96 protein-coding genes and 2 tRNA genes (1 of these 98 running past the window's edge) are annotated in these 115,343 nt (G+C 35.4%); 61 read left to right on the top strand and 37 right to left on the bottom strand.

Going from position 1 to position 115,343, the window contains the following annotated elements; all coding sequences use genetic code 11:
- Window positions 1-754 carry the 5' portion of a lytic transglycosylase domain-containing protein gene (locus ES724_RS00485; RefSeq protein ID WP_170249824.1) on the bottom strand. Its footprint begins 845 nt before the window's first position, so only the first 754 of its 1,599 coding nucleotides appear in the window; the start codon lies at window positions 752-754; its stop codon lies off the left edge, out of view.
- 47 nt (window positions 755-801) lie between these two features.
- Window positions 802-1,989: a phosphoglycerate kinase gene (locus ES724_RS00480; protein ID WP_146928205.1), complete on the bottom strand. Its 1,188-nt coding sequence runs from the start codon at window positions 1,987-1,989 to the stop codon at window positions 802-804.
- A gap of 70 nt (window positions 1,990-2,059) precedes the next feature.
- On the opposite strand from ES724_RS00480, the gene ES724_RS00475 reads away from it, so the two are divergent.
- Together ES724_RS00475 and ES724_RS00470 are read left to right on the top strand one after the other, a co-directional pair.
- Window positions 2,060-3,214: a DNA polymerase III subunit gene (locus ES724_RS00475; RefSeq protein WP_146928203.1), complete on the top strand. Its 1,155-nt coding sequence runs from the start codon at window positions 2,060-2,062 to the stop codon at window positions 3,212-3,214.
- 8 nt (window positions 3,215-3,222) lie between these two features.
- A complete protein-coding gene (locus tag ES724_RS00470) occupies window positions 3,223-3,618 on the top strand; it encodes a DoxX family protein (RefSeq protein ID WP_146928201.1) in 396 nt (131 codons plus the stop codon).
- A 225-nt stretch (window positions 3,619-3,843) separates the two neighbouring features.
- Here the strand turns inward: ES724_RS00470 and ES724_RS00465 are convergent, their stop codons facing one another.
- From ES724_RS00465 to ES724_RS00445, 5 genes are all read right to left on the bottom strand, one after another.
- Complete coding sequence (locus ES724_RS00465; protein WP_026836871.1) at window positions 3,844-4,353, bottom strand: OmpH family outer membrane protein; 510 nt, start codon at window positions 4,351-4,353, stop codon at window positions 3,844-3,846.
- A gap of 226 nt (window positions 4,354-4,579) precedes the next feature.
- Entirely contained in the window at window positions 4,580-5,443 is an 864-nt protein-coding gene (locus ES724_RS00460) for a class I SAM-dependent methyltransferase (protein WP_246136783.1), read from the bottom strand.
- Between the two features lie 74 nt (window positions 5,444-5,517).
- Window positions 5,518-7,389, bottom strand: a complete 1,872-nt coding sequence (gene mnmG / locus ES724_RS00455; RefSeq protein WP_146928199.1) for a tRNA uridine-5-carboxymethylaminomethyl(34) synthesis enzyme MnmG — start codon at window positions 7,387-7,389, stop codon at window positions 5,518-5,520.
- Between the two features lie 12 nt (window positions 7,390-7,401).
- Window positions 7,402-7,836 carry an rRNA maturation RNase YbeY gene (gene ybeY / locus ES724_RS00450; RefSeq protein ID WP_146928197.1) on the bottom strand — a complete coding sequence of 145 codons (435 nt, stop codon included), beginning with the start codon at window positions 7,834-7,836 and terminating at the stop codon, window positions 7,402-7,404.
- Complete coding sequence (locus tag ES724_RS00445; RefSeq protein ID WP_146928195.1) at window positions 7,817-11,134, bottom strand: hypothetical protein; 3,318 nt, start codon at window positions 11,132-11,134, stop codon at window positions 7,817-7,819. Before ES724_RS00445 ends, ybeY begins: the two co-directional genes overlap by 20 nt.
- Window positions 11,135-11,299: 165 nt before the next feature.
- Here ES724_RS00445 and gltX point away from each other — a divergent pair, with 165 nt between their 5' ends.
- Window positions 11,300-12,814: a glutamate--tRNA ligase gene (gltX, locus tag ES724_RS00440; RefSeq protein ID WP_146928193.1), complete on the top strand. Its 1,515-nt coding sequence runs from the start codon at window positions 11,300-11,302 to the stop codon at window positions 12,812-12,814.
- Window positions 12,815-12,820: 6 nt separating this feature from the next.
- Here gltX and ES724_RS00435 read toward each other — a convergent pair whose 3' ends face one another.
- Window positions 12,821-13,498, bottom strand: a complete 678-nt coding sequence (locus tag ES724_RS00435; RefSeq protein WP_146928191.1) for an outer membrane beta-barrel protein — start codon at window positions 13,496-13,498, stop codon at window positions 12,821-12,823.
- A 71-nt stretch (window positions 13,499-13,569) separates the two neighbouring features.
- On the opposite strand from ES724_RS00435, the gene ES724_RS00430 reads away from it, so the two are divergent.
- Window positions 13,570-14,556 carry an SPFH domain-containing protein gene (locus ES724_RS00430; RefSeq protein ID WP_146928189.1) on the top strand — a complete coding sequence of 329 codons (987 nt, stop codon included), beginning with the start codon at window positions 13,570-13,572 and terminating at the stop codon, window positions 14,554-14,556.
- A gap of 68 nt (window positions 14,557-14,624) precedes the next feature.
- Here ES724_RS00430 and ES724_RS00425 read toward each other — a convergent pair whose 3' ends face one another.
- The 4 genes from ES724_RS00425 to ES724_RS00410 all read right to left on the bottom strand — a co-directional run bounded on the left by ES724_RS00425 (window position 14,625) and on the right by ES724_RS00410 (window position 17,394).
- On the bottom strand, window positions 14,625-14,852 hold the full coding sequence (locus tag ES724_RS00425) for a DUF6327 family protein (protein WP_146928187.1): 228 nt from the start codon (window positions 14,850-14,852) through the stop codon (window positions 14,625-14,627).
- A 9-nt stretch (window positions 14,853-14,861) separates the two neighbouring features.
- Window positions 14,862-15,212 (bottom strand): phage holin family protein, encoded by a 351-nt coding sequence (locus tag ES724_RS00420; protein ID WP_146928185.1) that lies wholly within the window; start codon window positions 15,210-15,212, stop codon window positions 14,862-14,864.
- Between the two features lie 4 nt (window positions 15,213-15,216).
- Complete coding sequence (locus ES724_RS00415) at window positions 15,217-15,591, bottom strand: YtxH domain-containing protein (protein ID WP_146928184.1); 375 nt, start codon at window positions 15,589-15,591, stop codon at window positions 15,217-15,219.
- Window positions 15,592-15,720: 129 nt separating this feature from the next.
- Complete coding sequence (locus ES724_RS00410; RefSeq protein ID WP_146928182.1) at window positions 15,721-17,394, bottom strand: glutamine--tRNA ligase/YqeY domain fusion protein; 1,674 nt, start codon at window positions 17,392-17,394, stop codon at window positions 15,721-15,723.
- Between the two features lie 198 nt (window positions 17,395-17,592).
- Between ES724_RS00410 and folB the strand changes: the two genes are divergently transcribed.
- Both folB and ES724_RS00400 read left to right on the top strand, forming a co-directional pair.
- A complete protein-coding gene (folB, locus tag ES724_RS00405) occupies window positions 17,593-17,949 on the top strand; it encodes a dihydroneopterin aldolase (protein WP_146928180.1) in 357 nt (118 codons plus the stop codon).
- Between the two features lie 54 nt (window positions 17,950-18,003).
- Window positions 18,004-18,077: transfer RNA gene (locus ES724_RS00400), tRNA-Cys, on the top strand.
- A 63-nt stretch (window positions 18,078-18,140) separates the two neighbouring features.
- Here the strand turns inward: ES724_RS00400 and ES724_RS00395 are convergent.
- The 3 genes from ES724_RS00395 to rnr are packed head-to-tail and all read right to left on the bottom strand — an operon-like array spanning window position 18,141 to window position 21,767.
- Window positions 18,141-18,866, bottom strand: a complete 726-nt coding sequence (locus tag ES724_RS00395) for a LysE family translocator (protein ID WP_146928178.1) — start codon at window positions 18,864-18,866, stop codon at window positions 18,141-18,143.
- Window positions 18,867-18,897: 31 nt separating this feature from the next.
- On the bottom strand, window positions 18,898-19,569 hold the full coding sequence (locus tag ES724_RS00390; protein ID WP_170249823.1) for a head GIN domain-containing protein: 672 nt from the start codon (window positions 19,567-19,569) through the stop codon (window positions 18,898-18,900).
- 2 nt (window positions 19,570-19,571) lie between these two features.
- A complete protein-coding gene (gene rnr / locus ES724_RS00385) occupies window positions 19,572-21,767 on the bottom strand; it encodes a ribonuclease R (RefSeq protein ID WP_146928174.1) in 2,196 nt (731 codons plus the stop codon).
- Window positions 21,768-22,877: 1,110 nt separating this feature from the next.
- Here rnr and rpiB point away from each other — a divergent pair.
- Genes rpiB through ES724_RS00370 form a run of 3 tightly spaced genes read left to right on the top strand, consistent with a single transcriptional unit; the run spans window position 22,878 to window position 24,673 of the window.
- Entirely contained in the window at window positions 22,878-23,309 is a 432-nt protein-coding gene (rpiB, locus tag ES724_RS00380; RefSeq protein ID WP_146928172.1) for a ribose 5-phosphate isomerase B, read from the top strand.
- A gap of 3 nt (window positions 23,310-23,312) precedes the next feature.
- On the top strand, window positions 23,313-24,221 hold the full coding sequence (locus ES724_RS00375; RefSeq protein WP_146928171.1) for a cation diffusion facilitator family transporter: 909 nt from the start codon (window positions 23,313-23,315) through the stop codon (window positions 24,219-24,221).
- Window positions 24,222-24,232: 11 nt separating this feature from the next.
- Window positions 24,233-24,673: a GNAT family N-acetyltransferase gene (locus tag ES724_RS00370; protein WP_146928169.1), complete on the top strand. Its 441-nt coding sequence runs from the start codon at window positions 24,233-24,235 to the stop codon at window positions 24,671-24,673.
- Window positions 24,674-24,872: 199 nt separating this feature from the next.
- Here ES724_RS00370 and ES724_RS00365 read toward each other — a convergent pair whose 3' ends face one another.
- The 6 genes from ES724_RS00365 to ES724_RS00340 all read right to left on the bottom strand — a co-directional run bounded on the left by ES724_RS00365 (window position 24,873) and on the right by ES724_RS00340 (window position 32,960).
- Entirely contained in the window at window positions 24,873-26,333 is a 1,461-nt protein-coding gene (locus ES724_RS00365) for a serine hydrolase domain-containing protein (RefSeq protein WP_146928167.1), read from the bottom strand.
- Between the two features lie 119 nt (window positions 26,334-26,452).
- Window positions 26,453-28,087: a S41 family peptidase gene (locus tag ES724_RS00360; protein WP_146928166.1), complete on the bottom strand. Its 1,635-nt coding sequence runs from the start codon at window positions 28,085-28,087 to the stop codon at window positions 26,453-26,455.
- A complete protein-coding gene (gene rnpA, locus ES724_RS00355) occupies window positions 28,068-28,460 on the bottom strand; it encodes a ribonuclease P protein component (protein ID WP_026836851.1) in 393 nt (130 codons plus the stop codon). Before rnpA ends, ES724_RS00360 begins: the two co-directional genes overlap by 20 nt.
- Window positions 28,461-28,557: 97 nt before the next feature.
- Window positions 28,558-30,405, bottom strand: a complete 1,848-nt coding sequence (locus ES724_RS00350) for a M1 family metallopeptidase (RefSeq protein ID WP_146928164.1) — start codon at window positions 30,403-30,405, stop codon at window positions 28,558-28,560.
- Between the two features lie 6 nt (window positions 30,406-30,411).
- Window positions 30,412-32,088, bottom strand: a complete 1,677-nt coding sequence (locus ES724_RS00345) for a S8 family peptidase (RefSeq protein ID WP_146928162.1) — start codon at window positions 32,086-32,088, stop codon at window positions 30,412-30,414.
- A gap of 8 nt (window positions 32,089-32,096) precedes the next feature.
- The gene (locus ES724_RS00340; protein WP_146928160.1) at window positions 32,097-32,960 is read right to left on the bottom strand and encodes an MBL fold metallo-hydrolase; all 864 of its coding nucleotides are present in this window, start codon (window positions 32,958-32,960) and stop codon (window positions 32,097-32,099) included.
- Window positions 32,961-33,259: 299 nt separating this feature from the next.
- Here ES724_RS00340 and ES724_RS00335 point away from each other — a divergent pair, with 299 nt between their 5' ends.
- Window positions 33,260-35,122, top strand: coding sequence for a cation:proton antiporter (locus ES724_RS00335; protein WP_146928158.1), 1,863 nt, complete (start codon window positions 33,260-33,262; stop codon window positions 35,120-35,122).
- Window positions 35,123-35,211: 89 nt separating this feature from the next.
- On the opposite strand, the gene lepA is transcribed toward ES724_RS00335, so the two are convergent.
- Window positions 35,212-37,008: a translation elongation factor 4 gene (gene lepA / locus ES724_RS00330; RefSeq protein WP_146928156.1), complete on the bottom strand. Its 1,797-nt coding sequence runs from the start codon at window positions 37,006-37,008 to the stop codon at window positions 35,212-35,214.
- Window positions 37,009-37,296: 288 nt separating this feature from the next.
- Here lepA and ES724_RS00325 point away from each other — a divergent pair, with 288 nt between their 5' ends.
- The 8 genes from ES724_RS00325 to dusB all read left to right on the top strand — a co-directional run bounded on the left by ES724_RS00325 (window position 37,297) and on the right by dusB (window position 50,212).
- On the top strand, window positions 37,297-38,583 hold the full coding sequence (locus ES724_RS00325; RefSeq protein ID WP_146928154.1) for a sugar MFS transporter: 1,287 nt from the start codon (window positions 37,297-37,299) through the stop codon (window positions 38,581-38,583).
- A 23-nt stretch (window positions 38,584-38,606) separates the two neighbouring features.
- Window positions 38,607-39,425 (top strand): N-acetylmuramic acid 6-phosphate etherase, encoded by an 819-nt coding sequence (gene murQ, locus ES724_RS00320; RefSeq protein ID WP_146928152.1) that lies wholly within the window; start codon window positions 38,607-38,609, stop codon window positions 39,423-39,425.
- A 73-nt stretch (window positions 39,426-39,498) separates the two neighbouring features.
- Complete coding sequence (locus tag ES724_RS00315) at window positions 39,499-41,130, top strand: glycoside hydrolase family 10 protein (RefSeq protein ID WP_146928151.1); 1,632 nt, start codon at window positions 39,499-39,501, stop codon at window positions 41,128-41,130.
- Between the two features lie 15 nt (window positions 41,131-41,145).
- Window positions 41,146-42,156 carry a dipeptide epimerase gene (locus ES724_RS00310; RefSeq protein ID WP_146928149.1) on the top strand — a complete coding sequence of 337 codons (1,011 nt, stop codon included), beginning with the start codon at window positions 41,146-41,148 and terminating at the stop codon, window positions 42,154-42,156.
- Between the two features lie 224 nt (window positions 42,157-42,380).
- The gene (locus ES724_RS00305; RefSeq protein ID WP_146928147.1) at window positions 42,381-43,598 is read left to right on the top strand and encodes a C40 family peptidase; all 1,218 of its coding nucleotides are present in this window, start codon (window positions 42,381-42,383) and stop codon (window positions 43,596-43,598) included.
- A 6-nt stretch (window positions 43,599-43,604) separates the two neighbouring features.
- Complete coding sequence (locus ES724_RS00300) at window positions 43,605-46,550, top strand: glycoside hydrolase family 3 N-terminal domain-containing protein (protein WP_146928145.1); 2,946 nt, start codon at window positions 43,605-43,607, stop codon at window positions 46,548-46,550.
- A gap of 138 nt (window positions 46,551-46,688) precedes the next feature.
- Entirely contained in the window at window positions 46,689-49,124 is a 2,436-nt protein-coding gene (locus tag ES724_RS00295; RefSeq protein ID WP_146928143.1) for an outer membrane beta-barrel protein, read from the top strand.
- A 95-nt stretch (window positions 49,125-49,219) separates the two neighbouring features.
- Window positions 49,220-50,212: a tRNA dihydrouridine synthase DusB gene (dusB, locus tag ES724_RS00290; RefSeq protein ID WP_026836837.1), complete on the top strand. Its 993-nt coding sequence runs from the start codon at window positions 49,220-49,222 to the stop codon at window positions 50,210-50,212.
- Here dusB and ES724_RS00285 read toward each other — a convergent pair.
- Both ES724_RS00285 and rbfA read right to left on the bottom strand, forming a co-directional pair.
- Window positions 50,209-51,408: an ABC transporter permease gene (locus tag ES724_RS00285; protein ID WP_146928141.1), complete on the bottom strand. Its 1,200-nt coding sequence runs from the start codon at window positions 51,406-51,408 to the stop codon at window positions 50,209-50,211. The genes dusB and ES724_RS00285 overlap by 4 nt on opposite strands.
- A 1-nt stretch (window position 51,409) precedes the next feature.
- Window positions 51,410-51,802: a 30S ribosome-binding factor RbfA gene (gene rbfA, locus ES724_RS00280; RefSeq protein ID WP_146928139.1), complete on the bottom strand. Its 393-nt coding sequence runs from the start codon at window positions 51,800-51,802 to the stop codon at window positions 51,410-51,412.
- 134 nt (window positions 51,803-51,936) lie between these two features.
- Here rbfA and mce point away from each other — a divergent pair, with 134 nt between their 5' ends.
- The 12 genes from mce to ES724_RS00220 all read left to right on the top strand — a co-directional run bounded on the left by mce (window position 51,937) and on the right by ES724_RS00220 (window position 61,998).
- Complete coding sequence (mce, locus tag ES724_RS00275; RefSeq protein ID WP_146928137.1) at window positions 51,937-52,344, top strand: methylmalonyl-CoA epimerase; 408 nt, start codon at window positions 51,937-51,939, stop codon at window positions 52,342-52,344.
- 161 nt (window positions 52,345-52,505) lie between these two features.
- Window positions 52,506-52,579, top strand: a tRNA-Ile gene (locus tag ES724_RS00270).
- A gap of 137 nt (window positions 52,580-52,716) precedes the next feature.
- A complete protein-coding gene (locus ES724_RS00265; protein WP_146928136.1) occupies window positions 52,717-53,391 on the top strand; it encodes a hypothetical protein in 675 nt (224 codons plus the stop codon).
- A 124-nt stretch (window positions 53,392-53,515) separates the two neighbouring features.
- Window positions 53,516-53,806 (top strand): helix-turn-helix transcriptional regulator, encoded by a 291-nt coding sequence (locus tag ES724_RS00260; RefSeq protein ID WP_051227763.1) that lies wholly within the window; start codon window positions 53,516-53,518, stop codon window positions 53,804-53,806.
- Between the two features lie 17 nt (window positions 53,807-53,823).
- Window positions 53,824-55,035, top strand: a complete 1,212-nt coding sequence (locus tag ES724_RS00255) for a primase-helicase family protein (RefSeq protein WP_146928134.1) — start codon at window positions 53,824-53,826, stop codon at window positions 55,033-55,035.
- Window positions 55,036-55,275: 240 nt separating this feature from the next.
- Complete coding sequence (locus ES724_RS00250; protein ID WP_146928132.1) at window positions 55,276-56,124, top strand: toprim domain-containing protein; 849 nt, start codon at window positions 55,276-55,278, stop codon at window positions 56,122-56,124.
- Between the two features lie 150 nt (window positions 56,125-56,274).
- The gene (gene mbpA / locus ES724_RS00245) at window positions 56,275-56,571 is read left to right on the top strand and encodes a mobilization protein MbpA (RefSeq protein ID WP_146928130.1); all 297 of its coding nucleotides are present in this window, start codon (window positions 56,275-56,277) and stop codon (window positions 56,569-56,571) included.
- Window positions 56,568-57,434: a relaxase/mobilization nuclease domain-containing protein gene (locus ES724_RS00240; RefSeq protein WP_146928128.1), complete on the top strand. Its 867-nt coding sequence runs from the start codon at window positions 56,568-56,570 to the stop codon at window positions 57,432-57,434. Before mbpA ends, ES724_RS00240 begins: the two co-directional genes overlap by 4 nt.
- A gap of 12 nt (window positions 57,435-57,446) precedes the next feature.
- Window positions 57,447-57,896 carry a DUF6730 family protein gene (locus ES724_RS00235; RefSeq protein WP_146928126.1) on the top strand — a complete coding sequence of 150 codons (450 nt, stop codon included), beginning with the start codon at window positions 57,447-57,449 and terminating at the stop codon, window positions 57,894-57,896.
- A 798-nt stretch (window positions 57,897-58,694) separates the two neighbouring features.
- Complete coding sequence (locus tag ES724_RS00230; RefSeq protein WP_146928125.1) at window positions 58,695-59,558, top strand: UDP-2,3-diacylglucosamine diphosphatase; 864 nt, start codon at window positions 58,695-58,697, stop codon at window positions 59,556-59,558.
- A gap of 4 nt (window positions 59,559-59,562) precedes the next feature.
- On the top strand, window positions 59,563-60,600 hold the full coding sequence (locus ES724_RS00225) for a glycosyltransferase family protein (RefSeq protein ID WP_146928124.1): 1,038 nt from the start codon (window positions 59,563-59,565) through the stop codon (window positions 60,598-60,600).
- The gene (locus ES724_RS00220) at window positions 60,601-61,998 is read left to right on the top strand and encodes a GH1 family beta-glucosidase (protein WP_146928122.1); all 1,398 of its coding nucleotides are present in this window, start codon (window positions 60,601-60,603) and stop codon (window positions 61,996-61,998) included.
- On the opposite strand, the gene ES724_RS00215 is transcribed toward ES724_RS00220, so the two are convergent.
- Window positions 61,990-64,266, bottom strand: coding sequence for an ATP-binding protein (locus ES724_RS00215; RefSeq protein WP_146928120.1), 2,277 nt, complete (start codon window positions 64,264-64,266; stop codon window positions 61,990-61,992). The genes ES724_RS00220 and ES724_RS00215 overlap by 9 nt on opposite strands.
- A gap of 154 nt (window positions 64,267-64,420) precedes the next feature.
- Between ES724_RS00215 and ES724_RS00210 the strand changes: the two genes are divergently transcribed.
- Complete coding sequence (locus ES724_RS00210) at window positions 64,421-64,687, top strand: hypothetical protein (RefSeq protein WP_146928118.1); 267 nt, start codon at window positions 64,421-64,423, stop codon at window positions 64,685-64,687.
- Window positions 64,688-65,009: 322 nt separating this feature from the next.
- Here the strand turns inward: ES724_RS00210 and ES724_RS00205 are convergent, their stop codons facing one another.
- The 3 genes from ES724_RS00205 to ES724_RS00195 all read right to left on the bottom strand — a co-directional run bounded on the left by ES724_RS00205 (window position 65,010) and on the right by ES724_RS00195 (window position 69,547).
- Complete coding sequence (locus ES724_RS00205) at window positions 65,010-65,957, bottom strand: glycerophosphodiester phosphodiesterase family protein (RefSeq protein ID WP_146928117.1); 948 nt, start codon at window positions 65,955-65,957, stop codon at window positions 65,010-65,012.
- A 139-nt stretch (window positions 65,958-66,096) separates the two neighbouring features.
- Window positions 66,097-67,911, bottom strand: coding sequence for a cytochrome-c peroxidase (locus tag ES724_RS00200; RefSeq protein WP_146928116.1), 1,815 nt, complete (start codon window positions 67,909-67,911; stop codon window positions 66,097-66,099).
- 73 nt (window positions 67,912-67,984) lie between these two features.
- Window positions 67,985-69,547, bottom strand: coding sequence for a hypothetical protein (locus tag ES724_RS00195; protein WP_146928114.1), 1,563 nt, complete (start codon window positions 69,545-69,547; stop codon window positions 67,985-67,987).
- Between the two features lie 1,436 nt (window positions 69,548-70,983).
- Between ES724_RS00195 and ES724_RS00190 the strand changes: the two genes are divergently transcribed.
- The 14 genes from ES724_RS00190 (at window position 70,984) to ES724_RS00125 (ending at window position 86,194) form a co-directional block, all read left to right on the top strand.
- Window positions 70,984-72,108, top strand: a complete 1,125-nt coding sequence (locus tag ES724_RS00190; protein WP_146928112.1) for an ATP-binding protein — start codon at window positions 70,984-70,986, stop codon at window positions 72,106-72,108.
- A gap of 170 nt (window positions 72,109-72,278) precedes the next feature.
- Window positions 72,279-72,866: a restriction endonuclease subunit S gene (locus tag ES724_RS00185; RefSeq protein ID WP_146928111.1), complete on the top strand. Its 588-nt coding sequence runs from the start codon at window positions 72,279-72,281 to the stop codon at window positions 72,864-72,866.
- A 1-nt stretch (window position 72,867) separates the two neighbouring features.
- A complete protein-coding gene (locus tag ES724_RS00180) occupies window positions 72,868-74,385 on the top strand; it encodes a type I restriction-modification system subunit M (RefSeq protein ID WP_146928109.1) in 1,518 nt (505 codons plus the stop codon).
- Window positions 74,378-75,400: a virulence RhuM family protein gene (locus ES724_RS00175; RefSeq protein WP_146928107.1), complete on the top strand. Its 1,023-nt coding sequence runs from the start codon at window positions 74,378-74,380 to the stop codon at window positions 75,398-75,400. The genes ES724_RS00180 and ES724_RS00175 overlap by 8 nt, the downstream gene beginning before the upstream one ends.
- Window positions 75,401-75,751, top strand: a complete 351-nt coding sequence (locus ES724_RS00170; RefSeq protein ID WP_146928106.1) for a hypothetical protein — start codon at window positions 75,401-75,403, stop codon at window positions 75,749-75,751.
- Window positions 75,744-77,072 carry a restriction endonuclease subunit S gene (locus tag ES724_RS00165; protein ID WP_146928105.1) on the top strand — a complete coding sequence of 443 codons (1,329 nt, stop codon included), beginning with the start codon at window positions 75,744-75,746 and terminating at the stop codon, window positions 77,070-77,072. The genes ES724_RS00170 and ES724_RS00165 overlap by 8 nt, the downstream gene beginning before the upstream one ends.
- Window positions 77,073-77,082: 10 nt before the next feature.
- Window positions 77,083-77,379, top strand: a complete 297-nt coding sequence (locus tag ES724_RS00160) for a hypothetical protein (RefSeq protein ID WP_146928103.1) — start codon at window positions 77,083-77,085, stop codon at window positions 77,377-77,379.
- 61 nt (window positions 77,380-77,440) lie between these two features.
- On the top strand, window positions 77,441-78,490 hold the full coding sequence (locus tag ES724_RS00155) for a CBASS cGAMP-activated phospholipase (protein WP_146928101.1): 1,050 nt from the start codon (window positions 77,441-77,443) through the stop codon (window positions 78,488-78,490).
- Entirely contained in the window at window positions 78,423-79,526 is a 1,104-nt protein-coding gene (locus ES724_RS00150) for a CBASS cGAMP synthase (protein ID WP_170249822.1), read from the top strand. Before ES724_RS00155 ends, ES724_RS00150 begins: the two co-directional genes overlap by 68 nt.
- 100 nt (window positions 79,527-79,626) lie before the next feature.
- On the top strand, window positions 79,627-79,998 hold the full coding sequence (locus ES724_RS00145; protein ID WP_146928097.1) for a hypothetical protein: 372 nt from the start codon (window positions 79,627-79,629) through the stop codon (window positions 79,996-79,998).
- Between the two features lie 202 nt (window positions 79,999-80,200).
- Window positions 80,201-83,320, top strand: coding sequence for a type I restriction endonuclease subunit R (locus ES724_RS00140; RefSeq protein WP_146928095.1), 3,120 nt, complete (start codon window positions 80,201-80,203; stop codon window positions 83,318-83,320).
- A complete protein-coding gene (locus ES724_RS00135) occupies window positions 83,320-84,021 on the top strand; it encodes a M48 family metallopeptidase (RefSeq protein ID WP_146928093.1) in 702 nt (233 codons plus the stop codon). The genes ES724_RS00140 and ES724_RS00135 overlap by 1 nt, the downstream gene beginning before the upstream one ends.
- A gap of 740 nt (window positions 84,022-84,761) precedes the next feature.
- Entirely contained in the window at window positions 84,762-85,082 is a 321-nt protein-coding gene (locus ES724_RS00130; RefSeq protein ID WP_146928091.1) for a type II toxin-antitoxin system RelE/ParE family toxin, read from the top strand.
- A 2-nt stretch (window positions 85,083-85,084) separates the two neighbouring features.
- Entirely contained in the window at window positions 85,085-86,194 is a 1,110-nt protein-coding gene (locus ES724_RS00125; RefSeq protein WP_146928089.1) for a HigA family addiction module antitoxin, read from the top strand.
- Between the two features lie 140 nt (window positions 86,195-86,334).
- On the opposite strand, the gene ES724_RS00120 is transcribed toward ES724_RS00125, so the two are convergent.
- Window positions 86,335-87,543, bottom strand: coding sequence for a site-specific integrase (locus ES724_RS00120; RefSeq protein ID WP_146928087.1), 1,209 nt, complete (start codon window positions 87,541-87,543; stop codon window positions 86,335-86,337).
- Between the two features lie 582 nt (window positions 87,544-88,125).
- On the opposite strand from ES724_RS00120, the gene ES724_RS00115 reads away from it, so the two are divergent.
- On the top strand, window positions 88,126-88,485 hold the full coding sequence (locus ES724_RS00115; protein ID WP_146928085.1) for a hypothetical protein: 360 nt from the start codon (window positions 88,126-88,128) through the stop codon (window positions 88,483-88,485).
- Here ES724_RS00115 and ES724_RS00110 read toward each other — a convergent pair.
- Window positions 88,482-89,069, bottom strand: coding sequence for a riboflavin synthase (locus ES724_RS00110; protein WP_146928083.1), 588 nt, complete (start codon window positions 89,067-89,069; stop codon window positions 88,482-88,484). The two genes, ES724_RS00115 and ES724_RS00110, sit on opposite strands and share 4 nt — an antisense overlap.
- Before the next feature lie 59 nt (window positions 89,070-89,128).
- Here ES724_RS00110 and pdxA point away from each other — a divergent pair, with 59 nt between their 5' ends.
- The 9 genes from pdxA (at window position 89,129) to ES724_RS00065 (ending at window position 97,457) form a co-directional block, all read left to right on the top strand.
- Window positions 89,129-90,175 carry a 4-hydroxythreonine-4-phosphate dehydrogenase PdxA gene (gene pdxA, locus ES724_RS00105; RefSeq protein ID WP_146928081.1) on the top strand — a complete coding sequence of 349 codons (1,047 nt, stop codon included), beginning with the start codon at window positions 89,129-89,131 and terminating at the stop codon, window positions 90,173-90,175.
- A gap of 95 nt (window positions 90,176-90,270) precedes the next feature.
- Complete coding sequence (locus ES724_RS00100) at window positions 90,271-90,813, top strand: YceD family protein (RefSeq protein WP_146928079.1); 543 nt, start codon at window positions 90,271-90,273, stop codon at window positions 90,811-90,813.
- A 9-nt stretch (window positions 90,814-90,822) separates the two neighbouring features.
- On the top strand, window positions 90,823-91,020 hold the full coding sequence (gene rpmF, locus ES724_RS00095) for a 50S ribosomal protein L32 (RefSeq protein WP_010228148.1): 198 nt from the start codon (window positions 90,823-90,825) through the stop codon (window positions 91,018-91,020).
- Window positions 91,021-91,192: 172 nt separating this feature from the next.
- Window positions 91,193-92,188 carry a beta-ketoacyl-ACP synthase III gene (locus tag ES724_RS00090; protein WP_146928077.1) on the top strand — a complete coding sequence of 332 codons (996 nt, stop codon included), beginning with the start codon at window positions 91,193-91,195 and terminating at the stop codon, window positions 92,186-92,188.
- A gap of 26 nt (window positions 92,189-92,214) precedes the next feature.
- Window positions 92,215-92,718, top strand: a complete 504-nt coding sequence (accB, locus tag ES724_RS00085; RefSeq protein ID WP_146928075.1) for an acetyl-CoA carboxylase biotin carboxyl carrier protein — start codon at window positions 92,215-92,217, stop codon at window positions 92,716-92,718.
- A gap of 54 nt (window positions 92,719-92,772) precedes the next feature.
- Entirely contained in the window at window positions 92,773-94,125 is a 1,353-nt protein-coding gene (gene accC / locus ES724_RS00080; protein WP_146928073.1) for an acetyl-CoA carboxylase biotin carboxylase subunit, read from the top strand.
- Between the two features lie 998 nt (window positions 94,126-95,123).
- Complete coding sequence (locus ES724_RS00075; protein ID WP_146928071.1) at window positions 95,124-96,242, top strand: NAD(P)/FAD-dependent oxidoreductase; 1,119 nt, start codon at window positions 95,124-95,126, stop codon at window positions 96,240-96,242.
- Between the two features lie 98 nt (window positions 96,243-96,340).
- On the top strand, window positions 96,341-97,012 hold the full coding sequence (gene mtgA / locus ES724_RS00070) for a monofunctional biosynthetic peptidoglycan transglycosylase (protein WP_146928069.1): 672 nt from the start codon (window positions 96,341-96,343) through the stop codon (window positions 97,010-97,012).
- Window position 97,013: 1 nt separating this feature from the next.
- Window positions 97,014-97,457 (top strand): GreA/GreB family elongation factor, encoded by a 444-nt coding sequence (locus ES724_RS00065; RefSeq protein WP_170249821.1) that lies wholly within the window; start codon window positions 97,014-97,016, stop codon window positions 97,455-97,457.
- Here the strand turns inward: ES724_RS00065 and ES724_RS00060 are convergent.
- Window positions 97,454-98,425 carry an ABC transporter ATP-binding protein gene (locus ES724_RS00060; RefSeq protein ID WP_146928065.1) on the bottom strand — a complete coding sequence of 324 codons (972 nt, stop codon included), beginning with the start codon at window positions 98,423-98,425 and terminating at the stop codon, window positions 97,454-97,456. The two genes, ES724_RS00065 and ES724_RS00060, sit on opposite strands and share 4 nt — an antisense overlap.
- 166 nt (window positions 98,426-98,591) lie before the next feature.
- On the opposite strand from ES724_RS00060, the gene ES724_RS00055 reads away from it, so the two are divergent.
- Window positions 98,592-101,189, top strand: a complete 2,598-nt coding sequence (locus tag ES724_RS00055; protein ID WP_146928063.1) for a M14 metallopeptidase family protein — start codon at window positions 98,592-98,594, stop codon at window positions 101,187-101,189.
- Window positions 101,190-101,391: 202 nt separating this feature from the next.
- Here the strand turns inward: ES724_RS00055 and ES724_RS00050 are convergent, their stop codons facing one another.
- Together ES724_RS00050 and ES724_RS00045 are read right to left on the bottom strand one after the other, a co-directional pair.
- Window positions 101,392-103,950, bottom strand: coding sequence for an ABC transporter permease (locus ES724_RS00050; RefSeq protein WP_246136782.1), 2,559 nt, complete (start codon window positions 103,948-103,950; stop codon window positions 101,392-101,394).
- Window positions 103,950-104,636, bottom strand: a complete 687-nt coding sequence (locus ES724_RS00045; protein WP_146928061.1) for an ABC transporter ATP-binding protein — start codon at window positions 104,634-104,636, stop codon at window positions 103,950-103,952. Before ES724_RS00045 ends, ES724_RS00050 begins: the two co-directional genes overlap by 1 nt.
- 70 nt (window positions 104,637-104,706) lie before the next feature.
- Here ES724_RS00045 and ES724_RS00040 point away from each other — a divergent pair, with 70 nt between their 5' ends.
- Entirely contained in the window at window positions 104,707-105,408 is a 702-nt protein-coding gene (locus ES724_RS00040; protein ID WP_146928059.1) for an arylesterase, read from the top strand.
- 399 nt (window positions 105,409-105,807) lie between these two features.
- Here the strand turns inward: ES724_RS00040 and ES724_RS16855 are convergent, their stop codons facing one another.
- Window positions 105,808-105,936 carry a hypothetical protein gene (locus ES724_RS16855; protein WP_262712787.1) on the bottom strand — a complete coding sequence of 43 codons (129 nt, stop codon included), beginning with the start codon at window positions 105,934-105,936 and terminating at the stop codon, window positions 105,808-105,810.
- A 358-nt stretch (window positions 105,937-106,294) separates the two neighbouring features.
- On the opposite strand from ES724_RS16855, the gene ES724_RS00035 reads away from it, so the two are divergent.
- The 3 genes from ES724_RS00035 to ES724_RS00025 are packed head-to-tail and all read left to right on the top strand — an operon-like array spanning window position 106,295 to window position 110,160.
- Window positions 106,295-107,611 (top strand): sugar porter family MFS transporter, encoded by a 1,317-nt coding sequence (locus tag ES724_RS00035; RefSeq protein ID WP_026836804.1) that lies wholly within the window; start codon window positions 106,295-106,297, stop codon window positions 107,609-107,611.
- Between the two features lie 52 nt (window positions 107,612-107,663).
- Window positions 107,664-109,283, top strand: a complete 1,620-nt coding sequence (locus ES724_RS00030; RefSeq protein WP_146928058.1) for a glycoside hydrolase family 32 protein — start codon at window positions 107,664-107,666, stop codon at window positions 109,281-109,283.
- A complete protein-coding gene (locus ES724_RS00025; protein WP_146928056.1) occupies window positions 109,270-110,160 on the top strand; it encodes a carbohydrate kinase family protein in 891 nt (296 codons plus the stop codon). Before ES724_RS00030 ends, ES724_RS00025 begins: the two co-directional genes overlap by 14 nt.
- A gap of 27 nt (window positions 110,161-110,187) precedes the next feature.
- Here the strand turns inward: ES724_RS00025 and ES724_RS00020 are convergent, their stop codons facing one another.
- Complete coding sequence (locus ES724_RS00020) at window positions 110,188-110,532, bottom strand: hypothetical protein (protein ID WP_026836801.1); 345 nt, start codon at window positions 110,530-110,532, stop codon at window positions 110,188-110,190.
- 220 nt (window positions 110,533-110,752) lie between these two features.
- Between ES724_RS00020 and ES724_RS00015 the strand changes: the two genes are divergently transcribed.
- Window positions 110,753-111,835 carry a transporter substrate-binding domain-containing protein gene (locus ES724_RS00015; RefSeq protein ID WP_146928054.1) on the top strand — a complete coding sequence of 361 codons (1,083 nt, stop codon included), beginning with the start codon at window positions 110,753-110,755 and terminating at the stop codon, window positions 111,833-111,835.
- A gap of 111 nt (window positions 111,836-111,946) precedes the next feature.
- Here the strand turns inward: ES724_RS00015 and ES724_RS00010 are convergent, their stop codons facing one another.
- Complete coding sequence (locus tag ES724_RS00010) at window positions 111,947-112,393, bottom strand: response regulator (RefSeq protein WP_146928052.1); 447 nt, start codon at window positions 112,391-112,393, stop codon at window positions 111,947-111,949.
- Window positions 112,353-114,623, bottom strand: coding sequence for a PAS domain-containing sensor histidine kinase (locus ES724_RS00005; RefSeq protein ID WP_146928050.1), 2,271 nt, complete (start codon window positions 114,621-114,623; stop codon window positions 112,353-112,355). The genes ES724_RS00010 and ES724_RS00005 overlap by 41 nt, the downstream gene beginning before the upstream one ends.
- Between the last annotated feature and the right edge of the window lie 720 nt (window positions 114,624-115,343).

Genomic DNA, 115,343 nt, shown 5'->3' with positions numbered 1-115,343 from the left:
ATAAACTCGCTAGATATCTTACAGCTGCTTCCGTAGCCATTATAGGGTCCATGCGCTCATCTACATAAGAACTCACGTCTAAGCCCTGCATTTTGCCCGTAGCGAACATAAATTGCCACAAACCAGTTGCTCCAACCCTAGACTTTGCTCGAGGATTAAGTGCAGATTCTACTATGGCCAGATATTTTATCTCCAAAGGAACATCATACCTGTCTAATTGCTGCTCGAACATCGGGAAATAATATTCGCTTAACGCCATGAGGCGTTCCATAGATTTCTTATTCCTTTTAAGATAAGATTTTATTACACTCTCCAGAATTGGATTATATTCAATATTAAAAGGCGTCCGCGCATTTAATTTTGCGAGCCTCGCTTTTAGAGTATCTGTGGGTAATTCTTTAAATACAACTTCAGAATAATCCTGCTTTAGGATCTCATCTTGCATTTCTTCGTAAAGATCTGAGTTTAAAAGTTCCTTCTTCCATACCGAATCTATAACAGCAGCATGAGGTAGATCTTTAAGATCTTTAATACTAGTCTTATTTATTTTTGCTGAAATTGGTAATCTATCCTTGAATTCAGGATCGGGATTTTTTAATTCTATTTTAGCACTATCAGATTTTTTAAAAACTTGAACTCTAAAATTCGCCTTTTCAGCCTTATTTGTTGGTTTCGGGTTGTTTTTTACTGGATTTTTCTGACCCATGGAGCCAAAAAAAACGAACAACATTAAAATGGTGATTATCTTTTTCATATTTCTACATCTATGGTACAGAAACGTTTAATATTTCAATTTCTTACTTAGTCCTCAGAAATTGCCTTAATTCCAGGAAGTGTTTTCCCTTCTAGCATTTCCAACATCGCACCACCACCGGTAGAAACGTAACTCACATCATTTTCCAAATTAAATTTTTTCACAGCGGCTACAGAGTCTCCTCCACCTACAAGTGAAAATGCTCCATTTGCAGTTGCTTTCCCAATAGCTTGTCCAAGTTTCATGGTTCCTTCAGCAAAAGCTTCCATTTCAAAAACTCCAATCGGTCCATTCCAAAGGATCGTTTTAGATTTTAAAACAACGTCAGAAAATAGATCTACAGATTTTGGACCTGAATCTAGTCCCATCCATCCTTCCGGGATATCATCTATAGGGCAAACATCTTTATTTGCCATTTCAGAAAAACTATCTGCAATAATAGAATCTGCCGGCAAGTGTACTTCTACTCCCTTTTTAGAAGCTTTTTTCAAGATCTCCAAAGCCAGTTCTTGCTTGTCGTCTTCTACGAGAGAACTTCCTATTTTTCCGCCTTGAGCCTTAATAAAGGTAAAAGCCATTCCACCACCAATTATTAAATGATCTACTTTGTCCAAAATATTTTCCAGAACCGTGATCTTAGAAGATACTTTAGCACCACCAATGATTGCAGTAACAGGTTTCTCTGCAGAATTCAACACCTTATTTAAGCTTTCTATCTCTTGCTTTAAAAGATAGCCAAAGCATTTCTCTTCAAAATATTTAGCTACAACTGTTGTTGAAGCATGGGCTCTATGAGCTGTTCCAAAGGCATCATTTACATAAATATCTCCTAGCTTGGATAATTGCTTAGCAAAGCCAGAATCTCCTTCTGTTTCTTCTTGATGATATCTTAAATTCTCCAGCAAAAGAATCTCGCCTGGTTTAAGCTCATTTACCGCATTTTCAGCAACATCACCTACGCAATCGTTTACAAATTTAATTTCCACGCCCATTATTTCAGAGACCTTAGAAACAATTTGTTGCAAAGAAAATTTAGCTTCTTTATTCTTAGGCCTTCCCAAGTGTGTCATTAGAACAACGCTTCCGCCATCTTCTAAAACTTTAATTATGGTAGGTTTAGCGGCTTCTATTCTAGTACTGTCGGTTACATTTCCTTCGTCATCTAATGGAACGTTGAAATCTACCCGAATAAGTGCCTTTTTGTCTTTAAAATTGTAGTCGTCTATTGTTTTCATAAGCAATGTGTATACTACAAATATAAATTTTTCTAAAGATATAAAGTGAAGATTAATTTTATCTTTGCCTATGCTCTTTTCTGAAGTTTTAGGCTTACCCCATATTAAAAATCATTTAACTACCACGGCAGACCGGGGCCGTATTCCGCATGCGCAATTATTTGTGGGCAATCATGGGAGTGGATTATTACCAATGGCTATTGCCTATGCGCAATATGTATTGTGTGGAAACACAAATTCTGAGAATAATACCGGGAATACTGCTTGTAACTTAAAATTCAATCATTTATCACACCCAGATCTTCATTTTGCATTTCCGGTAGCCACAAACGACAAGATAAAAACGCATCCAGTTTCCAATCATTTTATGGAGTCTTGGAGAACTTTCCTTAATAAGAATCCGTATGGAAGTTTGTTCGACTGGTATCAAGAAATAGGAATAGAAAATAAACAAGGTCAAATCGGGGTAGATGAAGCTCAGGATATTTTGAAATCACTTTCATTGAAATCCTATGAAGGCGGTTATAAAATAATGTTGATCTGGATGGCAGATAAAATGAATACTCCCTGTTCCAATAAATTGTTAAAGTTAATAGAGGAGCCGCCAAATAAGACACTTTTTATACTTATTGCTGAAGACGAGGAGCAAATAATACAAACTATTAAGTCTCGATGCCAGATTTTGAGATTTCCACCTCTTTCTGAAACTGTTATTGAAGAAAAATTGATAGCAACTTCCAAAGTAGATGCTTTATCTGCAAAGAAAATTGCGGTACAGGCAAATGGAAGCTATTCTCAAGCACAACATATATTAAAAAATAATTCTGGAGATGAACAATTTGAAAATTGGTTTATTACCTGGATTAGGACAGCCTTTAAGGCAAAGGGAAATAAAGCCTCCATTTTAGAGCTAATCTCATGGAGCGATACTATAGCTGCTTCGGGAAGAGAAACACAAAAAAGTTTTTTACACTATTGTTTAGACTTTTTTCGCCAAGCCTTACTTTATAATTACAAGGCAGAAGGACTAGTTTATATTCAGCCTAAAACCGCCAATTTTAAATTAGAAAAATTTGCTCCATATATAACAGGAGCAAATATATTAGGGATCACTTCAGAAATTGAAGATGCTATCTACCATATAGAAAGAAATGGGAATGCAAAGATCATTCTTACAGATCTGTCTATTAAACTCACAAGATTAATTCATAAAAAAGTAGCTTAAAAAAACCTATGGAAAACATTACAAATTATATTACAGAGATCCTTATCCTTTTATTTATAGTAATAACTTTTTTACAGTCTGGCTTAGATAAAATCACCGATTGGAAAGGCAATATTGGATGGCTGAAAGGACATTTTTCTAAGACTTTTCTTGCAGGGCAAGTACCTCTGATGGTTGGCATAATTTTGGTCCTAGAAGTAATTGCAGGGATTATGGCCTTAGTTGGAATATTCTATATTATAAGCAGTGGACAAACCGAAATAGCTCTTTACGCAAATGTAATGGCAGCAGTTACCTTGTTGATGTTGTTATTTGGACAGCGCGTAGTTAAGGATTATGCGGGAGCTTTTACCATTGTAGGATACTTTATCGTGGTGATTTTGGGAGTTACTTTATTGTCTTAAAACTTTTGATCTCTTTTTGTCTAAAAATATCTTCACCAATTAATGAGAGGAAATGGGAGTTTCAGAGTCTCCTTCGAAGATTAGAAGCTGAAACATGTTTAGCATGAAGAATAACCTGAATACACTGGTTATAAATAAACAGGCAATCAGTAAGATTTCTAATAACAAAAAAGCATCGATCTCAATAAGACCGATGCTTTTTTGTTTAAGGAAATTAGGTAATTCTTATTTCTCGTAACTCTCGTTTAATTTCTCAAGAATTTCTTCAGTAATATCTAAACCATCTTTTGCATACATGATGTTTGCAGACTCGTTAGAACCGAAAATATAAGTATAATCGTTATCCTTACCATATTCCTTTACGTATTCTTTCACTTTGGTTACAATAGAATCAATTACAACATCGCTTTCTTGACGCAGCTGGTTCCCCATCGTTTGTTGTTGCTGTTGGATAGTTTGTTGCTTAGCCATTAATTCTTGTTCCTTTTCTTGTCTTTGTGCAGTAGACATTCCATTCATGTTCGCTTGGTATTCTTGCACTTCTTTTTGAAAACTTTGAGCCAAAGAATCTAGCTCGATTTTTACCTTATCAGATTTTGAAGTGAATTCCTCTTCCACTTCTTTCATTTCGCGATACTCCTTAATAATTTTGGTTGTATCTACGTAAGCTGTTTTTTGTTCAGTACAACTTGTAAGTCCGGCTGCAATTAAAACAACCAATAATAATTTCTTCATAATATAAATTTTGTTTGGCGCAAAAGTAATAAAGTATCAATGGAAAAAAAGAAAAAAATAATCTCTATTAACTATAATAGGTAAATCTTATAGTAAAATTTAAAAAAATAAATTATTTCAATCAAAATCAAGGGGATATAGAGAGCTTTAAGGAGTTTTTCCTGTTAGCGACCACAATTATCTAGCTGCGTGTTAGTTTCACTCTGAAATAGCTCCAAATTAAGTTTTAGATCGATTTTCTGAAGAAATAGGCAATCGAAGAATACTCTAAAGACTTTTTTGCTTTTAGATTAGATTTTAGTCCTATAAAAAAAGCTTTCAAGAAGTTACTCTTTTTAGTCTTGTATTTTTCTGAAAGAAGACTCACATAAAATGAATCAAACAATAAAGGTTTTTCATCGAACTGAGAAAAAGAGGTGCCACTAAAAAGTTTTTTGAAACTCTTACGGGAAAAATGCCATAAATGTCTTGGCACATCAAAAGCTGCCCAATGCTCTTTATAATATAAAGCATCATAGCTTTTGAAGTTTGGAACGGCAATAATCAATAACCCATCTTTTTTTAGAAGCTGTTCTAATTCTATAATTTGATTCTTTAAATCGTAGACATGCTCAAAAACATGCCACATAGTAATTACATCAAATTTTTCAGCTTTAAATTTAGAGGAATCTTGAACTAATTTAATCCCTTTTTGTTTTGCTAGCGTTCTCGCATTTTCATTTGGCTCAATCCCTTTAACTTTCCAACCATTATTTTTTGCACTCAATAAAAACTCACCTGTCCCTGCTCCAATATCCAATAGTTTTCCCTGCTCTGGAAAATGAGAATCTATCCAACTTAACTTTTTAACAAGCATTCGTTTTTTAACGCTTTGATAAATTTTATCGGTAATGGAATCTTGAGAATCAGTATGGGAAATATAATTTTCACTTTTATAATAGGAAGGTAATTGGTCTAAATCTGGTTTTGGAGTAGTGACTAGAAGATGCATTTCTGGATCTAATATCAATTTAAATTCTTCTCCAGAAACTGTATGATCCTTACAAGTGATATAAATAGTGTTTAAGTTTTTTTGATTGGAACTATTCACAATTATGGAAATTGTTTAAGACATTTTAAATGCTAAATATAGAGGAAAAATCAGATTGTTCCACGTGAAACAATTTATCTTCCCATATAGACAAGAAGCACAGAAATATCACTTGGGCTAACTCCACTAATTCTTGAGGCTTGGGAAATTGTTACAGGTTGAATTTTATTTAATTTCTCCCGAGCTTCAAAAGACATGGATTTAATATTGGAATAATCATAATTTTGCGGAATTTTAATATCTTCTAGCCTATGCAATTTGTCTGCATTGTTCTTTTCCTTATTTATATATCCAGCATATTTTACCTGAATTTCAGTTTGCTCTAGCATCTCCTCATTCAATTCGTTCTCAGAAATAAATTGATTTACCCCAGGGAATTCCATTACATCCTCCATCGTGATATTTGGTCTTGAAAAGATCTTAAATATCTTATCGCTTTGTTTCATTGGAGCCGAATCCTTAGCTTCTAAAACTGGGTTAGAGAACTCTGGAGTAACACTAGTATCATGTAAATAATCTACAAAACTCAAAGATTTTTCTTTCTTCTCATCCATCTTGCGAAGACGCTTTTCTGAAGCTAAACCTAGATCAAACGATTTTTGAGTAAGTCTAAAATCGGCATTATCTTGTCTTAGTAAGGTTCTATATTCTGCTCTAGAAGTAAACATCCTATAAGGTTCTTCTGTTCCTTTTGTAATAAGATCATCTACCAAAACTCCGATATAAGCTTCGTCTCTTTTTAAAATAAACGGCTCTTTTTCTTGAACTTTTAAGGCAGCATTTATACCCGCCATTAAACCTTGAGAGGCTGCTTCTTCATATCCCGTTGTACCGTTAATTTGGCCAGCGAAATATAATCCCTCTACAAGCTTTGTTTCTAAGGTATGCTTTAATTGCGTAGGTGGAAAATAGTCATATTCTATTGCATAACCTGGTCTAAAGAATTTCACTTTTTCAAAACCAACAACAGAACGCAATGCTTTAAATTGAACATCTTCTGGCAAAGAAGTAGAAAAACCATTTACATATACCTCACAAGTTTTCCAGCCTTCAGGCTCTACAAATAACTGATGCCTGTCTTTATCTGCGAATCTATTTATCTTATCTTCTATAGAAGGGCAATAACGTGGCCCAACACTTTGTATTCTTCCATTAAACATTGGAGACCTATCAAAACCTTCTTTAAGCAACTCGTGCACTTCCGGAGAAGTGTAAGTCATATAACAAGACCTTTGTTTTGTTAGAGGTTTTGTATCATCTAAATAAGAGAATTTAGACGGCTTCACATCACCGGGTTGCTCAGCCATTTTAGAATAATCCAAAGATCTCCCATCTACTCTTGGAGGAGTTCCTGTTTTCATTCTACCAGATTCAAATCCCAACTGGATAAGTTCTTCTGTTATTCCTGTTGAAGCTCTTTCTCCAGATCTACCTCCGCCAAAATTCTTATCTCCAATATGGATCAATCCATTCAAAAATGTGCCGTTGGTAAGAATAACAGATTTTCCTTTTATCTTTAATCCAAGCGCAGTTTTGACTCCAACTACCGCACCACCTTCTACGATTAACCCAGCAACCATTTCTTGATAAAAATCAAGATTTGGTGTTCCTTCTAATCGCAATCTCCAGTGATCTGCAAACATCATTCTATCACTTTGCACTCTTGGACTCCACATTGCAGGTCCCTTGGATTTATTTAGCATTTTAAACTGAATTGCACTAGTATCACTAACCAATCCGCTATATCCGCCTAAAGCATCTATCTCACGAACTATCTGCCCTTTTGCAATTCCTCCCATTGCGGGATTACAACTCATTTGAGCTATATTCTGTAAATTCATAGTTACCAATAAGGTTTTAGATCCCATATTAGCAGCAGAAGCAGCGGCCTCACTTCCAGCGTGACCTGCTCCAACAACAATTACATCATATATTTCACTAAACATAAATCTCTTTTTTTAAGATTGTTCCACGTGGAACAATTTCATTTTTTCCTCTTCTTTGCTTCTCATAAGAGTAGCTTCCTCTTCTGTTTTATCTTTGTAGCCACTAAGGTGTAAAACCCCGTGACTTAATACTCGTCGCAATTCATCCTCAAACTTTACATTAAATGTTTCCGAATTTTCACGAACGCGATCTGTACTTATATATATTTCACCCTGCAAAATTTTACCTGCAGAATAGTCGAAAGTTATAATGTCTGTATAAGTATCGTGATCTAGATATTCAATGTTGATTTTCAGGAGATATTCATCATCACAAAAAATATAACTAATTTCTTCCAGAGTCCTTCCTTCAGAAGTTATTACATTCTCAATCCATGAAGCATATCTTGCTTCATCCTCAAGTTTAAATTCGTTTTCAGAATAAAAATTAATTTTCGACAGATTCAAAATACCTCTTTACTTTAGTCTTATAAATTTGCCGCAAAGGTAAGCTTTGTCTATTTAAAATTTCAGTAGAATTAAAATATTCTTTGGCTCTAAGATTTTGATCCTGAGTAGTGTTTTTGAAGTTTTCCTGGTTTGTTTTTGAAGTTCTTTGCTCCTCTTCTTCCTGCTCCCTTACAGCCTCTTCTAACTGAAGCAATCTATGCTGAATTTGATTCATCCTACTTAGAGTTTCTTTATTAAAACCCTTCTCTAAAAGCTGTCTTTCTATACGCTCCATTTCACTCAACACATCAGCATTCTTTTTATCTAAGCCTGCCTCCCTTAATTTATCTTCCAGTTGCTGACGTAATTGTTGTTGTTCTTTAAAGATCTCATACAGCTTAGCACTTCCTTCCTCCCCTAGTCTGTCTTCACCCTCTCCTTGCCCTTCTTTATCTCCATCCTTCCCATCATCACCATCTTCTCCAGGTTTATCTTTACCGTTCTGTTTTGGTTTTCCTTCGCCTTCTTTAAGACCTTCTTCCATTTCCTTGTTGAGTCCTTCCTGAGCTTTAATAATGTCAGGCAACTGCATTCCTTGGCCACTTCCATTTGGAGAGAGACTTAAATTTGCCATTTCTTGCATATTGCCCAAAACCTCACTAAGCATATTGGCCAATTCATTTGTATTGGTCATTATGTATTGCTGGCTAGCGGTTCCTTGCGGTAGTTCATTTTGTGCAAGCCGCTCCAATGCCTTGTTAATATCAAATTCTATATCAGTTAATTTGGTAGTGATCTTTTCTGTGATCATAGGATTATTCATGGCAAGCACAAACAAACTATCATCTATATGTTCAAAGTGTTCTTTAAGAACTTGTTGCTTTTTCAATTGTTTAGGATAGGCTGGATTATTAATTCTAATACCTTTAAAATTGAGCATCAATGCTTCCTGTTCAAAAGAAAACACAATGAGATTATCTAAAATTTGTCGCATGGTTTCAATATCAGCAGTTAATTGCTCTCCTTGAGCACCAGCTTGAGCAGACTTCATTTTCTTACTCATTTCTTTCATCTTCTCTCCTGCTTTTTTCTGAGGAGATTTTGCATCTTTTTTATTGTTCTGCTCTAATTGATCCTCCGCTTTCTTTTGCTCTTCTTGAATTTCCTGTTCTTCTTCTGTCTCTCTATCTAAATCAAAAGGCTTTTTAAGTGCATTATTTTCTTTCTCCAAAGAATCCATTTCCTCCTTAAATTCTTGAAAATCTTCAGATAACTTTTCTTGTTCTTCCAAAGAATTCAAAGAATCTTGCTTTGCTAAATTCTCTTGCTTTTCTCCTGCTCTTTCAATATCTCTTGCTAGCTTCTGAGTCTTTTCCTGAACATAATAACGTTTGGTAAGTTCCAGTAACTGCTCAAGATTTTTTTGTTCAGCGGTATTCTGTTTAGATAGTTTTTCCAATTTATCTAACAAGTCCTCCTCACTTATCTTATCGGCATACTCCTGTAATTCTTTTAACAAGGCTTCGTTTTCCTGCAAGCGTTCTTCGTTTCTATCTAACCTGTCTTTAAGTTCTTCTTCAAACTTTTTGTTTTCTTTGGAACCAGTTTTATCTTCAAAGGTGTTTTTAAGCTTTTCAGAATAATTTTTCATCATAGCTGTTTGCTCTTTCTGCCGTTGTAAAAATTCCTCTAGCTTCTTTTTATCATTATAATTTAGCTGATTTTTTTCTATTTTAAGTCTCGACAATTCTTCCAAGTCTTTTTTAGATTCCTGCATTTCTTCAAGACTTTCTGAAATTCCCTGAATAGATTCTCCTTGCTGCTTTAACTTTTCAGCACTTAATTCCTTTTCAGATTTTATTCTGAGGCTAAAAACTTCAGTCTTAGTAGATTTAGAACCCCTAACTCCATCATTATCAAATACTTCGAAATAGATAGCATAGTTAGTTCCCTGTTCTAATTCTAAATTTCCCGGAAACGTATATAAAAATTCTCCAATATTCTGATTAGCAATGGGAATTGCAACTTTTTGACTTTTAGTATTATCTTTTTCAGGGTAGAAAACCATGTTCACCTTTGTGATAGCGTGATCATCATTCACTTTCCCGAAGAAATAATTAACATCTGTAGCAACTGTATCTTGTTTATGCTGAACATCTATTTGCGGATATTGATCCTTTATAACCTCAATAGCATATTTTAAAGATTCATAATCCTTTACATTGTTATTAGACGTGTTGATAGAATATTGCAGCGGAGAAAATATCTTATCTGAATATTTGAATTCCGAAGCATTTTTCTCAAAACCCAGAATGCTGTCTTTAGTTTTAAACGAGACGTCGTCTGTAGCCCGGGTTTTTAAAACCCATGAAATTTTTGTCCCTTCTGGCACCGTTCCGTTCCCTGTTCCTTTTACTATTTCATTTTCCTTTCTTAAATAAGCAGGGAAATTGAGCTTCATCTCAAAATCCAGTAATTTTGGGACTTGGATAACGCGGATTTTATAAGTTCTAGATGTAACATTATTGGCCCTAAAATAGAATTCCACATCTTCTTTTAATCCTTCAAAGGAGTATTGAAAAGAATTCAGCGAAGAATTCTTCAAATAATATTCTTCCTCATTAAAGTGAATGGCAACAGTTTCAGGAATGAGATTCCCAATGGTCTGGACTTCTAGATTAAAATCCTTGCCTTCTTCAACCACCAACTCACTTGAATTAATTATAAAAGAAAATGGTGCCGGTGCCTCATAAGCGGTATTATAATGCACTACCCGAGTATAACTTTCAGAAAAAATAGAAGAATTCCCGGTGAAAATAATGGCTAAGATTATTAAAACCGGAAAGGCCGCATATTTCAAATATTTAAGACTTGTATTAAAATTGACCGCAGTTTTAAAAGGAACAGGACTCAGTTCTTTTGACTTTTGGGAAATACTTGCGAGCAACAAATCGGATTGTTCAGAGGAATTTTCAAGCTGAAGTACGTTTAGAAGTTTATCATTAACCTCAGGAAAATGTTTTCCTATAAGAATAGAAGCAGCTGTGAGATCTAAACCTTTGGATAACTTAAAGAGTTTTGCCAGAGGCCAGAGTATAAATCTAAAAAAGAGCAGGCTTGAAAATAGAATGAAGCCCCAAAATAACAAACTTCTATAAGGCGGAGAAAGCCATAAAAAATATTCTATTAGCAAAATAAGAATGCTATATAACAACCAAACAGAAAAGAACAAAATACTACCTTTCAATAATTTATTCAGGTAATACCGCCTAATAAATGCTGTCAGCTTTTGTTTTATAACACTAAATTCCTCCATGATTACCCCCCTACTTTTCCTTCTCTTAAAACTACAAATTTCATTTTACTTTATCTAGCGGTGTTTTCAGCATTTTAAATTTATCCGGGCAATTAATAGGACAGGCTTAAATTCGTGGGTTTTCCATTAAGAATCCGTTATCTTTGCCGTTAAAATTACAATTTTATGTCTGCTAAAGTACGAGTTCGTTTTGCACCAAGTCCTACAGGACCTTTACACATTGGAGGAGTAAGAACAGCCTTATATAATTATTTATTTGCTAAGAAACATGGAGGAGATTTCCTTTTGCGTATTGAAGATACAGATCAGAATAGATTTGTAGAAGGCGCAGAGCAATATATAGTTGAAGCCTTAAATTGGTGTGGAATTCCTTTTGACGAAGGCCCCGGGAAAGATGGTGGATTTGGACCTTATAGACAAAGTGAACGAGCAAATTTGTATTATGAATATGCTGAAAAACTGATCTCTTCTGGAGATGCATATTACGCATTTGATACTTCAGAAGCTTTAGATGAACATAGAAAAGACCATGAAGAAAAGGGAAAAACCTTTATCTACAACTGGCATAATAGATTGAAACTACAGAATTCTCTTGCGCTTTCTTCTGAAGAAGTTCAGAAAAGACTGGATTCTAAGGAAAATTACGTGATTCGGTTCAAGTCACCGGAATCTGAAACATTGCATTTAACCGACGAGATTCGTGGAAATATGCAGGTAGATTCCAGCATCCTAGACGATAAGGTGCTTTTTAAGAGCGATGGGCTACCAACTTATCATCTTGCTAATATTGTAGACGATCATTTAATGCAGATCACTCACGTTATTCGTGGGGAAGAATGGTTGCCTTCTTTAGCATTACATTATTTATTATATCGTGCATTTAATTGGGATGCACCAAAATTCGCGCATTTGCCTTTGATCTTGAAACCACAGGGAAAAGGAAAATTAAGCAAACGTGATGGAGATAAAATGGGCTTTCCCGTATTTCCTTTAGAATGGAAAGATCCAAAATCTGGGGAGATCTCTTCTGGGTATAGAGAAGAGAATTACGATCCTAGAGCCGTGGTTAATATGTTGAGCTTTTTAGGTTGGAATCCAGGGACAGAGCAAGAATTCTTTGAATTGGAAGAATTGATTTCGGCTTTTGAGATCTCCAGAGTGCATAAATCTGGTGCTAAATTTGATCCTGAAAAAACCAAATGGTTTCAGGCACATTACCTTCAGAAAACCGATAACGAAATACTCGCAAAGGATTTTTTGAAGATCTTAGAAAATAAAGGTGTTACAGCAACATTAGAATATACAACCTCAGTAATTGCACTTTTAAAAGAACGAGCAATCTTTGTGACCGATTTCTGGGAATTAGGAAGCTATTTCTTTGTAACTCCTACTTCTTATGATGAAAAAGCTTTGAAAAAAGCATGGAAAGAGGATACTGCTGAAATTATAGAGAAACTAATCCAATTGGTATCTGAAACTTCAGATTATACTAAAGAAAATGTCCAAGATAATATTAAAGGATGGATCACATCTAATGAAATAGGCTTTGGAAAAGTCATGCAGCCTTTTAGAATTGCTTTAGTTGGATCTTTACAAGGACCAGATGTATTTGATATTTCTGCTTTTATAGGAAAAGAAGAAACAGTTAAAAGATTAAAATCTCTTTTAGCTAAGCAATAAACCTTTTTAGAAATAATAAACAACTCCTGCGGTTGCCATGCCTAGATGACCTTCTAGATTTGCTGCGCGGGAGTCTTTATTTTGAAGATCTCCTTCGTTTAAATTCTTTAGAAAATTACTTACTCCATATTGATATTGAAACCACAATTTTACATCTGCAATCCCAGCCGATAAGCTCGCTGCAAGATTTAAATTTACTCTTGAAACCTCTTCCAGGTCTTGCGCCGTAAAAGAATAATCTTCTATTAAATACTCTTTAAATTGGTTGTCTACTTCCCATTTGCTGTTTATTTGAAGAACTGGCCCCGCCTCTATGCTTAAATACTCTTTTATGATCTTATGGCCAGCAAATAAGTTTAATTGCACTCCTGTTGTCTGAAATTCGATGTTTTCGAATTCATTACTACTTAGAGGATGACCCATGATCCCGGTTTTCATGGAATAAAAGTTTACTCCATACACAACTAAGAAATTATTATAAACATTAGCCCGTGTGGTCAAACCTCCCATAAACCCCGTAGTCTTATTGGTATTAAAATGATCGCTATCTATTCTTCCATAAGTAAGTCCGGCCTGTGCCCCTAACCTATTATAACTATCTCCAGGAGAATTACGTCTTTGAGCAGCTAGTGGATTAAAAATGGAACAAATTATAATGAAGAAAAACAGATAAAAATAGCGCATGATAAATAACTTTAAAAGTAAATGTAGCCTAAATATTGCTATCTTAAGCTTTCAAAATTTATATAAACTATATGATAGCAACAATTTTAGTCCCCATTTTAGTCGTTTTTGCCTTTATCATTCTCTTTACCGGAATATTTACAGTAAAACAACAAACTTCTGCAATTTTGGAGCGCTTCGGAAAATATAGAAGTATTCGGAATTCCGGGTTACATTTTAAGGTTCCGATTATTGACCAAATCGCAGGTAGAATAAACTTAAAGGTTCAGCAATTAGATGTCCTAGTAGAAACAAAGACCAAAGATGATGTTTTTGTGAAACTGAAGATATCTGTACAGTTTCAGGTTATAAAAACCAATGTGTACGATGCCTTCTATAAACTTGAAAGCCCACATGACCAGATTACTGCTTATGTATTTGATGTTGTTCGAGCTGAAGTTCCAAAAATGAAATTAGATGATGTTTTTGAAAGAAAAGATGATGTAGCTATAGCCGTTAAAAGAGAGCTAAATCAAGCCATGTCGGATTACGGATATGATATTATTAAAACCTTGGTTACAGATATAGATCCTGATTCTCAGGTAAAGGCTGCCATGAACCGAATTAACGCAGCAGAGAGAGAGAAAGTAGCCGCAGAGTATATTGCAGAGGCAGAACGTATAAAAATCGTTGCTAAGGCTCGTGCAGAAGCAGAGAGCAAGCGTTTACAGGGCCAAGGGATTGCAGATCAACGCCGGGAAATTGCTAGAGGTCTAGAAGAAAGTGTAGATGTATTAAATAATGTAGGAATAAATTCTCAGGAGGCTTCAGCGCTTATTGTCGTGACGCAGCATTATGATACCTTGCAATCCATTGGAGAATCTACACATAGTAACTTAATATTATTACCTAACTCCCCGCAAGCAGGAAGTGATATGTTGAATAATATGATAGCATCATTTACTGCGTCCAACCAGATTGGAGAAGCAATGAAGGAGAAGAACGCTAAACTCTTAGCAGCAAAACCGAAACCGAAACGAAAAAGAGATACTCCAGATAGAGAAGAAGAAACAGAATAGAACGTATTATTTTTAATAGAAAAAGGCGGATGCTCATTAGAACATCCGCCTTTTAATTTTTTTTGGAATTATGTTGAAGTTATTACTTTTTTCAGTCCAAATATTTTTGATACTGCTTTTAAAACAAATGCTTTTTGGGCAATAGAACCTATTATGCCACCAATCAATGAAATTGGAGATAGACTTTCCTTTGTATGCTGCACACTAAGACGGATTTCTTCCTTGTCTATCTGATTTTGAAGTTTCAAAATCTTAAGATCCCGGTCTATTTCTTCAAATGAACTATACTCTTTCATAAAATTTATTTAGTCGTTAAAGAAGGTTCTCGAAGATTTTATCAAAATAATTTTCTCTATATGTTTTTTTCCGAAGAACCATATAAGTATGAATATCAAAAGATAGAATGCACCAATTATAAAGAATCCGGCACTAGGAATTCCAAGCGCATGACTTATTAGGAGTGCTAATGCAATAGAGATAAACAACAAAACAATTAGACATATAAAACCTAGCAACATCATATTCACCAAAGAGATAACTCCTTTAATGATTTTTTTATAGAGATCGAGTTTATAATATTCGGTACCGCTTTTGGCAAGATCGCGAACATTATCGTTAAGATCGTTTATGCTGTTGGTTAGTTTTTCAAATGCCATAGGCTTATACTACTGCTTTATTAGCTGTTGTCTTAGCTTGTTCTTCTTTAACGTCTTTTTGCAATTTTGCGTTCTGCGTTCTTAAATCTTCTAATTTAGATTCTAATGCAGATAAGATATCATCTGCTTTAAAACTAGCTGAAGATAAAGTAGATTCTAAACGAGTTTCAAAATCTAACTTAGCTTGTTTAGCTTTAGAGGAAAGATTAGAACTTGTCTCTTTATATTTTTTGTTGAATTTATCTTGAGCTTTCTTAGCATCCTTATTCAGTTTGTTTCTTGTATCTTCTCCGCTTTCTGGAGCGTATAACAAACCAACTGCCGCTCCTATCGCAGCCCCTGTTACTAATGCTAAAAGTGTATTCCCTGTATTTGCCATGATTTTTTGATTTTTATAATTAATTCCACAAACTTAAGTTAAACCACAAGACATTCCTGTTAATAACCGGTTAATATGTAAACTTAATTTATTAAAGTATTCTTAATAGATTCCCTTGTGATTGATGTTTCAACTGATTTTTTCCCAAGAATCCCTCAATGTAACTGTTCTATTAAAGATAAGGTTTTCCTTTGTACTTTCCTTATCTATACAAAAATATCCTATTCTTTGAAACTGAAATTTATCGGCTACTCTAGCATCTTTCAAACTAGGTTCTACATAACCTGTTATTACTTGAAGTGAATCTGGATTAATAAAATCCATGAAATCTTTTTCTTTATCTGCATCTGGTGCTGCAACCGTAAATAAACGATCATACAGCCTTATTTCCGCTTTTATAGCGTGAGGTATAGAAACCCAGTGTAATGTTCCTTTAACCTTACGTAAAGACTCCTCGGTACCACTCCCGCTTTTGCTTTTAGGATCGTATGTGCAATGAATTTCCAAAATATTTCCAGCATCATCCTTTACTACACTTTCCCCTTTAATAATGTATGCACTTTTTAAACGAACCTCTTTTCCTAATGTTAATCTAAAGAATTTTCTATTTGCCTCCTCTTTAAAATCTTCACGCTCTATATAAAGTTCTTTTGAAAAAGGTATTTTGCGAGTACCCGCATTTTCATCTTCAGGATTATTTTCGGTATCAAGCCATTCTTCTCCGTCTTCATAGTTAGTAATAACAAGCTTTACCGGATCTAATACTCCCATTACTCGAGGCGCAATCTTATTAAGATCTTCACGAATACAGAATTCTAAAAGTGAAACATCAATAATATTCTCTCTTTTAGCAATCCCAATAGTATCTGCAAATTTTCTAATAGACGTTGGTGTATAGCCTCTTCTTCTAAAACCAGAAATAGTAGGCATTCTAGGATCGTCCCAGGAATTAACCACTTTCTTTTCTACCAATTGTAGTAGTTTACGTTTACTTACAATAGTGTGACTCAGGTTTCTCCTAGCAAATTCTCTTTGCTTGGGAATAAAATCTTCATTATTACTTATCTTACTTATAAACCAATTGTATAATTCGCGGTGTGGCAAGAACTCTAATGTGCAGAAAGAGTGAGATACACTTTCTATAAAATCACTTTCCCCATGAGCCCAGTCGTACATTGGATAAATCTTCCAATCATCCCCGGTTCTATGGTGCTTTTTATGCAAACTTCTATACATTACAGGATCCCTCATTATCATGTTAGAAGAAGTCATATCTATTTTAGCTCTTAAAACATGAGCTCCCTCTGGAGTTTCCCCGTTCTTCATTTTCTCAAAAAGTTCCACATTTTCTGAAACAGATCTGTTTCTATATGGGCTTTCTGTGCCGGGAACTGTGGGAGTACCTTTTTGTTCAGCGATCTCTGCTGAAGACTGGCTATCTACATATGCATTTCCAGACTTAATGAGCTCTACAGCCCAATCATATAATTGTTGGAAATAATCTGAAGCATAACACTCTTTGTCCCATTTAAAACCTAACCAAACCACATCTTCCTTTATAGCATCTACATACTCCTGCTCTTCTTTTATTGGATTGGTATCATCAAACCTTAAGTTCACCGGGGCGTTATATCGCTCACCTAAACCAAAATTTAAGCATATGGAAGAGGCGTGGCCAATATGAAGGTATCCATTAGGTTCTGGTGGGAAACGAAATTTAAGTTCTTGTTCAGTATAAGACCCTTTTAGATCTTCTTCTATAATTTGCTCAATAAAATTGAGAGACTTTTTTACTTCAGACATAATTATATTTCAAAATATCCCGCAAAGTTATCAAAAATTACCACGGAAAATCCATTATCTAGAGGTTTAGAATGCATATTCAAATAGGAATTTAGATTTAAAATTCAGCTTTTAGACCAAAAACTAACACTGAAGTAGAATTTTCTTCAGAAATACACCATATTATAGGCTGCTGCTCTACCTTTGTAAAAAAATATTTTGGGAAAAATAACATTAAAAAATATCAAGGTTTTCTCCTATCACGGTTGTCTAGATGAAGAAGGAAAAATAGGAAGTGATTACCGTGTAGATCTCATGGTAAAAGGAGATTTAACCCACTCTGCACAGACAGATTCATTGAGTGATACGATAGACTATGTACATCTAAATAAGATCGTTAAGGAAGAAATGGCTATACGAACAAAGTTGTTGGAAACCGTTGCAGAAAGAATTCTGAAAAGGATCTTTAAAGAGTTGGAACTCGTGGAAAAGGCACGTGTAGAAGTTTCTAAAATAAACCCTCCAATTGGTGGTAATGTTGGAATGGTAACTGTTTCCAGTACTAAATCGAGATAGAAACTTGTGGGCGTACAGATATTTTTTATTACATTTGCCAACCATTAAATTAATGGCATCGTGGCCGAGTGGCTAGGCAGAGCTCTGCAAAAGCTCGTACAGCGGTTCGAATCCGCTCGATGCCTCCAAAAGCTTCCTTAAAAGGGAGCTTTTTTTATGCTTTAATATTTCTTAAAATTGAATGTTTAAGATTATCTTTTGGAATGCTCATTTTTATCGAAATAAAACACCACATTTTCTGGTTCTAAGATCTCTATTTGATCTTGAAGGCGTTCGATTTTCCTAGGAAATATCCCTCGAGTAATTAAAATACCTCCAAATATCACCATAAGTATACTTATCGCTCTTTTCATCTTAAAAATACGCCCTGGTGTAAGTTTTCTGTTTAATTTTTTAGCGAGTAGTATTTTAAATATATCAAGGAAAAGGTAGGTTCCAAGCACAGTAGAAAAGAAAATAGTAATACGGTTTGGTTCCATATCTAAGGTAGGACCAAATACAATTATAAGACCCAACCAAAATCCTAGAACTCCAATATTGATAAAGTTTAATAAAAAACCTTTGGCTGCAAGACCAAAATAATCACTTCTGCTTAACTTTCTTACCTCTGGAGTATCATCTTCTACCGTAATCGCTTTTTTGGTTTGTATAAAGGACATTATCCCGTATGTACCAAGGATCATCCCTCCAAAAATAAATAATCCGGGATCATCTTTTAATGTAGTTAAAAGTTTAGAAGTACTTAAATATGCTATTAAAAGAAATACTATATCTGCAAGAATAACACCTAGATCAAAAGAAATAGCTGCCCTAAAGCCTTTTAATGCAGCAGTTTCCAGCAACACAAAGAAAACAGGACCTAATAAGAATGCTAAAAAGATTCCCATTGGTATTGCAGCCAAAATATCTTGCACCATAAAACTAATAGATTTTCACAAAGATAACTTTCTAATTTATCTTCTTAATGGTTCCGCCAAAGGTGGTCGTTTCGTCTATCTTATTAGGATTTCCATACACATAGATGGTTCCTCCCGCTCTTACCTTTGCATTTACATAGGCTTTAGAGAATATACTTGCAGTTCCCCCACCAGCAATACTTACCTTAACATCTGTTCCTATGAGGTTTTCTCCCTTAAAATCGCCCGCAGCTTTTACATCTATATCCTGTTTTGCTGCAGTACCAATTATAAAAAGATTCCCTCCAGTTACAACACTTGCATACAAATTTTCCAATTCTACTTTTGCTTTTAGATCTGCTCCTTCCTGAACTCTGATATTAAACATTGGTTGTGAAAGTTTACCACAGATATCGATCTTTGAATTTTGTTTTGCTTCAACCTTTAATAACTGCTTAAAATAAATGTCTACAATAGTGTTATCTTCATTCCAAAGATGATCCAAATCTACACTTACCTTTAGTACTCCGTTTTTAACCTTTAGATTTACATTATTGCGACTACTACCGGTTATAATTGCCTTATTTTCCTCAGCTTGAGTCAGGTTTACCTTAAGCCCTTTTGTAACCTCGACCTCGGTAAAATTATCTAACTCCACGGTTATTTCCTGAGCAAATGTTGTAGCTGCCCAAGAAAATAGAATTAATAATATAATATTTTTCATCATTAATCAATTTGTTCTTTCTTTCCTATTAAATTGAAATCTAGATGTCTTCTTACTAGATCTGCATTCTTAACAGAAATATATACTTCATCCCCTAATTGGTACATTTTCTTATTTTTTCTACCAACTATTGCATACTGCTCTTCATCAAAATCATAATGATCATCTCTAATATCCCTTAGTCGAACCATTCCTTCGCATTTATTAGAAACAATTTCTATATAGATTCCCCACTCTGTAACACCAGAAATCACTCCTAAGAATTCTTCATCCTCATGATCTAACATAAACTTCACTTGCATGAATTTTATGGAATCACGTTCTGCATTGGTAGCTAAGCTCTCCATTTCACTACTATGATGACATTTTTCTTCGTATTCTTCTTCTTTGGCAGAAGGTTTTGCATCCAAATAATTTTGCAATAATCTATGCGTCATTACATCTGGATATCTTCTAATAGGAGAAGTAAAATGTGAATAATAATCAAAAGACAATCCGTAATGTCCTATATTCTTAGTACTATAATAAGCCTTACTCATGGTTCTAATAGTAAGGGTATCTACCAAGTTTTGCTCTTTTGTTCCCTGAACATCACTTAAAAGACTATTTAAAGAAGTAGAGATAGAAGATTTATCTTTTAAGTTGATCTTGTATCCAAATTTAGAAATCACCGTTTGTAAGGTGTTTAATTTAGACTCGTCCGGCTCATCATGGCATCTGTAAACAAAGGTCTTTTTTGGTGTTTGTTTTCCTATGAACTGTGCTACCCTCTTATTAGCCAGCAGCATAAATTCTTCAATCAGTTTGTTGGCTTCTTGGGAAGTTTTAAAAAACACTCCGACAGGTTCATTTTCTTCATTTAAATTGAATTTTACTTCAACTTTATCAAAAGAAATGGCACCATCTGCCATACGCCTAACACGCATTTGCTTTGCAAGATCATTAAGAGTTACAACCGCATCTACGATATTATCTCCTACGCTATATCCATTTTCACGAATTGATATCTCTGTGGGAATGGTTCCTTCTTCAGTTTCAATGATATGTTGAGCTTCTTCATAAGCAAAACGCTCGTCAGATAAAGTTACTGTTCTACCAAACCATTCGCTTTTCACATACCCTTTAGCATCTATTTCAAACACTGCAGAAAAAGTGTATTTTTCTTCATTCGGTCTCAAAGAACATGCATTATTGGATAAAACCTCCGGTAACATTGGTACTACTCTGTCTACTAAATATACAGATGTTGCTCTTTCATAAGCTTCATCGTCCAAAATAGTTCCAGGTTTTAAGTAATGGGAAACATCTGCAATATGAATTCCTATTTCAAAATTGCCATTATCCAGCTTTTTAAAACTCAAGGCATCATCAAAATCTTTTGCATCTTTTGGATCTATCGTAAAAGTTAGAGTGTCCCTAAGATCTCTACGTTTCTTAATTTCGTCTTCGTTGATAGAAGTATCTATATTATTTGCAAAATCCTCAATTTCCTTAGGGAATTCATGTGGCAACCCATACTGTGCAAGAATAGCATGCATTTCTGTATGATGCTCTCCTGGTTTACCTAAAACTTGTTTGATGCTTCCAAAGGGAGAATCTGCCTTTTCTGGCCAGTCTTCCATGGTTACAACTACCTTATCTCCGTCTTGTGCATCCAACATTTTATTCTTTTGAACAAAAATATCTGTATACATTTTAGGGTCTTGTATTGCAACAAATCCGAAATTTGGTTGCATTTGTAAAACACCAACAAATTCAGTTTTTTTCCTATTAACGATCCGAACAATCTCTCCTTCAGATTTTCTTTTCTTTCTTTTATTATATATGTAAACTTCTACTTCATCCCCATTCAATGCTTTATTCAAGGCATTTGCGGGAATAAAAATATCCTCTTCCATATCTTCAACTACAACATAACCGAAGCCCTTAGTTGTCATATCAAGTTTACCTTGATAATATTCGGGGTTTCCAGCCATCTTGAATTTTCCTTTTTCTTCTTCTTCAATCTGCTTCTTAGCGGCTAATTGTGCTAAATTCCTAATTATCTGATTCCTGGAACTAGCATCTGTAAGATCTAGTTTTGCAGCAATTTGTTTGTAGTTAAAGCTTGTGCTTGGAGATTTTCTTAATATATCCAGGATACTTTTGGAAAGATTTCCTTCGTTCCTTGGTTTTGATCCTTTATTCTTTCTATTCATAAATCTTAATAAGCTATAAAATTACAGTTAAAATGTGACTTTAAATTAATCTATCTATAAAGTTTTGTTAAGCCCCTAAATACGGGCTGGTAAAGAAATTTAATTAACTTCTTTTGATATTCAGATATTTAGCTATAAAAAAATTAACTATTTTATTTTCTAATTCATAAACTTTTCTTAATTTTAAGATAACATATCTTTCAAAATTTCCCCACATATTTGTAAGAAAAAGTGATTTTAATGAATAAGTCAACTAAAATCTCGCTTTTATTCTATCTTATATTTCTCTTGGGAATATTAAGTGTTTTTTCTATTATAAATAAAACACTAAATCAAAGAAGTAATCTGGATCTTTATCCTTCAGTAAATATTACCTCACAGAGTTATGTGAAGAATACTTACTAGAAATCACATACTTATATAACATTTAGATTGCTTTATTCTTCTTTAGTTATTTATAATTTAAATTATAAATAATTCATTTACAGTGTATTGATTAAGTTTTAGTGAATATAATTGCAAATTTAATCCAAGTATTTTTTAAAAAATCTATCAGAAACTTTATTTAAGCTGACTACTTTGAAACTGAAGTTATAAACACTTATATTATATTCATTTGTTTTCTTCTTTTTAAAAAATTAAAACTGTTGGTGATTATAGCTTGTTAACTTCTAGCATAACTTTTTTCAATAAAAATAGGTTTTTTAGATACCAACATTTTAGATAGACTTGTTAACAGGTTAATATATTTATAAGGAACTGATACTCTTGTGATTTTAATATTTACTTAACAATGGTTAACAATAATATGTTAATAATAATTTTTAAAAACTATATCACTTTTGGTTGTTCACAATCTTCATTTTGCTGCTCATAACTTCCCAAGAAATTCTATAGTTATAATTAGGAGAAAACGATTTTATATTGCTATTCCAATTTCTGAGTAGAAAAACAAATTTAGTTGTTATATTCTAGCATATTGTTATTCACATTTCATCAAAAATCTTAACCCCTTAAAAACAGGGTATTTAGAAATAGTAATTAACAACGTAAATATTAATAGTTAACAACCCATTTTTTACCTTTGTTCAACCTTTAAAAACAAATAATATGAAAATTGCTATTGGAAATGACCACGCAGGAACTGAGTATAAGTTTGCTATTGTAGCTTATTTAGAATCTAAAGGAATTACCGTTACTAATTACGGAACAGATTCTGAAGCAAGTGTAGACTATCCAGATTTCGTGCATCCTGTTGCTAACGATGTTGAAAGTGAAGCAGTTGATCTAGGAATTATTATTTGTGGAAGTGGAAATGGCGCTTCTATGACAGCTAATAAGCATCAAGATGTACGATGCGCATTATGTTGGACAGTTGAGATCACCAAACTTGCCAGACAACATAATAATGCTAATATACTAAGCATTCCTGCTCGTTATGTATCACAAACGCAAGCTGTAGATATGGTAGATGCTTTTTTAAATACAGTATTTGAAGCTGGACGTCATCAAACCCGAGTAGAAAAAATACCCGCTAACTAATTAATGGGACACAACCACGCTCATGGACCTATTCAAGATATAAAAGGTAAAAACCTTTTGTTTTCTATATTTCTAAATATAGGAATTACACTTGCGCAAGTAATTGGTGGTTTGTTAAGTGGAAGTTTAGCATTACTCTCAGATGCGCTACATAACTTTAGTGATGTACTTTCTTTACTGGTAAGTTATATAGCTAATATTCTTTCTAAAAGAGATGCTTCTTTAAAACACACTTTTGGCTATAAAAGAGCCGAGATAGTAGCAGCTTTTGTAAATGCTTCTACCCTTATTGTAGTGGCCGTTATTCTTATTATTGAAGCAGTTCAAAGATTTCAGAATCCAGAACCTATAAATTCCAATCTCGTTATTTGGCTATCCCTTTTGGCGATTGTTGGTAATGGCTTAAGTGTGTTGCTTTTAAAAAAAGACAGTAAAGCCAACCTTAATATGCGGTCTGCATATTTACATTTGCTAACAGATATGATGGCTTCTGTCGCTGTACTTGCCGGTGGATTATTAATGAAGTATTATCAAATTTTCTGGGTAGATAGTGTTCTTACATTAGCTATCGCGGTATATCTAATTATTGTAGGATATGATCTGTTGAGATCGGCTACTAAAGTGCTTATGCTTTTTACTCCAAGCGATCTTGCTTTGGAAAACATAGCTGAAAATATTTGTACTATTTCACAAATAAAAAATGTACATCATCTACATGTTTGGCAACTAAACGAAGCCGAAATTCATCTGGAGGCACATGTAGATTTTCATGAAGATATAAGCCTTTCAAAATTTGAGGAGCTCCTTTCTGAAATTGAAGAATTGGTATATCATTCCTACGGAATTAATCATGTGAATATTCAACCTGAATTTGGAAAGTGCGACAATGAAGATCTAATTATTCAGGATTAAAAATTAAAAATATGCAAATTAAAGTAAAGACGTTTCAGGAGTTAAGCTTGGAAGAATTATATGAAGTGCTAGCTCTTAGGTCTGAAGTTTTTGTGGTAGAACAAGATTGTGTATATCAGGATATTGACGGAAAAGACCAGAAAGCGCTGCATATCTTAGGATATAAAGAAGGTTTATTAGTGGCCTATACCAGATGTTTTAATAAAGGTTTTTATTTTGAAGAAGCTTCTATTGGAAGGGTTCTAGTTAAAGAAGATCATCGAAAATATGGTTATGGTCACGATATTTTTAAAGCCTCAATAAAAGAAGTTGAAAGCAGGTTTAATACTAAAAACATAAGAATTTCTGCTCAAAAATACCTTACTAAATTTTACGAAAGTCACAATTTTAAGCAAACAGGAGAAGGATATCTGGAAGATGGAATCCCTCATATTTCAATGATCAAGGCTTAAAATTTGTAGATTAAATATTTACTTTACGTTGTTCCTATAGCTATCGGAATTGATTCAGTATCTCGGTCTTGGTTAAGCCAAATAGTTGGAATATTATAAGATTCTTCTCTATTTTGCTGTTGGTTACTTGGTGTATAAAAAAGCATTTTTTGCACAAATTCCGGCTATTTGCTGTTATTCGATGTTAACATCATTTTTTCTATTCTTCAAGTCTTTTTATCATTTTATTTGCAAAAGGGTTGTCAGGATTAATGCTTAAACTCTTATTAAAAAATTTTAATGCTAATTCTTTCTTTCCTGTTTCCATATATCCCTCTCCTAATGCCTGCAATGCTTTTGCTACATTTGGATGAACAAATACATTCATTTGGAAAATCTGCATTGCTATATCAGGCTTACTATTATAAAGATTGTTAAGCCCTTCATTTCGCATCATAAATTCTAATAGACTTTGACTATTAGCTTTCTTTTGATATTCTTCGTTAGCTTTTTCTAATCCAAATTCTTGTATTGCTCCAATAATATAGTTTGTAAAGTTTCGGTTAATTTCATTATCAGCAACCGGAATAACTGGGATATATTTTGGATTAAATATTATTTGTGAAATTTCTTGATTAAGCTCATCAAAATTAGAGTGTGATTTATTAGAAAGCATTATCAAGGTAGTTCCTTCATCAATATATCTTAGGAAGTCTGCATATAGGAAATTATTCGTTCCATTATGCCAAACCCTGGTCGTGTTTCGATTCGTTTCTGAAACATCCCACCCATAAGCATAAATTGCGCTATAATCTTCTTCGGCTCTTATTTTTGGCTGGTATAATTTATTTTTTGCTTCATTAGATAATATAAGGTCTCCGGTTAATGCTTTATGCCATTTGTATAGGTCTTCGGTAGTTGAAAGAATTCCGCCATTGCCTCTCATGTGCCAATAGGGTGCAGTTTTGTCCCATTCTTTATCAGTTGGTTTTCCCCAAATTCTATCGTCTTTGTAATATCCTACGGCAATGAGATCTCTATCAAATTCAGGTCTTGAGTAACCTGTTAATTTCATTTGTGCAGGCTTCCACAAGTTTTCATACAAATAGGTTTCATAAGTTTGACCTGAAACCTTTTCAATTATCATAGCCAATAAACTATATCCTATGTTTGAGTAGGAAAAACTTGTCCCGACTTCAAACCTTAATTCTGAAGATAAAACTTTATTCAAAAATTCTTCTTTGCTAATTTTTTCAAAGTCTTTCCCAACATTGCTTATTAGTCCTGATTGATGGCGAAGCAAATCGTGGATCGTGATTATTTCTTTGTCTTTTGGAATGTTTTCAAAAAACTTTGAAAGTTTATCGTCTGTTGAAAGTTTGCCTTGCATTTCTAATTTTAGAACGGCAGCCGCAGTAAATTGCTTGGTAATAGAGCCAATATCAAAAATTGTAGTCGATGAGTTTTTGAGTTGCCGCTCTTTGTCGCTAAAGCCATAGCCTTCTGAAATAACTTGCTTTCCATTTAACTCAACTAGGACAGAGCCATTAAAACCAACTTTCTCAAGTTCTGAGAGGTATGTGGTTATTTGTTGGATAGTCTCATTTTCTTCTTTAGTCTGTCCGCAGGTCGTAGATACGAATAAAATAAGAGTAAATAATGTGGTTAAAATCTGTTTCATTTTTTTAGATCCTGTATCAAAATTACCACCAACTATTTTTATAAACACCCTGAAACATCTAGTTGTCTCGACAAAGGGTTACGCAAGGCTTATAAAATAGCTATACAAAACCTTAGCTTCTATTTCAAAATCCCTGAATATCTCGAATTATTTTCCAAAATAGCCTGTGCTTCGGTTATTTCAGGATTATTAATAACGTAGTGTTCGTATAAACCTTCCTGATAGAAATATCTTTTAATTATTTCATCTGTCAAAAGCGTGGTGATCTCTGCTTTTTTAACTTCTAGATCTGCTTTTTTTGCTGTTTCAATTTCAGCTAAGGTTTGCTTATAATTATCAAGAATATTTTCACTAAAACCTTCCTGTTCAGCAGTGAATAAAGCCTCTTCCAAGTCTTTTTCGGTACGAGTCTGGTAGCTAAAATCACTTTTATCCAGATATGCTTTAAAAGCACTATAATCTTCATTTGTAAATTCAAAAGCTTGAGGACTCTCCAATTTATGAGTATAATAATATTGGGTAGCAAAATCAAAAATAGCATTGCTAGCCAACAACGCGTTGGTAATTGCACTAAATTCTGAAGTCTTTAAAGTAACATCTGGCAAGACCCCTCCTCCATCAAAAACACTTCTTCCGCTCTTGGTTTTAAACTCGTTGTAATCTTCCACTTTAGTACGAATCGCTTTCCCATCTTTATCTCGTTCGCGATAATTTAAGGCTTGAATACAGCGTCCGCTTGGAGTATAATATCTGGAAATAGTGAGTTTCAACTGTGTACCGTATGCCAACTCCTTAGGACGTTGCACAAGCCCTTTTCCAAAACTTCTGGCACCCACAATCACACCTCTATCAAGATCCTGTATAGCACCTGCTACAATTTCACTTGCCGATGCACTGCGCCCATTTATGATTACCACCAATGGAATTTTAGTGTTTATAGGTTCTTTTTGAGTGAAATATTCCCTGTTGTACTTTTCTATTACAGATTTTGTTGTGGTTATTAATTGGCCTTTATCAAGAAAAATATTGCTCACATTTATAGCTTCGCTCAATAAACCACCTGGGTTGCCCCTAAGGTCTAAAATAATCTTGGTTGCTCCTTGGGCTTCAAGATCCTTTAAAGCTTTAATAGTTTCAGAAGAAGCATTTTCATTGAATCTGGATAACACAATATACCCCGTATTATCACTTAATAATTCATAAAACGGAACTGCTTTTAGAGTAACCATGCCTCTGGTTAAGGTTGTAGAAAGTTTCTTTCCTTGTCTTAAATAAGTAAGAGTAATCTGTGAATTTGGAGCGCCATTAAGCAAGTCTGAAGCATTATCGGTAAAATCGGCTACAGACAGGCCTCCAATCTCTATTATTTCGTCACCGGGCTTTAAACCAGCTTTGTCTGCAGGAAAACCTTGATAGGTTTCAAGTATCACAAAACTTTCTTTCTGAATTCTCACTGCGGCTCCAATTCCCTGGTATTCCCCGGCGGTATTCATTCTTGCAGCTTCAACATCTTGTTCGTTATAATAATTAGTATAAGGATCCAGATCTGCTAACATTGCTTTAATAGCAGTATCCATCAACTCTGCAGGATTCGTCTCATCTACATAATTCATATTCAGCTCCTTAAAAAGAGTAGTGAATATTTCTAATTGTTTAGCTATTTCGAAAAAATCGGTTCTAAAAGAGCTAGCACCAATAAAGAGGCTTATAGCGATAAATACAACCGAAATTCTTTTAATGATCCTGGTTTTCATGAGCGGTCTCCTTTTCTTTTAATTTGTTCAAAAGCTTAATAATGCAATCTGAGATCTCTTGAGCTTCATAATTTTTACGAGCTGTAAATATGAACATCAACGCATATTTCTGGTTTAAGTTGCTTTCTACAAGATACTTATTTTTCCTGAAAGCTTCTCGCATAAGCCTTTTCAAATAATTGCGGTCTACGGCTTTTTTAAAATTCCGTTTAGGAACGGAAACGCCAGTTTTACAAGTAGTAATTTCTGGGTTTTTTATAGGATGGTAAAGAAGTTTAATGGGAAACTGTTTAATGGAATTCCCTTCAGTAAAAAGGATATCTATTAAAATTTTGCTTTTCAGTTTTTCTGAAGCAGGAAAGGTTTCGTTCATTATTACCAATTGATTCGGCTAAATTAAAAAAATCCGTTTTGGGAATTCCCAAAACGGATTTTCTTTTACTCTTAAATAATGTATTTATCTATACTAACTATTTGTTTTCAGAAGCAGTCATAGGAAACACATTATCTTCTCTGTTTATATCGGCCATTAATCCGGCCGGATCTAAAACAATGCTGCTAATAGAATCTTTTGGCTTAGAAATGGTCAATTTATAAGTAGGATAAGCCCAAGCCCAATCTTTGGCAAGTGTTCTGTCCATACCTGTCTCTGCTGGTTTAACCCAACGCATCATTCTAAGCGGAATATGGATCATTTCTGAAGTTCCATCGGTATAAGTAACCTTAATATCTAATGGCATTGGCATTAATCCTTTGCGTTCAAGATTCACTGTTGTTGTTTGTCCTTCTTCAATAAGATCTGTGATCGCATAATCTATAGTATTGGTTGTTTGCGTCCAGTCTATTAAATACCAATCTAACTCTGCTCCAGAAACTTTTTCAGCAATTCTAATAAAATCGTTTGGAGTTGGGTGTTTAAATTTCCACTCGTCGTAATATCTGTTTAATGTTTTCTGAAGGTTTTCCTGTCCAATTATATATCCTAACTGTGCTAAGAAAACAGAACCTTTGGTATAAGCCGCGGCTCCATAAGCTCCGTTAAGAGCATATCTATCTGCATGGGTACTTTGTGGTTGCTCTACTCCAGATTTTGCCAAACCAACATATCCTCTAAAAGAACGTGCAAATACATTCTCTTCTTTGGAATCGCTGATTTCATTTTCTGCTAATGTTGAAATATAAGATGTGAAACCTTCGTCCATCCATTCATGTACACTTTCGTTAGTTGCCATTAAATGCTGAAACCAAGCGTGTGCCATTTCGTGTGACGTAACTCCAACTAAACTACCAAAACTGCGTTCTCCGGTAATTAAAGTAGCCATGGCATACTCCATACCACCATCTCCACCTTGGATCACAGAATATTGATCCCATGGGTATGGGCCAATATGCTCGTTAAAATAAAGCAATAACTCTTCGGTTTTTGGCTGAAGGTTTTTCCAATTTTCTTTTATCTCGGGATTGTTTTTGTATAAGAAATGTAATACAGTTCCATCTGCAGCAGTTCTTTTATCATGAATAAATTCCGGGTCTGCAGCCCAAGCAAAATCGTGCACCATTGGTGCTACAAAATGCCAGGTATGTTTCTCACCTTTTTGTGGTGTTACTTTAACTCCTTCAGCTTCATAACCATGTCCAATTTCTTGTGGGTTTTGAAGGTATCCGGTTCCACCTATCGTAAATTTCTTATCTATTGAGATCTTTACATCAAAATCACCCCAAACTCCATGAAATTCACGTCCTATATAAGGATCTGCATGCCATCCCTGAAAATCATACTCTGCCATTTTAGGATACCATTGCGTCATAGAAAGCGCTACTCCTTCGGCACTATTTCTTCCAGATCTTCTAATTTGCTGAGGCACTTGCCCTTTAAAATCCATCTTAAAAGTTGTATTTTCACCAGGTAAAAGTGGCTTATTAAGTTCAACTTCCAATACAGTTCCAACTTCCTTAAATGAAAGGCTTGCTCCATTTTGGGTTAAAGAATTCACTTTTAAATAACCTTGCTCTGCTTCGGTTAATTTAGAAATTCTATCTCCTACTCTACTATCGGGATCTTTTATAGTTCTGGATCTAACATCCATCTCGCTTCCGGGTTGGAAGGCATTAAAAAACAAGTGATAAAAAACACGATCTAAAGTGTCAGGAGAATTGTTGGTATACTTTAATTCTTGATTTCCTGTGTACTGAAAGTTTTCCACATTCATATCCACTTCCATTTTGTAATCTACATGCTGTTGCCAATAGGAAGTGTTGTTTTGAGCCTGCGCCCAAATGCTTGTAAATAATGTAATTGCTATAAATATTTTCTTCATAATATATTATTTGGATTCTTTTTCAGCTAAAATTAATGCGTTATATAAGTTTACCATTTTTCCAGAAACGGAAAGATCTGCAAATTTTTTAGTTTGCGTATTTTCACTAACAGTTACAGATGCTTTTGTTGGAATACCACTATTCATAATTACACTTTTAACTTGTGCAGCAGATAGTTTTGGATAGTAAGATCTAATTATCGCAGCCACACCAGCTACAGCAGGAGCCGCCATAGAAGTGCCCTGTAAATATTCGTAAGTGTTATTTGGAGTAGTAGACCAGATCTTAGTTCCCGGTGCAAAAACATCTACATTCGATTTTCCGAAGTTTGAAAAGCCTGCAACCAAACCAGAACCATATTCATAATTTAAAGCTCCCACTGTCAATACATTATCTACTATTTCAGTTGAATTTTGTGGAGTTTGATCGTTTGGATATACCATTTTGGTATCCAGATCCAATCCTTCGTTTCCAGCTGCGTTTACGATTAGAACATCTTTAGAAGCTGCATATTTTAATGCATCTGTCACAAATTCAGGATTTGGAGAGAAGTATTTCCCAAAGCTAGTATTAATTACTTTTGCACCATTATCTACTGCATAACGAATTCCTAATGCGATATCTTTATCATATTCATCCCCATCTGGCACTGCACGTATCGCCATTATCTTCACATTGTTAGCTACCCCATTTATCCCGATGTTGTTATCTCTTTTTGCAGCGATTATTCCTGCAACGTGAGTTCCATGCTTAACATCTTCTTTATCTTTTGTAGGGCCAGAGACTTTGTTGTTTCCATATTTATTGTCTGTGATATCGTAAGGATTATCCCCCACAATAGCTCTTCCATCAAGGTTTAAATTGAAGTGAGTATCTATTCTATTTGCAAAATACTCAATAGCCTCATCCAATTCCTTTAATGCTGTTGGGATATTTTCATCTAAATTATTCTGAATTTGAGAAAGCATTGCTTTATACTGCTGCATTTCTGGAGTAGTAGCTTCCATAGCTGCTAATTCTTTCTTGGTATAATCTTCTTTTCCAAGTTTTGCTGAAACCGCTTTATGGGCAATTGTAAGTTGTTGTTTTATCTGTTCGTATTGAGTTTTATTTTGAAGGTTCTCATTGTATTCTTTTTCATATTCTGCCTTAGCATTTACATATAGATCATATTCGGCTCTATTTCCAGAACTTATTGCGTTGGCAGGTTTTCCATCATATTTAGACTTCAATCTTTTATAGATACGTGTATATTCCAAATTTTCCTCAACCGCATCTCCAAGAAAATTCCACCCATTAATATCATCTATGTATCCATTGTTATCGTCATCCTTACCATTGTTGGCTACTTCATCTCTGTTTACCCAAACAACACTTTTTAGATCTTCATGAGCTATATCCACACCGCTATCAATAACAGCAACAATAACAGATTTTCCGTTCTTGTTTTTTATGATTTCGCTGTAAGCCTTATTTATACTCATTCCTGGAATAGTATCTGTAACCAGATCATACTGCCCCCAATTTTTTAATTGAATATCTGTGAGCGGTGTAACTTTTAAAGGAATTTCATCTATGTTTTCTACCGGTGTAGAAATAAGAACTGGATTTGTAGTACCACAGGCAGCAAATATAAATGCTATACTTGCAATAAATAGGGGTTTATAAAAAGGTATTTTCATAAAGGGGTTTAGTTAAATAATTCGTTAAAAGTAAAAGTTTTATCTAGTCGTACACCTTTTTCGGTGTGTTTAAGGGTAATTATCTCATTGTGGGCATCATGTTCTAGAAAAAGATAGAATTCCTCATCTGCCGCCTTATTCAAGAAAAGTTCTTTCTCATTAAGGCTTAGTAAAGGTCTGGTATCGTACCCCATTACAAACGGTAATGGAATATGCCCTACTGTTGGCAATAGATCTGCCATAAAAACCAATGTTTTTCCTTGATATGAAATATGAGGGATCATTTGTTTATCTGTGTGTCCATCTGCAAAAAATACACCAAAACCCAGTTCCTCTGAAGTTGTTAAGGTTTTACTAGCTTCCTTTTCTAGAAAATGAAGCTTTCCGCTTTGTTCCATTGGGATGATATTTTCTTTTAAGAAGGATGCTTTTTCACGAGCATTAGGTTGTGTTGCCCATAACCAATGATCATTATTGCTCCAAAACCTGGCATTCTTAAATGCCGGTTCGTATCCGGTCCTGTTTTCATTCCACTGCACGCTTCCCCCGCAGTGGTCAAAATGAAGATGGGTCATAAATACATCGGTGATGTCGTCTCTATGAAACCCGTGTTGTTTTAGAGAATTATCAATAGAATGATCTCCCCATTGGTAGTAGTAACCAAAGAATTTTTCACTTTGTTTGTCGCCCATTCCTGTGTCTATCAGGATCAGTTTATCGCCTTCTTCAATTAATAAGCAGCGGGCAGCTATATCAATCATATTGTTATCGTCTGCAGGATTGGTCTTGTTCCATAAAGATTTTGGCACCACTCCAAACATGGCTCCCCCGTCTAGTTTAAAATTACCCGCTTCAATAGGATATAATTTCATAATTTATGATTTAACATGCAAAGTACTAAAAGCGCTATACTTACTTATTGGCTCTACTTCAGAATTTAATATTTTTAACATAATATTGAGGATTGGTTTAAATTATAACTGAATATTCAAATTGTAATAAATTCTTCTGTATTTAATTAACAGAAACATCCTATTTTTGCATTTTTAATTCTACTTTACTTTAAAATTAAATTAAGGCCCTACTAATTTAAATTTTGCGGGCTTGAAAAACACCAATTTTTGAATAAAAAGAAAGGTTGCAAATGCCATTTTTAATTAAAATTTTTTAAATGTTAGAACTCGCAGGTATAATTATATTAGGAATATTAGCCCAGTGGATGGCTTGGAAATTTAAGATCCCAGCTATTCTCCCGCTTATTTTGATAGGACTTTTTGTGGGACCAATTTCTACAATGATTTCTGAAGACGGTACCAAGTGGATAGAGCCTATCTGGAATGGTGAAGAAGGCCTATTTCCAGGAGAAAGTTTGTTTTATTTTGTTTCATTAGCTATTGCTATTATTCTTTTTGAAGGTGGTTTAACACTTAGAAAAAGTGAAATAGGTACTGTAGGGCCAGTGATCTTAAAGTTAATAAGTGTTGGTGTAGTAGTTACCTTTTTTGGCGCAGGACTGGCGGTACATTTTATTTACGATTTTTCATGGGAGATTTCTTTCCTGTTTTCAGCTTTAATTATAGTAACCGGACCTACAGTAATAACACCAATTTTAAGGAATATCCCTCTCAAAAAGCATGTTTCCTCCATTCTTAAATGGGAAGGAATTCTTATAGATCCTATTGGGGCATTGGTTGCGGTATTGGTTTATGAATTTATTCTAGTGGAAGGCGGACAAGACTTCACGCAAACCGCACTTATTGAATTCGGAAAGATCGTTTTATTCGGATTTACCTTTGGGTTCACTTTCGCTCATATATTAGCATTTGCAATAAAAAAGGATGTAATTCCACATTATTTATTAAATGTTTTCACACTCGCAACGGTTTTAGGAGTGTTTGTGCTTTCAGATATTTTTGCTCATGAAAGCGGACTATTAGCGGTTGTGATAATGGGAATGGTCATGGGAAACACTAAATTACCAAACCTAAAAGAACTCTTGTATTTCAAAGAGTCCTTGAGCGTCCTCTTAATTTCTATCCTTTTTATCCTCTTGGCAGCCAATATGGAAATGGAAGACCTGTTGTTAATTTACAACTGGAACTCACTTATATTATTTGGAATTGTAGTACTTCTTATTCGTCCATTAGGAGTTATTCTTAGCTCATTAGGATCTGGATTAAAAATCAACGAAATCGCATTTATTAGTTGGGTTGGTCCCCGAGGGATCGTAGCTGCGGGTATTGCTTCATTATTTGGTTTAAAACTAGCGAGTGAAGGCGTTCCGGGAGCCGAATATATTACTCCACTGGTATTTATGATCGTACTGTGTTCAGTTTTACTGAATGCAACTACGGCAAGGCTATTTGCTAAACTTGTAGGAGTTTTTATTACAAATTCTGAAGGAATCCTTATTGTTGGAGCATCTTCGGTTTCCAGGATTATTGCGAAATATCTGAAGGATAGCAACAGGCATGTCGTTCTTGTTGATAATAATGCAGATAACATTAGAAAAGCAAGATCCTTAGGAATTGATGCTTTAGAAGGAAGTGTATATTCTGATGATCTTTTAAATAATATCGAGTTAAGTGATATAGGTTATTTGATGGCAATTACAGGAAACAGTGATATAAACAAAACTGCAATTGATAAATTTCAGAAGCAATTTGGAGAACAAGGATCTTTTAGACTGATCTCTGCCGATGAAATGAACGATCCTGAAAGAAATCCCGAACAAGGCTTATTCTCGCATACAGACGACTTTATTAAGCTAACAGACGTTTCTCGAAGGTATCCAAACATCCATGAGATCGTTTTAAATAGCAGAGAGCATTATGAGGGAATTGTAGAGATCTCTAAAACAGAATCTGAAATGGTTCCGTTATTTGTAAAAAATGAAGAAGGAGATTTAAAAATAATCCCATCTCACAGTCAAGAAGTAGAAATTAAAGAAGGTTTTGCCTTAGTATACCTAGGTAAAGAGATTCCAAATCAGGAAGAACAGAAAAAAGAAGATGTAGAACGAGCTACGGAATAAGCGAGAACACCACTTTTCAAGAATTTAAAAAGGTCCCAAACTATAAAGTTATGGGACCTTTTTGATATTTTATAATTAGGTTTTACTACTTAATCGTTCAGTTTAAGAACAGCCATAAAGGCTTCTTGTGGGATCTCTACATTCCCTACCAATCTCATACGTTTTTTACCTTTTTTCTGCTTTTCCAGTAACTTTCTCTTTCTGGAAATATCCCCACCATAACATTTCGCGGTAACATCTTTTCTCAAGGCTTTAACGGTTTCTCTGGAAATGATCTTTGCACCAATAGCTGCCTGTATAGGGATGTCAAATTGTTGTCTAGGTATTAATTGCCTTAACTTTTCACACATTTTCTTACCAATATCATAAGCGTTATCTGCATGTAATAATGCGGAAAGTGCGTCAACAATGCTTCCGTTAAGCAAGACATCTACTTTTACAAGTTTAGATGCTCTCATTCCTATTGGAGAATAATCGAAAGAAGCATATCCTTTAGAAACAGTTTTTAGTCTATCATAAAAATCGAAAACGATCTCTGCTAGGGGCATATCAAAAGTTAATTCTACTCGTTCAGGAGTGAGATAGTTTTGATTGGTAATCTGTCCTCGTTTATCAATACATAAAGACATTATAGACCCTACAAAATCTGATTTTGTAATGATGCTCGCTTTTATATAAGGTTCTTCTACTCTATTTAAACTTGAAGGATCTGGAAGATCTGTTGGATTGTTTACCAGGATCTTTACTTCGGGATTTTTATGAGTAAATGCATGATAAGATACGTTAGGAACAGTTGTAATAACTGTCATATCAAATTCACGCTCTAATCTTTCTTGAATAATTTCTAAGTGAAGCATTCCTAAGAATCCACATCTAAACCCAAAACCTAGAGCGGCAGAGCTTTCTGGGATAAATACCAAGGAAGCATCATTTAATTGCAGTTTTTCCATAGAAGAACGCAAATCTTCATAATCTTCGGTATCTACAGGATAAATTCCCGCAAAAACCATAGGTTTTACGTCTTCAAACCCCGCAACAGCTTCAGTAGTTGGATTTTTTGCATCAGTAATAGTATCTCCTACTTTTATTTCCCGAGCTTCTTTAATCCCAGTAATTAAATATCCTACATCCCCTGCACAAATTTCTTTCTTTGGTTCCTGTTTCAATCTTAAGGTACCAACTTCATCTGCAAAATAATCCTTTCCTGTGGCAACGAATTTTATGTGTTGGCCTTTTTTAATACTACCATTTATAACTCTAAAGTAGGTTTCTACCCCTCTAAAAGGATTGTAAACAGAATCGAAGATCAAAGCTCTAAGCGGAGCATCTATTTTCCCTGTTGGCGCAGGAATCTTTTCTATAATTGCTGAAAGGATCTCTTCAATCCCAATCCCGGTTTTTGCGCTGGCAGGAATTACATCTTCTATTTCACAGCCTAATAATTCGACTATATCATCTGTTACCACTTCTATATTTGCACTTGGAAGATCCACTTTATTAAGTACAGGTATGATTTCCAGATCGTTCTCTAATGCCAGGTATAAGTTAGAAATAGTTTGTGCCTGGATACTTTGTGCAGCATCTACAATTAGCAATGCGCCCTCACAGGCGGCGATAGATCGAGATACCTCATAAGAGAAATCAACGTGTCCCGGAGTATCAATAAGATTTAATACATACTCTTCTCCTTTATACGTATAATTCATTTGGATCGCGTGACTCTTGATAGTTATTCCACGCTCACGTTCCAGATCCATACTGTCCAGTAATTGGGCCTGACTTTCACGATCGGTCACAGATCCAGTAAATTCAAGCAATCTATCTGCCAAAGTACTTTTTCCGTGATCTATATGGGCAATTATACAAAAGTTACGTATGTTCTTCATGAGTCAATTTCAGAGTAGGTATTGCCTGTAATTGGCAATCTTATTTAAGCTTACAAATATAGTTTTTTTAGAAACCATTAAAGAATTTATCTTAAATAGATAAATAGCAGCCTTCTGGCAGATTGTATTTTATGAAATATTCACTCTGGTCTTTTTTTCTTCGGAAATTAAACAGATTGATTTTAAGCTTTCTGCTTGAAATGTATATCTTGGTTTAAATTTTAAAAGAACTCTTTTAAAACCGAAATTTTCTGAAGAAATATCTAAATAGCAGCAACAAATCTATACATGAAAGACCCTATTATTGCCAATCCTGTTGAAGTAAATAAATCTTCCGGTACAAACAAATCTATATTTATTATAGGTGCTTTGTTTTTTATTTTCGGGTTTGTAACCTGGTTGAATTCAGTACTTATTCCCTATTTACAAATTGCATGCGAGTTAAATTATTCTGAAGCTTATTTAGTGACCTTCGCATTTTATATCGCTTATCTGGTAATGGCATTACCTTCAGCCTGGATCTTAAAAATTACGGGTTTTAAAAAAGGAATGTCTCTGGGTCTGTTGGTGATGGCAGTTGGATCGCTGATTTTTGTGCCTGCAGCTTATTCTCGTACTTATGAATTGTTCCTGCTAGGCTTGTTCGTTCAAGGAACAGGTTTGGCAATACTTCAAACCGCTGCTAATCCATATGTGACCATTCTTGGACCTATAGAAAGTGCAGCAAAGCGGATAAGCATTATGGGAATTTGTAATAAAGTAGCTGGTTCTATTGCTCCAATTATTCTTGGAGCTATCGCATTAAAAGATGTGGATGCTTTGGTAGAGAACCTTAAAACTATGCCGACAGCACAAAAAATAGTAGAACTGGATCTGCTTTCAGAAAGAGTGATCTTTCCATATTTAGTGATGATGGCAGTACTAATTGTTCTGGCAATTTTGATCTATTTCTCAACTTTACCTGAAGTAGATACAGATCAGGAAGATGAAGAACTGGCAAATACCAATAGTAAAAAAACTAGTATTTTTCAATTCCCACATTTATTATTGGGAGCATTGGCACTGTTCTTATATGTAGGAGTAGAGGTTATTGCCGGCGATACGGTAATAAGTTATGGGGTGGCTCAAGGAATATCTTTTGCAAATGCGAAATTCTTTACTACCTATACCTTAATCGCTATGTTGGTTGGATATGTAATAGGGATTCTTTGTATTCCTAAATATCTATCTCAAGAAAAAGCATTGAAGATCTCTGCAATTATCGGATTAGTACTTGGGCTTGCTGCCATATTCACCGATGGATTTATATCAGTATTGTGCATCTCATTATTGGGTATTGCAAATGCTTTGGTTTGGCCCGCAATTTGGCCAATGTCAATTTCAGGATTAGGGAGATTTACTAAAGTTGGCTCTTCGTTTTTAATCATGGCAATCGCGGGTGGAGCTATTATGCCATTGGTTTATGGATATTTCGCAGATCTTTCTTCTCCGCAAGAGGCCTATTGGGTAGTGATCCCTTGTTATTTGTTCATATTATTCTTCGCGACCTCTGGATATAAAATTAGAAGAGATTAAATTTGTCTATTGAAATAAAACCCATGAATCAGAAGACCACAGAGCAGAGTTCTAATTATGAGGATCTGGAAAAAATGAGCACTTCAGCATTGCTGAAGAACATGAATGCTGAAGACAAAAAAGTTCCCCAAGCCATAGAAAAGATTATCCCGAAGATCGAAGAAGTGGTTAATGTGATAGTGGATAAGATCTCCAAGCACAATGGCCGACTTTTCTATATTGGAGCAGGAACCAGCGGACGGTTAGGAGTATTAGATGCCTCAGAATGCCCGCCAACATTTGGAGTTTCAGATAATGTAATTATCGGTTTAATTGCAGGTGGCGATGGAGCACTACGAAAAGCGGTAGAAAATGCAGAGGATGATCAAGAACAGGCCTGGAAAGATCTTCAAAAATTCAATATTAATAAAAATGATGTTCTACTTGGTATTGCAGCTTCTGGAAGCACTCCTTATGTAATTGGAGGTGTAAAAGAAGCCAGAAAGAACGGACTTGCAACTGCATGTATCACCAATAATGAAGATTCGGCATTATCTAAGGCTGTAGAATATCCATTAGAAATTGTAGTTGGTCCTGAGTTTGTAACCGGAAGCACTAGAATGAAATCTGGAACTTCCCAAAAATTGGTTTTAAACATGATCTCTACTGCAGTCATGATAAAATTAGGCAAGGTAAAAGGCAATAAAATGGTAGATATGCAGCTTTCTAATAGTAAGCTTGTAGATCGCGGAATTAGAATGATCATGGCAGAGCTGAATGTGGAAGAGCAATTGGCTGCAAAAATGCTTCAAGAGCATAAGAATGTTCGAGAGGTGCTTAAAAAATATAAAAATGAGCTTTAAAATAGTTGGAACTCTTTAGTAGTTTTTACTTTAAGAAGACTTCAAAAATTCACTTATAACCCCAATAAAAACTATGCGTAGAAATAAAATCATTCTTGCGCTTCTATTTGTGAGTCTGACGCTACTTTCAGCTTGTTCAGCTAAAAAAGCCGTTACAAAATCTCCGGAAAAACCGAAACAGGAGGTTCCGGAAGTATTAAATAAGAACGTTCCCGAGAGACCAATTCCTTCCGTAGAAATTATAGAGAATCCGGAAATTGAAGAGCCAATAGTAGAACTTAAAGACAGCAAAGGGCCAACTGCAATGCGCGAATTTAGAGCGGCTTGGGTTGCTACTGTTGCAAACATAAATTGGCCAAGTAAATCTGGACTTTCTACCGCACAACAACAAAAAGAAGCACTCGCGCTTTTAGATTATTTAAAGGATCATAATTTCAATGCTGTGATCTTTCAGGCAAGGCCTCAGGCAGATGCCTTATATAAAAGTGATTTAGAACCTTGGTCCTTCTTTTTGTCTGGGGAACAAGGAAAAGCTCCGGATCCATATTACGATCCTTTGGAATTTTGGGTGAACGAAGCCCATAATCGCGGGATGGAATTACATGTTTGGTTAAACCCATATCGTGCACATCATTCTACAGGTGGAGTAGTTGGTCCAAAATCTACGGTAAAAATGCATCCGGAATTTATGGTGAGTTTAAATAACGGAATGTGGTGGATGGATCCTTCCAAACAGACAACACAAGATCATTCTGCTGCTGTGGTTATGGATATCGTTAAAAGATATGATATAGACGGAATTCATTTCGACGATTACTTCTATCCTTATGCATCTTATAATAAAGGGCAGGATTTTCCAGATTCAGAAAGTTACCAAGCCTATTTAAAAACAGGCGGAAAGCTTACTAAACCAGATTGGAGAAGAGATGAAGTAAATGGTTTTGTAGAGCGTATCTATAAAGATATTAAAGCTGAAAAACCGGAGGTTAAATTCGGAATAAGTCCGTTTGGAATCTGGAGACCGGGATTTCCAAAATCTATCTCTGGCTTGGATCAATACAATGAATTATATGCCGATGCCAAATTATGGTTGAATAAAGGCTGGATAGATTATTTTACACCTCAGTTGTATTGGAAGATCAACCAAACGGCTCAGAGTTTTCCAGTGTTATTGGGATGGTGGGAAAGTGAGAACAGCGAAAAACGCCATTTATGGCCAGGAATAAATATAGATTTTGGGGGAGATACCAAGAATGTAGATGAAACCATCAACCAAATCATGCTTACTCGAGGAATGTTGCCAGACAGCAAAGGAGCCGTTCATTGGAGCATAGGCTCTTTGCTTAAATACCCTAATATTTCTAAAGGATTAATAGAGGGTCCATATAAAAACGAAGCCTTAATACCGGCTAGCCCGTGGCTGAACAAAAAGTCGCCAGCAGCGCCAAAGACTCAAATTATTTCTGAAGGAGGAAAAATTAATATAGCATGGGAAAAAGCAGATACTCAAGAGATCTCAAATTGGGTGGTTTATTACAAATATGCTTCAAGCTGGGAATATAAAATATTAAGTGGAAAAGAAACCAATCTAGACATTGACAAACTACTTATTGAGAACGGAAAGAAAATGCCTTTATTGGCAGTAGGAGTAACTGCTGTTGGAAGAACAGGTAATGAAAGCGATTTTAAAGAGATAAAACTCTAGTTATAAAAATCAACTATGAAACTGGAATTCTTCACCTTCGATCTGGAACTAAAGGACACTTTTACCATTTCGCATGGGTCTAGAAATTTTCAAGAAACCTTGATCGTCGCTATTTCTGAAGGCAATTACACAGGATATGGCGAAGCTGCTGCCACTTCCTATTACGGTGTTTCTGCAGAAGGAATGATTGCTGCGATTAAAAAGGTGGGACAAATTTTAAAGGAGAATATTCAGCAAAATCCAGAAGCACTTTGGGAACTTACTTATCCGCTATTAAAAGATCAGCCATTTGCACAATGTGCTTTAGATATGGCGCTGCACGATCTGCATGGAAAAAACAACGGCCAGCCTCTTTACAAAATGTGGGGCTTAGAGCTAAAGGATCTTCCGATCACCAATTATACCATTGGAATAGATTCTGTTGAGAAAATGATCGATAAGATCCGTCAGTTTCCTTGGCCGGTCTATAAAATAAAACTGGGAACTACAGATGATGTTAGGATCATTAAGGAACTAAGAAAACATACCGATTCAACTTTTAGGGTAGATGCAAATGGTGCCTGGGGAGTAGAAGAAACCATACAAAACGCTATAAAATTAAAGGAATTAAATGTTGAGTTTATTGAACAACCTTTAGCTGCAGATAATAATGAAGGGATGCCGGAAGTGTTTAAAAATTCGGTCTTATCTATAATCGCAGATGAAAGTTGCTTAGTAGAAAAGGATGTTGTAAAATGCAGTGAATTTTTCCATGGCATCAACATAAAACTCACTAAATGCGGCGGAATTACTCCTGCATTACGAATGATTTCTGAAGCCAGAAAACTAAATTTGAAAATCATGGTAGGTTGTATGACCGAATCTAGTGTGGGTATTTCTGCAATAGCACAACTATTGCCTTTGCTAGATTATGTGGATATGGATGGCGCACTATTGCTGAAAAATGACATTGCAGATGGCGTCAAATTAGCAAATGGAAAAATTATATTTCCTGAGAGAAATGGAACAGGAGTTGAGTTGCTTTGACTAAATGTCACATCGAGCGGAGTTGAGATGCTTTTTATAAAAGATTTTAAAAGTGTGTCATTCTGAACGCAATGTAATGGAGTGAAGAATCTCTTTATATCGAGATTCCTCCTTCGTCGGAATGACAAAGAAAAATCTCATTTTATAGAGATTTACCGATAGCAATCAGTCTGGAATGACAATTTCTATTAAACTAGATTTAAATACAAACAGAAAATTTTGAAATGAGAAAATATATAAAAAGTGTAATTGGACTAGCGGCAATTGGGTTAGTAATAACCTCCTGTGATAAAAAGGAGGAGAAAGAAGAAACAAATTCAGAAGCAGATTCTATTATTTTAGAGGTTAAAAATGAATATGTTCCAGATAAGCGAGTAGCTCTTTTTGAAGTTGAATCTTATAAGAAGGATGGTAAATTGATAGTGAAAGGAGATTCAAATCTTCCCGATGCGGTTAATAGCTTGCGATCTCAATTAGCAGCTAAAAACATTGAATTTACAGATAGTTTACATCTTTTACCAGAGGGTGAGCTTAAGAACACCTCAAATGCTGTGGTTAAGATCTCAGTAGCGAATATTAGATCTAATCCGGCACACTCTGCAGAATTAGCTACACAGGCCACTATGGGAACCCCTTTAAATGTTCTCAAAAAAGAAGGTGATTGGTATTTGGTGCAAACTCCAGACAAATATTTAGCATGGGTAGATCAAGGCGGAATCCAATTGATGTCGGACTCAGAAATGGAAATATGGCTGAACAAACCTAAACTTATTTTCACAAATACTTTTGGATCTTCCTATATTGAAGCTTCCGATAAAGCACAAGTAGTTTCAGATCTTGTTGCAGGGAATGTTGTAGAAATAGTGAGTGAAAAAGGCTTTTTTTATGAGGTTAAATATCCTTCGGGAACTACTGCTTTTATTAAAAAAGACGAAGCTAAATTATATCCAGAATGGATAAAATCTTTAGATCCTTCCGAAGAAAATTTGGTAAACACTTCCAGATCTTTGATGGGATTACCTTATTTATGGGGTGGCACTTCTTCTAAAGGAGTAGATTGTAGCGGATTCACTAAAACTATTTATTTCTTGAATGGAATTGTTTTACCAAGGGATGCTTCTCAACAAGTCCATGCCGGAAAACTGATTGATTCTACCAGAAACTTTGAAAAATTGATTCCTGGAGACCTTTTATTCTTCGGAAGAAAAGCAACAGATTCTACTTCAGAGAAGGTGGTACATGTTGGAATGTGGATAGGCGATAAGCAATTTATTCATTCTTTGGGGAACGTTCATATTAGCACTACAGATACCACTGCTGCAGATTTTGACGAATATAATTACAACAGATACCTTAGAACTAAGAGAATTTTGCCGGACAGCGAAAAAGTAATTCGACTTTCACAAAGTGATCTCTACGGAAAAATAGATGCCCAAAAGTAAATCACTATGCGATCTTTCAAATTCCTTTGCTTAGTATTTTTCTGCTTTAACCTTTCCGGGTATGCCCAAAAGGATTCTATAAAATCACCTGGATTTTTAAAATTCACCCACAGCGTTTGGGTAGATTCTGTAATGACAACTTTGTCCAAAGAAGAAAGAATTGCCCAACTTATAATGGTTGCTGCTTATTCCAATAGAGGAGAAGAACATAAGCAAGAAATTTTAAAGCTGGTAAAGAAACAAAAGATCGGTGGACTTATCTTTTTTCAGGGCGGGCCAGTGCGTCAGGTTAAACTGATGAATAAATATCAGGAAGCTTCAAACGTACCATTATTAGGAGCGATAGATGCGGAATGGGGAATTGGGATGCGTTTGGATAGTACTATAAGTTATCCTTTTCAGATGAGTTTAGGTGCCCTTCAAAATGATAGTTTGATCTATGCTATGGGAGTTGAAGTTGCCAAACAGATCAAGCGGGTAGGACTGCATTTAAATTTTGCCCCAGTGGTAGATGTAAATAATAATGCTGCAAATCCTGTGATCAATTTTAGGTCTTTTGGGGAGAATAAAGTGAAAGTAGCAGAAAAAGGAATTGCCTATATGCTTGGCTTGCAAGAGCACGGTGTGTTACCTACAGCAAAGCACTTTCCCGGTCATGGAGATACCGATACCGATTCTCATTATGCCTTGCCCAGAATAATGCATTCCAGAGCTAGATTAGACAACACAGAATTATACCCTTTCAGAGAGATCATAAAAGCGGGAATTGGTGGCGTTATGGTGGCACATCTAGATGTCCCAGCCTTAGACTCCACTGGAGTTCCCTCAACACTTTCTAAACCTATTATTTCGGGCTTATTGAAAGAGGAACTTGGTTTTCAGGGGTTAATAGTTACCGATGCAATGAATATGAAAGGCGTTACCAAAGATAATTCTCCCGGTGTTGTCGATAAAGATGCAATTCTAGCCGGAAACGATCTTCTGGAATTTACAGAAGATGTTCCTAAAGCAATTGAAGAGATCAAAAAAGCAATTAAGAAAGGATTGATCTCTCAAAAGGAGATCGATGATCGTTGCAGAAAAATTCTAGCTATAAAACAATGGGTTGGACTTAACAAATACAAACCAATAGATTTAAAGAATATAGGCAAAGATCTTAATTCTTCTAAGGCAGAATTGTTGAATAGAAACCTTACCGAAGCTTCCTTAACGGTTCTAAGGAATGAGTCAGAACTATTGCCATTACGAAGACTTGACACCTTAAAAATTGCTTCTATTTCTGTTGGCGGGGAAGCAAACTATCAGTTTCAGAAGACTTTGGGATTGTATTCAAAAATAAATCATTTCAATATCCCTTATGAAGCAACTAAAGCTGAATTGGATTCGATAAAAAATAATATTTCAGAATTCAATCTTGTGATCATCGGACTGCATGATGACAGCAAGTATCCTAGAAACAATATGAAGATCTCTGCGGAAGTGCAATCATTTCTGAAAGCTATCGCTGAAACGAAGAAAAGCATTCTTACATTTTTCAAGAATCCATATTCCTTAGCAAATCTTGAGGTTGCGGAAAGTGCTTCGGCCTTGATCCTGACTTATCAGGACAGTAAAAATTCAGAAGACTTAGCAGCGCAATTGATCTTTGGTGGAGTAGGAGCCAATGGAAAACTTCCTGTAAGTATTGGAGAGAAATATAAAGAAGGAGATGGATTAATTATTTCTGGCGGACTAAGATTTAAATATACTTTGCCCGAAGATGCAAATATGAATGCCAAATTTTTGAATAGAAAGATTGATTCCCTCATGCAACAGGCAATGGATCTAAAAGCTATTCCCGGAGGACAAATACTTGTTGCAAGAGATCAAAAAGTGGTTTTTCATAAAGCTTATGGTTCCCAAAGCTATTCAGACACCACAAAAGTGAAATTATCAGATCTATATGATCTGGCATCGGTTACTAAAATAACCTCTGTCTTGCCAGCTTTAATGAAGTTGAAGGATGAAGGGAAATTTAGTTTGGAGGCAGGAATAGATGCGTACCTCCCTTATTTCGAAAACTCTAATAAGTCGGGTATTTCCATGAGAAAGATCCTCGCACATCAAGCAGGCTTTAAATCATGGATTCCTTATTGGGAAACTACTCTTAGAAGAAATGGGACCTATAAGTGGAAAACGATTAAGAAGGATTCTTCGGCAAGATTTCCTGTAAAGATTGCTGAGAATATGTGGCTTTTTAAGAATTATCAGAAAGAGATCTTTAAGCAGATCAAAAGATCTGACCTGGAAAAAGAACAAAAATATCTTTATTCCGGACTTGCCTTTTATTTGTTTCCAAGCATTATTGAAAAGCTATCTAAAGAAGAATTTACAAGTTATTTAGATGCTAATTTCTATGATAAGTTAGGTTCAACTAGCCTTACTTATAACCCAATGAAGAAATATGATCTGGATAAAATTATTCCTACCGAGAACGATTTTTTCTTCAGAAAAAGAACTATTCATGGAAAAGTGTATGATGAAGGTGCTATAATGATGAGCGGTGTTTCCGGGAATGCTGGCCTTTTTTCCAACGCAAATGATGTAGCTAAATTGATGCAGATGTATCTTAATAATGGAACTTATGGTGGAGTCAATTATATTTCTGAAGCCACTTTAGAAGAATTCACGAAATATCAATTTCCTGAAAACGGGAATAGAAGAGGTTTAGGTTTTGACAAACCATCTTTAGATGAACGCTCATTAAACGGAAACACTGCAATCTCTGCTAGCGATGCTAGTTTCGGACACACGGGCTATACTGGCACCATGGTTTGGATGGACCCTGAAACTAAACTCTTATTTATTTTTCTCTCCAACAGAGTGCAACCTACCCGAGACAACACCTTGCTTTATAAACTAAATACCAGAACCAATATTCAGCAGATATTATATGATGCGATTATAGAATAAATCACAGGAAATTGTATTAGAATTTTTACTTAAAATTAAGAGATATTCCATTTGTAATTTGGCAGGGATGTTATAGGAAATGTTATATTTGCTCACTATATCAACCAAATTCTCAAAGAAACCTACCAAATTTTAAGAATGAAAAATCTTTATTTTACCCCCCTTCTTTGTCTGATCTCCCTACTGTCATTCACTACCCACGCTCAGAACTCCCTAAAAGGAGTTATAATAGATGAAAACCAAAAAGCTGTTCCCTTTGCCAACGTGATCCTTTTGCAAGCATCAGATTCTACAACTGTTTATAAAGGAACGGTATCTGAGGAAGATGGAAGCTTTTTAATTGAAGCTGTCGAGGATAACGAATATGTTTTGGAAGTTAGATTTGTTGGTTACGAGAATTTCGTCAAGAAAATTGAGGTAAATGGAAATACAAATCTCAGAAAATTAGTCCTTGTAGAATCGGCTTCAAATCTAGATGAGGTTACCCTTACTGCAAAAAGACCTACCATTTCTAGAAGTGTAGATAGAATTACTTTTAACGTGGAAAACTCGGTGCTTTCTTCAGGAAATTCCTACGAGATCCTAAAAAGAACGCCTGGGGTAATCGTGAGCCAAGGGCAACTTTTAATCAAGAACAGGCCTGCAGATGTTTATATTAATGACAATAAGGTTTATTTAACTGCACAAGAACTTCAGCAATTGCTAGAAGGATTTTCGGGAGAAAATGTAAAGTCGGTTGAGGTTATCACTAATCCACCTGCAAGATACAATGCAGAAGGAGGATCCATTCTGAATATAATCACTTCCAAAAACTTGTCTGTAGGATATAAAGGAAGTCTTAATGCTTCTAACACGATTGCCATTAAAACAAAATATTCTGTAGGGACCAGCCATTATTACAAAACCGATTGGCTTAATGCATTTGCTAGTTACAACTACAACACCAGGACCGATGTAAAAACAGATCTGGGAAACATCACTTATTTTGATCCAGCAGGAGGAATAAATTCCAGATGGGAAGATGAATTTAATAAAGAAACAAAAAGGGAATCTCACAGTTTAAGTACAATCCTGGATTTTACACTTTCTGAAAAAAGCAAGCTTAGCTTAAGTGCAAATATTTTATACACTCCAAAGGCCAATTCTGATATTGACGGGAGAACAGATATTTTTAATCCCCAAATGCAGTTGGATTCACTATATACCACAGATAGTAGATTAGAGAATAATCAGGACAACATATTGCTTAATGCAGACTACTCGACCAGTTTTGGTGAGAATGGAAGCACCTTTTCTGCTCAGGCCAATTATATAAAATATAAGGACGACCAAACTCAGGATCTTTTAACTCAATATTTCGCTCCTTCAGGAAATATACTGAGTGACAATTCATTTTACACCATCGCAAATCAAGAAACAGATATTTATACAGGTCAGATAGATTTTACTTCAAGCATTGCCGGACTTGATTCTGAATATGGAGCTAAATATTCAGGAATAGATTCTCAAAGCGGATTGGATTTTTTCGACACTAATACAGGAAATAGAAATTTTGTAGATGCGCTTTCAGATGAATTTGATTATAATGAAAACATCCTTGCAGGTTATGTTAGTCTTGCCAAGGATTGGGATACTTGGAGTTTAAAAGCGGGTCTTCGTGGAGAGTATACAGATATTGAAGGAAATTCTGCATCTTTTGGAGCTGTGAATACTCAAGAGTATTTCGAGTTATTCCCAACATTCTATTTAATGCATAGCGTGGGTGATAATCACTCTTTTGGTTTGGATTATAGCAGAAGGATCACGAGACCGAGATTTCAGAGTTTGAATCCCTACAGATATTTTTTAAATGAAAATAATTTTCAGGTTGGTAATCCCAACTTAAAGCCAGGTATATCTAATAAAGTATTACTGAACTACACCTTTAAAAATAAACTTTCTTTTGATTTATACTACGATAAGATAAATGACGCCCCGGCAATTTTGCCTTTTCAAAATAATGAAAATAGAACTTTGAGATCTGTTGCAGATAATTTGGTTTACGAGCAGCAGTTTAGTTTGGATATTTCTTATTATGATTATGTTACAGATTGGTATTACTTGTACATATATAGCTCTATATTTAAAATGAAAAATGAGTTTATAGCTTTAGAAAGTGGAGACCAGAAAGTAAATAATGAGGTAACAAGCGTTTATTTAAGTGTGACTAATTATCTTACCTTATCAAAAGATGGTACATTTTCAGGAAATTTGACAGCAACATATTCGCCAGATTTTATAGCAGGATCTTACGATTTCGATGAGCCTCAATATGGAGTTTCTTTAGGTTTAAGAAAAACTTTTTTTAATGATAGATTAAGCGCTACTGTAAATGTTGAAGACCTCTTCAATACCTATAATATACCATTGAGGTCAAATTATTTAAATCAGGATAATTCATTTTTCGCTATGCCAGAGTCTAGAAGTATCCGATTTGGCTTACTTTATAAATTCGGAAATTTCAAGTTAAGAGATAATCAGCGAGCATTGGAGGCAGATGAAAAAGACCGCTTGGAAGCTCAACAAATGATGTAAAAATTTTTAATTCTGAAATACATTTCTATCTTAAACTTTAGTTACTAGCAAACTCGATCTAATTTCTTAATTTTGCAGCACTTAAATAAAAAGTAGTGGCCAAAATTGGAAATATAGATGTAGGAGAGTTTCCGTTGTTGCTTGCACCAATGGAAGATGTGAGTGACCCGCCTTTTCGTGCGCTCTGCAAGGAGCAAGGAGCAGATGTGGTATATACAGAATTTATTTCTTCGGAAGGACTTATTCGTGATGCCGCGAAAAGTATGATGAAGTTAGACATCTATGAAAAAGAGCGTCCTGTTGGTATCCAGATCTTTGGTGCTAACTTGGAATCTATGCTACAATCTATAGAAATAGTTGAAAAATCTGGCCCAGATATTATAGATATCAACTTTGGCTGTCCCGTAAAAAAGGTAGTTTCAAAAGGAGCAGGCGCGGGTATTTTAAAAGATATAGATCTTATGGTTTCTTTGACCAAAGCCATGGTAGAACATACGAATTTACCTGTTACAGTCAAGACCAGATTAGGTTGGGATACCGATTCTATCAAGATAGTTGAAGTTGCTGAACGCTTACAAGATGTAGGTTGCGCGGCTATTTCAATTCACGGACGAACCAGAGTACAGATGTATAAAGGAAATGCCGATTGGGCTCCAATCTCTAGAGTAAAGGAGAATCCAAGAATGCATATTCCTGTATTTGGTAACGGAGACGTGGATACGCCAGAAAAAGCCATGGAAATGCGCGATAAATACGGTTTAGACGGTGCCATGATAGGGAGAGCTAGTATTGGATACCCGTGGTTCTTCAGGGAAGTGAAACATTTCTTCGAAACAGGTCAACATTTAGGACCTCCAACCTTGGAAGAACGTGTAGATGCAGCAAGACGTCATTTGCAAATGGCGATTGACTGGAAAGGCGAAAAATTAGGTGTTTTTGAAACTCGTAGACACTATACCAATTATTTCAAAGGGATTCCACATTTCAAGGAATACCGAATGAAAATGGTGACTAGTGATCATTCTGTAGATGTTTTTGAGGCTTTTAATGAGGTAGAGAGAGAATTCTCCGGCTTCGAATTCGCTTAAGAATTTAGAGCACTTTTACTTCTACTAGCTGCTATATAAGAAGCAGAGATTCCTAAAACACTAATAGTTAAAAATACCAGAATAATATTTTCAGCTTTGATCTTTACAGGGTAAGGCAGGCTGGGAGTTATCATTACAAAATTGTACTGTAGCTGCAGGTAGGTCAGGATTAATCCAAAAAATAAACCTAGCAGTCCGCCAACGATGGTCATTAAAGAACCTTGCAAAAAGAAGATATTTCTTATAGATGTTTTGGTAGCCCCAAGGTTATGAAGTGTTTTAATATTTTCCCTCTTATCCAGGATCACCATGATTATAGATCCTATGACATTAAATAACGCGATGATTAATACTAAGGTGAAAATGAGATATACCGCAAGATTTTCGGTGTTTAGCATTTTATAAAGCGTTTCATTTAGCTGCGCTCGATCCTTTATAATCAATTCATTATCGAAAACTCCTCCAATTTCATTTCGAATTATTTCCAGATCTACACTTGGATCTACCTTTAGCTCTATTGCAGAAACCTGTCCTTCCTCTATTTCCAGTAAATTTCTAGCAAACTGAATATTGGTAAAAACATATTTACTATCTAACTCTTCATTTACGCTATAAATCCCGGTAACTATTACACTCTCCTTGTTAAAAGCTTGAGTGGCATTCGTGATCTGCCCTTTCCCAGGACGTGGCACCATGATGTCCAAAAGATTGTTATAATCGAAGGTGTTTAAGGAGAGTAGCCTGGATATTCCATTTCCAGCAACTACTTGGAATTCACTTTGTGTTAACCAGGTACCAAAAACAATAGTGCTGTCAATGGAGTTTACTTTTCTATAATTTGCATCAACCCCTTTAATAAAAGCAGTGTGATTTTTAGACTTATAATCAAGAAACACTCTTTCTTCAACTATTTCTGAAGCAGCTTGAATTCCATCAATAGCTAATAACTTTCCTTTTTCAGTTTCAGAAAAAGTAAAGGTTTTTCCACTTTCTGGAAGTATTTTAAGGTCTGGGTCAAATTCATTAGTAAAAGAAAGGCTGAAATCTTTTAATCCTGAAAAGCCTGAAAGCACTATGAATAATGAAAAGGCCCCCGCAAAAACCCCTATTGCAGCAATTATGGTAATTATATTTATGGCATTATTCGAACTTTTGGTGAACAAATACCGCTTTGCAATATAAAAGGGGAAATTCAAATTAAGATTTTTTCCTTTTGTCTAATAGATCTGGCTTAGAAATGGGATTATCCTCCCCTTTCATAGACTTTTCAATCTGGTCTATATATTCCAACGAATCATCCACATAAAATGTTAGATCTGGCATTCTGCGCAACTGATTTTTAGTTCGTTGTGCCAGCTCATGCTTAATTTTATATTTTATTTCATTAAGATCATTTAGGATCGCTTCTCCATTTTTTGAAGGAAAAACGCTCAAATATGCTTTTGCTATAGAAAGATCTGTAGTTACTTTTACTTTAGAAACCGAGATCAAAACACCCGTTACCCCAGAATCTCTCAAGTGATTTTGAAGGATTTCAGCTAAATCCTGTTGCAAAACCCCACCTATTTTTTTTTGTCTATTTGTTTCCATCTTGCAAAAGTACCATATTTAAAGATTATAGTATTTTTATAATCGGAAAACTGAAAGAAGTTACGAAAAACCAAAAGGCGGATCAACCAGTTTTTATACCAGATCCGCAACATAATTAGAAAATAAAATAAAGAATGAATAAGATAGAACATATTGGTATTGCGGTTAAAAATTTAGAGGAGGCCAATAAAACGTACAAAGCGATTCTAGGAGTAGCCAGTTACAAAACAGAAAAAGTAGAAAGCGAAGGAGTAGATACTTCTTTTTTTAAAGTAGGAGACAGCAAAATTGAATTACTGGCAGCTACTAACCCAGAGAGTCCTATTGCTAAATTCCTGGAGAAGCGGGGAGAAGGGGTTCATCATCTCGCATTTAATGTAGAAGATATTCAATCTGAAATCGAACGTTTAAAAGGAGAAGGCTTTGTCTTACTGAATGATTTCCCGAAACCTGGAGCCGACAATAAGCTAGTTGCATTTATGCATCCAAAATCTGCTAACGGAGTTTTAGTGGAAATATGTCAGGAAAAAGTTGCAGAATAATTCATTAATATTGAAAAATAAGACCGAATTTTTCCATTTTAATGCTGAACCTAAATGCATTAGTGTTGTTAGGGAAGAAGGTCGATAAACATTCTTTAAAAAATGCTTGTTCACTAAAAAGCAATTACATAAATTTGCGCCCTCATTACACCTATTGAGCCGGTCCTATAGCTCAGCTGGTTAGAGCACCTGACTCATAATCAGGTGGTCCCTGGTTCGAGTCCAGGTGGGACCACACTAGTAAAGACAAGGCTTCCGAGAGATCGGGAGCCTTCTTTGTTGGAGGTGGGTACAACATAGGTACAACATTTTTGAGCGCTACTTTTTTATCTTTCTTTTGGTTATATTTATTCGATTGAAGCAAGTGCAGCCATGGAAAAATTTATTCTCAATTCTGGAAAGGTTTTGGCTAGGATACGATCCAGCATCAACTTTTTCCTGGAAGATAAATTGCAAGGCAATCCGAGCCATATTTTTTATTTTTTGATGGCACTTTTCATCCTGTATATTTTATTGATTTCTGCAGTATTCGGATTCACGGTGTTAATAGAAAACGCTTTTGCCTTTATGGTAATGGTTCTGCTTTTGGCCATCATTTTATTGTGGCTTGCCATACGCCATGAGTCAGATAAACATCTTCAAAAAGATAGGCACTCTTTTACCATAGCACCGATTAAGAATTCTAAAATTCGATATGATCTTCTCGATCTTGATGAAGATTCGCAAAAAGAATTTAATAAACTGCTGCAAGGAAGAAATGTCCAAACTCAGATCAATTTCAAAATTGGTAATAAAAGCGGGGAGTCTGCCAATCATAGAATTCTTTTTGTATTGTTTGATGAATTACTGGCAGGAGGTATTCAAGAGTTTAGTGGAGATCGAAAAAAACGCTTCTTCCAATTGCTCATTAATTCTTTTCTAATGAACGGTGAATCGCTAAAAGAAAACACCTTAAAGTCAAGTTTTTCCTTTTGGAAAAATGATCAGGAAAAAATAAATTCTAAAAATCAGCGAGAATTAGTCAAACGCATGCTTGGTAAGGAATAATTATAGCATAATCTCTTTCTTATGTGAGTTATCGTATTGATTTACAGGTATTTGTTTTCATAAGTTTGTCCTGTACAAAAATGTAAAAGGCCTTTTACTCATTTCTAAATTTAACTTAAATGTTATGAATGAGCAAAATGAATTATTGGGATTATTAGAGGATATTAAAGGACTACTATCCCACAGAAAAAAAGTAATGAACGTTGAAGATCTGGTACTATATACCGGACTTTCAAAAAGCAAAATTTATAAGCTTACCCATTTAAAGCTTATCCCAACGGGAAACAATCCAAACATCCGCCAAAAGTTTTTTGACAAAGAAAGGATTGACGCTTGGCTTCTTGGTGATCCTGATCTTTCAGACGAGTTTCTGGAACAGCAGTTTAATAAGAAACTTCTGTCAAACAGAAAGTAACTCAAATACACTATCAGATGAAGAACACTTCTTACATCCGCGTGGGCACTTGCTATTATAAATCAGTAAATGTGCCAACTATTTCTGGAAATTTCAATAAAATCATAGTGCCTTGGAAGATCGAAACCCTTAGGACTGACCATGGTAAAGATTTTATAGGCAATATTAACAAATATGATGGCTTTACCTGTATTCCAAGCCATCAGAATTTCAAACAAGAACTCTATGGATTTTACAATACCTATAGTCCATTGCCTTATAATCCAAAGGAGGGAAAGGTCGATTTTTCATTGCGATTGGTAAAACATATTTTTGGAAATCAATTGGAACTAGGATTAGATTACTTACAACTATTATATTCCAAGCCTACTCAAGTATTACCCATTTTATGTTTGGTTTCCAAAGAACGGGTCACTGGCAAAACGACTTTCCTAAAATGGTTAAAAACTATTTTTGACAACAATTTTACGTATGTGATCAATGACGATTTTAGCAGTCAGTTTAATTCAGATTGGACCAATAAATTACTTATTTGTATTGATGAAGTCCTGTTCAATAAAGAAGAACTTACCGAACGAATTAAATATTTGAGCACAACTAATTTCAATAAAATTGAAGCTAAAGGAAAGGATAAGCGGGAAGCAGAATTCTTTGGAAAGTTTATCCTCTGCAGCAACAATGAAGATAATTTTATCAAGATCGACAGCGATGAAACTCGTTTTTGGGTTTTGAAAATTCCTTCACTTAAAAATGAAGAAACCCATTTTTTAGATCATCTAGAAACTGAAATACCGGCATTTTTAAATTATTTACAGAATCGTCAGTTATCTACTCGGCATAAAACAAGAATGTGGTTTTCTACTGAAGAAATCAAAACCGATGCTTTGGAAAATCTAATGCAAAATAATCGCAGTAGGGTGGAAAAAGAACTGGCTAGCATGATCTTGAGTGCGATGGAAACTTTTGATGTGGATGAGATAGACCTTTGTCCTTTAGATGCGCTCCAAGTATTGAACCGTACCCGGGTCAAAACCGATCTTACCCAATTACGGCAAATTCTCAAAAAAGATTGGAAACTAACCAATCAAGACAATTCACTAACCTACAAAAAAATGATAATCTGGCAAGATGGAGGGCTAGGATTGACAGATTCTATAGGACGATATTTTACGGTAGGCAAATCCTTTTTATCGAAGAATTTTGGTGAGGCGCTACAAAATAAAGCGTGATGAGAGATTGATGACACTGCGAACCCTAGTCTTTTCGGATGTTGCCTTTAGACGCTCATCATTTCTTACAATTCAGCAAACTACTGAAGAAAATGCTATTAAAGTATTCTTTCTTTTGATGAATGATGAGAGATAAGGAATAAGGCTAGTGATATCAAGGGTTTTCGTGCTCATCGTTTTCTCATCAAAAAAATAATGATGAGTGATATCAAGTTGATCTAATAGTTTGAATAAATGCTAATGAAAAAAAAATATTCATTTGTAACCTGCGAAAGAGCCCGAAATCTTTCCATCGTAAAAACGCTGGCCAGATTCGGGCACTTTCCAAACAGGACAACGGAGAAAGAAGCCTGGTTTCTGAGTCCCCTTCGGTCAGAAACGCAGGCCTCTTTCAAGGTTTCTTTGATTTTGAACAAATGGCATGACCATGGAGTAGGAAAGGGCGGAAACGGGCTGGATTTGATTGTGGCACTTAATAAGTGTTCAGTTAAGCAGGTCTTGGAACTTCTAAATGACAAGGGTGATCTTTTTTCTTTTCAGCAGCCTATTTTAAACAAGGAAAACTCTCCAAAAATTGAAGTTTATGAAGTGAAGCCAATACAACATCAGGCTTTGATCCAATATTTAGATTCCAGAAAAATTTCAATAAAAACAGCAAATCTATACTGTAACGAAATTTGGTACGGCTTCAAAGGGAGAAACTATTTTGCCATGGGACTTCGGAACCATTTAAACGGATGGGAACTTCGGAATAAATTCTTTAAAAACTCCAGTTCCCCAAAAGCCTATACCTATTTGAAGACCCATTCAGATCGTCTGATAATTTTAGAGGGGATGTTTGATTTATTATCTATGGCTATATTATTTCCTAATGAACTTATAAATATAGATGTGATTGTTTTAAACTCACTCTCTTTTTTAAAACCAGTTTCCTATTTGTTTAAAAATTATAATGAAGTTGATCGGTATTTGGATAATGATACAGCGGGAATAAAATATTCGAAAGAACTGATTCAAGACTATAAAAACCTCAGAGATAAAAGTTGCCTCTTTGAAGGTTATAAAGATTTAAATGAGCAATTAATTTAAATACGAACAAAGATAAAAGTTTAATGAGACCTACAATTAAAAATTTAAAAGCCACAAGGGAGATTTCATTTGGGATAGCAAAGCAAGATGTGTCATTGTCATGACAATCTTGCTTTGCTCCCGGAGGTTGCAAAGATTTAAAAAGAAAAGTTGAAAAGGGAATACATCCAGATACGCTGCTCGATCTACGAGAAAAAACTACTCAAAAACAGAGCGGCCAAAGCAGGTATTTCCCTTTCCGAATATCTGCGCTCCACTGCTTTTCAGAAAAATATAGTAGAAAGGATTACCCAAGAGCATTTAGAATGTTATCAACTACTCGTGCAATACAAAAACAACTTTAGCCGGATCAGCAATATGTTTAAAAAAGGGAATCCTCAGCTGGCTAAAGAAGTAAAACAGTTGTCGGAAGAGATAAGAACACATTTAAATAATTTCAGAAAATGATCGGCAAGGGAAATTCCATAGCAAGAACGGGAGCCTCTATAGATTATGGATGGAACCAAGAAAAGGATGCCGAAGTAGTTCTTAAAGAATATCTGGCCGGGGATACTCCCCAAGAAATCACTGAGGAATTCAAGATCATTCAGTCGCAAAATGAACGTTGCATCAATAATACCCTGAGTTTTATCTTAAGTCCTACGATTGAAGATGGAAAAGATTTAAGCGTAAAAGACTTGGAAGAACTCTCTAAAAAGTTTTTAAAGGAGATGAACCTGCAAAACAACCAATCCATTGGATTTGTTCACCGGGATAAAGAACATACTCACGTGCATATCAATACTAACCGAATAGGATTTGATGGAAAGGCGTACAATGACAGTTTTATTGGAAAACGAAGTCAGCTAGCCGCAGATAATGTAGCAAAAGAGCTAGGTCTAACAAGAGTTAGAGAAGTGCAACAACAAAAATTACAGGAATTAAATCCGCAGCGACTGGCAATAAAACAGATCAATGACCGGGTACTGGAAACAAGACCGAAATCACTGGATGAATATATTAATAAAATGAAAGAGCATCAGGTAAAAGTGATTCCAAGTATCAATAAATCAAATCAAATACAAGGCTTCCGATTTGAATATAAAGGCATCAACTTAAAAGGAAGCGATGTGCATAGATCTATGACTGGAGGTAAACTCATTGGAGATATCACTAGAAATTCAGCATACATAAGGATGAAAGAAGTACCCAACAGTTTGAAACTGATGGATAAGACAGTTCAAGTCAGCACTAATATGGCAGCTAGTATAGCCAAAAACTTAGTGAAACAAGTAATAAAGAGAAGCTTAGATACAGGAATAGGATTTTAAAAAATTAAAAGGATGAAAAAGCTTGATGAAATTATGGAGCTCATGACCGATGAGATGGCTGACTTTAAAGCAGCAATTTTGGAACTCGAACTGCTTTCAAAACAACTCTTAAATTTAAGCATTCCAATTACTACAGAAGCACTCGAAAAGAACCTGAACATTTTCTTGGAAAAACAGGAAGAAGAAAACCGGTTAAAAGATGAAGTTCTCAAAGAAATAGAGAAGAAGCTAAAGCATGCCAGAATAATTCCGAATTACCTGTTGATCCTATTCGGAGCACTTGGAATAATTGCATTAAGTTTATTGGGTTATTTTGGATATACCGCCAGAGCATTAGAGAAAGAGAAGTTTGAAATTTACCGAATAATCTTGGAATCAGAGAATGATAGTTATCAGCAATATCTTTCTATAAATCCTGAAATTAAAGATGATTATTGCGAGTGGCTGGAAGGAAAAAAGTAGGATTTGTCATGACAATTGACCTTGCCGCAAATTATCCTAATTTTACAGTAAATGGTTCCATAACCCCTATAAAACGGTAATTTTTTACTGTAAATTATAGATCATAAGTAGTATGCGCCCTATGCTGTTTTTATTTAACGCTTAACTTCCCGTACGCTATAAAAACAGCACAGGATCCACGCGCAGGTTAGTTATGGTAGATATGGGGCATTTTATTTGTTTCTATTTATAAACCACCTGCAATATAAAAGAATAGCTACAAGTAACACAACTATTATTGCTAATGCTATAAGCTCCATCCTTTCTTAATTTGAGATAATAAACTTCCACATTTCTTTTAAGATAATGTTTATTTTTACTAGTAATGTTATAGCTGTATTATGAGTAAGTTAATTCAATATTAAAAATCTGTCATTAGTTTATAGCTTCAAAATAATTTATACAATTTCTCCTTGCGTGTGTAATAATATTATCTAGATAAGGAAATAAATATTTAATACTAGCTTGACTTTAAGTTAATAAGACTCAGCTACATTAGTAAAATAATTAGCGAAAATTTGAGAAACCTTAATTTCGATACTAACAAAAATAACTATTTGAGAATTTCTTCACAGAAAAGCTCAAAGAACTTTCTCTCTACTGCTTCCAAAATTTTAATATCAGGTAACTTCTATCAATTCTTACAGGAAAATATTATAACAGTATTTTATAAAACAAGAATAAGCTCAGTGATTTCTCCAAATCAATATCCAAACAAAATTTTCGGACTACCTACACTTAACCTTTTTAACCACCTCTATGAAAAAACGCGAAGTTGAAGTTCTTGTAATTTCCGATATCCATTTAGGCACCTATGGCTGTCACGCGGAAGAACTTATATCGTACCTCCAAAGTGTGAAACCCAAAAAACTAGTGCTGAATGGAGATATTATAGATATGTGGCAATTCAACAAACGCTACTGGCCACAATCTCACATGCAGGTAATTAAACATATTACGGGTTTAATGGCCAAAGGGACTGAGGTATATTATATCACGGGAAATCATGATGAAATGCTGCGCAAATTTGTGGGCTTTCAAATGGGAAGCCTAAAGATTGTCAACAAATTGGTACTGAAACTGGATGGTAAAAAAGCTTGGATCTTTCACGGAGATGTTTTTGATGTGACCATGAAACATTCAAAATGGCTTGCCAAACTGGGAGGGAAAGGTTATGATCTGTTAATATTAATCAATCGGTTTGTCAATCATATTTCGAAAAAATTCGGGAGCGGAAAAATTTCATTTTCAAAAAGAATCAAAAATAGTGTAAAAGGAGCTGTTAAATTCATCAATGATTTTGAACAGGTCGCGGCAGATATTGCTATAAGTAACCGCTATGATTATGTGGTTTGCGGGCATATCCATCATCCTGAAATAAAAAAAATTTCTAATTCAGATGGAGAAGTTACATATCTCAATTCTGGAGACTGGGTGGAGAATTTAACATCATTGGAATATCATAAGGGGAAGTGGCGTGTTTACCATTTTATGGAAGACCTTCCTGCATTACGCGCACTTAAAATGGAAAAGGAATCCAAAACCCATTCCCTTTCAAACAACGAGATTTTTGAAAATTTAATAAAGGAATTTAGTATTATAAAAATTCAAGAAACCAGGTAAGCTCATGAAAATACTTTATGCCATTCAAGGTACTGGAAACGGGCATTTATGCCGGGCTTTAGATATTATTCCAGCCCTTAGAGAAAAAGCCGATGTGGATATTCTCGTTAGTGGAGTACAGGCGGATGTCGGGCTTCCTTATGAGATAAAATTCAACCTGAAAGGGCTGAGTTTTATTTTCGGGAAAAATGGCGGTGTAGATCTTTGGCAAACATTTGCTAAGAACAAAACCAAAAGGCTTATTAATGAAATTCGGAATTTGCCCTTAGAGCATTATGACCTGGTCATTAATGATTTTGAACCCGTTTCGGCCTGGGCCGCCCTTTTAAAAGGAATTCCCTGCATTGCATTAAGCCATCAGGCAGCGGTACTAGATATCTGTTCCCCTCAACCGATCAAAAAAGACCCTTTCGGCCGTTTTATTCTGAAACGATATGCTCCGGCAAAAACAAAATTCGGCTTTCATTTCAGCCAGATAAATGACAATATTTTCACACCGGTTATAAGAAAACAGGTTCGTGAACTAAAAATAGCCAACAAGGGGCATTATACGGTTTACCTTCCTGCCTATTCAGATAAAAAGCTTTTGAAAATTCTCGGCAATTTCCCCAAGGTACAATGGAAGGTCTTTTCAAAACATAACAAACAGGCAACAAGTTTCCAGAATATCGAGATTCAGCCTGTGAACAACGAGCTGTTTTTAGAAAGCCTGGCTTCTTCAAAAGGAGTGATGTGCGGTGCAGGCTTCGAAACTCCGGCTGAAGTGTTATACCTTAAAAAAAAGCTACTAGTTATTCCGATGAAAAATCAGTTTGAACAACATTGTAATGCTGCAGCTTTGGAAAAATTAGGAGTATCCGTTCTTAAAAATCTTAAAACAAAACAGTATTCTGAAATAGAGAAATGGCTTGCAAATGATTGTATTGTTAGCGTGGATTTTCCAGATAGGACTTCTTCAATTATTGACATTGTACTTTCTACCTACCACCAGAATTATCCTTCTAAAGAAACTTCAGTTTCAAAAGACCTTGAAGTTATTTAAATGATTGTAAAACATAACATTTTTAAAACTGATGGAAGACTGTTCAGCAAAAAGGACTTTGGACCAGATTTTAAATGGGGAGTTTCAACTGCGGCATTCCAGACCGAAGGAAGCCCTGCGGCAGGTGGAAAAGGACTGTCTATATGGGATAATTTTTCAACCAAAAAAGGGAAGATCTTTAAAAACCAGTCGGCTGAAGTCGCTTGTGATTTTTACAATCGTTATGAAGAGGATATAGATCTTTTAAAATCTATGAATATTCCCAATTTCAGGTTTTCCCTTTCCTGGTCAAGGATTATTCCCACCGGCAGCGGGTCTGTGAATCAAAAGGGTCTTGATTTTTATAATAAGATTATTTCCAAATGTCTGGAGAATGGAATAGAACCCTGGATAACTCTTTATCATTGGGACTTGCCTCAAGCCTTGGAGGATAAAGGAGGTTGGACCAACAGGGAAATCCTAAACTGGTTTGGTGACTATGTAAAAATATGTGCTGAAACGTTTGGGGACAGGGTTAAAAACTGGATCGTCCTGAACGAGCCGATGGTTTTTACAGGAGTTGGATATTTTTTAGGGATACATGCTCCAGGGCGGAGGAGATTAAAAAATTTCATTCCCGCGATGCACCATGCCACACTTTGCCAGGCCGAAGGAGGAAGAATTTTAAGAAAACACGTTGAAAACGCAAATATCGGAACTACTTTTTCCTGCTCTTCTATTGAACCTTTTCGCAATAGCCAAAAAGATAGGAAGGCCGCTATTAGGGTAGATGCTTTAATTAATCGCCTATTTATTGAGCCTGCTTTGGGAATGGGATATCCATTGGATGAACTTCCTTTCCTTAAAAAACTCAATAAATATTATAGACCGGAAGATGACGAGCTTGTAAAATTTGATTTCGACTTTATTGGAATTCAGAATTACACCCGGGAAATTATTAAACATTCCTGGCTTGTCCCATATTTACAAGCCAAAAACATTACAGCAACAAAGAGAAAAGTTCCGGTGACCACTATGAAATGGGAAGTTTATCCAGAGGGAATTTACAAGATGCTGCATAAATTTGGAGCCTATAAAAATATTAAGAAATTATACGTTACCGAAAATGGCGCCGCTTTCCCAGATACCTATGAAAACGGCAAAGTTCATGACAGGGAACGGCTAGATTTCCTCAAGGAATATTTGAAACAGGTCCTCAAGGCGAAAAATGATGGTGTGAATGTACAGGGATATTTCGTGTGGAGTTTTACCGATAATTTTGAGTGGGCCGAGGGATATTATCCCCGGTTTGGCCTGGTATATATAGACTATGAAACCCAGAAAAGAATAATTAAATCATCTGGCAAATGGTTTCAAAATTTCCTAAGTAAGTCAGCAATTTTTTCCGTATTAAAATGAGGTATTGGCACTAACCAAATGTGGAAGGTATTTCTTCATGGTGTACACAAGTACTTTGAAAAGGATGGGCTTGGTAATAAAATCATCCATTCCTTTAGAAAGTGCTTCATCGCGATCTTCTTCAAATGCACTGGCGGTAATGGCGATTATTGGAGGCTTGCTTATTGTATATTTTGAATGTGTCTTGATCATATTTGTGGCTTCAAGTCCATTCAGTATAGGCATGTGAATATCCATTAAAATAAGATCGAAATCCTCCAGAAGAAAAAGCTCATAGGCTTCCCTGCCATCTTTAGCCAGTACTGAATTTATACCTAATAAGTTCAGCATCTTAACTATCACTAACTGGTTAATTTTATTGTCTTCAGCAACCAGCACCTTATAATCACCCAAGGGTGGTGGTTTCTTCTGAAAATTCCCGATGCTAGTTGATTGCTTATAAGAATTGCTCACCTTTTCAGAAGACAAACTGAAATAAAATTTCGACCCCTTGTTTATTTGACTTTCCAGCAGGAGCTGGCCTCCCATCAATTCTATTAGCTGATTGGTAATAGTAAGTCCAAGACCGGTTCCACCATGTTTACGGGTAGTGGAAATATCTTGCTGTTCAAAAGCTTCAAAAAGCTTGGATGTATCTTTTTTCTTTATTCCAACTCCAGTATCTATCACTTCAAAATTGAGGGTTACCTCATTCTCTGTTTCTGAATCTTTAGAAACTTTTAAGAGTACACTACCGTGATGCGTAAACTTTAATGCGTTGCTTAAGAGGTTCAAGAGCACTTGTTGAATACGCATAGAATCTGCATTAATTTTTTGAGGAACTTCCTCTGCGCATTCAACAAGAAATTTCAGGTTTTTCTCCATTGCTTGGTAATGGAAAATTCCTTCTAAGTTATTTAGGATGAGCCTTAGATCTATAGGACGTGTATCAACAGACATTTTGCCAACCTCCAGTTTAGAATAATCAAGGATCATATTTACTACATCTAACAGATGATTTGCAGAATATTCAGCTACCTCAAGAGACTTCTGTTGTTCAGTGCTTAATTTCTCAATTCCTATAAGTTGAAGCATTCCCAAAATTCCATTGAGCGGTGTACGAATCTCGTGACTCATATTAGCCAGAAACCTTGTTTTATAATTGGCCGCTTTTTCTGATTTTTCTACTTCCTTATTTAAACGCAACACTGTTTTATTGAGGGTTTCCTTTAATAATTGGAAATTGGCAAATAGATTTTTAATCTCGATGGAAGAAGGTTTAAAATCTGGTTTAGAAATTTCTTTGTCTTGGTTTTTAAGGAAATCTGAACTAATGTAATATTTAAAATTTTCATTCAGCAGTTTAATATCATGTGTAAGTGTCTTTGCTAAAAAAAGACTCACAAAAATTGCTATGATGGCTATAAAAATCGTTTGGATAATTAGGTAATTGGTATGCTGATTATTTAGTTCTAGGATGCGTGCAGCACTCTTCTCTTCCATGCTGGAAAATATCCCGTTAATTTTCCGATGTACAGATTTTATTTCTACTAAAAGACCATTTTCCGAATAGATTCCTAAAATATTGCTCAATGCGACATATTCGTTAAAGGAGCCAGAATACTGATTGAGCAAACCTTGAATTTTCTTCTTTCCTAAATATCTTTTTTTAAGGCTGTCCAGTAAAGAATTAAATTTCAGTTCGTACTGTTCATCCCCTCTAAGCAAGAAGTCTTTTTCATGCCTCCGTAATTGCAATATTTCAGCCCTAATAATATAACTGGAATCTTCCAGTGCATGAGCTGAGTTACGCATCCTTCCTTCTACACCATAATCTTTGAAGCCGCGATATTTAATTAAGGTTTTTAGTGAATCGGCAAGTTGGATAAGTTGGTTGTTATTACTAATCAGTACTCTGAATTGGCTATTGGTCCCTATCTTATATTCTTCAGAATTTTGTTCGAGGTTCAATAATCTCGAGTGAATCGCTGTAAGATTTTTCAGGTAATTATTAATGTCGGGTTGGGTATCCTTGGTGTAAAAATCCACTTCTTTGTAACCGCTTAAAATGAAATTCTGATAATTGATTATATTTTCTGAAAAATCATTTTGAATGCGGGTAACCTCAGAGGAAAAGTGTGATAAATGCTCAGTTTTATCCTGGGTTTTTAAAAAGAGGAAAAGCCATAATCCAAGAATGAACGATAGGGCTAAAAACGATAGCCATATTTGAAATACCAGAGATTTTAATCGAATTTTCAAAATTGCAGTAGGGGCTAATTTCTGCAAAAATAAGATCAATACTAGGGAGCGAAGTTAGTTTAGTATGAACTTAAAATTAATTTTAGGCTCTATCTATACCTGATGATCAAGTTTTTTTCAAAAATTTTACTATTTGATAATTTTGGCTCAATATAAAAATCATCAATCTTACCTAATTTTAATGGAAACATCATTAGTGAACATTAGAAAATTTCTTTCAGATCATATATTCCTGCCTTTTATAAAAAGAGAAGCTGTCTCCTCTTTTTACATTGAGAAAAAAGCACGTCTTAATGAAATCCATATTATTCATATCAACACCTGCGATCTCCTTCCAGATGAGGAAGGGAGAAAAAAACTTGGATTTTTTGGCAACTTATCTGATCTTCTCAAAGCAGGAGAGGAAAAATTTGAACATGTAAAATTGTGTAAATATTGCCTTAGTTAAGGGAGTTGAGAACAAAGTCATTTTAAGCTTTGGCAAAATCCTTAAAAAAATGAATTAGTTAGTACAATTAAGAATTTACCATGTTGTCAACCCGTTTTCTCCATCTAATAGAATTGAAATCAAACTTAGTATTACTTTTGGGGAGATATTTTGCTGATAAGTTCTCTGAAGCAATTTATATATAAAAATAAAAAAGTGCACGAAACCCTACATTCGTGCACTTAATTATCCAATAATCTTTAGTTAGCAAACAAACTTTAAAGATTGATTCAAAGAAAATGAATGATAACCTATTTCTTATTTATTTAATATCATTTAAAGGTTACCATTTCTTTAAGACCTTTTTATTCCTTGTTATTTCCTTTTTTACCCTAAAAGGAAAATCGGTTATGATTCCATGTACATCTAAGTTAATCATTTTACGTATCGCAAGCTTATCATTAACGGTCCACGGTATTAATTCCATATTTAATGCTTTTATTGAATCTACAAATACCTTGTTTTTTACGAGCGAATAAGAAGGACTATAAATTTGAGGCACAAAATCCAATTCCTCTAAATTTTTTTGAATTCCCTCTTCATAAACCAGGTAGGCAAGCTTCATATCAGGGTAAAATTTATGCACCACCCTTAGAATTTCAGGGTCAAAAGACTGAATATTGACAGGTCCCTGAATTTTGTTTTTTTCCAGAACTTCCATGACCAATTTTACAAACTCTAGCGGAGGGGGCTGGGAAATTCCGTATTCCTTTTTATCAGATTTTAGTTCAATGTTGTAACCTACTGGTTTCAAGTTATTGGTTTTAAGGTGATTTTGCACACTGCCTATTACCTCTGACAACAGAGGTTTATAGGCTGCAATTTTTTGTTGTTCCGGGAAGAATTTGTTGCCTTTTAATCCAATATTGAACTTCCTGATACTGTCATACGGCATCTGGTACAAATTGTAGTTTTTCTCATCTGCTTTAGCTATGATGTCCCCGGAAGGTTTTGAGACATAGACTGAAGACATAAAAGGCTCATGAGAAACCACCACTTGATGATCTTTAGATATTACCACATCCATTTCAATTATATCTGCACCATCATTAATAGCGGCAATAAAGCCGGGAATACTGTTTTCGGGCATCAAGCCTCTTTCTCCCCTATGTCCATGCACCTGTATTTCGGAAATTCGTACAGGAGGTTCTAAGGTTTCTTTATTTCTTGTATTTTTCTTACAGGAAATCATCACTAAAATAGCGATGAATATGATATTTATTTTTCTCATAATAATAAATTTGAAAATATCCTTCACTAAGTTGAGACTTTTGGGAATATAAAACTCTGCCAACATATTTAAAATTTGGCAAGATAAAGACCTAATACAACCCAACTAAACAAATATTCCGGCTTCTCTTTTTATTGCATTATTGTGGAATCTTTCTAGGTCTACCTTCATCGGTTAAAGTTTTCATGTAAGCTACTAAAGCCTTTTGCTCTTTTTGGGACAGATCAAGATTATCAAAGGGAAGGGTTTGATGCGGAATATCAAATCCAAGACCATCACCCCCCCCTTGGTTATAAAAATCTATCACTTCCTCAAGTGTTTCATAAATTCCATTATGCATATAAGGTGCGGTAACTTCAACATTTCTAATTGTTGGAGTTTTAAACATTCCCCAATGAGCAGGTTCTTTATACATAACATAAAATCCCGGATCGTCAGCCCAAACTTCGTTTTTTCCGCTTTCGGGTACACCAATAACTTCTCTTTCGGTTTCACTAAAAAATGGTGGAACTGTTCCATTGGTTAAAGGCATAAAATGGCAAGTAGCACACAGGGCTTTTCCCATAAATAAATTGAATCCCAGTATTTCCTCATCTGTCATGTTATTTTCTTCCCCGCGAATATTCTTGTCAAATTTTGAATCAAAACCTTGCAGTGTGGAAACATAGGAAGAAATTGCTTTAACCACTTCTTTATTGGTTCTTGGTACCCTACCGAAAGTCTTTTTAAACAATTTTTTGTAGGTGCTGTCCTTTAGAATGTTATTTGAAAACTGGTGTACTTCAGTATTAAATTCTCGTTTATTGGTAAAAACCTGGTTGATCTGGCTCAATAGATCTTCGGCACGACCATCCCAGAAAAAATTTTTCTGATAGGCTACGTTTATAAGTCCAGGAGTATTTCGTTCAAGGGAGTTACCACTATTATCTAGTGCCGTTTGAAGTCCATCCTGGTATGCCTTAGCAGGATTATGACAGGAAGCACAGGAAACCTGTCCGCCTTCAGATAAATTAGGATCAAAAAACAATTTTTCCCCTAACCTAATCTCGTCTTCGTTTGGATTTCTGTTGACTGTTGGAGTGAAATATCGTAAATTGAAAGAATCAGGTTCGAAAAAGGTAGGTGCATTGAAATTGAAAGGGAAATCTTCAGAACCTTCCCAATAATCGCTTTCATCCCTTATTTCTTTCCATTTTCTGGTAATTGGGTTCAGGTAATTGCGTATATAATCATAGCGATCAAAATCTTCATTTTCACCATTATAATTATTTGCCAATGCTACAGCTTCATTCAGAATTTCTAAAAATTCCTTGTTCAATTCCGGTTTTTTGGTCTTAATATCGTACTGTAATGTTTTTTCATAGACCGATCTTAAACTTTCCAATGTCAACGCAGCATCCTTTATACCCTGAGAACTTATTGGGGTGTCAAAATTTGACATGGAAAAACTGATAACACGCATTAGTTGCTGTTGTATAGCTACAAAAAACCGCTGTGGAGTTAATTCTCTTTTTTCGATATTTGTTTGAAGCACCTTCAGCAGACCAACAGTATTTTCAATTTCCTTCTGAAAATCTCCCTCACTTATTCCACCTTCATAAATACTTTCCTCTATTTTTTGTAATCCAATAGGTGCAAGCACCCTTCCATTATCTTCCCTAAAAACTGGTAAAGCAGGACCATTAGCCCGATGGCCGACTTCAGGGTTCAAATATGAGGCGTAAGGTTCAGCTATTTTAAAATCCCTTCTGATTTCAGCGAATAACTTTTTATTTTTACTGTCCTCTGGATTTTTAGTTTGTAATTCTTTTAAGCCCTGAATGGCTTGTTTAAGATGGACAAGATAATACTGCCGGGTTTCGTCCCAGTTAACAATATATTCTTCAGAATTCGATTGTTTACAGGAAGTCATGAAAACGATAAAAATGATAAGTACTATTTTTAGAATGCGCATATAGTTTTTAAGTTATAATCAAAAATGGATTAGGCTTCCGCAAAACGGAAGCCTGTAAAATCAAATATTGTAATTACCTAGGAAGTCCCTGTAAAAGTACAATTTGAGATCCCTGATCATCCTCACGGTTCGAATTAAAATGACCGTCAAGACCTTGGAAGAATGGATCCTTCCAATAGTGGGGCTGCACAGCCAGAAGGAAAGTGCCTTCTACGCCTATTTTATCAGAAATATCGATTAACGAGCCAAATTCTCCTGAAAACTGAGTTCCAGAATCTTTAGCTAATGTTTGATCTACTACAATTCTTAGCGCTACGCTAATATTATTTCCACTTAAATCACTTTGATAAATGTAAGCATTATGGCCACGATCAAAAGAGTTAGGATCTTCCTGAATGTAAACGAAATTTTCAGTTACACAGATGTTATCAGGGCTTTGTAATTGAGCAAGGTTACCATCCATATTGTTAGTATCTGTATTACCACTAATGATTTGCGTTAATTTTCCTTGTGTTGGATCATTATCATCTAGAATAAGTTTGTAAACGGTTCCCCAGTCATTATAAGTTCCAGCATTAGGACCACGTCCTGTTACATTGAAATATACAATTCGTGCATTGGCATCTGAACCTTTCCCGTAATCGACATCTTCCACTCTCATGAATTGTGAAGCGTTAACATTGGTACATGCAGTTTCCATTTCATTTTTTGTCATTGAAGCACCGCTAGGAATTTCAACAAATTCGACTTCATATTCTTTTTGAAAATCAAGATCTCCTTCATTGTAAGTTGTACCATCTGCCACAGCCATTTTTCCATCGGCACCATCAGAAACTTCTTTAAATCTAAGCACCAAGATCTTACCTCCTTCAAGATCGGCATCACCATTTTCTGACAAGTACATGCTAACCTGACCTTCTGACCCACTTGAATCGTCATCCCCGCCAATGATTATGGTTTTGCCATTAAATGCTCCCTTAGGAAGTGGAACAGCATTTTCCCAGGAAAATTCTCCTAGTGCATCCAAACCAAAATCTGCTGTAGGAGTTGGAGTTGCTATGTAAGGATCAATACCTTTTACATCGTAATTAATACTTTCTGAAGCTGACAGAAAAAGATCACTTGAACCACCGTGTATAGCAGCCTCCCACATGGTGCCTGAACACTGTCTTGCATAATCTGCCACCCCGGAATTCAAAAGATAATCACCTTTATATGGAATAAGGTTCTCGTCCAAATAAACTCTTGATACAGCATAATGGTCTTCATTATTCACTACATAAATATAACCATCGCTATCTGGATCGTTTAGAAATCCAGCACCATCGGCAGAACCGGCCAGGTTAAATCCATTAATATTATCGGTAGTACTTAAAAGGGAGTAAGCCTTAACCTGTCCAAAAGATGGGTTAATTAGTACAAGAGGCTCTAAAGCAGATTTGTTTGCAAAAATGATTGGTTCTGGTATAAATTCTTCACCGTTTTCACCAGCAGGACCTTGAGACCCCGGTTCCCCTTGCTCGCCTCTTGCGCCATCCATTCCATCCACACCGTCTTCTGGCTCGCAACTAATAATTACAGAGGCCAGCAGCGCAAAGATGAGTGGTTTACAAATTCCCATTTTTAAATTCTTCATTTTTTAAATTGTTTGGTTATTATTTGAATTCAAAAGTAATGGGCTGGCTCTGAAAGTAGGTTAGGTAAACTTGTTGCTTAAATTATCTTTTTCTAAAGTTTAGGTTAAGGTGTGAAGTTTATATTAACTTTTTAAAAAAGACGGAGTTTTGTTAATCAGAAGTTTATATTAAGCAATATTCTTACACTCAATTGCTTTCCCTTCAGGATTACTAACATATATTTAAAAAAGATAAAGAGTTCATGAGAAACCGCTATTTGCCTGTCTTTAGAAATAATTACATTCATTTCAATTATATCTACCTTTTAAATGAGATTGCCCAATTGCCATTATTGAGAACAGCAGGGCGAAAATCGATGATTGTAATTTTTTTATTTTAGATTTTATTTTTGGGCTAATTTAATGAACGCCGCCACCAAGCATTTTCATGTTAATTCCATTTTAAATTCAATTAGGCATTATATTATTTGATTATAGAAAAAACCCGTCCCTGTTGGAACAGAGGCGGGTTTTTGGCTTTGACTAATTCAATAATTGTTTTTCTTCTTATAACTGTTTTATTGATTTTTATTAATAAAATTTACTGTGTTAAAATAATATATAGTTTCACCCGCAAATGAAAACATTTTTCGAAGTAGTTCTCAAAATTCGATTTTAAGCTTTGATTAATTAAAAGTTAAGTGGTTCCATTATTGTTGGATGAAAGGATAGGGATTTATGTATATTGAGTTGTAACCGGAAAATTTTGTTATCTAAATTCAACCCTGTTTAATAAAAACATTTGCTAGGATAGTGGAGAAAGTTTATTCGCATTTTGGGACAACTCATTTCTAAACTCCTCATATTTCATTTTACGGGAAGCTGATTTAGGGTACAGGGATTTCCCTAAGCACACTTTCATTGACCCAGGTAAATTTCAGATCTATGATGTGATTAACTAGCCTGTATTTTATAGACCTGAATAAGTAACCTTCAGGTATAAGGATTTTGGTCTTGGTTTTATGTTTTCATAGGCTTACAAATACGAAATGAGTATAGGTATAATCTTTCTTTGAGCAGTATTGCCTTAACAACTGGATTCAATGTTGTAACTCTTAAACATGCAATTCAAATGATAATTTAATAATGTAGGATTAATGAACTTAAGGAAAAATATGGACAACCTTCCGGTTCATTAAAATCCAATTTTATGTTATCTCTAAATGCACTTCCGAAGAACGATTATAATAAACTGAGCAAATTTTGTCTTTTCACTTATTTGAAAGAAGAACGTTCAAATCAATCATAAAGGTTCACAAATCGTCAACATTTTTTTGTAAAATTGTTCAAACTCCATAGAATAGGGCAATCTTCAATACTATTAGTCTAATTAAATTTAAAATTTAGGGATTACAATCCCTAAAAAATAGTATATTTGGGGATTACACTCCCTAAAGATGATTAAAAGAGATTTAGAAAACAAGATTATTAATCGTTTTGGAACCGGCAAGGCGATACTATTAATTGGTCCACGACAAGTTGGTAAAACTACACTTTTCAATAAGTTACTGGAAGGTAAAGAATATCTCTTTTTGAATGGTGATGATCCAACCGTGAGAAAATTAATCTCCAATCCGAATTTAGAACAACTTAAAAATATTATTGGGAACAATAAAATTGTGTTTATAGACGAAGCACAGCGTATAGATAATATTGGACTTACACTAAAATTAATTACAGATCAACTAAAATCTGTTCAATTACTTGTGAGTGGCTCATCTGCTTTCGAACTCAATAACCAGACCCAAGAACCGCTCACAGGTAGAAAATGGGAATATCAGCTTTATCCTATTTCTTGGGATGAATTTGAAAATAACGTTGGTTATCTAAAAGCTCAACAACAACTAGAATTACGAATTGTATATGGGATGTATCCAGATGTGATTAATAATTTTGGAGACGAAAAAGAAATTCTAAAACAACTAACAGATAGCTATTTATATAAGGATCTATTAAATTATGGAGGAATACGTAAGCCTGAAATTCTTGAAAAATTATTACGTGCTTTGGCTTTTCAAATAGGAAGCGAGGTTAGCTATAATGAATTAGCACAGTTATTAGGTATAGATAAAAAAACGGTCTCTAATTATATAGACTTACTATGCCAGGCATTTGTGGTGTTTAAACTTCCAAGTTTCAGTAAAAATTTACGCAACGAGATCAAAACCAATCAAAAGATATATTTTTATGATACTGGAGTTAGAAATATGATAATTGGTGATTTAAATCCATTAGAAATGCGCCAGGATAAGCGTAACCTCTGGGAAAACTTTTTGATAGCAGAACGTCTAAAGTATAACGCCTATAATAGCTCGTTATGCAAAGGCTATTTTTGGAGAACTGTGCAGCAACAGGAAATTGATTATGTAGAGGAAGAAGCTGGAAAAGTAACTGGTTTTGAAATAAAGTGGAACGCAAAAAGTAAAGTAAAAATCCCTAAAACTTTTGTAGAGACTTATAATACAGAAGTAAAAGTAATTACGAATGAAAATTTTAGAGATTTTTTAAAAAATACGGAATAACTATTAAGTACATCAGCACCGATAACTAAGTTCAATTTAAAAGTCCAGACACATATTTTTGTCTGGACTTTTTGCTTTATAAATTTGCAACGTAATGATTATGAATAATAATATTGCTTATTGTTTTAATTTTATTATGTTTGCATCGTAGCAATTATGTATTTATAAATATGCAAAATAAAATAGTTACTTTAGAATCAATTATAGTTAACCAAGGACTTTCCTCTGGATACTCTTTTAGAGGTAAGATCAAACACGTCCAGAATGGAGGTGTTCGTGTGATACAACTAAAAGACTTTGAAGATAATTATACGGCTATAGGTGATGATTGTTACCTGATTAACAATAATAAGATAAAAAGCAAATACTACTTAGAAGTGGGGGATGTCCTTTTTGTAGCAAAAGGAGCTAACAATTTTGCAACTGTATTTAAGAGTACTGATGATATCCCAACTATAGCTTCGTCTGCTATGTTTGTACTTAAGGTAAACAAGAACTTGGCTAACCCAGACTTTGTTGCTTGGTATATCAATCAAAAAAATGTTCAAAATTATTTCAAAACCAAAGAATCCGGAACCTACAACACCAGTATAAATAAAACAACTTTAGAAGAAACACCAATAGTTCTTCCATCATTAGAAATACAAACTAAAATTGCTACTATTGCAGATCTTCATACTAAGGAGTTGGCAATAAGTAGTGAAATATTGGATCTAAAAAATAAATTAACCACCAAGCAACTTTTAAACAAATTATAAAATGTCAAGTAAAACAAAACCATCACAAGATCAAATAAATGCAGCATTATGGAATGCTTGTGACACTTTCAGAGGTGCATTTGATTCATCAGAATATAAGAACTATATATTAGTTTTTATGTTCATCAAATACTTAAGTGATGTTTGGAAAGACCATTATAATGAACTTAAAGAACGCTATGGAGATGACGAAGAGCTTATTCAAAGAAAACTAAAACGTGAGCGATTCGTGTTGCCTCCCAATTGTTCTTTCGATTATATCTATGAACATAGAAATGACACTGATATAGGTGAGAAAATCGACACAATATTTGCTAAAATAGAAGAGTACAACATTGAAAAACTAGATGGAGTATTTAGAAACATCAGTTTTAATTCAGATAAATTAGGGCAAACTAAAGACCGTAACCGACGCCTCAAAAACTTGATTAATGACTTTGCAAAACCAGAGTTAGACTTCCGTCCATCGCTTTGGGAAGGGAAGCAAGATATTCTTGGAGAAGCCTATATGTTCCTCTTAGAAAAATTTGCGTCTGGAGCGGGTAAAAAAGGAGGGGAGTTCTTCACTCCAAAAGAAGTTTCTGGATTATTAGCAAAACTAGTATCACCTAAAGAAGGTGACCGCATCTTTGATCCTACTTGTGGATCAGGATCTCTATTGATCAAAGTTGCAGAAGAAACTAAAGATGCACAGGGTAAGCCAACAAATAATTTTGCCATATACGGACAGGAAAGTAATGGTGATACCTGGGCATTGAGCAAAATGAATTGCTTTTTGCATAAAATGGATTCTGCACAAATTGAATGGTGTGACACCATTAATAACCCTAAACTAATTGAAGGTGATGCTTTAATGAAGTTTGATATTGTTGTGGCAAATCCACCTTTTAGTCTTGATAAATGGGGACATGAGAATGCTGAAGCCGATCGCTATAAGCGTTTTCTTCGTGGTATTCCACCAAAATCTAAAGGAGATTACGCCTTTATTCTCCATATGATCGAAACGACGGCACCAAAGGGGAAAGTTGGTGTTATTGTGCCACACGGAGTGCTTTTCCGCGGAAGCGCAGAACAAAAAATTCGTCAAAAACTAATTGAAGAAAATTTACTGGAAGCAGTCATTGGTTTGCCCACTAACTTGTTCTATGGTACAGGAATTCCTGCTGCAATTCTTATTTTCAACAAAGCAAAAACCACAAAGAATATACTATTCATAGATGCCAGTAAAGATTTTGAAGACGGTAAAAAGCAGAATGTTCTGAGAACACAGGACATTGATAAAATTGTTGCTACCTATAAAGATTTTGAAACTATTGAGAAATATAGTTCGGTTGTAAAACCAAAAGAAGTGGCAGAGAATGATTACAACCTTAACATTCCGCGCTATGTAGATACTTTTGAAGAAGAAGAACCAGTGAATATAGCAGAAGTGCAGCAAAATATAGAAGAATTAGAAGCGGAGTTGGTAGGAGTACGCGCAGAAATGAATAAACACTTAAAAGAACTTGGATATGAGTAAAATTGATAAAACTCAAGACCAGTTTAATAAATTGCAAATCTTGTTCTATGAAACTGCATTAGAAAAAAGTACGATTGAGGTATTGTATGAAGATGAGACCTTCTGGCTTTCACAAAAGAAAATGGCATCACTTTTTGGTGTGGAGGTGAATACCATAAATTATCATCTGAAAGAGGTATTTAAAAGCGGAGAATTAGATGAGGATTCAGTTATTCGAAAATTTCGAATAACTGCCGGGGATGGTAAAAATTATAACACGCAGTTCTATAATCTCGATGCCATTATTTCGGTAGGCTATAGGGTTAACTCTAAACAAGCCACGCAGTTTAGGATTTGGGCAACTAAAACTTTACGCGACTATATTATAAAAGGCTTTGTGCTTGATGATGAACGTTTAAAACAAGGTAAGCAGTTTGGTAGAGATTATTTTGATGAACTATTGGAACGTATTAGAGAAATACGTGCTTCAGAACGTCGTTTTTATCAAAAGATTACAGATATCTATGCGCAATGTAGTATAGATTATGATGCTAAAAGTGAAACCACCAAAACATTTTACCAAACTGTTCAGAATAAACTGCATTGGGCAATTACTGGCGCTACAGCAGCAGAACTTATTTCAAAAAGGGCAGATGTCAACAAACCAGGTATGGGATTAACCCATTGGAAAAACAGTCCTAAAGGTAAAATATTGAAAAGTGATGTTAGCATTGCAAAAAATTATTTACAAGAAAATGAGTTGGATGCGCTTAACCGTATTGTTGTCATGTATTTGGATTATGCAGAAAATCAAGCAAAACGAAATATTCCTATGCAAATGACGGATTGGATAGAAAAGCTAGATGCCTTTTTAGTGTTTAACGATTATAAGGTTTTAAAAAGTGCTGGAAATATAAGTAGTAAAATTGCTAAAAATTTAGCTGAAAAAATGTTTGAAACATTTAGAGTAAACCAAGATATTGATTTCAATAGTGATTTTGATAGCTTATTACCAAACAATAAAAACAAAAACTAAATGATAATATATCCTACCATAAATAGAAGCGCATTAATGGTAATACCAAAACAGCCATTTCACGATTGGAGCAATGCCCTATTTCCAGATTTACCACAAACTAATGCAGGAGATCGAGATGAGCATAACAGTTATTTGCTAGAAGATGAGCTCTTTCTAGACGACCCTAAAAAAGAGCTCAAAAAATACTGGAAAAACATTTTTCTCAACGAACTCTTTGGACAATGCACAGACGAAAGTACATTTCCTGCGCTTAGTTGGAAACTATTTAACCAATGGTTTGATTTTTATAGGTCTAGTATTATAACCGACCTTACCGACGATCCGCTTTACACCGAGCATTATGAGTAAACACACACAAGATGAGGTTGCTACTTCGACAACGCTCAGCACAGGTTTGGTAGAAGAAAAGGTTGGGTACAAACAGACCAAATTGGGTTTGATTCCAGAGGATTGGATTTATTCAAGCATAAAGAATTATGTAAATCAGTTAAATGGTTTTGCTTTTAAAAGCAATGAATTTAATCTGGAAAATAGAGGCACAAGATTATGTCGAGGGATAAATATCACAAGAGGTAATCTGCGTTTTGATGAAAAGAATGAGATGTTTTGGGAGAATTCCAATAATTTAAACCTAGCTAAATATTTATTAGAGGATGGAGATATTGTAATTTCTATGGACGGTTCTCTAGTTGGTAGAAATTATAGTATAGTCGGTAAAGAATTCTTACCTCTATTACTAGTCCAGCGTGTAGCGAGAATAAGGACTTTGATAACAATGTCACAGTCTTTTCTTTTTCATTGGGTTTCTAGTAATAACTTTATTCGGTATGTGGATTCAATAAAGACCAGTTCAGGTATTCCTCATATTTCAGCAAAGGATATTAATAATTTTACTATTGCAGTTCCACCACTTCCAGAGCAACAAAAAATAGCCAGTATCCTTAACACTTGGGACAAAGCCATAGTAGCACAAGAAAAGCTTATTACCCAAAAACAAGCACTTAAAAAAGGCTTAATGCAGCAGTTGTTAACTGGGAAGAAGCGGTTTCCTGGGTTTGATGAAAAATGGAATGTGAAATCTTTAGATGAACTAGGTGTATTTTCTAGAGGTAAAGGAATAGCTAAAAAGGATATTTTAGAAAATGGGTTTGATGGTTTACCCAGTGTTAGGTATGCAGAAATATATACAAAATATAATTACAGTACATATTCATTTATATCCAAGATCAATCCCGACTCAGCTAAAAGTAGTAATCCTATTAAATATGGAGACATCTTATTTGCAGGATCTGGAGAAAAATTAGAAGATATTGGTAAGTCTATAGTTTATTTAGGTTTAGAAACAGCTTATGCAGGTGGTGATATTATTATTTTAAAACAATACAATCAAGATTCTCGATATCTGGGTTATTTACTTAATAGTGATTTAGTTAAAAAGCAATTTTTCCAAATAGGTCAAGGTCATTCTGTAGTTCATATTTACTCAAGCGGTTTGAAAAAGGTCTTGATTCCCCTTCCACTGCTTTCAGAGCAACAAAAAATATCCAATATTCTTGATAACTGTACTAAAGAGATTTTACAACTAAAGATAAAACTGGAACAATTAAAAAATCAAAAGAAAGGTTTAATGCAGCAGTTATTGACTGGTGAGAAACGGATTAAGATTTAAAACAAAGAATATGGAAAAAGAATTTGAGATTATTAAAAATTTAACACCTAAACAAAGAGCTGAATTTGATGAAGATATTCAGCAATTATATTCAGAATACCACAAAGCATTGAACGGCAAGGTGGAAAAAGCTAAGGATATAGTTACGAATATTAATTTGAACAATGAAGTCTATTTGAGAGTGGTATGCGCATATGACAATACTAATACTGACCGTGTAAAAGGAAAAATTACAGAACTACATAAATACAATAACGAAATAGAATACAAACAGGCCGTGGCTCAGGAAAGAGCAAGCTTAAATTAAAATTAACTCTTATTACTACGATTGTAAATTAGAGAAAAATGTGTGATAATTTAAAAATAGGATGGCAGTAAAAAAATTTAAAATATTAAGTATTGATGGGGGTGGAATTAGAGGTGTTTATCCCGCAAGGTTTCTATCAGAACTAGAAGCGGATTTAGGTGGCCATTTGGCTGATCATTTCGATTTGATTTGTGGCACTTCAACAGGAGGTATATTAGCCTTGGCTTTGGCACTTAAAATTCCTGCAAAAGAGGCACAAAACCTATATGTAGAAAATAGAAAATCAATTTTTTCAAAACCTCTTATTTTTAATGGGAGATTCGGTGTCCGACGAGCAAAATATAGCAATAACAATCTTGAAAATTTAGTAAGAGAGAAGTTTTCTGAGAGCTTTAATGGTAAAACACCCCTTATAAATGACCTAAAAACTCGTGTTTGCATTACTGGCTATGATCTCATAAATGCAAAGCCAAAGGTTTTCAAAACACCCCACAAAGAGTCTTATCATATTGATAAGCATATTCCAGCCTATCAGATTGCAATGGCTACGGCAGCAGCTCCTACTTATTTTGATCCTTACTCAAATAATTATGAGAATGACAAAGGTGAAAAACGTGAATTTTTCATGAGGATCGATGGGGGTGTTTTTGCCAATAATCCATCTTTAATAGGTTTAACTGAAGCTCATTGTGCCCTTGGTGTTAATTATGAGGATATTGAGTTATACTCAATTGGAACAGGTTATACCACTTATAACGAAACAAGATCCAAAATTTTGTTTGGGACATTTAATAAAGCTTTTGGGAAAATCTACTGGATGTCTAAAATTAGGATCATAGATTTAATGATGCAAGCACAGGCACAGCACGTGCACGACCTGTGTACTATTTACGCAGGAGGAACAGGAGGTATCAAAAATAAAGTATTTAAATACTATAGAATACAGGAAGAGTTGCCAAGCACATTTAAGCTGGCAATGGACTCTAATAATAAGATGAAACTTCAGAAACTTATGAGTATGGCAAGTAATAAATACCAAAATTATGGTCAATCTATTGTATCAAGTATTAAAAATAGCAGTCGGTGGAATAGTTATCCATCAACTAACTAAAACAAAACCTTTAAAAATAAATAATATGGCAAATTGCAATAAACTGTTTTTAAACTTTAATGAAAAACTAGAAGTTACGCCTTCTAAGGTAGAGAAAATAAAAACTGCACGTGAGAATATAAAAACCAAAATAATTGAACATTTTAAAGAAAAATCAAAATACAATTTTAAAGGTACATGGATTCAAGGTTCTTACAAAATGGGAACAATGATTCGCACTAAAGATGATACTTGCGATCTAGACTTAGGAGTATATTTTGACGAAGTAGACCCGGATGTTACTGCATCTACAGTTATGGATCAGGTATATAAAGCTGTTGAAAATATCACTTCAACTACGACTTCAAAAAAAGGAAAATGTATCAGAGTAATTTATAAAGGTGACTTTCATATAGATTTACCGGTTTATCATTTTAATAAAGATGAGCACAGCCATCCTAATCTTGCTACAAGCAATAATGGCTGGAATGAAAGCGATCCCAAGGATTTTTATATATGGTTCAACAATCATCCTAATTTACGTCAATTGAAACGTCTTGTGAGATATTTAAAGGCTTGGTCAGATAATACGAAAGGTAAATTCCCATCAGGTCTTGCATTTAGTATTTGGGCTGTAGAGCATTTAAAATCTAATGACAGAGATGATATAGCTTTATATGAGGTTATTAAAAAAATTAAGGATCAGATAGATTCCACTTGGTTTTTAGAAATGCCGGTTACACCTTATGATGATGTCTGTAGAAAACTTACGACAGACCAGAAATCAAATTTTTTAGATGCAATTGCTGATTTTATTGATGATGCCAAAAAGGCGATAGAATCAGATAATCAGCTTGAATCTAGTAAACTTTGGAGGAAATATTTAGGTGATAGATTTCCTGAGGGAGAAGATGAAGATATTGATGCGAAGGAAGCGGCTTTAAGAGCAATATCGAAAAGTGTTTTAAGCGGTACGGCTTATTCACAAAAATCAGGGTTAATTTCTGAAAATTCAGAAGGAGTGAAACATAAACCACATACAAATTATGGGGGTTAAGAAATATCATAAAAACAGATTCAAACTAAGAAAGCAAAATCTTCTAATAAAAGCAATACTTATTAGAGAGAAAAAGTTTGTTGAATCGCGTTATGATTTTTTGACCTGTTCAATAGACAAAAATGGATTATACTGCAAAGGAAATTATAAGCCAACTAGGTACTCTAAACCTTATAGTTTTAGTATAACTTATAGCGGTAAAAACTCACCTGACATTCACGTTATAGAGCCACATATCGAATTTCACGATGATATTCATATGTATCCAAAGGGAGAAAGTTTATGCTTGTATCATCCAGAAACAGACAATCTGTACTGGGATAGTAAAAAACACAATATATATAATACTATAATCCCTTGGACTTTAGAGTGGTTCGTCTATTATGAATTATATCTTATTACTGGTAGATGGGAACATCCATTTAAACCGCATAAACAAGTTAAAGACAACAATCAAAAGACAATTAGCTAAAATGATAGAAGAGGGTTAGATAGAAGGAGTTGGAGAAAGAAGATGGAGAACTTATAAAACCTTAAAGTAATTCTATAGGACATTCTATAAGACACTCTGTAGTTATTTATCAATATTTGTCTTATAGAGAAAAGAAAAGTTTCTAATAAAAAATATATAAAGATAAAGGATAGCCTTCATCTGTTAATAAAGTTTGAAATTTATGTCAACAAACTACACGGAATACGACGACTCACAAAAACCAGCGATTAGCTTACTTCAAAAAATGGGATGGCAATATTTGTGCGAAGACCAGGTATTTGAAGCACGTGGCGAAATGTATACCAACGTTATTTTAGATGATATTCTGGCGCAGCAGTTGTCAAAAATCAATACGTTTACCTATAAAAACGAAGCCTATAAATTTTCTACTGGAAGTATTCAAGGAGCTGTCAATGCTTTAAAAAATGTGCCCAACGAAGGCTTGGTGCAAACCAACGAGCGTGTTTATGATTTAATTACTTTAGGAAAAAGTTTCAACGAAACCGTCCAAGGCGACCGCAAGGCATACACCGTAAATTATATCGACTGGAAAAACCCAGAAAATAATGTATTTCACGTTGCAGAAGAATTTGAAGTAGAAGGCGGTAAAGGAAAACGTCGTCCAGATATTGTGCTCTTTGTAAATGGAATTCCGTTTGTGGTTATTGAAAACAAGCGCAGAGATAAAAACGAATCTTTAGATGAAGCCATTTCGCAGAACATTAGAAATCAAAGAGAAGAGGAGGGAATTCCCAAATTATTTTATTATGCGCAACTATTATTAGCAGTGCATCCAAACGAAGTCAAATATGGCGCAACAGGTACAGCAGCTAAATTTTGGTCATTTTGGAAAGAAGATGTAGAAAAGGAAGTCACCAAACTTTTAAAAAAGAAAATAAATCAAACTCCTTCGGAAGATCGTTTAGTCACCGAGCAGGACAAAGGTATTTATGCATTATGCAGTCCAAAACGCTTATTAGATCTAACCTATAAATACATTGTATTTGATGGTCCCGATAAAAAGATATGTCGTTACCAACAGTATTTCGCAGTTCAGGATACCATCCAGCGTGTAAAATCACGCAATAAGGAAGGCAATCGTCAAGGTGGTGTAATATGGCACACCACAGGTAGCGGTAAATCTTTAACAATGGTTATGTTATCCAAAGCATTAGCATTAGATACTTCTATAGAATCCCCAAGAATTATTATCGTAACCGATAGAATAAGCCTTGACAAACAAATTTTTAAAACCTTTGTCAATTGTGGTAAACATGTAAAAAAAGCTAAAAGCGGTAACGATTTAATTGAGCTATTACAAGATAAAGGCAACGAGATCATCACAACCATTATCGACAAATTTGAAATTGCCACAAAGCGTGCTACTTTTAAAGATAAATCGCAAAATATTTTTGTGTTGGTAGATGAGAGTCACCGTAGCCAATATGGCTCGGCTCACGCCAATATGAAACGTATTGTTCCCAATGCATCCTACATTGGTTTTACAGGAACACCATTAATGAAATCCCAAAAAAGTACGTCTAAGAAATTTGGTGGCTTTATTCATAAATATACCATAGACCAAGCGGTAAAAGATGGTGCGGTACTTCCGTTATTGTATGAAGGGCGATCGGCAAAACTAAGCATCAATAAAAAACAAATCGATAAAGGTTTTGAACGCTTGGCAGCACCACTAAGCGAAGAAGCACAAAAAGATTTAAAAAAGAAGTTTGCCACCATTGCAAAAATTTACGAGTCAGACAATGTTATTGAGGAAATCGCTTTTGATATTTCCAAGCATTTTTCTGAAAACTGGAAAGGCACAGGCTTTAAAGCCCAACTTGCAGTTCCAAAAATTGATACTGCGATTAAATATCAAAAGTATTTTGAAACGCAATCCAATGACGCGCTAAAAATAAATACTAGAGTTGTTTTCACACCACCCGATAGCAGACAAAATAATGATGATGTTTGGTCGGAAAGCACCAGTGAATCCAGAAAATATTGGGAAAGAATATTGGAGCGCTTTAACGATCAAGAAGCTTATGAAAGCTATGTCATCGACCGTTTTAAAGAAAAAAGCAATGAAGTTGAAATTATAATAGTTGTAAGCAAACTGCTCACAGGATTTGATGCACCTCGAAACACAGTCCTCTACTTAGCTAAGCCTTTAATAGCTCATAATTTACTCCAAGCCATAGCGCGTGTAAACAGATTATTTACCGGAAAGGAATACGGTCACATCATTGATTATGTGGGAGTATTAGGAAAGTTAGATGAAGCCTTAACAGAATATAGTGCTTTAGAAGATTTTGATGAAGAGGATTTGAAAAACACTGTTGTAGATATTAAAGATGAAATACGAAAACTTCCTGTACGTCATGCCGAAGTTTGGGACATTTTTAAAGGAGTTTATAATAGAAACGATATTGAAGCTTTAGAAAGGCATATTTCAGAAAAAGACTTGCGAGATCAATTCTATGACCGCGTTTCTGCCTTTGCCAGGCTATTACAAACTGCATTGGCATCAGATGATTTTTATGTTGAATTCAATTTAGAGCAAATTGGTTTTTATAAAAATGAATTGAAGAAATTTCAGAGTTTGCGTTTATCAGTTCAGTTTAGATATGCAGAAAAAATTTCCTACAAAGAATATGAACCAAGGGTTCGTAAACTACTGGACACATACATAGATGCAGACGAAGTACAAGTGATGGCTAGCGAAATAAACATATTTGATAAAAATATGGTGGAAGAAACCTTGGAAGCCTATGGTAAAACAGCAGCTTCAAAAGCTGATTTTATCGCCAACCAGATGAAAAGGGTGATTACTGAGAATATGGAAAAAGATGAAGCTTTTTACAAAAAGTTCTCCCAACTCATTGAAAAAACCATAAATGATTTTTACGACGGAAGACTCACAGAAAAAGAATATTTAGAGGCTATGCGAAAAACACGTGAAGATCTGGCAAATGGCTATCAGGATGGAATTCCTGAAGGCCTGCAAAACAAGCCAAGAGCACGTGCTTTTTATGGAGCGCTAAATGAAGTTTTAAACAAAAAGCTAGACAAAGAAATCAGTAAAAATAAAGTGGCCCAAGCAGGACTTGAAATTGAAGCCATCGTTAACAATCTTATCATAACAGACTGGAAAAAGAATGTAGATGTTCAAAACCGAATGGAGAATGAAATAGAAGATTATCTAATTGGGAAAAGAACGCAATTAGGTATTGAGATAAGCTTTGATGAAATTGATTCAATCTTAATTAAATGCTTGAGAGTAGCTAAAAATAATTTCTGATGAATAAAATACAATACGGGAGTCAGGAGATTTTTTATGAACTCAAAAGATCCAATCGGAAAACATTGGGAATAGAAGTGCATCCAGATAGTTCGGTACATATAATAGCTCCAAACAATAGTTCATTTCAAGATATTGAGCAAAAAGTAGAAAAACGCGCCAAATGGATTGTAAAACAACAAGCATACTTTGAGCAGTTTTTACCAAGAACACCAAAGCGAAACTATGTTTCTGGCGAAACACATCACTATTTAGGTAAATCCTATCTATTGAAAGTCAGTCTAGGTTCAGAAAATCAGGTAAAACTTAAAGCTGGAAAACTAGAAGTAGTCTGTAAGGACGAAATAAAACAAGAGCTTGTCAAAAAACTTTTAGCACACTGGTATTATTCTCATGCTGAAAAAAAGTTTAATTCGTTAGCTATTGAAGCGCATTCCAGATTTAAAGAGTATGATTTTAAAATGCCGACCATTGAAATTAGAAGAATGACAAAGCGCTGGGGGAGTTGTAATACCATAGATAAAGTTGTATTGAATCCAGAAATTATAAAAGCATCCTCAAAGTGTATTGAATACGTTTTAGTGCACGAAATGTGTCATTTGGTGGTTGCCAATCACAACAAAGAATTTTATAGAACATTGGACACTATAATGCCTACTTGGAAAAAGTGGAAAGATAAATTGGAAAATAAATTGTCTTAGGACGGGTAGTATAAACTTTATAAACAGTATCTAATTGGACACCCATAAAAGGAAATCCTCGTAAACACTAGTGTTAAGGTGTTTTTTTTGAGAATACAAGTAATTTTAATCGGAATAAAGTTTGTAATTTTGCTATAACAGTACACACCACGCTACCCATTTGCACAGCGTCCCAGGGTGTGTCTTTTGCTTTTATACCTTTCCTTATTTCTTTAAACAAGCATAATTTTTAATGGATGTCTTGCAAATAAACGTTCAAGCGTGTTATTTTCAATTCAGATAAATGTTAATGACTTCAAGATTCCTCTTTCCCATGGAAGATAATTCACAGAGGGACACTGATGTCCCTCTGTGAAAACAATTGATTGATACGTAGAAGATTAGTCGGTTAAAAGCATTAGCAATATTTAATTTTACGGCATTTTTGAATATCGGAATGTTGCTCACCGAAAGTGAGCCTCCTAAAAGCCCTAGGGCTCTATTTGGGAAGGAAATCAGAAAATGATATATTTTTTTACTCCAATTGATTCCGCTAAACTCAATGGATAGAGAACTATTGATTAAATGTTCGATAAGTTTAATGATAGACATAAAATATTATGAAGAGATTACAGGATAAGAAGGAAGTTAATTTCTTTATATTGGAGAGATTTTTAGGGAATGAATAAACTTTGATTAATTATTAACATTATTTTGTTCACATAATCGTGAACAAAATAATATATTTGCAAAAGGATTAAATGACTATTTTATTTTTAAAAGATTATTTAGAAGACCTTTATGAAGGGAAAACTAATAAACATAAAGAGTATAAATCTAACCCTGCTTTAGTTAAACAGTATATAAAAACTGTTAATACGCTAAAATCCATTACCCGAGTTGAACAACTTTATCAGTTGAAGAGTTTACGATACGAAAAGAAAAAGGGCAATCTAAGCGGTAAAAGCGCTGTATGGGTGAATAAGCAATATAGAATTATTTTTAACGAAATAGCTTCAGAAAAAGGCTCCCTACAAATTGATATTTTTGAATTAGAAGAACTCAGTAAACACTACGAGTAATTATGAAAGCAACAGACCTAACGCCATTTATTGCTACGCATCCAGGAGAAATTTTAAAGGATGAATTAGATGCTTCTGATATTTCTCAATCAGAATTTGCAAAAATAATAGGTTTTAAAAGAAGCCAACTAAATGAGTTTATTAAAAGTAAGAGAAACCTTAATGCTGATTTAGCTATTCTATTGGAGAAAGCTCTGGGAATTGATGCCGATTTTTGGATGGAAGCCCAGAAGAATTATGATCTGGATTCCGCACGGATGAAGGCAAAGAATAGTGAGAGATTAGAGGCGATTGAACAACTTAACTTTATTAAGGATAAAATTGCTTACAGTTTTTTGAAAAAGGAAAAAATTCTGAAAGGAGATCCAATAGATGATGTAAAACTGATTAAGACTATTTATGATGTGGAACATTTTGAACAACTAGCAAATATGCGAACAGAACCTAGTTTTTCTCGATTCAGAAAATCTACAAAGCTTGCAATTGACCCTATCAATATAATAGGATGGTCTAAATTAGTAGAGTATAAGGCTAGTATGTTTCTTGTTCCAAATTTTAATTATACATGTCAAAATGTATTGATACATAAATTGAAGGAGATTATTACTGAGAATGAAGATACCATAAAATCTTCTATAAATTTGCTCGCTGAATATGGTATTAAGTTAATTATTCAAAAAAAGGGGACTAAATCACCTGTTGATGGAATTTCATTTTGGAGTAACGGCAACCCAGCAATAGGAATGTCGATACGACATAAGCGAGTAGATAATTTTGCGTTTACGCTTTTTCACGAATTAGGACATATATTTAAGCACTTGGTTAACAATAATGAGTGTCGCTTTATAGATTTAGATTCCAAGAATGAAGAAAAAAATTACAAAAATTCAATTGAAGAAAAAGAAGCAAACAGGTTTGCAGAGGAGTTTTTGATTTCTGATTCTGAATGGAGTCAGTACTTTGAAAAATATGGTCTAGAGCCATTAAAAGACGCTAACCTAATTGATCATGCAAAATATATAGGAATACATCCTAGTATCCTCCGTGGACGAGTTTGCCATAAATTAGAGTTTTATAAAGTAAAAACCCAAATTATTTATAATCTACAGTAAACCAAAGATGGTTGGTTTTTTCTTAAAATTGATACAATCGATGATTTTGCTAATCATGATGCATAGGTGCTAAACTTATTAAGATTGGAATATTAAACCAGATCTTGCTATTCGATTTATTTAGACCTTTAGATAATCTCCTACAGTAACAACTCACTAGCATCATCCAAAACACAATTATCAAGTTCTTTAAGATAAGCCTGGGTAATAGCTAAATTCTGATGTCCCATAGATTCACTAATTACATCTGTAGCCACTCCTTTTTGCTTTAAGGAATTTGCAAAACTGTGCCTCGCGACATAACTAGTAAGAGGTTTATTGATATTGCATATTTGGGCAATTTCTTTTAATTCTTTATTGTACCGTTGTAAAGTTTTGTGCTTTCTATTTGCAACCTGGGCATAAGTAAGGTCATCGCTTAAAAGTAGTGGAAATACATATTTCGTGTTTAAAGATCTCTCTTTATAATAGTTGAGGATATCACGAACAGGTGGGAGGATTTTAATTGTAAAATTTCCTTTGGTTTTTGAACGTGTATAATAGATACGATCTTCAGTTACATTTTTCCATTCAAGCCAAAGCATGTCGGTGAAGTTCATACCTCTTGTATAAAAACTGAATGTGAAATAATGCTTACAGTTTGTTAAATGCGGATACTTATTCAGATCCAGTTTAATAATTTCCAATACTTCGGGAAAGCTGAGTGCTTTTTTCAATCCTTTACCTTTTAGTTTAGAAATTTTATAATCCTTAAATGGATATGCTTCTTCTTTGGCTAAATTTCGTTGTATTGCAAAATTATAAATAGCTCTTATGGCTCTCATTTTTATCGCAATACCGCCATCGGTTCCACCGCGAGCCCTGCAGAAAACTTCAAATTTATTTAGAAAGCTGGGAGTAACATCCTTGAAGAGTAGATGATGACTTCTATGAAAAAGCTTTACAACATGTAGTACATCTTTATAAACTCGCGCATTTCCAGTTCTGCCAGCAGTATTCATTTCATCTACAATCTCTTTCCAAAAATTAAAAATATTATTTTGAACTGGATTTTTCTCTTCACGAAAACAATTTTCAAAATCATCTAGGCTGAAATGCTTATTTTCAATTTCCAAAGCAGTGTAAACTTTAAAGGCCTGAGATTTTAGCTTTAGTAATAACCGATTACTTTGAATGTAATTTTCAGCATTCTTTCTGAAATCACCAGAACTTTCATTCCATTCATATGGCATAGACCTAAATATCGTAGAGAAATATTTGGTTTTTCTGTCTTTGGTTACGCGTAAACAAATAGGGAACGAACCATCAGATAATTTTTTCTTTCTTAGAACAGTTTTAATTGTCGCCATAAGCAAAAATTGGGTACAACATAGGTACAACAAATCACTGTTCTAAGGTAAAACAAATCTTGCTTAAAGAAAATTAAATTTAGTTAAAGTGTTTATTATCAAGATATAAGAAAGCAAAAGAAGCTAAAAGAAACTCCATTTTTCTCATCTCATAATCAGGTGGTCCCTGGTTCGAGTCCAGGTGGGACCACAGAATAATTAGAAGCCTTTCACTTTGTGAGAGGCTTTTTTTATGTCATAGTCTCATTAATCAGTCTTGATTTCTTTGCCCAAATGCTGTTTAAAATTAATTTTTGAAATGAAATTAAGATATGTATCTTTATTCTACTTATCTATTTAAGCTTGAATAGATTAAGAACCCTAAAAATTTCATTAAAATTCATAGTTGGCTTATAAAAAAAGCTGGCAAATAAGTATTGTTAGAGTTAATCTCATTATGTGTATTCAAAATTCAATAAAAAGGTGTTTTGATTCTTTTATTCGATTAATTTTAAATTTTTGAAACTTCGTTGGGAATTATTACGTTAATATTGCGTAACAAGTTTTTAAGTGATTTATATATAAAGTAAATTGCACGTAATTATGATGAGAAAAACCTTAATCTACCTAGCCTTAGAAATAAGAGCGGTTTTTTTATTCGGAATAAATCTTTGCGAGGCTTTTTGGAATATTGTTTCAAAACCATCCAAATTGTTATTGCGCACTTCTGTTGTGGCACTTATTCTTTTATCCTCTTTTAATTTTGAATCTTATGCGCAGAACAAGGGGCCAAATTGTGAATCGGGAGAACGTTTTTGCAGGGGAGAGTGCAGACTAGCCAGGGACTGCAGGCAAGGTGTACCACCGCCACCAGGTTTACCAATAGATTCTAAATTACCATACCTTTTAATAGCTGGTCTTGGGCTTGGGATCTATTATTTAAGATCTAAAAAAGTGGCTTAACCCATTTGAGTTAAACGTTTTACATACTTCCCAATAACATCAAATTCAAGATTTACAGTTTCCCCTTGTTTTAGATTTTTAAATGTGGTGTGTTCATAGGTGTAAGGTATAATGGCCACACTAAACTGATGGATTTCAGAATTCACTACAGTAAGGCTAACCCCATTTATGGTAATAGACCCCTTTTCTATAGTTATATTTCCTAAAGCCGAATCATAATTAAAAGTGAAGACCCAACTTCCATTTTCTTCTTTAACGCCAACACATTCAGCAGTTTGGTCTACATGTCCTTGCACAAGATGCCCATCTAATCTTGCTCCCAACTTCATTCCTCGTTCTAAATTGACGCGGTCTCCCGCATTTAAACTTCCTAAATTAGATTTCTCTAATGTTTCTTGAATAGCTGTGACCAGATATGAATTATCATTTATAGCAACTACAGTTAAACAAACCCCATTATGAGCTACACTCTGATCTATCTTTAAATCTGAGGTCATAGAGGCAGCGACATAAATATTGAGATTGCCTTTATCTTTCTTAATTTCAAGTATTTCTCCTACTTCTTCAACGATTCCGGTAAACATGGTTGTAGATTATTGTTACATTTGTGGTGTAAAAATATAAATAAAAAAGGGGAATAATTATGAAGTCCGTTCAAAAGATAAAATTAGGAATCAGTATTGGAGATCTAAATGGTGTTGGTGGAGAAATAGTTCTAAAAACTTTTGAAGATTCTAGAATGCTGGATTTTTGTACCCCTATTATTTTTGCTTCTGTTAAAACTTTAAATTTTTATAAGAAACACTTTAAACTCTCTCTAAATTTTCAAGGAGTAGAATCTGCTGCTGATGCAATTGAAGGAAAGATCAATGTTGTAAATATTTGGAAGGAAAGTGTAGAAATAAACTTCGGAAAAGAAGATCCGGAAAGTGGAAAATATGCCTTTAAATCTCTGGAAGCTGCAACAAATGCTTTAGTTGCCGATGAAATTGATGTGCTGGTAACAGCCCCAATTAATAAAAATACAATTCAGTCTGAAGATTTTAAATTTCCGGGTCATACCGATTATTTAGCGAAACAACTAAAAGGAGATAGCTTGATGTTCATGATCTCCGATAATTTAAAAGTTGGTTTGCTAACAGATCATGTTCCATTAAAGGACATAGCAAACGTGATCACTCCAGAATTGATTGAAAAGAAGATAGCCACTATTACCCAGACCCTGAAGCAAGATTTTAGAGTTTCCAAACCAAAAATCGCAGTATTAGGAATTAATCCTCATAGTGGAGATAATGGATTAATAGGCAATGAAGATGAAGAAATATTAAAGCCTACGCTTCAAAAAATTAGAGATAAAGGGCATTTGGTATATGGCCCTTATGCAGCAGATAGTTTTTTCGGTTCCAAGAATCATGCGAATTTTGATGCTGTGATCGCATCTTATCATGATCAAGGTCTAATTCCATTTAAAACCTTATCTTTTGGAGAAGGGGTAAATTATACTGCCGGTTTGAGAAAGATTAGAACCTCTCCAGATCATGGGACAGCTTTTGAAATTGCCGGTAAAGATTGTGCGAACATAAATTCATTTAAAGAAGCGGTCTTTAAAGCCTTAGAAATATATAAAACGAGAGAGGAATATCAAAAAATCACTCGAAACCCCCTGAAAAAACTAGGGAAAAAGATATAAACAAAATATTGTTTATAACGAATAGTTAATTCATTATATTTTATATCTTTGCACCTGCCTTAGCTCGAGGGCGGGCGCGTGAAAACGATGATGATATGAGGAAATTAGCGGCATATACAATCCCATTTGTAGGGCTTAAGATTGGAAGTCACGGTTTTGAGTACGAGATTGGCAAAGAGTTATTTGAACATTTTGAATACGAAGACTTCAATAATGCAAATCTACATGTAGATTTAGTGTTAGACAAGAAAGCAACTATGATGGAGCTTTTCTTTGAAACTTCGGGAACTGTGAACGTTAATTGCGATCTCACAAACGAACCTTTTGATATGCCAATTTCTGGTAGTTTGAGATTGGTTGTGAATTTTGGAGATGAATTTAACGATGAAAATGAGGAGTTATTAATATTGCCTCATGGAGAATACGAGATTAACATAGCACAATATGTGTATGAGATCATCGTGTTAGCAGTTCCGCATAAAAGAATTCATCCGGGTATAGAAGATGGAACATTAAAATCTGATGTACTCGATAAACTGGAAGAATTAAGTCCGAAAGGAACTAATGAAGATAATGACAATGAGGAAAATATAGATCCTCGCTGGAATAAATTAAAAAACTTATTAAACGATAAATAATACGTAGCAATGGCACATCCTAAGAGAAAAATCTCCAAAACGAGAAGAGATAAGAGAAGAACACATTATAAAGCTACTGTTCCACAAATTGCAAAAGATCCTACTACAGGAGAGGCACATGTGTATCACAGAGCTCATTGGCATGAAGGTAAATTATATTACCGTGGTCAGGTTTTAATTGATAATACAGAAGAGGTACAAGCCTAATTATAGAGCTTTGCTAGAATACAAACTCTCACATTGTGGGAGTTTTTTGTTTTAAGTTGAATAAGTCCTAAAAAGGCCTTAATTTGCAACCCGATTCAAAAGAATTTTCAGTACTTTTCTTTCTCTAAGAAAGAGTACTTAACTATTGCAAAGAGTTTAAAATTAGATTTTTATGAATAAAATCACAGCAGCAATTACAGCTGTAGGTGCCTATGTCCCTACCGATATTTTGTCCAATAAAGATTTGGAGAAAATGGTGGACACCAATGATGAATGGATTTTTTCACGCACTGGAATTAAAGAGCGCCGCATCCTTAAAGACCCTACTTTAGGAACTTCCTTTATGGCTATAAAAGCCGCCCAAGACCTTATAACTAAAGCAAATATTAATCCTGAAGAAATAGACCTGGTTATACTAGCCACAATTTCTCCAGATATGCCTGTAGCAGCAACAGCTGTTTATGTGGCTACAGAAATAGGAGCTACAAATGCTTTTGGATATGATCTTCAAGCTGCCTGTTCCGGTTTTTTATATGGAATGTCTACAGCAAGTGCTTATATAGAATCTGGTAGATATAAAAAAGTATTGCTTATAGGAGCCGATAAAATGTCTTCTATAATAGATTATACAGACAGAACAACTTGTATCATCTTTGGTGATGGTGCCGGAGCTGTTTTGTTTGAACCAAATACTGAAGGATTAGGTTTACAGGACGAAATTTTACGCAGCGATGGGATTGGAAGGCATTCTTTAAAGATCGAAGCCGGTGGATCTTTGATGCCACCTTCAGAAGAAACGGTAGGAAGTAAAAGACACTATGTTCAGCAAGATGGAAAAACAGTATTTAAATATGCAGTTTCCAATATGGCCGATGTGAGTGAACAGATCATGAAAAAGAATAATCTTACTAATGATGATGTTCATTGGTTAATTGCACACCAGGCAAACAAACGCATTGTTGGTGCAACTGCAAGCAGGATGAATCTCGGAGAGGAGAAAGTATTGATGAATATTGAGCGATACGGAAACACAACCTCTGCGACCTTGCCATTATTATTGAGCGATTTCGAGAAAAAATTTAAAAAAGGAGACAATTTAATATTTGCGACATTTGGAGGCGGATTCACATGGGGATCTATTTATCTCAAATGGGCCTATAATTCTTAACAATTCAACACCCTAATATTCTTATTATGGATATAAAAGAAATTCAAAATTTAATCAAGTTTGTAGCAAAGTCTGGTGCTAGTGAGGTAAAACTCGAAATGGATGATATTAAGATCACCATCAAAACAGGATCTGAAGATAAGGAACCAACTTATTTTCAACAAATGCCAATGCAAGGACAAATGCAGCAAGCCATGCCTCAGCAACAACAAGCTCCGGCTGTCGCACAAGAAGCTCCTAAAGCCGCTGCCGGCGATTCTCAGGAATCTGCCCCAGACGAATCTTCAAAACACATCACTGTAAAGTCTCCAATTATTGGAACTTTATACCGTAAGCCATCTCCGGATAAACCTGTTTTTGTGGAAGTGGGAGACAGCATTAAAGTAGGAGACGTTCTTTGTGTGATCGAAGCGATGAAACTTTTCAATGAAATTGAAAGTGAAGTCTCTGGTAAGATTGTAAAAGTACTAGTAGACGATTCTTCCCCAGTAGAATTCGATCAACCATTATTCTTGGTAGATCCGTCTTAAATCGACCTTCCTAATAGATTTTAATTTTACTGTTTCAGTAAAAAATATAAAGGTATGTTTAAAAAAATATTAATTGCCAACAGGGGTGAGATCGCATTGCGAATTATCCGTACCTGCAGAGAAATGGGAATAAAAACGGTTGCAGTATATTCTACTGCAGATGCCGAAAGTCTTCACGTTCGTTTTGCAGATGAAGCAGTTTGTATAGGACCACCTCCTAGTAATCTGTCTTATTTAAAAATTTCAAACATAATTGCTGCAGCAGAAATAACAAATGCAGACGCTATTCATCCCGGATATGGATTTTTAGCTGAAAACTCTAAGTTTTCAAAGATCTGTCAGGAACATAACATCAAATTTATTGGTGCCAGTCCAGATATGATCGATAAAATGGGAGATAAAGCATCAGCCAGAGCAACCATGACGGCTGCAGGCGTTCCTTGTATCCCAGGATCAGAGGGCTTGCTTAAAGATTATGCAGATTGTTTAAAGACTGCACAAGATATGGGCTTTCCTGTAATGCTTAAAGCTACTGCCGGTGGTGGTGGTAAAGGAATGCGGGCCGTATTGAAAGAAGAGAATCTGGAAGACGCATGGGACTCTGCTCGTCAGGAATCTGCCGCTGCCTTTGGAAATGATGGGATGTATATGGAAAAACTCATTTTAGAGCCACGCCATATCGAGATTCAGGTTGTTGGAGATAGTACAGGAAAAGCATGTCACCTTTCAGAAAGAGATTGCTCTATCCAAAGAAGACATCAAAAGCTTACCGAAGAAACACCTTCGCCTTTCATGACAGATAAGTTGAGAAAGCAAATGGGAGACGCAGCTGTTAAAGCAGCAGAATTCATTAATTATGAAGGAGCCGGAACTGTAGAGTTCTTGGTAGATAAGCATAGGAATTTCTACTTCATGGAGATGAATACTCGTATCCAGGTAGAACACCCAATAACAGAACAAGTAATAGATTACGATCTTATTCGGGAGCAAATTTTGGTTGCGGCTGGAATTCCGCTTTCCGGGAAGAATTACTTCCCAAAACTGCACTCTATAGAATGTAGAATTAACGCGGAAGATCCTTATAACGGCTTTAGACCTTCACCAGGGAAGATCACCAATTTACATGCGCCCGGAGGTCATGGTGTGAGAATAGATACGCACGTATATAGTGGATATTCTATTCCTCCAAATTATGACTCTATGATCGCTAAATTGATCACAACTGCTCAAACCAGAGAAGAAGCTATCAGTAAAATGAAACGCGCTTTGGATGAGTTCGTTATAGAAGGTGTAAAAACCACTATTCCATTCCATAGGCAGTTAATGGATCATCCAGATTATGTAGACGGGAATTACACAACTAAATTTATGGAGGACTGGAAAATGGATCCCATCAAAGAAGAATAACTTATAAGCCTCGAATTTTCGGGGCTATTTTTATGGGGTTTCCGCTCCTCTTAAAAGAGCGGCCGGGCTATTCGCTCATAGTCCCAATCCAAAAAGGTCTTGGGAGCTACCCGCTGCTATCCCTAACCCAAATTTTACTTTTCATTTTCACTTTGAGTGAAGACGAGAAGCCATCATTTATTCATAAGTAACAAAGCATGCGATTGTCATTTTGAACGCAGTGAAAAATCTCTAAGGAGCACTACTTATTGTGTTATAAATGAGATCCTTCCTTAGTCAGGATGACAAATAAAGATAAAATAGTCTCTACATTAGAGTCGAGAAGTCTTCATTTCATCCTACGTAATAAAGTATGCATTGTCATTTTGAACGCAGTGAAAAATCTCCAAGGAGCACTACTTATTGTTTTATAAATGAGATCCTTCCTCTGCCAGGATGACAAATGAAGATAAAACAGTCTCTACATTGGAGTCGAGAAGTCTTCATTTCATCCTACGTAATAAAGTATGCATTGTCATTTTGAACGCAGTGAAAAATCTCTAAGGAGCACTACTTATTGTTTTATAAATGAGATCCTTCCTTCGTCAGGATGACAAATAAAAATAAAATAGTCTCTAAATTAGAATCGAGAAGTCTTCATTTCATCCTACGTACTAAAGTATGCATTGTCATTTTGAACGCAGTGAAAAATCTCCAAGGAGCACTACTTATTGTTTTATAAATGAGATCCTTCCTTTGCCAGGATGACAAATGGAATTTCTATTGTCACTTTTGGCCTGTCGTAACTCGCTAATCATCATTAATCGGACTTGTCATTCTGAGCATAGCGAAGAATCTCTAAGAAGCAGTAATCTTCTTTAATATGAGATCCTTCCTTCGTCAGGATGACAAAATGCATCACGATTGTCACTTCTCTCACGATAACTATTGGGAGAGAAGCGATTTCTCCATAAAATTTTCTCCCAAACTTTATGTAATTTCACAGCTAAATTAAACGCATGAACTTATCCTACTGGGAACATCAGTCTTGGCTATCTAATATAGAACACACTATTATTGGCAGCGGAATTGTTGGTCTTAATGCAGCCCTCAGACTGAGAGAAAAATTCCCGAAAGACAATATCCTGATCTTAGAACGCGGATTTTTACCAAATGGAGCAAGTACCAAGAATGCCGGATTTGCATGTTTTGGAAGCCTTTCCGAAATTATGGACGATCTTAATTCGCACTCAGAGGAAGAAGTGGTGCAACTGGTTCAAAAACGTGTAGATGGGTTAGCCTTGTTACGTGAGACTTTAGGAGATAACGCCATAGACTTCAATCTATGGGGAGGATATGAGCTTTTCACTCCAGAGGACAGATCACTTTTGGAAGAGTGCCACTCTAAAATGGATTATGTGAATAAGCTTTTAAATCCTGTATTCAATGAGGATGTTTTTAGTAAAGTTCCAAATAAATTCAATTTTAAAAAGATCGAAGAAGTGGTGATCTTCAACAAATTTGAAGGTCAAATAAACACCGGGAAAATGATGGAAGCCTTGCTTCAAAAAGCGCGTAAAGCAGGAATCAAGATCCTAAATAATATAAGTGTTGAAGAATTTTCTGAAGGAGATTCTTCAGTAAAGATCAAGACAGATCAATTTGAATTTTCCACAAAAAAGCTACTTATCGCCACCAATGGTTTTGCATCTCAACTAGGCTTGGAGTCAGTAAAACCGGCAAGAGCTCAGGTTCTTATTACAAAACCGATAGAAAACCTTCAGATAAAAGGAACTTTTCATTTAGACAAAGGTTTTTATTATTTCAGAAATATAGATAATCGTATCTTGCTTGGAGGCGGGAGAAATCTGGATATTGAGACAGAAGAAACTACCACTCTTGGTGAAACAGCTCTTATTCAGAATAAATTAGAAGCACTTTTGAGAGAGACTATTTTGCCGAATGTAGATTTCGAAATAGATAGGCGATGGAGCGGAATCATGGGAGTAGGAATTCAAAAGAAACCGATTATAAAGCAGCTTTCTAATAATACCTATTGCGGAGTTCGGTTAGGAGGAATGGGCGTTGCCATTGGAAGTTTGGTAGGGAGAGAATTAGCAGATCTAATCCCTCATTGAGGGTTTAATTTTCCAAGGACTTTCTCAGTTTTGAAAATTGGTTTTCAAGCCTTCTGCTTCTTGAACTTTCGAAATGATTGTTTACATTAAATTATAATATGAAGAAATTTTTCAGGTTCCTTTTAAAGCTTATCCTTGGCCTTATTGGCTTTAGCATATTCATGGTATTACTTTATAAATGGGTTCCGGTTCCTTTAACCCCGCTAATGTTAATTAGATATTTTGAAAACCCGGAAGAACCTATCAAACATGATTGGGTTTCTTATAATGAGATCTCAGGATATTTGCCACTGGCAGTACTTTCCAGTGAAGATCAAAACTTTTTGAATCATTCCGGTTTCGATATGAAAGCCATAGAAAAAGCTATTGAAAACAACAATAAAGGAAAACGTGTTCGCGGTGCGAGTTCTATTTCTCAACAAACTGCTAAAAATGTGTTTTTATGGCCTGGTAGGAATTGGTTTAGAAAAGGTATGGAAGTTTATTTCACCTTTCTTATAGAAACCCTGTGGAGCAAACAGCGCATTATGGAAGTCTATCTAAATAGTATTGAAATGGGAAAAGGGGTATATGGTGCAGAAGCTGCTTCCCAACATTGGTTTAATAAACAAGCTTCAAAATTGAATACTTACGAGGCGGCAGCTATCGCAGCCATATTACCAAATCCAAGAGTTTATAGAGCTGACCCCGCAAGTAGTTATATTGCACGAAGAAAAACTTGGATCGTTCGCCAAATGCGAAATTATGGACCATTCAGTATTAAAAATTAAAATGAAAGAGGAACTTTATAAAAAGTGTGAAGGCTATTTGGAAGAAAAGATAGCTAGAATATCCCATTCCATACAAGATCTGGAATTGGCTTTAACCAATGAATCTAAGAGTAGCGCTGGGGATAAATATGAAACTAGTAGAGAGATGATCAATATAGAGATACACAAGCTTTCTACGCAATTACAACAGTTTCAAAAACTACAGGTTACTTTAGAGCTTGCAAAGCGTAACGCAGCTACCGAGATAGTTAAAATGGGAAGTTTGGTGGAAGCTACTAACGCTATTTATTTTATCTGTATTCCAATAGGCGAAGTGATAGTAGGCGACAAAAAAGCATATGTAATTGGCGCTGGTTCTCCAATAGGCCAGGCATTAATTGGTAAATCTGTAGGAGATTCTTTTAGTTTTAATGCTGTTTCTGGAACTATCGTTTCAATAAGTTAGCTTCGGATTCTAGAAGCAATAAGATTCTTGTCTACTGCTAGATTCACGATTTCTCCAACTTGAATTTCTTCCGAATTTTCAAAATAGATGATCTGCTTTTTTAGAGCCGCTTTTATAAGAAAAGTATCTCCTTTAAAATAAGATGCAAGCACTTCAACTTTTATGTCTGAAGATTTAACCATTTTTATTTCGTGAGGGTATAACAAGATCAGTTTTCTACTTGTTTCTTTAGGTGAGATTTCTTTTAACATCACTTCATTGATATCTCCAAACAGCGATGCGATGTACTTATTTGGCGGATTATTATAAAGTTGCTGAGGAGTCTCATTTGCATGGATCTTTCCATTTTTAAGCACAATGGTTTTATCTGCAAACGAAAGCGCATCGGTGCTGTCATGGGTAGCAATAATGCAGGTGATTTTATTTTCTTTGAGGTAAGCAAAGAGTTTGCGCCTAAGATTGTTCTTTCTAAAATGATCTATATGGCTAAAAGGTTCATCCAGTAATAACAATTCTGGGGTGTTGGCAAGAGCTCTGGCTAAAGCAACTCGCTGCTGTTGTCCTCCACTGAGATCTCCTGCTTTTGTATTTGCAAGCTCTGCCATCTCTACAACTTCTAAGAGCTCTAAGACCCGTTTCTTTTTCTTTCTTGGATAAGTATTACTCAAATGTTTTCCCACATTTTCTGCCACAGTAAGAGGAGGCATCAAGTCGAAATCTTGCGCTAAATATTTTATAAAGGGTTCTCCGGGAACCAAATTGTGATTTGGCCCTTTTAACTCCTTTTCATTCCAAGAAACTAAGCCATTAGTGTGATGAAGCCCGTAGATCAATTGAAGCAAGGTGCTTTTTCCACAACCGCTTTCCCCGATCAGGGATACATGATCTCCTTCAGCAATTTGTAATGTGATTTTCTTTAAAACAGGTTTTTCATTGTAACCAAAAGTGACATTTTTTAATTTCAACATACTTAGCTATTGGATTCTATTAAATAACAAGGTCGGAAACAATTTCCTAAAGGAAGGAACTTTTAATTTTTATAATTATATTGAAGCCTCATTTAGATCCTTCCGCCAATTTTATAATTGCTTTTTTAAAGGAGCCTGAAATATTGAAAACAATCAAATTTCTTTTATGAAAACAAGATATACCAGCTTAATTTTAATTTTTTTATTTCTGTCTTTTCCGCTGTTCTCTCAGGAAGATTATTTTTTTCTAAACCAGGGTTCCTTTGATCCCAAAATTCCGAGTCCTTCAGAATTTCTTGGTTACGATGTTGGGGAGTTTCATACGCGCCATGACAGGATTGTTGCTTATTTCAGAGAACTGTCCCGGCTTTCAGATAAAGTTCATGTGCAGGAAATAGGAGAGACCTATGAACAAAGACCGATGATTGTAGCTACCATCACCAGCCAAGAGAATTATAGAAATCTGGAAAGTATTAGGGAAGAACATTTAAAACTTACCAATCCTCAGGTGTCTTTACCTTCCCTTGAAGGAATGCCGGTAATAATACAGTTGGGATATAATGTTCATGGAAATGAACCTTCCAGCAGTGAAGCTTCTATGTTAACAGCCTGGTATCTTACTGCTTCTCAGGATCCAAAGGTTGAGGAATATCTTAAAAAAGCAGTGATCTTTGTAGAACCGGTACTGAATCCGGATGGCAGGGATCGTCATACCACCTGGGTAAATAGCCATAAGGGTTTCCCGCCGGTGGCAAGTGCAGTAGACCGTGAGCATAATGAAGCCTGGCCCGGCGGAAGAACAAATCATTACTGGTTTGATCTCAACAGAGACTGGTTGCCGCTGGCACATGTTGAAAGTCAGGCGAGGTTGAAATTTTATCATAAATGGTATCCCAATGTTGTGACAGATTTTCATGAGATGGGTGCAAACAGCACCTATTTTTTTGAACCGACAAAACAATACGGATCTGAAAACCCAATTATCCCCAGAAGCAATTACGATCAGTTGAACTATTTGTTAGAGCCTTATTTTGCCAATGCGATGAATAAGATCGGCTCCTTATATTTCACAAAGGAGGTCTTTGACAATTCCTATCCCGGTTACGGGTCCACTTATCCGGATATTCAGGGAGGCCTGGGGCTGGTTTTTGAACAGGCTAGTTCGCGGGGACATCTTCAGGAAAGTATCCACGGGGATCTTTCTTTTCCGTTTACCATCAGGAATCATCTGGTGAATAGCATTGCTACTGTAAAAGCTGCGGTGGAAAATAAAAATGTCTTTCTCAAACATCAGAAAGAATATTTTGAATCGGCTATAGAACAGGCTAAAGATCATCCCGGGGAAGGATATATTTTCAGCGATGGTGGCGATGAGAATAAAGCAAGGGCTTTCATAGATCTTTTGCTTCAACATAAGATCAAGGTATATCAGTCACAAAAGGATCTAAAAACTGCTAACCGCAACTTTGCTAAGGAATCCTCATATATCGTTCCCGGGGAACAGGCCCAGTTCAGGATGGTTGCGACCATGTTTGATACGGTTGTGGAATTCCACGACAGCCTTTTTTACGACACTTCAGCCTGGTCAATGGTTCACGCCTACGGCCTACCTTCCGCGACTTTGAGTTCAAGGCAATTCAGTTCGGCCGGTTTGGGAGAACAAATAGATTCCAGTTTCCTTGCAGCAAAAAATTATCCGTTGAATAAAAGTAACTATGCATATTTGTTCAGCTGGCAGGATTACAACGCGCCCCGGGTGCTTCAGGAGTTACTGGAAGAAGAGGTGATTACAAAAACAGCATACCAGTCTTTCAGCATTCAAACCGGAAATGGCGTAAAACAATATACTCCGGGGAGTATCCTTGTGCCTGTAGCGATGCAAAAAATGTCTTCGGAAAACTTACATAAGCTTCTGCAGGATGTTGCAATTGAGCATAAGCTAGATATCCAGGCTGTAAGTGGAGGCCTGAGCAGCTCCGGAATTGATTTGGGAAGCAGGAACTTTGAAAAAGTGATCTCTCCAAAACCACTGATGATTATTGGAGAAGGTGTTTCCAGTTATGAAGCAGGAGAGATATGGTTTCTGATGGATATGAAACTTGATATGCCACTGCCCAAGGTTGATATTCTGGATTTTGAAAGGTTGAACCTTGAAGATTATAATGAGCTGATTATGGTGGACGGAAATTATAGCCTTCTGCAAGAATCGGGTGTAAAAAGGATCAAAGAATGGGTTGAGAATGGTGGAACCCTTATAGCTCAAAAATCGGCTGTTAACTGGGCGATCAATAATAAACTGATCAATGAAGAACTGGTTAAGGAAAGCGATACGCTGGTAGAGGAAGATGCCGGGAAGTTGCGGTATGATTATGCGAGTGCAGAAGCCAGAGAAGGAGCAAAAGTAATTGGAGGTTCCATTTACCGTGTAGACCTGGATACCACACACCCCCTAGGTTTTGGATATACGGACAGGGATTTACTGGTTTACAGGAATTCCAATACGCTCCTTAAACAATCTAAGAATCCTTACAGCAATGTGGCCATTTATAAGGAGAATCCTTTGGTTAGCGGATATGTTTCCAAAGAAAACCTTGAGAAGCTTCCTGGTACAAGTTCTATTATGGTGAGTAAAGTTGGTTCAGGAAAGGTGATCTCTTTTATTGATAACCCTAATTTTAGGGGAACCTGGTATGGTACGAATAAGCTGTTTTTCAACGCGCTTTTCTTCGGACCAATTATCGATGTTCCAAATGCAGGTAATTAATAGTTTGTACTGAAAAATGTTTAGAAAACTGAGAAAGTATTCTTGAGAAGAAATAAAAAGCAGGCTTTTCGAGCCAATGGTTCAGAGTAGGTGTTTTTTTGAAGCCTTTAGTATCAATATTCATCTTTAATTCCTTCAAAGTAAACGCATTGATTAAAAATATTTATAAGACTTGTGAAGTGCCTAAAGGAACCGGATTATTTTACAAACCTTCTTTTCTTAGCACTACAAGGGGAGGGCTTTTTATTACACTTATGCTATTTGCCAAACCAATTATAAGTACCAAAAGGCTTATTCCAGGTAGAAGTACCAGGAACGGGAACAGAGAAGGGACAAAAGGCGTGTCAAAAACCTGCCAGGCTAATAATTGACTACTGATCAGGGAAAGCAATATTCCTGATAAGGATCCAATAACTCCAAGATAGATATATTCTAAAGCCAGTATCTTTAAAATCTGTTTACTTGTGGCGCCGATGGTTCTTAGCAATACACTCTCTTTGATCCTTTGATATTTACTTGTGCGTACAGCACCAAGAAGGACGATGATTCCGGTTAGAATACTGAAAAAGGCCATAAAATTGATAAGCCAGGAGATCTTGGCAAGAAGTCCTTCAATAACAGTTAAAACCTGCCTGAGATCTATTATAGAAACATTAGGAAATTTACTTACCAGTTCCTGTTGTAGTCGTGCTGAAGATTCCTCGTCGGTAACCAGTGTTGTCAATACACGGAATTGTGGTGCATCTTCCAAAACCCCCTCAGGAAAAACAATAGAAAAATTCATCTGCATCCGGCTCCAGTCAACGGTTCTTACGCTTCCTACAACGGTATTTAAAAGCACTCCCTGAACGTTAAAAGTTAATCTATCACCCACGGAAACTTTTGCATCTTCAGCAAAATTGTCACTAATGGATATAGGTACAAGCTCTGTGTCCCCAATATCAGAAACCCATTCTCCCTGTTCGATAGTTTCCGAAGCAATGATAGAATCCCTGTAAGTCACCCGGAACTCATGGTTCAAAATCCAATTATTCACCCCGGAACTTGAATCCTTTTCGATCTCGTTAACTGGTTTTCCTCTGATGCTGTTAACCCGCATAGTGACTATTGGAATATTATTTATTACTGGCAGATTACTTCCTGAAATAGTTTGGGCCACTTCTTCCTGCTGCCCTGTTTGTACATCGAGCAGGATCATATTGGGACTGTCAGTTTGAGCTTCAATTGAGGCTTGTGCGAGCAATACATCTTTTGTAAAATATAAGGTACTTATAAGAAAAGTTCCTACCCCAATAGAAAGGATTAAAGTGAGCGTTTGATTTTGCGGGCGGAAGAGATTTAATAAGCTCTGTCGTGCAGGAAAACCCCAGGAGGATGGAAAGTATTTTTTAATAGCTTTCATAAACAATTTGGCTATTCCTGAAAGTATAGAAAAGGTTATAACAATTCCTGCCACAAATGCAAGGGAATATCTCCAGTCTTCCAGAAGCCAATAAGAGAAAAGAAGGATAAAAATGAATATCCCTGCTAAAACCAAAATTCCTGCTTTTCCTGAATTTTCTTTCCCTTCACCTTGAACCCTCAAAGCCTGAAGTGGGGAAACATACAAAGTTCCCATCAATGGATAGAGTGCAAATAAAACAGACATAAAAACCCCAAGTAAAACACCCATTAAAATTACACGTGGTGAAAAGCTCATTTGCACATCTACGGGCAATAAATCTCCTAAGAATAATGGGAATAGTTGCTGAAGTAAAATACCTGCGGCCGTTCCTATTATTCCTCCCAGCAATCCCATAAAAGCAATTTGAGTGAGATAAATGAGGAAAGTTTGTCTCCGGGAAGCTCCAATACATTTTAAAACTGCAACTGCACGTAGTTTTCCTTTTATATAGATACTTATAGCACTTGCTATTCCTACACATCCCAAAAGCAAAGCGATGAAGGCGACAAGATTGAGGAACTTTCCAAAATTTTCATACCTGCGGCCTAAACGTTCACTTGTAGAAGTATGGGTGTCCAGATCGGCATCGTTAATGTCTAGAACATCCTCCAGGCTGTTCTCCAGTTTTTCCATGCTAGTCCCGGGATCTGCTACAAAATAATAGTCATAACCTATTCTGCTTCCGGTTTGCACCAGTCCTGTTTTTTCAATAAGTTCATAAGGCATTAATACCGGTGGCGCGATAGAACTGAAAATCGAAGTGCTTCCGGGAACAGATATAAGGGTTCCTGCTATGGGGATGCTTATTTCACCAATTTTAATCCTGTCACCGGTCTTCAGCCCCAGTTGCAGCATAAGAGTTGCATCTACAAGAGCGGCTCCTTTTTGTTGATATTTATTGGCAGCAGTAGCAGGTTCTGTTTCCAGTTCTCCATAAAAAGGGAAATTCCCTTCAATGCCTCTTACCTGTACCAATTTTGTAGCTTGGGTGGAAGGAAAAGCTGCCATGGAAGCAAAATTTATTTCCCGGGCGCCTGCACCGCCAAGAGAATCTATAATTCCCTGCACCCTCTCATTAACAGGTTTATCACTGTCAATAGTAAAATCGGCACCCATCAAGGATTTAGATTGTAGCTGAATGTTTTCTTTAAGGTTTTGACCGAAGGATTGAATGGAAACTACCGCAGCGATCCCCAAAACAATGGACGCCATAAAAAGGATCAGTTTGCTCCCGCTGGCTTTCCCGTCTCTCCAGGCCATTTTTAAGATCCACCCAAAATTGGCCCGCGAGGATGTGGTGACTTTGTCGCTATTCATCAGGATGCGGATATTGGGTTTTCAATGATTCTTCCACCTTTAAGCCTAAGAATGCGTTGTGTTTTTTGTGCCAGCTCAAGATCGTGGGTTACTATTACCAAAGTTGTACCTGATTCTTTATTTAAGTTAAACAAAAGGTCAATAACTTTTTCTCCGGTTTCAGCATCCAGATTTCCTGTAGGCTCATCTGCAAAAAGAATTGAAGGTTCATTGGAAAAAGCCCTTGCCACAGCAACCCGCTGTTGTTCCCCTCCTGAAAGTTGACTTGGATAATGATGAAATCGGTCCCCTAATCCAACTTTTTCAAGTAGTTCCCGGCTTATTTTGGAAGCATTTTTAGATCCCTGAAGTTCCAAAGGGACAGCTACGTTTTCTAAAGCCGTAAGTGTTGGAAGGAGTTGAAAATCCTGAAAAACAAAGCCTACATTTTTATTTCGTAGGACTGCCCTTTCGTCTTCAGTAAGCCTTTCAATTTCTGTTCCGCACAATTCTATAGATCCGGAATTGGGCCTGTCAAGTCCTGCACATAACCCAAGAAGAGTTGTTTTTCCGCTTCCGGAAGGTCCAACAATGGCAAAAGTTTCACTTTCTTCAATGCTGAGGCTGATATCCTGCAGCACGGTCAGTTTTTTAGATCCGCTGGAATAGGTCTTATCTAAGTTGTGAACGTTTAATATCTTTGCCATCTTTAGATTTTGTAATTTTTAATTCGGATAAAACAAAATAAAGAAATGATTTTGATTTAAAACCTTTGCTATGAGAAACTTGTCGATATTTTATGTTTTGTTTGCTTTCCTTCTGTTAACTTCTTGTGGTGAAACAGCAAAAAAGGACAAAGAAGTTGTTGTGGAAGAGCAGGTTTCTGGTGAGGAAACTTCTGAAGAAAATGGAATTATCTTATTCTTTGGTAACAGTCTTACAGCCGGAATGGGCCTTGATCCGGAAGATGCCTTTCCTGCAATAATTCAGGAAAAGATCGATTCCTTGGGTCTGGAATATGAAGTTGTAAATGCAGGTTTAAGCGGGGAAACCACAGCTGCTGGAAGAAACAGGATCAATTGGGTACTAAATCAGGATGTAGCTATTTTCGTGCTGGAATTAGGTGCAAATGATGGGTTACGGGGAGTTCCGCTGGAGGAGACCCGGAATAATTTACAGGCAATTATCAACACAGTTCAAGCAAAAAATTCTCAAACAAAAATAATTCTCACAGGAATGCAAATCCCTCCAAATATGGGGCAGGAATATGCTTCAGGCTTCAGAAACATTTTTCCCGAACTTGCTGAAAAAAATGATGTTTATCTGGTTCCGTTCTTACTTGAAGACGTGGGTGGAAACCCTGAACTTAACCAGTCAGATGGAATTCATCCCACAGCGGAAGGACAAAAGATTCTGGCAGAGAATGTTTGGGATGTTCTAGGGCCAATAGTCAAAGATAAAGTAGAGAATTCCTTATAAATACAAACTTAAATTGTTAATCCCTTCCGCTTAATTTTCATCTTTCTGAGCGTAGTCTAACAGAATAATATAAAACTTATTAGTATTGTCCGGTAAAAAAATTCTGGATTTCGGTGAGGCTAGAAGTAACGGGGATTAAGACTGTTTTCAATGTTTAGAAGCTTGCTATTGGAACACAGAATTATTTTTTCCTTTTTCAAAAATTTATACAGATTAAAATATTGATTTTCAATTAGTTGGAATAAAGTCTTACGTCTTGAATCTAGCAGCGCAGCGATCTTATATTTTTTGTCGGACGACAATGAAAACTTATATAATCGGTATCCCATATTTTTAAAAATTTGAGCGGCATTTTTGATATATGTGGTCGGGAACAAACCCATATCATTTTTGTCCTTTTCAAGAGATACATCCAACTAGGAAGTTTTTACCATCCATAGGATAAAAAATAATATTTATTTCGGGATAGGAATCGGTTTTTGAATTAAGATCTTCCACTTCAATTTCAATCGCATTTTTCCAAGGCACTACAATTAACAAATTTTAGCAGGAAATTATGTTTTATAAGTTCTATGAAGTCTTATGATAGGTCTCAACTATTATTTTAAATTTACGTAGATTTAAATATGGATACCAGTTATTTATTTCTGATGAACAGCTGAACACTCTCCTAAATCCTCTATATAAGATCAACTTAACATGAATTTCTTTGCTAGTCTCAATCGAGTTATGCTAATTTCATATAACCTAAAAATAACCACTTATGAAATGAGCATCAAGTGAATACGATACAAGCACTGCTGAAGATATGCGAATTGCTCCCGATAGCTAGAGAGAAGGTGAATTAATCCCCAATGAGGGATTAAAAAACAATAAACATATACATATGAATAAGATTTTGGTATGGTCTATAACCGCCGCTATGGCCGGCTTTTTATTTGGTTTTGATACCGTTGTAATTTCAGGTGCAGACAAGCAATTACAGGAACTTTGGGGAACCTCTGATGCTTATCATGGAATCGTGGTTATGACCATGGCGTTATGGGGAACCGTGGCGGGAGCAATTTTTGGTGGTATCCCCACCAACCGCTTAGGTAGAAGAACCACCCTGATCTGGATTGGAATCTTTTATGTGATTTCTGCCGTGGGATCGGCATTTGCAAATGACCCCGTAACCTTCGCGATTTTTAGATTTTTGGGTGGTGTAGGAGTAGGAGTTTCCACAATTGCCGCACCTACCTATGTTTCAGAGATCGCCCCTGCAAAAGACCGGGGCCGTTTGGTTTCCCTTTATCAATTCAATATCGTTTTAGGGATTTTGATCGCATTTTTATCGAACTATCTTCTTAGAAATACCGGGGCAGAACCCTGGAGATGGATGTTGGGTGTTGAAGCGATCCCCGCTGTTTTCTATACTATTTTTGTGTTTTTTGTGCCCAGAAGTCCCCGCTGGTTAATCTCTAAGAAAAAGTATGAAGAGGCCGAAAAAGTGCTTCACATCATCAATCCTGAAGATGATGTGAAGCAAAAGATGGTGGAAATTAAGGCACAATCGGAAGTGGAATTATCAGGGGAAAATATCTTTATGCGAAAATACAGGTTCCCACTTCTGCTGGCCTTCCTTATCGCATTCTTTAATCAGTTATCAGGAATAAACGCATTCCTTTATTATGCTCCCCGAATATTTGAAGAGGCAGGTTTGGGAGTAAGTACAGCACTTTTAAGCAGCATTGGAATTGGAGTAGTAAATTTGCTCTTCACGTTACTGGGGGTTTTTCTTATTGACAGACTCGGTAGAAAACAACTGATGCTCTTTGGCTCCATTGGATACATTATTTCCTTAGGCCTGGTAGCAGCTGCATTTTTTCTTAATTGGGGCGGATTATGGATCCCTATATTCCTATTCCTGTTTATTGCTTCCCATGCCATAGGCCAGGGAGCCGTAATTTGGGTGTTTATATCTGAAGTTTTTCCAAACCATTTAAGAGCTTCAGGTCAATCTTTCGGTGCTTCCACTCATTGGGTTCTGGCTGCTATTATTCCAGCTATGATCCCCTATCTTTTTTCTACGATAGGAGCAGGTTATGTATTTGCATTTTTCACTTTTATGATGTTCCTTCAGTTATTGTTCGTCCTATTTATAATGCCAGAAACCAAAGGGAAATCCCTGGAGCAACTCAGCGAAGAATTATCTTTTAAATAAATCAAGAACCTCGGGGGAATTAAACCTTCAATGAGGGATTAAAAATTCAGAAATGAAAAAAACCAAAACAATACTCAGTCTTGCAATATTTGGCATATTGAGCCTTTCTTCTTGTAAGAATAATGAAAAGCAGGATTCCGAAGAACTGGAAGTTGCTGAGGTAGCCGCAGATGAGATCTTTCGTCCCAATTTCCATTTTACGCCTCAGGAAAACTGGATGAATGATCCTAACGGAATGTTCTACCTAAATGGTACTTATCATTTATTCTTTCAATATTATCCTGAAGGGAATGTTTGGGGCCCCATGCATTGGGGACATGCAACGAGTAAAGATATGGTGACTTGGGAGGAACTGCCTATCGCATTGGAACCGGATGAACTTGGCTATATTTTTTCCGGAAGTGCTGTAGTAGATGTTGATAACACCTCGGGTTTTGGAGATGGAACTACCCCGCCAGTTGTTGCAATATTCACCTACCACGACCCAAAAGGGGAAGCAGAGGGTAGGATAGATTATCAGTCTCAGGCAATTGCATACAGCCTGGACGAAGGAAAAACCTGGACCAAATATGAAGCTAATCCTGTAATAGCCAATCCGGATATAAAAGATTTTCGCGATCCTAAGGTGATATGGGATGAACAAAATCAACAATGGCTTATGGCTTTGGCTACTGTAGATAGAAGCCTGTTTTATGGATCACCAAATTTAAAAGACTGGGAACTGCTTTCAGATTTTGGAGAAGAAACCGGAGCTCACGACGGAGTTTGGGAATGTCCGGACTTTTTTCCAATGAAGGTGGAGAATTCTGAAGAAATTAAATGGGTGCTCATTCAAAGCCTCAATCCCGGTGGATTTAATGGCGGTTCCGGGACTCAATATTTCGTTGGGGATTTTAATGGAAAGGAGTTTAAGGTGGATCCTTCTATGGAAAACCTTCCTGAAAAACATGATCACTGGATAGATTATGGAAAAGATAATTATGCCGGCGTAACCTGGTCGAATATTCCCGATAGTGACGGGCGAAATTTATTTATGGGCTGGATGTCCAACTGGCTATATGCACAAGAAGTCCCTACTGAAACCTGGAGAAGCGCAATGACAGTTGCAAGAGAACTCAGCCTGAAAAAAGTGGGTGATACCTACAGGATATTTTCTATGCCGGTAAAAGAACTCGATACCTACAAGGAAACCCTATTTCAGAAGAATCAACTTATGGTAAAAAATTCGGCTGAAATTGCTTCTGAGGCAGAAAAAGACCTTACCAGGGCCGAAATAAAATTTGAAATTCCCAATCTGAAGCAAACGAACTATGAATTCAGTTTAAGTAATGCAGAAGGAGAAAATTTAAAATTTGGATATAAGCATTCTAAAAAACAATTTTATATCAACAGGGAAGAGTCAGGAATCATAGATTTCAATGATGAATTTGCAGGAACTATTTCCTATGGCCCCCGCACCTCCTCATCGGATACTTTATCTGTGCTAATGATACTGGACAGGACTTCCATTGAATTGTTTTATGATAAAGGAGAAACTTTAATGACCGAGATTTTCTTTCCTAAAAAACCCTACACCTCATTTTCTGTAAAAGCCGAAGGGGATTTTGAACTGAAAAATATAGAGATAAGCCATTTTAATTTTGGAAATAAGAATGCAGATGGAAAAAATTAAAGCCGTTTGCTTTGGGGAAGTTTTATGGGATGTATTTCCAAATCATAAAAAAATTGGTGGTGCTCCTTTGAATGTCGCCTTTAGGATGAATTCTTTGGGTATTGAAACCTCAGTTATAAGTCAGATTGGAGCGGATAAAAACGGCGAAGAAATCCGTGATTATTTAAAAAATTCAGGGATATCTGTAGATGCGGTTTCCAGTACTTCCAACTATCCCACCGGGGAGGTTCAGGTAATTTTAAATGAGAAACGTTCTGCATCTTACGAGATCAAACATCCGGCGGCCTGGGATAAAATTGAAGTTTCAAATATCATAGAGGACATCACCAAAAAATCGGATGTATTCATCTTCGGAAGTCTGGTTTGCAGAGATGAAATTAGCAGGAATACCTTATTCGAGTTACTAAGGACGGCAACCTATAAAGTCTTCGATATCAACTTACGTCCGCCACATTATAAAAAAGAGGTGCTTGAACATCTACTGCGATTTTCAAATTTCGTAAAATTCAATGATGATGAATTATTTGAAATTTCAGAAATGATGGGTTCGAAATTCAATTCCCTGGAGCAGAATATAAAGTTTATAGCCAAAACCTTTCTGCCAAATACAATTTGTGTCACCAAAGGAAATCACGGAGCTGTACTTTTTCATAAGGAAAAATGGTATTATAATAGTGGATATAAAATTAAAGTGAAAGACACTGTTGGTGCCGGAGATTCCTTCCTTGCCTCATTAACCGCAAAATTACTTCAAAAAGAGAACCCTCAAACCGCACTGGATTTTGCTTGTGCTATGGGAGCCCTTGTTGCCGGAAGTAATGGCGCAAATCCTGAAATCACAACAAGGCAGATTCAAAATTTTATGTTTCCGAAGTAATATTTAGGCTTGACTCGATTTTCTTGATCAGTTATACTTTTTTTCAGTCCGCATCAGGTAACCGGCAGTGACCAAAACAGCACCGGCTAATACGCCTAGGGCTGGTTTGCTGGTGATGTATTGTTTAAATTTTGATGGTTTGTTAATCGTTTCAACATATTTACTGAAGCCCAGTTCGTGAGCTTTATTGAAATTAAGGTCTGGCAGGTATTTCTCCTCTCCTTTTTTTATGATCTTGTATTCTAGCAACTCCTTGTAAGCGGCTTCAAATTCTAAGGGATATTCAATAACATCTTCAATCTCACCTTCATATTTAATGATCATCAAGATCACTTCGGCAGTTTGATAAATATCTTTTTTTTCTTCTTCCATTTTCTGAAAAATTATTACAAACAAAGGTAATGCATTAGGTTGTTTGTAGAAATTGAAAAATATAAAGTTGTATTAAATTTACACAATTTGCTGAAGGACATAATTTTGTTTTAATCTATCATTGCTCGGTGGTTGCCATGGTAAATCTGGCAAAGTACTTTTTTCATTCGCTTCAGCCGAAAAAAAATTCTTATTTTGGGAGTTCACCAAAACCAGGAACATGAAATCTATTATTGCCGTATTTCTAATTAATATCTTCTTTTTTTCAGAAATAGGGAGCGCACAGGTAACATCAGATTCTTTAACAGCACCGGGTACAAATAAAAAACTTGTTATAGGTATTACGGAAACTCCTCCTTTTATAGTAGAGGAGGGCGGTGAATTTTCTGGACTGAGTATTTCCTCATGGGAACTTGTTAATGAATCTCTAGAGTTGGAATATGAGTATAAAACGTATCCTTCCCTTGTAAGTTTAATGGAGGCCGTTGAAAATAATGAGGTAGATTTAAGTATCAACCCGGTAACGGTGACAAATTCAAGAATGAAACGACTGGATTTTTCCCAGCCATATTTTATTTCCTATACAGGCATCGCAAAAAAAAGTGAAACTATGATCTGGTCTTATCTGGCCAATATAATTAGCTGGAACTTTATATCTGCCATCCTTATCCTGTTGGGTGTGATCCTTCTTTTCGGTTTTCTTGTATGGCTTTTTGAAAGGAAAAAGAATAAAGAAGAATTTGGAAGTGGATTGAAAGGAGTTTTCCAAGGATTTTGGTGGAGTGCTGTAACTATGACCACCGTTGGTTACGGGGATAAATCTCCTAAAACCTTTGGAGGGCGGTTCATTGGATTAATCTGGATGTTTATGGCTATAATTATGATCTCCAGTTTAACTGCGGGAATTGCATCTTCTCTTACTGTTCAAAATATATCTGACGAGATAAACTCCATTCATGACTTGGATAATTTTGAAGTTATTTCAGTAGCCGGATCAAGTGCCCAGGAGCTTCTTGATCAATACAACATAAGAAGTGAAGAAGTAGTCAATGAACGGGAGGGTATTCAAAAAATTCAGGAAAAGAAATCTGCTTTATTTGTTTATGACCAGCCAATATTAAAATATGAGATCGACAGGAGAAATTTAAATGGTGAACTTGAAGTACTTCAGAAAACATTGAAAAGAGATTATTACAGTTACAGTTTTCCAAAAAGATCGGGTCTTGTGGAAAAAATCAACCCGGTACTTATCGCCACTTTAAAAACTATGGAGTGGAACAATCTTGTAAAGGATTATCAATAAAACATTTTGGCTCTATATGTTTCACAGTGGTAAAAATTAAAAGGATAATTGAGTAATTGAGACATCAGCTGGCAATTATTTAGGGCTAGACATCAATGATTTAAATAGTGTTCAACTTAGATTATACTTGTTTTCAAATGAATTTTTCATCTCTATTAAATACTCCTTTTTAAGAGGTTTTGACAAAATTTTTTTAACGAATGGATATGTTTCTTTTTCTTTTTCAAAACTCTGAATAGCCGAAGTGAGTATATAAATATGAAGCTTCTCTTTAACTTCAGGTTTAAATTCTAAAAATTGATCCAGAAATTCCCAGCCTGACATTGTAGGCATATTTACATCCAAGAAAAGCACTGTGGGTTTATCCACATAATTTTCAATATATTCTAGGCCTTCCTCCGGCTTTAAGAATAATTTAATTTCTGCACTCGCATCAAACTTTTGAATCATCAATTGGCAAATCAAATTATTGGTGCGATCATCATCAACTACCATGTAATTAAAAGTATCCATAGCTTTAATTATTATATTGTAAGTAGATTGTAAATTCTGTTCCATGGCCTAATGAACTCTTTACTTTAATTTGACCTCCGAGCATTACTAGCTGTGATTTAACCATAAATAATCCCAGACCTCTCCCCTCTACATGGTTATGAAAACGCTTATAAAAACCAAAAATTTGATCTCTTTTTTTCTCCAGATCTATTCCTAAACCATTATCCTTAAAATGAATGATTACTTGATCGTCTAGACGCTCAGTTTTTATTTCGATTACTGGAGAAACCTCAGGTTTTCGATATTTAATACTGTTGGAAATAAGATTAAAAAAGGCATTATAGAGGTAGCTTTTTACGGTGTAAACCTTATCAATTGCACCAAAATCAGTTATAATACTAACATTCTCTTTATCTATTAAATTCTGATTTGAAGCTATAATGTTTTGTGTTAAGCTTTCTAAATTTACGGACTCCCGCTTTTTTGACAATTCAGCGTTGAGTTTTAAAGTTTCATTCAAATCCTGCATTACATTATCTAAACGACCAATATTATTGAAGATCTCTTTAAGTAATTGTTTCCGAATCTCTTCAGGCTGATTACTTTTTTCTAACAAATCTGCAACACCTATAATATTTGCAATGGGAGCCCTTAGGTTATGAGAAACTATATAGGAAAATTGCTCTAAACCTTCATTGGCAGCAAACAGTTCTTTAGTATAATTTTTAAGCTCTTTATTTAATTTCAGCAGATTATTTTCTGTTAGCTTCCTTTCTGTAACATCCCTTAATATCAATGAACTACGTGGATTGCCATTAGCATCTTTAAAAATAGAGGAAGTAATTTCACCGGGGAATTTGGAACCATCTTTCCGAACAAAAGTAAGCTCCATACTAGCGGTGCCGGTTTCTCTTCTCAATTTAAGAGCTTCTGCCAGTCGTGGGTCCATAGGATCAGTTACTGCTGATCTCCCCAACAAACAAAGTTCCTCTTCAGTTCTTTGAAACATTTTACATGCACTGGGGTTAGCGGCTAATATGCTACCATCTGGAATGGTTACCATAACCGCATCTATACTATTTTCAAAAAAAGAGCGATATCGTTCTTCACTTTCTTTAATTGCTTTTTGAGAATTTATATGTTCTGTTACATCTCTTGAATTTGTCACAATACCATCAACGCTTGGATCGTTTGCAAGGTTGGTTGCTTTTGTTTCGATCCATCTCCACTCTCCTTTAGCACTTTTGAAACGAAAAGGTTGGATTTCAATTTGTTTTTTCAACTCCAATTCTGAAAATTGGTTGATTACCCTTTCTTTATCCCCGGGATGAATAAAATCAAAAGCCGTTTTACCAATAAGTTCCTCTTGGGTAAAACCCAGGACAGGATATGAAGTTTCGCTAACAAATTTATATTTTCCCTCTAAATCAAGTATTCCAATAAGATCTGAACCTTGTTGAACCAGTGCCTTAAATTTTCTTTCACTTTGTAATAAAGCATTTTCAGATTCTTTTAACCTGCTAATATCTTTTGCAATACCATATAAGCCAGTTATTCTCCCGTCATTTTTTAAGGGAACAAGTGAAATTTCAAGGACCATATTTCTTCCCTTTCCCGAAATAAAATTTGCCTCAAATTTTTGATTTTTTCCACCGATAGCTACATTAAACTTTTTAACGATGATTTCACGATGGTCCTGACCGCAAAATGGCAGAAAATTCATTTTCAACAATTCGGACTCAGGAATTTCTGCAATATCGATAAAGCCCTTATTGAGACTCACAAAATTCCCTTCCAGGTCTAAAGAAAAAAGGCCATCAGTGATTCGTTCAATAAATTCTTCGTGGTTTTCAGTTTTGGTATCAAGATTATACTGCAGAACATCGCACCGCTCACTCTCTAAAACTTCAAATGTTATATCTTTAACCACATTTAAAATATATTCGCTTTCAAAGTTTTCATCTAGTAAAGGTATATTCTCAATCTCCCAGTACTTCTCTTGGTAACTATCATTTTGCTTATCATAGAGATCATATCTAAGAACATCTATTTTGTGGGGCTCCTGACTTGTAAATGCGATCTTAAAAGATTCGACGAGTTCATTTAAGCCTAATGAAAATGAATTTTGAGGAAAAACTTCTTCAATTAATTTCCCTTTTAATTCTTCTTCATTACTATTTGTAATCTTACAGAATTGAGTATTCGGCTCTTTAATAACAAAATCCCCCTCTCTTCTCTCAAATAAGAGGCAAGGAAAAGGCATGTTTTTAAAAATTTTCTGATGGTAGGTCATTAGAAATTATTTTTTCAATAATTAATTACATTATTATAACAATTAATTATATCATAGGGGAAAATATAAAAAATATATAATCTGCCTAACTCAGAACTGTAAAATCTAATACTTTTAACATATTTATTTGCAAATGAGTAAATCTAATCGAAAATAGACGTAATAAATTTCCTACAAACGCTATTCCGATAAGGAGGAATCAGCAAAACATGTTAAATAGGCAATCTCAAAATTTTAAGGAACCGAAAGAGCTTCTAAAACCAAAAAAGGCCTCTTCCCATAAAATGGAAATGGCTTATTATTGGCGGATACTGTTTTCAAAGGACCTCCGCCATATACATCAAGTAACTTTAAGATAATTTTTTATGTTTCTATAAGGAGTATAAAAGGTACTTATGATTTAGATTTTTTTAAAACCTGGTTTTCAGTTTTATCAAAAGAGGCGTTTTTAATTTCAACATATTTTACTATTGGATTTTTATAAATAATAAAGTCGGAAATACTTTGTATCTCCGACCTTAATCAAGAACCTCGGGGCAAACATAAGATGTATGAACTGGAAAATACTTTTAAAAATTCGATGCATCCCGATGGCTCCTATGTTTGCATTTGGAATAAATTTCTAGTTTTACAGATATAAGTGAAAGGGGGTAAGAGTCAACCGATGGCTAGATAATCATAAGATATATCGACCGATAGATAGGACCTTATCCTTTTATA

Source organism: Gillisia hiemivivida (genome assembly GCF_007997295.1).
GTDB lineage: Bacteria > Bacteroidota > Bacteroidia > Flavobacteriales > Flavobacteriaceae > Gillisia > Gillisia hiemivivida.
Note: the sequence above shows the minus strand (reverse complement) of the source record. Positions and strands in the feature narration are given on the sequence as shown.

Excerpts from the sequence above, each read along its gene's own strand:
- ES724_RS00060 (WP_146928065.1), bottom strand. The coding sequence starts at position 98,425 with ATGTTGAAATTAAAAAATGTCACTTTTGGTTACAATGAAAAACCTGTT.
- ES724_RS00010 (WP_146928052.1), bottom strand. The coding sequence starts at position 112,393 with ATGGAACAGAATTTACAATCTACTTACAATATAATAATTAAAGCTATG.
- murQ (WP_146928152.1), top strand. The coding sequence starts at position 38,607 with ATGAATCAGAAGACCACAGAGCAGAGTTCTAATTATGAGGATCTGGAA.
- ES724_RS00480 (WP_146928205.1), bottom strand. The coding sequence starts at position 1,989 with ATGAAAACAATAGACGACTACAATTTTAAAGACAAAAAGGCACTTATT.
- ES724_RS00165 (WP_146928105.1), top strand. The coding sequence starts at position 75,744 with ATGAGTAAACACACACAAGATGAGGTTGCTACTTCGACAACGCTCAGC.
- rbfA (WP_146928139.1), bottom strand. The coding sequence starts at position 51,802 with ATGGAAACAAATAGACAAAAAAAAATAGGTGGGGTTTTGCAACAGGAT.
- rnpA (WP_026836851.1), bottom strand. The coding sequence starts at position 28,460 with ATGAACGAAACCTTTCCTGCTTCAGAAAAACTGAAAAGCAAAATTTTA.
- ES724_RS00345 (WP_146928162.1), bottom strand. The coding sequence starts at position 32,088 with ATGAAAATACCTTTTTATAAACCCCTATTTATTGCAAGTATAGCATTT.
- ES724_RS00125 (WP_146928089.1), top strand. The coding sequence starts at position 85,085 with ATGAAAGCAACAGACCTAACGCCATTTATTGCTACGCATCCAGGAGAA.
- ES724_RS00390 (WP_170249823.1), bottom strand. The coding sequence starts at position 19,569 with ATGAAAAATATTATATTATTAATTCTATTTTCTTGGGCAGCTACAACA.
- ES724_RS00415 (WP_146928184.1), bottom strand. The coding sequence starts at position 15,591 with ATGGCAAATACAGGGAATACACTTTTAGCATTAGTAACAGGGGCTGCG.
- ES724_RS00175 (WP_146928107.1), top strand. The coding sequence starts at position 74,378 with ATGAGTAAAATTGATAAAACTCAAGACCAGTTTAATAAATTGCAAATC.
- ES724_RS00195 (WP_146928114.1), bottom strand. The coding sequence starts at position 69,547 with ATGAAGAATTTAAAAATGGGAATTTGTAAACCACTCATCTTTGCGCTG.
- ES724_RS00015 (WP_146928054.1), top strand. The coding sequence starts at position 110,753 with ATGAAATCTATTATTGCCGTATTTCTAATTAATATCTTCTTTTTTTCA.
- ES724_RS00135 (WP_146928093.1), top strand. The coding sequence starts at position 83,320 with ATGAATAAAATACAATACGGGAGTCAGGAGATTTTTTATGAACTCAAA.
- ES724_RS00310 (WP_146928149.1), top strand. The coding sequence starts at position 41,146 with ATGAAACTGGAATTCTTCACCTTCGATCTGGAACTAAAGGACACTTTT.
- ES724_RS00075 (WP_146928071.1), top strand. The coding sequence starts at position 95,124 with ATGAACTTATCCTACTGGGAACATCAGTCTTGGCTATCTAATATAGAA.
- ES724_RS00465 (WP_026836871.1), bottom strand. The coding sequence starts at position 4,353 with ATGAAGAAATTATTATTGGTTGTTTTAATTGCAGCCGGACTTACAAGT.
- ES724_RS00410 (WP_146928182.1), bottom strand. The coding sequence starts at position 17,394 with ATGTCTGAAGTAAAAAAGTCTCTCAATTTTATTGAGCAAATTATAGAA.
- ES724_RS00370 (WP_146928169.1), top strand. The coding sequence starts at position 24,233 with ATGCAAATTAAAGTAAAGACGTTTCAGGAGTTAAGCTTGGAAGAATTA.
- ES724_RS00120 (WP_146928087.1), bottom strand. The coding sequence starts at position 87,543 with ATGGCGACAATTAAAACTGTTCTAAGAAAGAAAAAATTATCTGATGGT.
- rpmF (WP_010228148.1), top strand. The coding sequence starts at position 90,823 with ATGGCACATCCTAAGAGAAAAATCTCCAAAACGAGAAGAGATAAGAGA.
- ES724_RS00360 (WP_146928166.1), bottom strand. The coding sequence starts at position 28,087 with ATGAAAACCAGGATCATTAAAAGAATTTCGGTTGTATTTATCGCTATA.
- ES724_RS00025 (WP_146928056.1), top strand. The coding sequence starts at position 109,270 with ATGGAAAAAATTAAAGCCGTTTGCTTTGGGGAAGTTTTATGGGATGTA.
- ES724_RS00200 (WP_146928116.1), bottom strand. The coding sequence starts at position 67,911 with ATGCGCATTCTAAAAATAGTACTTATCATTTTTATCGTTTTCATGACT.
- ES724_RS00365 (WP_146928167.1), bottom strand. The coding sequence starts at position 26,333 with ATGAAACAGATTTTAACCACATTATTTACTCTTATTTTATTCGTATCT.
- mce (WP_146928137.1), top strand. The coding sequence starts at position 51,937 with ATGAATAAGATAGAACATATTGGTATTGCGGTTAAAAATTTAGAGGAG.
- ES724_RS00050 (WP_246136782.1), bottom strand. The coding sequence starts at position 103,950 with ATGAATAGCGACAAAGTCACCACATCCTCGCGGGCCAATTTTGGGTGG.
- ES724_RS00470 (WP_146928201.1), top strand. The coding sequence starts at position 3,223 with ATGGAAAACATTACAAATTATATTACAGAGATCCTTATCCTTTTATTT.
- rpiB (WP_146928172.1), top strand. The coding sequence starts at position 22,878 with ATGAAAATTGCTATTGGAAATGACCACGCAGGAACTGAGTATAAGTTT.
- ES724_RS00185 (WP_146928111.1), top strand. The coding sequence starts at position 72,279 with ATGCAAAATAAAATAGTTACTTTAGAATCAATTATAGTTAACCAAGGA.
- ES724_RS00150 (WP_170249822.1), top strand. The coding sequence starts at position 78,423 with ATGGTCAATCTATTGTATCAAGTATTAAAAATAGCAGTCGGTGGAATA.
- ES724_RS00475 (WP_146928203.1), top strand. The coding sequence starts at position 2,060 with ATGCTCTTTTCTGAAGTTTTAGGCTTACCCCATATTAAAAATCATTTA.
- ES724_RS00265 (WP_146928136.1), top strand. The coding sequence starts at position 52,717 with ATGGAAAAATTTATTCTCAATTCTGGAAAGGTTTTGGCTAGGATACGA.
- ES724_RS00430 (WP_146928189.1), top strand. The coding sequence starts at position 13,570 with ATGATAGCAACAATTTTAGTCCCCATTTTAGTCGTTTTTGCCTTTATC.
- ES724_RS00170 (WP_146928106.1), top strand. The coding sequence starts at position 75,401 with ATGATAATATATCCTACCATAAATAGAAGCGCATTAATGGTAATACCA.
- pdxA (WP_146928081.1), top strand. The coding sequence starts at position 89,129 with ATGAAGTCCGTTCAAAAGATAAAATTAGGAATCAGTATTGGAGATCTA.
- ES724_RS00045 (WP_146928061.1), bottom strand. The coding sequence starts at position 104,636 with ATGGCAAAGATATTAAACGTTCACAACTTAGATAAGACCTATTCCAGC.
- ES724_RS00035 (WP_026836804.1), top strand. The coding sequence starts at position 106,295 with ATGAATAAGATTTTGGTATGGTCTATAACCGCCGCTATGGCCGGCTTT.
- accB (WP_146928075.1), top strand. The coding sequence starts at position 92,215 with ATGGATATAAAAGAAATTCAAAATTTAATCAAGTTTGTAGCAAAGTCT.
- ES724_RS00090 (WP_146928077.1), top strand. The coding sequence starts at position 91,193 with ATGAATAAAATCACAGCAGCAATTACAGCTGTAGGTGCCTATGTCCCT.
- ES724_RS00220 (WP_146928122.1), top strand. The coding sequence starts at position 60,601 with ATGATTGTAAAACATAACATTTTTAAAACTGATGGAAGACTGTTCAGC.
- accC (WP_146928073.1), top strand. The coding sequence starts at position 92,773 with ATGTTTAAAAAAATATTAATTGCCAACAGGGGTGAGATCGCATTGCGA.
- ES724_RS00315 (WP_146928151.1), top strand. The coding sequence starts at position 39,499 with ATGCGTAGAAATAAAATCATTCTTGCGCTTCTATTTGTGAGTCTGACG.
- ES724_RS00205 (WP_146928117.1), bottom strand. The coding sequence starts at position 65,957 with ATGAGAAAAATAAATATCATATTCATCGCTATTTTAGTGATGATTTCC.
- ES724_RS00005 (WP_146928050.1), bottom strand. The coding sequence starts at position 114,623 with ATGACCTACCATCAGAAAATTTTTAAAAACATGCCTTTTCCTTGCCTC.
- ES724_RS00180 (WP_146928109.1), top strand. The coding sequence starts at position 72,868 with ATGTCAAGTAAAACAAAACCATCACAAGATCAAATAAATGCAGCATTA.
- ES724_RS00395 (WP_146928178.1), bottom strand. The coding sequence starts at position 18,866 with ATGGTGCAAGATATTTTGGCTGCAATACCAATGGGAATCTTTTTAGCA.
- ES724_RS00425 (WP_146928187.1), bottom strand. The coding sequence starts at position 14,852 with ATGAAAGAGTATAGTTCATTTGAAGAAATAGACCGGGATCTTAAGATT.
- ES724_RS00300 (WP_146928145.1), top strand. The coding sequence starts at position 43,605 with ATGCGATCTTTCAAATTCCTTTGCTTAGTATTTTTCTGCTTTAACCTT.
- ES724_RS00435 (WP_146928191.1), bottom strand. The coding sequence starts at position 13,498 with ATGCGCTATTTTTATCTGTTTTTCTTCATTATAATTTGTTCCATTTTT.
- ES724_RS00260 (WP_051227763.1), top strand. The coding sequence starts at position 53,516 with ATGAATGAGCAAAATGAATTATTGGGATTATTAGAGGATATTAAAGGA.
- ES724_RS00190 (WP_146928112.1), top strand. The coding sequence starts at position 70,984 with ATGATTAAAAGAGATTTAGAAAACAAGATTATTAATCGTTTTGGAACC.
- ES724_RS00210 (WP_146928118.1), top strand. The coding sequence starts at position 64,421 with ATGGAAACATCATTAGTGAACATTAGAAAATTTCTTTCAGATCATATA.
- lepA (WP_146928156.1), bottom strand. The coding sequence starts at position 37,008 with ATGAAGAACATACGTAACTTTTGTATAATTGCCCATATAGATCACGGA.
- ES724_RS00420 (WP_146928185.1), bottom strand. The coding sequence starts at position 15,212 with ATGGCATTTGAAAAACTAACCAACAGCATAAACGATCTTAACGATAAT.
- ES724_RS00030 (WP_146928058.1), top strand. The coding sequence starts at position 107,664 with ATGAAAAAAACCAAAACAATACTCAGTCTTGCAATATTTGGCATATTG.
- ES724_RS00020 (WP_026836801.1), bottom strand. The coding sequence starts at position 110,532 with ATGGAAGAAGAAAAAAAAGATATTTATCAAACTGCCGAAGTGATCTTG.
- ES724_RS00040 (WP_146928059.1), top strand. The coding sequence starts at position 104,707 with ATGAGAAACTTGTCGATATTTTATGTTTTGTTTGCTTTCCTTCTGTTA.
- ES724_RS00255 (WP_146928134.1), top strand. The coding sequence starts at position 53,824 with ATGAAGAACACTTCTTACATCCGCGTGGGCACTTGCTATTATAAATCA.
- ES724_RS00340 (WP_146928160.1), bottom strand. The coding sequence starts at position 32,960 with ATGAAATTATATCCTATTGAAGCGGGTAATTTTAAACTAGACGGGGGA.
- ES724_RS00160 (WP_146928103.1), top strand. The coding sequence starts at position 77,083 with ATGGAAAAAGAATTTGAGATTATTAAAAATTTAACACCTAAACAAAGA.
- ES724_RS00140 (WP_146928095.1), top strand. The coding sequence starts at position 80,201 with ATGTCAACAAACTACACGGAATACGACGACTCACAAAAACCAGCGATT.
- ES724_RS00325 (WP_146928154.1), top strand. The coding sequence starts at position 37,297 with ATGAAAGACCCTATTATTGCCAATCCTGTTGAAGTAAATAAATCTTCC.
- ES724_RS00230 (WP_146928125.1), top strand. The coding sequence starts at position 58,695 with ATGAAAAAACGCGAAGTTGAAGTTCTTGTAATTTCCGATATCCATTTA.
- ES724_RS00305 (WP_146928147.1), top strand. The coding sequence starts at position 42,381 with ATGAGAAAATATATAAAAAGTGTAATTGGACTAGCGGCAATTGGGTTA.
- ES724_RS00350 (WP_146928164.1), bottom strand. The coding sequence starts at position 30,405 with ATGAAGAAAATATTTATAGCAATTACATTATTTACAAGCATTTGGGCG.
- mnmG (WP_146928199.1), bottom strand. The coding sequence starts at position 7,389 with ATGTTTAGTGAAATATATGATGTAATTGTTGTTGGAGCAGGTCACGCT.
- ES724_RS00115 (WP_146928085.1), top strand. The coding sequence starts at position 88,126 with ATGATGAGAAAAACCTTAATCTACCTAGCCTTAGAAATAAGAGCGGTT.
- ES724_RS00225 (WP_146928124.1), top strand. The coding sequence starts at position 59,563 with ATGAAAATACTTTATGCCATTCAAGGTACTGGAAACGGGCATTTATGC.
- ES724_RS00130 (WP_146928091.1), top strand. The coding sequence starts at position 84,762 with ATGACTATTTTATTTTTAAAAGATTATTTAGAAGACCTTTATGAAGGG.
- gltX (WP_146928193.1), top strand. The coding sequence starts at position 11,300 with ATGTCTGCTAAAGTACGAGTTCGTTTTGCACCAAGTCCTACAGGACCT.
- ES724_RS00065 (WP_170249821.1), top strand. The coding sequence starts at position 97,014 with ATGAAAGAGGAACTTTATAAAAAGTGTGAAGGCTATTTGGAAGAAAAG.
- ES724_RS00240 (WP_146928128.1), top strand. The coding sequence starts at position 56,568 with ATGATCGGCAAGGGAAATTCCATAGCAAGAACGGGAGCCTCTATAGAT.
- rnr (WP_146928174.1), bottom strand. The coding sequence starts at position 21,767 with ATGAATAGAAAGAATAAAGGATCAAAACCAAGGAACGAAGGAAATCTT.
- ES724_RS00250 (WP_146928132.1), top strand. The coding sequence starts at position 55,276 with ATGAAAAAAAAATATTCATTTGTAACCTGCGAAAGAGCCCGAAATCTT.
- ES724_RS00235 (WP_146928126.1), top strand. The coding sequence starts at position 57,447 with ATGAAAAAGCTTGATGAAATTATGGAGCTCATGACCGATGAGATGGCT.
- ES724_RS00295 (WP_146928143.1), top strand. The coding sequence starts at position 46,689 with ATGAAAAATCTTTATTTTACCCCCCTTCTTTGTCTGATCTCCCTACTG.
- ES724_RS00100 (WP_146928079.1), top strand. The coding sequence starts at position 90,271 with ATGAGGAAATTAGCGGCATATACAATCCCATTTGTAGGGCTTAAGATT.
- ES724_RS00155 (WP_146928101.1), top strand. The coding sequence starts at position 77,441 with ATGGCAGTAAAAAAATTTAAAATATTAAGTATTGATGGGGGTGGAATT.
- ES724_RS00375 (WP_146928171.1), top strand. The coding sequence starts at position 23,313 with ATGGGACACAACCACGCTCATGGACCTATTCAAGATATAAAAGGTAAA.
- ES724_RS00110 (WP_146928083.1), bottom strand. The coding sequence starts at position 89,069 with ATGTTTACCGGAATCGTTGAAGAAGTAGGAGAAATACTTGAAATTAAG.
- ES724_RS00055 (WP_146928063.1), top strand. The coding sequence starts at position 98,592 with ATGAAAACAAGATATACCAGCTTAATTTTAATTTTTTTATTTCTGTCT.
- ES724_RS00335 (WP_146928158.1), top strand. The coding sequence starts at position 33,260 with ATGTTAGAACTCGCAGGTATAATTATATTAGGAATATTAGCCCAGTGG.
- mtgA (WP_146928069.1), top strand. The coding sequence starts at position 96,341 with ATGAAGAAATTTTTCAGGTTCCTTTTAAAGCTTATCCTTGGCCTTATT.
- ES724_RS00445 (WP_146928195.1), bottom strand. The coding sequence starts at position 11,134 with ATGGAGGAATTTAGTGTTATAAAACAAAAGCTGACAGCATTTATTAGG.